This window comes from Nitrospirillum karajorum, assembly GCF_036348415.1.
Classification (GTDB): Bacteria; Pseudomonadota; Alphaproteobacteria; order Azospirillales; family Azospirillaceae; genus Nitrospirillum; species Nitrospirillum amazonense_B.
Map to the genome: position 1 here is coordinate 55,391 of NZ_JAZBQB010000004.1, position 114,409 is coordinate 169,799.

The following is a 114,409-nucleotide window of genomic DNA, read 5'->3' on the forward strand; positions in this document are numbered from 1 at the left end:
AACGGCACCTTCTATGGCCTGCAAAAGCCGGACGTCTTCGCCCGATGGGCGGCGGAAACGCCGTCGGGCTTCGTCTTCGCCGTCAAGGCGCCCCGTTACATCACGCACATCCGCCGCTTGAAGGAACCCTTGGCGCCGTTGGCCAATTTCCTCGCCTCCGGGCTGCTGCGGCTGGAGGACAAGCTGGGCCCCATCCTTTGGCAGTTCCCGCCCAGCTTCCGGTTCGATGCCGCCTTGCTGGGCGACTTCCTGGCGCTGCTGCCCCGCGACACCGAACACGCGGCAGATTTGGCCCACCGCCACGATGCCAACCTGAAGGCCCGCGCCTGGATGCAGCCCGGCCCCCATCGCCGGCTGCGGCATGCGGTCGAAATCCGCCATGACAGTTTCCGCGATCCGGCGTTCACGGATCTGTTGCGTCGCCATGGCGTGGCATTGGTGTGTGCCGACACGGTCGAATGGCCGCGGCTGATGGACCTGACCGCCGACTTCGTCTATTGCCGCCTGCATGGGTCCAGCGAGCTTTATCGCAGCGGTTACGGGGTGGATGAGCTGGATCGGTGGGCGCGGCGGGTCAAGGCCTGGACGGCGGGCCGGCCGCTGGCGCCGGGCGACTATGGACCGCGGGACTATGTCGAGCCGCCGGCGGATTCACATCCGTCGCCCCGCGACGTCTTCCTCTATTTCGACAACACCGACAAGTTGCGGGCCCCCGACGATGCCCGGGCCCTTGTTGATCGCCTGAAGCCAGGCGCCGGGAGCAGTGAGGGGAGGGACGCATGAGCCATGACGACCCCATCAAGGACACCGTACCGGCTGAGGCGCGCTCCCCGGTAACGTTGACGCATGCCGACCGTGTGCTGGACCCGGTGTCCCACCTCACAAAGCAGGGCTTGGCCACTTACATGAGGGCGGTGTCGGCCCGCATGTTGCCCTTGGTTGCCGGCCGCCTTCTCAGCCTGCTGCGCTGCCCCGAAGGAACAGCGCAGGCCTGCTTCTTCCAGCGCCACGCCACCGTCGGCACGCCGATGCAATGGCGCCGCAAGTTGGTGAAGGAGAAGGATGGGCGGGCCATCGACTATGTCTATCTGACCGATGTCGACGGACTGGTTGCGGCGGCCCAGATCGGCGTGCTGGAACTGCACCTGTGGGGCAGCCAGGCGCGTAAGCTGGAGTCCCCGGACCGCCTGGTGTTCGACCTGGATCCCGATCCCGACCTGCCCTTCAGCGAGGTCAAGGCCGCGGCGGTGGCCGTGCGGGACGTCTTGGCCGCCCTGGACCTCGCCAGCTTCCCCCTGCTGACGGGGGGCAAGGGCGTCCACGTCGTCGCCCCGCTGGGGCCGGGCGCCGGGGGCGGGCGGCGGCAGTGGCCGGTGGTGTCCGCCTTCGCCAAGGCGGTGGCCGAACAGCTGGTTGAGGCGCGGCCCGACGCCTATGTCGCCACCATGAGCAAGGCGCGACGCCAGGGCCGCATTTTCATTGACCATTTCCGCAATGCGCGCGGTGCCTCCGCCGTAGCACCCTATTCCCCCCGGGCCAAGCCGGCGCGGGCGGGTGGCGGGACACCCATCGCCTGTCCCGTGACGTGGGAGGAATTGGCGGCCACGGAGCGGGCCGACGTGTACACGACAGCCGACGCCCCGGCCCTGATGCGCCGGCCCGATCCCTGGGCCCAGTATTTCGAGGTGCGGCAGGATCTGGGCAGCGGCGCCTGCCGTGTGCTGGGCGTGAAGGTGGGAGCGGGGGCCTACAGCTCATGAGCCATGAAGCGGTCACCCTGGCCGTGCTGATGTACGGCATCGTCCCGTTGTGGTTCCTGGCGGGCCTGGCCGACTGGCTGTGCCATCGCGCCACCGATATTCAGCACACCACCGGCGCCAAGGAATTGCTGTTGCATCTGCTGATGTTCAGCGAGGTGGCGGTGCCTTTGCTGGCGTGCCTGTTCCTGGAAATCAACGCCCTGGTCATCGCCCTCATGGTCGTGGGCTTCCTGGCGCATGAGGCGACGGCGCTATGGGACGTCAGCTACGCCGTCACCCGGCGGCACGTTTCACCCATCGAGCAGCATGTGCACAGTTTCCTGGAACTGGTGCCGCTGATGGCCTTGATCTTGGTGGGCACCCTGCACTGGCAGCAGGTGCTGGCCCTGGTCGGGATGGGCCCAGAACCGGCGCGGTTCACGCTGAGGTGGACGCTGGGCGACCTGCCCGTGGGCTATGTCGCCACCATCCTCGGCGCCGCCTTGGTGGTGGAGTTTCTCCCCTTCGTGGAAGAACTGGTGCGCGGATGGCGCGCCGCCGGCGGCCGCCTTGTTCCCGCGCGCCGGGCGGCGGAAGGCAAAAGGCATGCCTGAGGCGGTGGACATGATCGGTTGGGCGGCGGCCTTGGTGCTGTTCCTGACCCTGGCCGGCCAGATCAGAACCCAGTGGCGGGAGCGCTCCACCAAGGGGGTGTCGCCGTGGCTGTTCGCCGGTCAGATCGCCACCTCCATCGGCTTCGTCGTCTACTCATGGGCGCTGGGCAACTGGGTGTTCGTCACCACCAACGCCGTGATCCTGGCCACCGCCATCGTGGGACAGGGGCTTTACCTTCTCCAACGCCGCGGGATCGGCCGATCCGGGAAACGGCCCGAGGCTGCTGAATGAGCGACGGGGTGGGCCTGGTCTATGTCGGCGATAGCGAGCCGGGTATCCGCCGCCTCAAATGCGGGTCGGGCTTTCGCTATCGTCTGCCGGATGGCGGCCCGGTGCGGGAACCGGCGTTGCGGGCCCGCATCAAGGCGTTGGTGATCCCGCCCGCCTGGACTGACGTGTGGATCTGCCCAGATCCTAACGGCCACCTGCAGGTCACCGGCCGTGATGCCAAGGGGCGCAAGCAGTACATCTACCATCCCGCCTTCCGCCAAGCCCGGGATGGCGCCAAATTCCACCATCTCATCGATTTCGCGCGGCAGTTGCCGCGCATCCGTGAACGCGTCGCGGCGGATTTGACGCTGCCCGGCCTGCCTCGTGACAAGGTTCTGGCCACCATCGTCCACCTGTTGGGCACCACCTTGATCCGCGTGGGCAACGCCGACTATGCCCGCACCAATCAGAGCTATGGCCTGACCACCCTGCAGGCCGCCCATGTCAGTGTCGAGAAATCGGCCCTGCGGTTCGACTTCAAGGGCAAAAGCGGCAAGATGTGGCGCCTGAAGGTGACGGACCGGCGCGTGGCGCGCATCGTCAAGGCCTGCCAGGAATTGCCGGGGCAGGCCCTGTTCCAATACCTCGATGACGACGGTCACCGGCGGGAGGTCAGTTCCGCCGACGTGAACACCTATCTGCGTGCGGCGACATCGGGGGACCGGCGGGATGGGGGCATCACGGCCAAGGACTTCCGCACCTGGGCGGGCACCGTGATGATGGCGCTGGCGCTGAGCGACAGCCCGCCGCCCACCAGTCCCACCCATGGACGCCGCATGGTGACCGCGGCCTTGAAGGGGGTGGCCGCGCGGTTGGGTAATACCGTGACCGTCTGCCGCCAATGCTACGTCCACCCCGTGATCATGGACGATTACTTGGCGGGCCGCTTCCATCTGCGCCTGCGGCGGGACGGGCCGCCCGGACTGTCGCCGGCCGAGGGCGCGGTGCTGACGGTGCTGCGCCGGGCGGAAAAGACGCGGGAGATGGGAACCTGAGCGTTGCCAGGGGGTTGGGGGCCAGCGTCGTCCCGCCCGTCGATCCGGTCCGCGCCATTTTCCCGTCCCGCTTCCCGCTTCGCCCTGGAGAAGACACCCCATGTCCGACACCCGCTTCGATGACATGCCCGTGCGCCCTTTGCCGCCCACGCCCAGCCCCACGCCGGACGCCCCCTTTCAGCCGGCGGCCGGCAAACCTGCGATGCCCGGCGTGCCCTTCGTTGGCGGCGACACCGCCAAACAGCGGGACTTGGCGGCGGATACCCATGAGGCGGGCGTCGCCCTGACCACCAACCAGGGCCTCAAGGTCAGCGACGATCAGAACTCCCTGCGCGCCGGGCCGCGCGGACCGACGCTGATGGAAGACTTTCACCTGCGGGAAAAGATCACCCATTTCGACCATGAGCGCATTCCCGAGAGGGTGGTGCACGCCCGTGGCGCTGGCGCCCATGGGGTGTTCCAGGTCTACGAGCCCCTGACCGACCTCACGACCGCGGCGCCGTTCCAGGACCCGGCCAAGGAAACGCCGGTGTTCGTGCGCTTTTCCACCGTGGCCGGTTCGCGCGGGTCGGCCGACACGGTGCGGGACGTCCGGGGCTTCGCCGTGAAGTTCTATACCGAGGAAGGGGTGTGGGACCTGGTGGGCAACAACATGCCGGTCTTCTTCATCCAGGACGCCGTCAAGTTCCCCGACCTTATCCACGCGGTGAAGCCGGAACCGCATAACGAGATACCGCAGGCCCAGTCCGCCCACGACACCTTCTGGGACTTCGTGTCCCTCACACCGGAATCGGCCCACATGCTGATGTGGCTGATGAGCGACCGCGCCATTCCCCGCAGCTATGCCACCATGGAGGGCTTCGGCGTCCACACCTTCCGCCTGGTCAATGCCGAGGGGAGGGCGCGCTTCGTCAAGTTTCACTGGAAGCCGCTGAAGGGCGTCTTCAGCCAGGTGTGGGACGAGGCGCAGAAGACGGCCGGCAAGGACCCCGACTTCCACCGCCGCGACCTGTTCGACGCCATTGAGCGCGGTGACTTTCCCCAATGGGAGCTTGGCCTGCAGGTGATCGAGGAGGAGGATGAGCCCAAGTATGGCGTCGACATCCTGGACCCCACCAAGATCATCCCGGAAGAGGTGGTGCCGGTTCGGCGCGTCGGCCTGATGACCTTGACGGCCAACCCGGGCAACTTCTTCGCCGAGACGGAACAGGTCGCCTTCCATGTCGGCCATGTCGTTCCGGGCATCGACTTCACCAACGATCCGCTGCTGCAGGGGCGCCTGTTCTCCTACCTCGACACCCAATTGCGGCGGGTGGGCCCCAACTTCGCGGAACTGCCGGTCAACCGGCCCTTGCAGCCGGTGGACAACAACCAGCGTGACGGCATGGGCCGCCGTCAGATCGACAAGGGCCGGGTTGCCTACTTCCCCAACAGCCTGGCCCATGGCTGCCCCATGCAGTCGCCCGAGGCCGCCGACGCCTTCCGCAGCTATGCGGAGAAGGTGGATGGCGCCAAGGTCCGCGTCCGCAGCGCCAGTTTCGGCGACCATTTCAGCCAGGCCGCCCTGTTCTGGAACAGCATGTCGACCTGGGAGCAGGATCACATCGCCGCCGCCTTTTCCTTTGAATTGAACCAGTGCACCGATTCCCTGGTGCGCCAGCGGGTGATGGACGACATCCTGGGCAATATCGCCCCGGATCTCGCTCAGGCGGTTTCCGCCCGTACAGGCTTATCCCTGGCCGGCGCCAAGCCGCATCCGCCATCCGTACCCGACGTTGGACGCTCCCCCGCGCTCAGCCAGGATCGTCCGGCCGAGGACATCCGCGGTCGCAAGGTGGCCGTGCTGGTTGACGCTGGCGTGGAGGCGGAACAACTCAGCATCATCCAGGAAACCCTGATGGATGAGGAGGCGATTGTGGAGGTTGTGGCCCCAGTCGCCGGCACCATCACCGGCGGCGATGGCAACCCCGTGCCGGTCACCCGGGCGGCACCCAACGCCGCTTCCGTCCTTTATGACGGCGTCATCGTCCTGGGTGGGGGGCTGGCCAGCACCATGGGGGAGATGGGCCACACCCGCCATTTCATCAATGAAGCCTTCCTGCACGGCAAGCCCATCGCCGCCATCGACGCGGGCGAGGGCGTGCTCGCCGCCGCCCACTTGCCGACGCTGGTGAAGGAACAAGGTGTCATCACCGGGGAAGCGCTTGAGGAAATGCTGACGCTGTTCGTGGAGGCGTTACGCCGTCATCGCTTTCCCCAGCGTGATGTCAGGCTGGTGCCAGCTTGAGGGCCGCTTTGCGGGACCGCCCCGCCCGGCTTCAGTGTTTGCGCTTCTTGTGCGTGTCCAGCCGGTCGACCAGGTCCAGAAGATGTTGCGGGACGGGCTCGCCCGCCTCGTCCTCGAACATCTCACGCAACGACCGCTCCAACGCGTCGTGCGGCCCAGGTGGCATTGGCCGGGTACCGGCGGTCAGCAGCGGACGTTTGCCTTGCGGCGCGCCATGGGGGGGCTTGGGCGGCTTGGTCATGAGGGACCCCTTCAGTCGTGGCCCCCTGCTTGGCGGCCTTGTTGGCTGGTGCGCCCTCCGCCCCATGGCAGCCAAGCGATGCCAGCGGGGGCCGGCGGCGGTGTCCATGCCTGGAGTCGTCCATGCCTGGAGTCGCCGCCCGGCGCCCATGCGCTACTTTAATCCACGTTGGGCCTCAATGCACGTTGGCGGCCATTCCGCCGCCCCCGGCCAGCGGGGAGGCCGCGACGACGGCATCGGGAAGCCTCATGGTCATGTCATCCTCCAGCCTCAGTGCACCCGACCGCAGGCTACCGCGGAAGGCCTCGCGGGCCAGGTCGATTTCGCGGTCCACCGCTTCCTGCGACAGCCCCAGGATCCAGGCCGCCTCTGCCGGCAGGAAGCCCTCCACCGCCGTCAGCAGCAGGGCCTCGCGCCGTTCACACGGCAAGGCGCGCAGCAACCCGCCGGGCGCCAAGGTCTGCGCCTCGGGGGCCTCGTCGCCCAGTTCCAGATGGCCCCCGGCGTAGATGCGGTGGAACAGACGGAACAGGGCCACGCGGTCCACATCCGGCCCCAGGATCGCCACGCCATCCTGCACCAGCGTCTCCAGCACCATGCGGACATAGGCGTCGCCGCTGGCGCCGCTGCCGGTTAGGGCGCGAGCGTAGCGGCGCAGGTAGGGAAGTTGGGACGAGATCATTTCCGCCGCGGTCTCGGTCGGAACGGCAGCAGTGGGTTTCGGAGCGGTGGGCATGGAAGCGGTGGGGGGGATGCGATGCGGGGGCATGACCGGCGTCTCTCCTGTTTATGTTGGTCTTCGACGGCGTGTTGATCGCGATGGCCAGCTGTCGACGTCCCAACCCGGCGATGGCGGGGAAAGTTTCCTCGGGCCGGAACTTTCCCCGGCGCGCCTGATACGGCGCACGCCATAGTGAATTCGTTTGGTATAGGCGCTTTCGCCTAAGACAAATACGCAAAGGTGGAAAAATAGAGGCGTCCGGTCCCCTCCCGGAAAAGCCAGAGACGCCCCAGTCCTAAAGGTCTATTGTTGCCCTGCACGTCACAGAACGTGGGGCGATACACCTAATCGTCCTGACGACCTCATCTATCCGATTCCTAAGGAATTTGGTTTTCTTGGGAGAATCCCGATAGGGGGCATAATATGCCATCTGATTTATTGTCGGCAGGCCCGGCAGCGGGCCCGCACGCTCCGGAATTCCGCGACGAAGTTTTGCGCCTGTTGCCGGCCCTGCGGGCCTTCGCCCGCTCACTGACCAGCAACGCCGCCGATACCGACGACCTGGTGCAGGATTGCGTTGTCCGGGCTTGGTCGCATGCGGACCAGTTCACCCCCGGCACCAACCTACGCGCCTGGTTGTTCACCATCCTGCGCAATCGCCACTATTCCATCGCCAAGCGCCGCCAGCGCGAGGTGGCCGACCCCGATGGTTTCCATACCGCGCGGCTTATGATGGAGCCCGCGCAGGAATGGGGCATCGCCGGCCGGGAGCTCAAGGCCGCCCTGGCGTCCTTGCCGGAAGACCAACGTGAAGCCCTGATCCTGGTGGGCGGCGCTGGCGTCAGCTATGAAGAGGCGGCGGAGATCTGCGGCTGCGCCCTGGGCACCATCAAGAGCCGGGTGAACCGGGCGCGCACCAAGCTGGCCGGCCTCATGGGCCTACCCAACCGGGTTGTGCCGTTGAGCGGCACCAGCCTGCCCGCCGGCGCCGACGCGACCTCCACCACGCAGTGGACCCGGCATTGATGCCGGTCAGGCGAGTGATCGCGCGTTAATGTCTTGGGCGATTATGGGGGGCGATTGCGGGGCGGTGGCGCCAATACGGCGCCAGAGTGGAACCATGGCCGCTTCCGGTGGTTGTTCAAGCGGTTAGTACCCGCCTTCCAACAACCTGGCGGAGCCTCTCGAGCCGCCCGACGGGCGCCTCGGGCAAGGCCCGCACAATCGGAGGAGTTACCATGAACCGCGCGAACCTGTATCTGGCCGCCGCGCTCGGCATGTCCGCCCTGGGTGGCGCTTTCGTCCTGCCCGTCGCGCCGTCGTTGGCGCAGGGCACCACGCAACGCATCGCGACCACCAAGGTTGACGTGGCCAACGTGGCCACGGGCCATCGGTCGTCCAAGATCGTCGGCGCCAAGGTCGTGAACGACCAGAACGACACCGTCGGCACCGTCGATGATCTGATCATCTCGCAGAAGGACAGCGTGCCGTATGCTATCCTGTCGGTAGGGGGTTTCCTGGGCGTCGGTGACCGTCTGGTGGCGGTGCCCTACAGCGCGCTGCAGGTCACGGACGATAAGGTGGAATTGCCCGGCGGCAACAAGGATGTGCTGATGAAGCAGCCGGCCTTCCATTACGCCAAGAGCTGAGCATAGCTATCTTGGCAAAGGCGAAGGCCCGCGGGGAACGCCCCCGCGGGCCTTGTCGTATGCATTCAGCTCCGCCGGCCGAAAATGAAGCCGAGGACAACGCCGAAGGCGGTATAGGCCACCGGGGCGCTGGTCAGGATATCGGTCAGTTTGGTCCCCAGGCCGCGCTCCGCCTCTCGGCGTGGCGGGGGGGCCTCGCCCGTGCCGTGATAGGCGCCTTCCGCCAACTGTTCCAGCTTGGTTCGGGGGCGGGGGCGCGGCGGAGACAGGGGCGGTTCGCTGGGCGGCGCGTAAGAGGCCATGGCCTTCCTCCATTCGATGTGTCTTGCGGCGGGCGGATCCCGCGATGGGACCTATCCTGCCGTGATGGTGAAAACCGCCGGGGCGCCGGCGCTGTTCCCCCATCCCGGCAATTAGAGCGGAACCAAGCCCGGCTTGGGGCATTGCTCCCCCAAGTTTGAACGGCCGGAGGTCGCCACTGGCGAGCGGCCCCTGAGGCGGGAGGAGCGCATGACGGACGAACCCAGCCAATCAGAACCCACCCTGTCCAAACTCAGCCGGAGGGGGTTGTTGAGCGTGGGCCTTGCTGTCGGCGCTGCCGGCGCGGTACCCGTGGCGGTGCCAGCCGCGCCTTCGCAGTCGGCCAGGGGCGGTGGCGCCGGACCGGATATCCGGGGTGATATGCCCTGGCAGGAAGGGGCCGCCGACGCCCCGCTGCCGGCCGACCAGCGCGCCGGCTATATCTACTTCACGGCGGCCGAAGCGGCCTTCATCGAGGCGGCGGTGGCTCGCCTCATTCCCGCCGACGAGCTGGGGGGCGGGGCCGTCGAGGCCGGCGTGCCCCTGTTCATCGACCGCCAACTGGATGGCGAATATGGCCATGCCGTTCGCTGGTACATGCAGGGGCCCTGGGCGCCACCCCTGAAGACCCAAGGCTACCAAAGCCGCATGACGCCGGCCGAGGTGTACCGGTCGGCCATCCGCGCCGTTGATGATAGGGTCGCCAAGCAGCATGGCGGCGTCTCCTTCGCCAAGCTGCCACCCGATCAGCAAGACGCGGTGCTGAAGGCCCTGGAATCGAACGAACTACCCATCGATGGCGTGGACACCAAGGTGTTCTTCACCCTGCTGCTGCAGAACACCATCGAGGGATTCTTCAGCGACCCCGTCCACGGCGGCAACAAGGACATGATCGGCTGGCGTCTGATCGGCTTTCCCGGCGCCCGTTATGACAATGGTCCCTTCGTGGACCGCCATAACGAGCCCTATCCCCTGCCGCCCGTTGGTATCACCGGGCGCCCCGGCTGGACACCGCGCGGCGAGGATGGCCAGCCGAAGGAGATGGGGATGAAAACCCATGTCTGAGAAATTGCCCTCCGTCGATGTTCTGGTGATCGGCTTCGGTTGGACTGGGGCCATCGCCGCCCAGGAAATGACCGATGCCGGCCTTACCGTTCTGGCGCTGGAACGGGGCAAGTGGCGGGACACGCCCACCGATTTCGCCCCCACCTTCGCCCAGGACGAGTTGCGCTACATGTGGCGCCACGCCTTGTTCGAGAACCTGGCCCACAACACCCTGACCATCCGCAACAACATCCGCGAGACGGCGCTGCCCATGCGGGTCATGGGTTCTTTCCTACCGGGGACCGGCGTAGGGGGATCGGGCGTCCATTGGAACGGCCAGACCTGGCGCTTTCTGCCCACCGACCTTGAGGTGCGCAGCCATGTCACCCGGCGCTATGGCGCCAAGGCCATCCCCGCCGACATGACCATCCAGGATTTTGGCGTCACCTACGACGACCTGGAACCCCATTACGACCGTTTCGAATATCTCTGCGGCACTTCCGGCACGGCGGGCAACCTCAACGGCCAGGTCCAGCCGGGGGGCAACCCGTTCGAGGGTGCCCGTAAGCGGGCCTATCCCACCCCCGCGATGCGCCAGGCCTACGCGCCCACCCTGTTCGCGGAGGCGGCGGCCAAGCTGGGCTATCATCCCTTCCCGCAGCCATCCTCCAACCTGTCGCGGGCCTACACCAACCCGCTGGGGGTGCAATTGGGCCCCTGCACCTATTGCGGCTTCTGCGAGAAGTTCGGCTGTGGCAACTATTCCAAGGCTTCCGCGCAGACCACCATCCTGCCCGTGTTGATGCGCAAGCCCAACTTCGCCCTGCGCACCGAGGCGGAGGTGCTGAAGATCAACCGCGACAGCACCGGCACGCGGGCTGTCAGCGTCACCTATGTCGACGCCCAGGGGCGGGAGTTCGAACAGCCGGCCGACCTGATCTTCCTGGGGGCGTATGCCCTCAACAATGTCCGCCTGTTGCTGCTGTCGGGCATCGGCACGCCCTACGATCCCCAGACGGGGCAGGGCGTGGTGGGGCGCAACTACGCCTATCAGCGCACCTCCTTCGTGAACGCCTTTTTCGATGACAAGCTCCTGAACCCCTTCATCGGGGCGGGCGCGCACGGCATGCACATCGACGACTTCAACGGCGACAATTTCGACCACAGCGGCCTGGGTTTCCTGGGCGGCGGTTATCTGGGCGTGCTGCAAACCGGCGCCCGCCCCATTGAGACCCATCCGGTGCCGGATGGCACGCCCACCTGGGGCGGGGCGTGGAAAAAGGCTGTGGCGGCCAATTACCTCAAGACCACCACCATCTCCACCCACGGCGGGGTGATGAGCCACCGGGGCAACTACCTGGATCTGGACCCGACCTACCGCGACGTTTATGGCCGGCCGCTGCTGCGTATGACCTTCGACTACACCGACAACGAACAGAGGATGGCGCACCATCTCACCGACCGCGCGGCGGATGTCGCCCGCGCCATGGGCCCGCGCGAGATCAAGGTGGTGTACCGCGACGGGTCCTGGGACGTGGTGCCCTACCAGACCACGCACAACACCGGTGGCGCCATCATGGGCGCCGATCCCAAGACCAGCGTGGTCAACCGCTATCTGCAAAGCTGGGACGTCAGCAACCTGTTCGTCATGGGGGCCAGCGCTTTCCCGCAGAACCCGGGCTACAACCCCACCGGCACGGTGGCGGCCCTGGCCTACTGGTCGTTGAAGGCGGTGCGGGAACAGTACCTGAAATCCCCCGGTCCCCTGGTGCATACGTGAGGCCGCCCATGCAGCGCGCTCTTGTCACCGGGCTGTTGAGCCTGGGTATCCTGGCGGCCACCGTGTCGCTGGTCGCCATCGGCCTCAGCGGTATCGCCAACGGCCAGCCACCGTCCGCCACCTCCGGCCCCTATCCGCTGGTGAAAAGCCCGGACGTGGAAAAGGGGTTCTATGTGGCGGTGCAGGGCGATTGCGTCGGCTGCCACACCGTGCCGGGCGGCCAGCCCTTCGCTGGCGGGCGGCCCTTGGTCACACCTTTCGGCACCCTCTATTCCGCCAACATCACGCCGGACAAGGACGCCGGCATCGGCCGCTGGTCGGCGGATGACTTCTATCGCGCCCTGCACGAGGGTAAGGCGCCGGATGGGCACCTCTATCCCGCCTTCCCCTACAACTATTACACCCGTATCAGCCGGGCGGATTCCGACGCGCTATTCGCCTATCTGCGCAGCCTGCCGCCCTCGCCCGTGCGGTCGCCGCGCAGCGAGTTGCCTTTCCCCTTCAACATCCGCGCCCTGATGGTGGGCTGGAACCTGCTGTTCCTGGACAAGGGGGAGTACAAGCCCAACCCGGCCAAGTCCGCCGCCTGGAACCGGGGCGCCTATCTGGTGGAAGGGCCGGGCCATTGCGCCGCCTGCCATACGCCGAGGAATTTCCTCGGGGCCCCGCGCACCAGCCACGACTATCAGGGCGGCGACATCGGCAACGGCTGGTACGCGCCGGACATCACTCCCAATCGGCGCACCGGCGTCGGTGGGTGGAGCGACGAGGAGCTGTTCCAGTACCTGAAGACCGGCCGCAACGCCCACGCCAACGCGTCGGCCGACATGGGCGAGGTGGTGGCCTACTCCACCTCGCGCATGACCGATGACGACGTGCGCGCCATCATCGCCTATCTGCGCGACCGCCCGGCCCGGCCGGACGACGCCCCAGCCAAGCCGGACCCCGCGGTCATGAAGGCGGGGGAGGCGATTTATGTCGACACCTGCGCCGCCTGCCACCGCATGGACGGCGCCGGGTCCATGGCCCTGTTCCCCCGCCTGCCCGGAAGCCCCAACCTGCAACAGCCCAACCCCAGCACGCTCATCCGTGTGCTGCTGGTAGGCAGCCGCAGCCTGCCGACGGATGCGCGGCCGACGCCCTCCACCATGCCCGCGTTCAATTGGAAACTGCGGGATGACCAGATCGCCGCGGTGGCGACCTATGTCCGCAACAGCTGGGGCAACGCGGCGGCGGCGGTGAGCGCCGATGACGTGGCCAAGATGCGCAAGGCCCTAGGCGCCGACCACCGCACCCTGCCGGACGGTTATCCTACTGACATGCGCCATCCCACCCCCGAAACGGTCTCCAGCCCCCACACCGACAGCCGGCAGAACGGCACGGATCAGGCGGGGATGGCGGCGGAAGGACGGTCGTGACATGCGTCGTCCCGGCTACAGCAAGGGCATCCCCAAGCGGTGCCATTCTAAAGCGCGGCCGCGCGATAGGCCATGCCCTCCACCCCGTGCAGGAAGCCGTTGCTGAAGCGCCGGCCGGGGCACAGATCGCGCAGGCGGTCGCGGGCCGGGGCTACTGGCACGCTGCCGTCCAGAACGGCGCGGAAGGTTTCCGTCACCGCCACCATGTCGCAATCCTGGGGCGACAGGCGGAAGCGGCCCACCCCCAGCGAACGCAGGCGGTCCAGGTCGCCCAGCAGGTCCAGGTAGCTGCCCGACAGGGTCTGCACCCCATTCACCGCCAGGAAGGGGGCGCCGTCCAACGTGTCCAGGTCCATGCCGTCGGGATGCTTCTCACAGACATAGCGACAGCCGTCCTTATGTAGGCCATGCGCGCGGGCGTGGTAGCAGCGGGCGGAGATGGCCAGCGGCAGCCGGCCGAAGGCCTGCACCTCAAGCTGCGTGCCCGTGGCCATGGCGGCCCCCGCCAACGCTGCAATGGCGTCGGCTGTCAACTCGCCCGGCAGGCACACCCGCGTGGCGCCCTGGCGCGCCATCAGTTCCAGGGTGCTGGGGTTGTAGACGGCGACCAGGGGGCCGATGGCGTGCGGGCGGCCGGCGCAGGCGGCCACGGCGGTCAGGTCGTTGGCCTCCACCACGAAGTCGCAGCCGGCGGACCAACTGGCCGCCAGGTCCATCACACCCTGGCGTTCGCGCGCCTGCATGACCAGGGCCAGGCTGCCCAGCACTACCTCCTTACCGGCGCGGCGCAGCCGGTCCGCCACCTCGGGGATGTCGCCGTCGAAGAAGGGTGCCCGCTTGGAACACACCACCTCTCCCAGCACGACGGTGTCGACCGGCGCCTCATCCGCGATGCGGGCGTAGAAGTCGCGGCGCCGGGCCGCCGGCCAGTGGAAGTGCAGCGGGCCCAGGGTCAGCTTGGGACGGTCGAGGCTCATGATCATCCTCCCTTTCAGCGCCAGCGCCGGTCATAGGCGCCGGCGGTGGCGCGGCCGCCTTCCATCTCGCTGGCCAGCCCCCGGGCCAGGTCGGGCACGGTGAAGCCGCCCGACAGGGCGGCGTCGATGGCGCGGCGGAATTCCCCCACCACGCGGGTGACATAGGCGCGGCCCCGCTGGCGGCCCTCGATCTTCAGGGCGCGCACTCCGGCCTTGATCAGGCCAGGGATGTGGTCGGCGGCGTTCAGGGATGTTGGCTCCTCGAACAGGTATCCGGTGGTGCCGTTGGCCTGGAACCGCCCCTTGCACAGGGTGGGATAGCCGGCCGGCGCGCCCGCAGGGTGGCGGTCGATGGTGACATCGCCCAGCCGGGAGGTGACATCGCCGCCGGCCTCGCGCCGGAACTGGACGGCCCCGGCGGGGGAGCAGACGCCGTGCGTGTTGGGCGACTGGCCCGTGACATAGCTGGACAGCTGACAGCGCCCCTCCGCCATCACGCACATGCCGCCAAAGGCGAAGACTTCCGTTTCCACCGGAGCCACCGCCGCCGTCAGGTCCGTCACCTCCGCCAGGGTCAGCACGCGGGGCAGGACCACCCGCTGCACGCCGAAGGTCTGGGCCAGATAGCGGATGGCCTCGGGTGTGGAGGCGGCGGCCTGGACCGACAGATGCAGGCGCAAGCCCGGGTGATGGGCCTGGGCATAGGCCAGCAGGCCCAGGTCGGCCAGGATTACGGCGTCCGCGCCGGCCTCGGCCGCGTTGTCCACCGCGCGGTGCCAGGTGGCCTCGTCCCCCGCCTTGGGGAAGGTGTTGATGGCGATGTAGAGCGACCGGCCCGCCTTGTGGGTGCGGGTCGCGGCGGCGCGCATCTCCGCCTGGCTGAAATTCAGGCCGGGGAAGTTGCGGGCGTTGGTCGCGTCGGCGAAACCGCAATAAACAGCATCGGCGCCGGCCTCCAGCGCCGCGTCCAGGGCGGCCGGCGTTCCGGCGGGGCAGACCAGGGACAGGGATGGCGCGCTCATGGCCGGATCTCCGTTCCTGGCAGGCCGGCGGGCTGTACCGCCGCGCGCGCCGCCAGATGCAGCAGGCCGTCGATTTCGCCATACCAGCGCCGCCCCAGGGAGAGCAGGCGCGGGGGGAGCCGGTGGGCCAGGTCGCGCTCCAGCGTGACGTCCGCGCCATCCACGGCGTTGCGCAGGATCAGCACCGCCTCCATATCGCCCTCGATCATCAATTGCCGGCTGAAGAACAGGGAGTCCCCGTCCACCCGCCCTTCCAGCAGGGCCAGCAGCGCGCCCAGCGGCGCCCGCAGGGTGGCAGCCGCGGGCGGGGCGGCGGCGTCCTCGGCGATGGGCCAGAGGCCCGGTCGAGTCCCCGCCGGCCGCAGCAGGAAGCGCACCGGCAGGTCGCTGGGATCGACCAGGAAAGCCCGTTCCCCCAACACCGCCAGCCGGTCGAACACCCCCTGGTGCCGACGGCGCAGGCGATCGAACGCCGCCTGTGCCAGGCGTGCGGCGACGGGCCCCGTCAGGGGCCGGCCCAGCAGCGGCAGGGGCGGCATCAGGCGCGCCGCCAGCCCGGCCAGCAGCACGGGCGACAGGGGGGAGGGTCGGTTGGGTCTAGGCTCACGGGATCATCCCCAAGGCTGCCCCAAGGCTGCGCGAAACAGGCTGTGCGGCGGCGGGTGGAAAACCAGCCGACTGTGGGCGGCCGCTGCCGGGAATGTCGTTGACATGGCACAATAATGCGGCGGCGTTGCTCTTGAAACGCCCCCCGCCCATCCCGATAAAAGGGAACGGTTTCAGCCACGCATGGTGCGGCCCCCGAATGCCTGCTAATCCGTATTACAATGGTCCGGTGACGGATCATTTTGATGGCGTCCGCTTTTTCAACCCAGGGCAGGCCCCCACAGACCGAAGCCTGGCGGAAATATTGCGCTGGCGCTGGGGCGGAACCCGGCCGGTGTGGCCTGAGACGGCCCCCGGGCGCCAGGTTCGTCCCCGGGAGCGGGTGGACGGCCTGGCCATCACCATGATCGGTCACGCCAGCGTGCTGATCCAGGTGGCCGGCCTGAACCTGCTGGTGGACCCGGTGTGGTCGGAACGGGCCAGTCCCTTCCAGTGGATCGGGCCGCGCCGTGTCAACCGGCCGGGCGTCGCCTTCGATGACCTGCCGCCCATCGACGTGGTGCTGCTGACCCATAACCATTACGATCATCTGGATGTGGGCACGCTGCGGCGGCTCTGGGCCGCCCACCGTCCCCGCATCCTGGCGCCCCTGGGCAATGACCGCGTTGTGGCGCGCGAGGTGGGGCCCCTGCCGGTGGAAACGGGAGATTGGGGCCAGACGATCGCGCTCGGCCCCGCCGTCACCGCCTGTTTCCACCCGGCCTATCACTGGTCGGCGCGACGCCTGGGTGACCGGCGCATGGCGCTGTGGTGCGGCTTCGTGCTGCGCACCCCGCAGGGGCCGGTCTACATAGCGGGCGACACCGGCTATGGCGACGGCGCCATCTTTCGCGATGTCCGGCGGCACCATGGTGCGCCCACCGTCGCCATCCTGCCCATCGGCGCCTATGCCCCCCGCTGGTTCATGAAGCAGCAGCACTGCGACCCGGCGGAGGCCGTGCGCATCCTGGCCGACTGCGGCGCCCGCCAGGGCCTGGCCGTGCATTGGGGCACCTTTCCCCTGTCGGACGAGGAACGCCTGGCCCCCCCGAAAGAGCTGGCCCAGGCCCTGGCGCGCGAGGGTCTGGGCCCCGACCGGTTCAAGGCCCTGGAACCGGGGGACGTCTGGACGGCGCCCTGACGTCCCCCGGGCCAAGGGCCCGTCTTCCGTCAAAAGTCCAGCGTCAGTGTCAGCAGTTTGACGTCGATGGCCAGCCACACCAGGAAGATCAGGGACAGCGCCACGAGCACGGCCCAGGCAATGCTCCAGGGGCGCCGGCCGGCCCGGGTGGCGATGTCGTAGGCGTTCCAGATGGCGGCCACGGTGCCGGCAATGGTGGCCAGCAACACCAGCTGCATCAGGCGCATCCAGATGTCCAGCCGGCCATCCAGGGCATCCACACCGTTGTTGATGACCGACAGCATAATTCCCCAGCCCAGGACGAAGACCAGGACGCCCCAGGCCGCGGCCCGTGTGGCGCGATGCAGGACCAGTGCCCGCCCGGTGATGCCGGGGGTATAGCGGTAGCGGCGGCGCACCAGGGCGACGACGGGCCAGGACAGGGCGGTCAGGGCCAGCACGCCCAGGGCCACCGCCATCACCGGGATGATCCAGCCGGCGTTCAGCGAGCCCGGCGCCGGCACGAACTCGATGATGGGGGCGTAGGCGCCGATGGAGAACATGACCACCTTGCCGTCCTTCACCACGGCCGCCAGGCGCTCCTTGCCTTCCGCGTCCTGCCACAGCCAGGGGCCGACCTCGCGCCAGCGCTTCGGCACCTGGGCGGCGTTCCGCAGGGCGGAGACGGTGATGGTGTCGTCATCGTTCGCCACGATCTGGGCCTCGCCCAGCAGGCTGAACAGGCGCATGAAGTTGGTCTCGGAGCCGCGGCTGCTGATGTAGTGCCCGGCCATGAGCTGGCCGTGTTCCTTGGCGGTGGGGGCCGTGGGCAGCTCGGGCTTGGGTTGGGGGAAATAGCGGTCCGTGAAGTCGACGAAGATATGCTCCCGCAGCACATGGGCGGCAGCTTCGCGCCCGGCGCTGTTGAAGGACATATAGAGGCCGACGCCGTCGTCGATGAACAGGTGCAGGTCGGAATGGAAGACGTCGGTGTCGCCGCCATGGCCCACGATGCGGTGGCCGTTGCGGTCCTCATGGTAGAAGCCCAGCCCCATGGCGGGCAGGCCCGGGTACGGGGTGTTGGCGTTGGCGTACATCTGTTCCGCCGTGGCCTTGTCCAGCAGCGGCCCGCCATGCGCCAAGTGGGCGATCATGAACTGCGCCATGTCGGCGCCGGTGGCGGACAGGGCGCCCGCCGGCGACATATCGATGATCTCGAACGGCTGCGGGTCCTTGGACGCCTGCTGATAACCCTTGGACATGCCCCCGACCAGGTTGGCCGGCAGCGGCTGGACGAAGGTGGAATGCTGCATGCCGAGGGGCGTGAAGATATGGTTCTGGATGTATTGGGCGAAGGGTTCGCCCGACACCCGCTCCACGATGTAACCGGCCATCGAGGCGCCGTAGTTGGAATAGGCCGGGATCTGGCCCGGGGCATAGATACGTGTGGGCACCCAGCGCTTCATCGCCTCACCCAGCGGCTTGGCCAGCGTGGGGTCGGTCAGCAGCAGGTACTTGGCCGTCTCCTCGAACCCCGGCGTGTGCGTCATGATATGGCGCAGGGTGATGGGTTTGCCGAAGGCCGGGGGAATCTTGTAGTCCAGATAGTCGTTGACGTCCCGGTCCAGGTCCAGCTTGCCGGCCTGCACCTGCTGCATCACCGCCGTCCAGGTGAACAGCTTGGAGATGGAGCCGGGGCGGAACAGGGTGCCGGCGGGGTCCACCGGCTTCTTTTCCTTGACGTCGGCATAGCCGAAGCCGCGCTCGGTCAGCACCTGGCCGTCCTTCACCACCACCACCACCGCGCCGGCGATGTCGCCGGTCTGCAGGGCGTAGGGCATGTAGCCGTCCAACCAGGTGTCCACGTCCGCCTTGGTCAGCGTGGACGCGGGCGCCGGTGGACTTTCGGGGGCGGACGTTGGCACCGGGGGCGTGGGCTTAAGGTCGGCGGGGGACTGGGCCGCGGCGACCGAGGCCAGCGCGGTCATGAGAAGCGCTAAGAGGCGAACCTTCCACATCTTGTCCTGTCCTTGCCTTTAGTAGCGGAAGCCAAGCGTGGCCCCGAAGGAGCGGGGGCGCACGATGGCCGCGGTGACGTTGCCATCGAGGGCCGACCCGGCGGTACCGACATCCAGGATGCCGCGGCTGTCGGTCAGGTTGCGCGCGAACGCCTCGATCCGATAGGGGCCCATGGTGATCCCGGCATGGGCGTCCACCTGGCTGTAGGCGCTGAGGTGGTGTTGGCCGTAGCTGGTGTCGAAGGCCGAGAGGCGATCCCCGGTGTAGCGCCAGCTGACGCCGGCGAACCCGTCGACCGTTCCACTCAGCGGCCGCTGATATTCCACCGCCAGGGTGGAGGAATAGCGGGCGGTATAAGGCAGCCGATCACCCTTTAGACCGCCGACCAGCGGGGGCGCGTCGCTGGTCAGTGCGGCATCGACCAGGGCTCCGTTCAGCGACACGGTCAGGCCGCTCACCGGCTTGATCGTGACCGACGCCTCGATGCCCCGGCTGCGGGCGGAGCCGCCGTTGATGTTGACGCCGTAGTCGTCCACCGAACTGAACAGCTGGATGTTGTTCCAGTCGATGTAGAACCCCGTCAGTTCCAGTGACAGCCGGCGCCCCCACGCCTCGGACTTTACGCCGATTTCATAGTTGGTGGTGGTGTCGGCGCCGAACTGCCGGGGCACGGCGCCGGGTGCCGTGGGCGGCAGCACGTTGGGGCCGCCGGGGCGGTAGCCGCGCGCGACGCGGATGTACAGGGTGGTGTCCTCGTTCGGTTTGAACGATGGCGCCACCGAATAGGTGAACACCCCGTCCGAGGAGTTGGCGGTATAGTTCGCGTCGCCGGCCAGGGGGCCGCTGCCCAACTGCACCGCGTCCTGTTCGTTGTGGCTGTAGCGCCCGCCGGCCGTCAGGTCGATCTGGTCGGTGATGTGCAGGGTACCGCTGGCGAAGCCGGCATATTCCTCATAGCGGGAGTTGAGCCGCGCATCGGCCAGGTTGGCGAAGTCGGCGATGGGCGCCCCGCTGAGGTTATCCACGCCGTTGATCACCTGCATGATGGCGTTCCGCTCCCGGGTGTAGAAGCCGCCCACCGTCCAGTCCAGCCGGCCGCCGGTGGAGGCCAGGCGCATTTCCTCGGTGAAGCGGCGCTGCTGCACCCGCTGCACCTGCGACGCGCCCAGGGGCACGCCGAACGCCCCCGTCAGCAAATCGCCGTAAAGGCCGCTCACATCCACCAGCGCGTCCTGGAACAGGGTGCTGTAGCTGGTGGAGGACAGCAGCTGCACCGGGCCGAAATCGTAGGTGCCGGTCAGGTTGTAGACCCGATACCGCATGTCGTTGGGCTGGGCGACCACGCGCGCCTGCCGGTAATCGCCCAGAGCCGGGCGCAGGGTGATGGGGTCGACGTCGACCTGGTTTGTGCCGTTGCTGTCCAGGTTCTGCACGACCACAGAACCGCGCAGCGTCAGGGCGTCCGTCGGACGGAACAGGGCGGAGACGCGGCCGCCATAGGTGCGGCCGTCGTTGATGTCCTTGCCGCGCTGGTCGTCGATGAAACCGGGGTCCCGGCGGTAGAAGCCGCTAGCCCGCACGGCCAGGCTGTCGGCCAGCGGGACGTTGACCGACGCGCGGCCGGACCAGCCGGTATCGCCGTGGGCCACGGTCTCGGTGCTGATCTCGGCCGCCGTGTGGACGCCGTCCGTGCTGGGCGCCACGGTCACATACTTGATGAGGCCGCCCAAGGAGTTGGCGCCGTAGAGCGTGCCCTGGGGGCCGCGCAGCACCTCCACCCGTTCCAGGTCCGACGGGTCCAGGTCGGGGGTCAGGATGGCCCCGTTGGCCAGCGACGTGGCCGATCCATAGGGTGTTTCGTCCACATAGGTGGCGACCGTCGCCCCCACACCGCCGGTATTGACCCCGCGCAGGATCAGGCGCGCCTGGCCCGCCTGCGTCTCCACCAGCGCGGCGCTGGGCACGCGGGTGAAATAATCGTCCAGCCGTTCGGCATGGGCCTGCTGCAAGGCTTCCGCCGAGACGGCGGAAACGGATTGGGGAACGTCGATCAGCCGCTCGGTCCGCTTCTGCGCCGTGACGACGATTTCGTCCAGCACGTCGGATGCGGCGGACGCGGCTGCCGGCCCCGCGTCCGGCGCCTGTTGCGCCCAGGCGCCGGTGTTAACGGCCAACGCCGCCACGCCGGCGCAGAGGAATGCCCTGGTTCCCCGCATTTGCCCGATCTCCCTGATCGTTATGTGGCGCGTATGATGGCAGGTGTTTCAGATTTGGCAACAGTGTTTCTGCAACGCGAATGGCTGGGCGTCGTGGTGCTGGTTTTCCGTCAGGCCCTGATGCAACTTGGGGGCCTTGGAAAGCTTGAGCATGAAGGAGACGCACGCATGGCCAAACCTGCCCCGGACCGGGCCCATCCGGCGCTGGCCTTGCGGGCGGCGCGGGTCAAGCAGGGGCTGACGTTAAGGGCGCTGGCGGCCCGTATCGGCATGCCATTCTCCACCCTGTCCAAGCTGGAGAACGGCAAGATGGAAATGACCTACGACAAACTGCTGCGCCTGGCGCAGGGGTTGGGCGTGGACATCGGCACCCTGGTCAGCGGGGCCGGTCCCGAGACACCGGCCCCGCCGGCGGGCGGCCGCCGCAGCGTATCCCGCGCCGGCCGTTCCCCCGGCGCCACCTCCGACCTGCACGCCCATCAGTACCCGGCGGCGGACTTGCTGGGCAAATTGATGGTCCCGATCATCATTGAGGTAAGGGCCCGCAGCGTGGAGGAAATGGGGGGCATGGTGCGCCATTCGGGGGAGGAGTACCTTTACGTCCTGTCCGGCGCCATGGAACTGCATACCGACCTATACGCCCCCTTGCGCCTTGAGGCCGGCGATTCCGTCTATTTCGACAGCGGCATGAGCCATGTCTACGTGCGTGTGAGCGATGAGACGTGCCGCGTGCTGTCCGTTTGCGCCGGACCTGGAATCCAGCGCCTGGCCCAGTCCGCCGCCAAGGCGTGGAAGCTGTCACCAGCCACGGATGAGGAAACGGTTTGAACCGCTGTTTCTGATATTGAAACAGCGGGCGGGCTGTGTGATGCTGGTCCCATCATGCAGATCGCACCCCTCGACAGTGGCATAACCACCAGGGACACCCAGGCATGGCCGCGGCCCGTGGTGGCCTGGTCGGTCGTGACCCTCTTCTGTGTCGCGGCCATCCTTTCCTACACGGACCGGCAGATCCTGAGCCTGCTGGTGGATCCGATACGGGACGACCTTGGCATCAGCGACACCCAGATCGGGGTGCTGCAGGGTGTCGCCTTCGCGCTCATCTATTCCATCGCCGGGCTGCCGTTGGGTCGCCTGGCCGACATCCTGCCGCGCCGGGCCGTCATCTGGGCCGGTGTGGGATTGTGGAGCATCGGCACGCTGCTGTGCGGCTACGCCCCCTCGTTCTGGGTGCTGTTCGCCGGCCGCCTGATCGTGGGGGTGGGGGAGGCGGCCCTGGCCCCAGCCGCCATGTCCATGATCGCCGACATGTTCCCGGCCGAACGCCGGGGCCTGGCCACCGGCGTCTTTGTCATGGGCATGACCATCGGCGGCGGCGTCGCCATCGCCATTGGCGGTGCCGTCCTGGGACTGGCGGCGTCCGGCGGCTTCCGGGGCATTCCCCTCCTGGACGGGCTGGCGGCCTGGCGCGCGGTGCTCGTGCTGTTGGGCCTCGCCGGCCTGCCGCTGTTGCTGGCCCTGCTGCCCATCCGCGAACCTACGCGACATAGTGAAGTATCGGCGGGCGCGGCATTGGCTGGCGGGCAGGAAGCGACAGCGCTGCGCGAGATTGTCGCCCAGTTGGCGGCCGTGCGTGCGGTGCTGATCCCGGTCATCGTCTGCTGCGCCTTCATGTCCGTCGGCGACTTCGCCCTCATCGCCTGGGCTCCGGCTCTGCTCAGCCGGCGCTACGCTATGACGCCGGATGCGGTGGGCCTGGCGCTCGGTTCCCTGGTCGTCGTCGCCGGCGTGGTGGCGACGGTCGCGGGTGGTGTCATCAGCGACGTCGTGGTCAGGCGGTACGGTCCCCCCGGACGCATCTGGGTCGCCACTGTCTGTGCCGCCCTGGCCTTTCCTTTCGCCTTAGTGTCGCTCACCTCCTCCTCGTCGCAAGTGCTGGCCGCGGTGACCCTGTGGACCCTGTTTTCCAGCGCAGCGGGCACCATCGGCATCACGGCGGTGCAGGAGATCGTGCCCAACCGGGCCCGGGGCCTGACCGTGTCCTTTATTTCCTTCGGCAACATCCTACTGGGCCTGGGCGGCGGCGCCACGCTCACCGGCTATGTCACCGACCACGTCTTCGCCGATCCCCTGGCCATCGGCCAATCGCTGACGCTGGTCATCGCCCCGCTGGCTGGGGCAGCCGCCCTGCTTTTCCTCCATGCCTCCCGAACCGCTCGGAGTGTCAGTCGGTGAGCCTGTCCATCACCTATCGCCGGGACGCCATGCGCATGCGTGAACCGTTCCGCATCTCTGGTTATCTGTTGAACGCCATGCCCGCCGTCATCGTCACCCTGGGTGACGGGACCCACTTCGGCCATGGCGAGGCCGCCGGCGTCTACTACCTGAACGACGACCCGCCTCATATGGAGCGGGAGATCGAGCGGGTGCGCGGCGCGCTTGAGGCCGGCGTGGACCGCCTGGGCCTGCAGTCCCTGCTGCCGCCCGGCGGTGCCCGCAACGCCCTCGATTGCGCGCTGTGGGAGTTGGAGTCCTTCCGGACCGGCACACCCGTATGGCGATTGGCGGGCGTGCCGGAGCCCAAGCCGCAGGTGACCACCTTCACCCTGCCGGCCGACGACCCGGCGGAGATCCTGCGCCGGCTGGAGGGCTTCACCGGCGCCACCGCCATCAAGCTGAAGCTGGAGGGCGATTTGGCGGCGGACACGGAACGGGTGCGGGCCGTGCGCGCCCGGCGGCCTGACGCCTGGCTTTCCGTCGATGCCAACCAGGGCTTCGGCGCGACGGACCTGGAGCCCCTGGCCGCCATGTTGGTGGACCAGGGCGTGGCACTTCTGGAGCAGCCGATACGGCGGGGCAGTGAGCATCTGCTGGATGGCTGGGACGCGCCGCTGCCGGTCGCGGCGGATGAAAGCATCCTGGACTTGGCGGAACTGCGGCAGCACCAGAGGCGCTTCGACATCGTCAACATCAAGCTGGACAAGTGCGGCGGCCTGACCGAGGGGCTGGCCATGGTGGCAGAGGCCCGGCGCCTGGGCTTGGGTGTCATGGTCGGCAATATGGCGGGTTCGGTCCTTTCCACGGCGCCGGGATTCGTGCTGGCCCAGCTGTGCGATGTGATTGATCTGGACGGGCCTTATTTCCTGGCGGAACCCGGCGCCGACCGGGGCATCTATCAGGCGGGAAAGGTCATGGTCCCGGCCCACTTCTGGGGGGTGGGCTGATCCGGCGGCGGCGTCTCCTTCGCTTCTAGGGGTATCTCTCCCTAGTGCCCGTTGGGGCGGCTTGCCAGCTCGACGGAACCGGGCGGCGGACTAGTTTCTTGTCCGCTGTCGTTCCGCACGAAGGTGCCGCCGCCATGCCGCGTTTCCTCCACCTATTCGCCCCCGCCGCTCTCGCCCTGTCGCTGCTGATGGCGCCGATGGAGGTGATGTCCGCCGCCGAGACGGCAGGCTTGTCCTACGGCGTGGCGGAGGGACGCAACATCAACCAGTTCGTGCGCGCCGGCGATGTGGCCGCCCATCTCGTGCTGCGCGCCGGTGCCGATCCCCGCGTCATCGTGGCCTTTCCCGCAGGCAACAGCGGCGTGGGCCTGTGGCTGGACGTGCCGCAGGGCCAGGGATCGGGTGACTGGACCCTGACGGCGCCGCCCACGCCCGTGACGGAAACTGATGCGCAAGGTCGCCCCTTGCGGGGAATCACCTTTGAGGCGCGCCTGGCGGCGGGCAGCGTTGGCATCCGCCAGGCGGTGCTGTCCAGCACCCGCGTCCTGCGCGACTATGACGCCTTGCACACCGTGCCCGACAGCATCAGCCCCGACCTTATGCGCGACGGTGGCCGCTTTTCCTGGGCCCGCGACCGTCTGGACGGGAAGCCCGGTTACCGCCTGTCCGTCGAGGTGGTGCACGGCCAGGCGACGGACACGGCGCTGCTGGCCGCCCCCGACGGCAGCATCGGCCTGCGCATCACCGCCCTGACCGGGGAAACGCCGCTGACCCCCCTGCCGGCCGAGGCCCTGCTGAACGACCGTGCCGCGCCCGACACGGCCGCCCGCGATACCCTGGCCTTCCTCAGCTATCAGGAGAAATTCCTGGCCGGGTCCTGGCGCTTCGACACCTACTTCGGCCGCGACACCATGATGTCGGTCATGCTGCTGATGCCAGCGCTGCGGGCGGAGGCGGTGGAGGCCGGCTTGCGCTCCGTTTTCGCCCGCCTGTCGTTGATTGGCGAGGTGGCGCATGAGGAGGATGTGGGCGAATTCGCCATCCTGGACCATTTGAAGCGCGAGGCCACCGCCTCTGATGAGCCGGTCTACGATTACAAGATGATCGACAGCGACTTCATGCTGTCGGCGGTGACGCGGGCGTGGCTGCTGGACGATCCGCGCGGCCGGGCGCGCGCCGGCGCGTTCCTTGCCAGCGGTGACCGCCGGGACGCTCAGGTGGGCCCCGTGGGCCGCGATCTGGTGCAGAACCTGCGGTATGTGGTGCTGCATGCCGCCGCCTTCGCCCGTGAGCCGCGCTATTCCAACATGATCCGCCTGAAGCACGGCCTGCCGGTGGGGCAATGGCGTGACAGCGCCGCCGGGCTGGGCGGCGGCCTCTATGCCTATGACGTCAACGCCATCCTGGTTCCAGCGGCCTTGGACGCCTGTACCGCCCTGCTGAAAAGCGGACTGCTCGACCCCTACCTCGACCCAGGCGACCGGCCGCTGCTGTCGCGGGCCGCCGGCATGGCGGCGGTGTGGCGGGCCAAGGCGCCACCGCTGTTCACCGTCACGGTACAGGAACGGCGGGCCAAGGCGGCGGTCGGGGCCTATGCCCGCGACCTTGGTGTCCCGGACACGGCTGCCTCCCTGGGCCGTGGCGCGGTCCGCTTCCATGCGCTGTCGCTGACCCGCACGGGCGACCCGGTGCCGGTCATGCATTCCGATGAGGGTTACGGCCTGCTGTTCGGCCGGCCCGATGCCCGCACCCTGGATCAGGTGGCGGCGAGCCTGCTGCGTCCCTTTCCTGCGGGCCTGATGACGGATGCCGGCATGGTCGTGGCCAACCCGGCCTTCGCGCCGGCCGACGTGCAGGCCCGGTTCACCCGCAACGCCTACCATGGCAGCGTGGTCTGGTCCTGGCAGCAGGCCATGATGGCGGCTGGCCTGGGCCGTCAGGCGCGGCGGTCGGATTTGCCTGCCGGTACGCGGCGGCGATTGCGCCAGGCCCAGGCGGCACTTTGGCAAGCCATCGACGCCACGCGGTTGTTGCGCAATTCGGAGCTTTGGTCCTGGTCCTATCGGGACGGGCGCTACCAGCCCGTCGCCTTTGGCGCCAGCGGCGGCGATGCCGATGAGGCCAACGCCGCCCAATTGTGGAGTACCGTCTATCTCGCTGTTCGGTCGCCCCTGGGGCCGCCCTCCGGCCGGTGAGGGGCGCGGGGGCGGAAATGGCCCTTTACCAAATTTGTGCAACCGCGATAGAACGGGAATCCGTTTCCTTGTTTCACCGCTCCCATGGGCGGTTTTTCTCGAAACCCGAGGACGAAAAATGCCGCAAAAGCTCGCCTGGGGCCGCGCTTGGCACGGGCGCAGTTATGATTTGGGTCGCATGACCTTGGCGGACCTGTGGGGCGCATACCTCACCCATCCCGCGATCCAGGTTTACGCTGTCCTGGCCGTCCTCGCGGCCGGCTTCGCCGCGGTGACGGCGGATGGTGCCGTTCCGCCGACCCTGGCGGTCGTGGCCGTCTTCCTGGTGTACCCGATGGCCTGGTACCTCATCCACCGCTACATCCTGCACGGCCGCTGGCTGTACAAGATGAAGTGGAGCGCCACGCTGTGGAAACGCATCCATTTCGACCATCATCAGGATCCCCACCTGCTGGAGGTCCTGTTCGGTTCGCCGCTGAACACGCTGCCCACCATCGCCTGCGTGACGGTGCCTGTTGGCTATGCCATCGGTGGCTGGCCGGCCGCCGCCGCCGCGCTGTCCATGGGCCTGGTCCTGACATGCGTGTATGAGTTCATCCACTGCATCCAGCATCTGAATTACAAGCCTACGAACCCGTTCATCCTGAAGCTGAAGCGGGATCATCTGATCCACCATTTCCATAATGAGGATACCAACCTGGGTATCGTCAGCTTCACGCCGGACCGGCTGTTCGGAACTTATTTCGCTTCCGCGCGGGATTGCCCAAAAAGCGCCACCGTCTTCAATCTAGGTTATGACGTGGCCGAGGCGCAGCGCTATCCCTGGGTCATGCGGGCGACCGGCGCGCCGCCGCGGGATCGTCCGCCGTCCGCCTTCGCCGCTTCTGAGACAGGGGGTGCCGCCTCGTGAGTTCGGTTGAGATCATTCCGGTCGCGGGCGCCGCCCTGCTCGACCGATTCATCCGGCTGCCCGAGGGGCTGCACAAGGACGATCCCCACTACATCGCGCCGCTGCATCTGGAACGCAAAGAGGCATTGACCAGCAAGAACCCCTTCTTCGGCCATGCCGATGTCCAGTTCTGGCTGGCGCGGCGGGACGGCCGCGACGTGGGCCGGATCAGCGCCCAGATCGACCATCATGCCCAGGCCCGCGACCCCGGCGCCGCCGGGCAGTTCGGCATGATCGCCGCGGTGGATGACGCCGCGGTGGTGAAGGCGCTGCTGGATACGGCGGCGGCCTGGCTGCGGTCACGCGGCATGACCCGCATGCAGGGGCCCTTCAACCTCAACATCAATGAGGAGATCGGCCTGCTGGTGGATGGGTTCGATACGCCGCCCATGCTGCTGATGGGCCATGACAAGCCCTATCTGGGGCCGCGGCTGGAAGAGCAGGGGTTGGTCAAGGACAAGGATGTCTACGCCTATATCTACGACATCACCCAGCCACTGCCCGCCGGCGCCCGCCGGCTGATCGACCGGCCCTTGCCCAAGGGCCTGGTCGTTCGCCGCATGGACTTCAAGCGCTACGACGACGAGATCCGGGCCGTCACCTCCATCTTCAACGATGCGTGGCAGGACAATTGGGGATTCGTGCCCCTGACGGAAATCGAAACCGATCACCTGGCGAAGTCGTTGCGGCCCTTGCTGGACCCCCGTCTGGTCCGGTTTGTGGAGATGGACGGACAGGCGGTGGGCTTCATCGTCTGCCTGCCCAACCTGAACGAGGCGATCCGCGACCTGAACGGCCGCCTGCTGCCTTTCGGTTGGGCCAAGCTGTTGTGGCGCATGAAGGTCGCGGGCCTGAAAACCGCCCGCGTGCCGCTGATGGGCATCCGCAAGTCGGCTTCGCAAGGCGTGATCGGCAGCTTGTTGCCCTTCCTGCTCATCGACGCGGTGCGCAAGGATGCCGCCGCCATGGGGTTCCAGCACATCGAACTGTCCTGGATTCTGGAAGACAACATGCCCATGCGGCGCATCAACGAAAGCCTGGGCGGCGTCGCGTACAAGACCTACCGCATCTACGGCAAGGACCTGTGACACCAAGCCGCCGCTGAGCTTATTTCAGCCAGCCGGCGGCCCTGTACCAGGCGACGGTGTCGCGGAAACCTTCGGCCAAGCCGATCCGGGGGGCGTGCAGGGCGGCGGGCAGCAGTTCCTGCGGCGTCACCGTCCAGTCCAGGTGCAGGATTTCCCGCGCCTTGCCCTCGGTGAAGATGGGGGCCGTGCCCCGTAACGCCCCCCACCGGGACGAGAGCCGCCCGGCCGCCAGCAGCAGCGGCCCCGGTATGCCCACCAGGTGGGGTGGGGCGGAGCGCCCCATCGCCTGGGCGGCCTGGCGCATCACCGCGGCCATGGGATAGCCGCCCGGGGTATCATCGGCCAGGGCCCAGGTGCCGCCGGCCGCCAGATCCGCGTTTGGACCCACGGCCGCGGCCGCGATGGCGGCGGCGGCGTCCGTCACATGGATGGCCGCGATGCGACCAGTCCCGACCAGCACGGCCCAGGGCCAGCGCGCCGCCTGGAAGATGGCCAGGGTCTCACGATCCCCGGGGCCATAGATCATGGGCGGGCGCAGGATGGTGAGGTGACGCGGCGTGTCGGCATAGGCCTGGCGCAGCGCGTCCTCGCCCGCCCGCTTGCTGGCCGCGTAGGGGGACAGGTGCGGCTCTCGCGCTGCGAGGGAGGAAACGGCGACGAGTCGCGCGCCGGGCGCCGTTTGCCGCAGGACGTGGGCGGCCCGGGCGGCGCCATCGCGGTTGACGCGCAGGAAGGTTTCCCGGTCCCGCGCTTTGATCAGCCCGGCGACATGGATCAGGACGTGGGCGTCCTTGGTCAGGCGCCGCAGGGCGCCGTCGTCGGCCAGATCACCCGGCACGACCTCCACATCGTCGCCCACCCCTGCGGCCGGAGGCCGGCGGGCCAGGATACGCACGCGCGCGCCCGCGTCGGCCAGGGCCTGGACAAGGTGCCGGCCTAGAAACCCCGTCGCCCCGGTGACCGCGACCAGGGGCGCGCCCGTCATGCGCTCTTGGCCACCGGCGGCGCGTTGGCGGCGGTGAAGGCGCCGTCCAGATACATCGCCCGCGCCCGGCTGCGGCTCAGCTTGCCCGACGTCGTCTGGGGCAGGCTGTGCGGCGGTACCAGGACAATGCGCGACAGTACGCCGTGCCGGCTGCGGAAGACGTTGGCGATGGCATCGGTCAGCGAGTCCCGGGCCGCCGGATCCGGGCTGCGGCACTGGACCAGCGTCACCACTTCTTCTTCCAGGCCGTTATCGACGGAGAACACCGCGACGTCGCCGCTGCGCAGGGAGGCGACCTCCGCCTCGGCTGTCCATTCCAGATCCTGGGGCCACAGGTTGCGGCCGTTGACGATGATCAGGTCCTTGGCCCGGCCGGTGATGACGATCTGGTCGTCCAGCAGATAGCCCAGGTCACCGGTGTCCAGCCATCCCTCGGCATCCAGGACTCGGGCGGTTTCCTCGGGCGCGCCGTAATAGCCGGTCATCAGGCTGGGCCCGCGGACGAAAATGCGGCCGACGCGGCGCGGCGGCTGCGGTGAGCCGGCCGCGTCGCGCACCTCGATCTCATGCTCGGGCAGGATGCGCCCGCATAGGACGAAGGTGCGGCTGCGGTCCCCGTCGTTCGCCGGCGCCACGGCCCGGTGCTCGTTCTCCAGGACGATGCTGTCGACCACATCGACCTGCGCGCCCTGGCCCCTGGGTGTGAAATTCAGGGCCAGGGTGGCCTCAGCCATGCCGTAGCTGGGCACGAAAGCGCTGGCGCTGAAGCCGTTGGCGGCGAAGCGGCTGGCGAAGTTGGCCAGCACCTTGGGCCGGATCATGTCGCCGCCGATGCCGGCGCTGCGCCAGCTCGACAGGTCGATGCCGTCGGTCGGCAGAGTCTCGGCACGCCGGGCGCATAACTCATAGCCGAAGGAGGGGCTGTAGGAGATGGTGCCCCGGTTGCGGCTGATCAGGTCCAGCCAGATCAGCGGCCGGCGCGCGAACTCCCGCGTCGGCAGCGTGTCCACCGACACCTGGCAGGCCATGGGGATCAGCAGGAAACCGACCAGGCCCATGTCATGGTAAAACGGCAGCCAGGACACGCACCGGTCGCCGTCGCCGATCATCAGCCCGCTGCGGCCCACATGGGCGGCGTTGCTGAGAAAGGCGCGGTGGGTAACGGCGATCCCCATGGGGAAGCGGGTGCTGCCGGATGAGAACTGCAGATAGCTGATGCCATCCGGGTCCTGCGGCGGCAGGTCCCCCTGATGCGGCGCCACCGTGGCCAGCTGGTCCAGGGTGCCGGACATCCTGAGGCCAAGCCCCGCCACCGCCGGGGCCAGCCAGTCGCCCAGCATGGCGGGGCCGAAGGCCGCTGTCGCCCCGCAGCTTTCCAGCATGCGCCGGATGTGCGCGATGTACGTATCCTTGCCACCGAAGGCGGCGGGCAGGGGCAGGGGGGCTGGCACCAGGCCGGCATACTGGCAGGCGAAGAAGGCGCGGACGAAGTCGCCGTCGCTTTCGGCGATCAGGCCGACGCGCTCACCCGGCTGCAAGCCAGCGCCCAGCAACCGCCGGGCGAGCGTGATCGCCTCGTCCCGCAACCTGGCGTAAGTAAGCGCTTCGCTGAGTACACCTTTGCCCGAGTAAAAGTTGAAGCCGGTAGGACCTTGTGCCGCGTAATCCAGCGCTTCGGCGATGGAGCCGAAATCCGCGTAACGCACGGGAAGCCCAGGACGATGGGAGGGTGTGGCTGACGTCATAGTCGGAGTTCTAACCTAGCTCTACCGTGGCTAGCTGAAAGGCTGCTGACAGCTATGCAAATTAGTAGCTAAAACGCAATATGCGCGCGGGTGGAGGCTCCCTCCCGAAAAGGTGCTGGCATCGCCTCTCGCAGCGACCGGGTGTTCAGGATATGACTTAGCAGAAATATGTCAGTGCTGTTTCTAAGCTGTTTCACGCATTATCGTCATGCAAGTGCGCGGGGTATCGCCGCTGCAACGATAGGCTGTCCGCAACAAAATGCGGCAGACGTGGTTCCGATAACCTAGCAACTCACAGGTTACGTCATGCAAAAGGGCAAAATCCGTATCGCCATTGCGGGGATCGGAAACTGCGCGAGCGCGCTCATCCAAGGCATCCACTACTACACGCCGGAACGGTGCCGGGAGGGTGTGGTCGGTCTCATGCACCGCGAGATCGGCGGTTACCTGCCGTGCGACATCGAGGTGGTGGCCGCTTTCGACGTCGATGCCCGCAAGGTCGGCACGGATGTGCACCGCGCCATCTTCGCCAAGCCGAATTGCACCAAGATTTTCCAGGCCGACATTCCCGACAGCGGCGTCATCGTGAAGATGGGCCAGGTGCTGGACGGCATTTCCGAGCACATGGCCGACTATTCCGAGGATCGGACCTTCGTCCGCTCCGACGCGGTCGAGCTGACCAAGGCTGAGATCGTCGCGGAACTGAAGCGCACCGGCGCCGAGGTCCTGTTGAACTACATGCCGGTGGGTTCGGAGCAGGCGGCCCGCTTCTACGCCGAATGCGCGCTGGAGGCGGGCCTGGCCTTCGTCAACAACATGCCGGTGTTCATCGCCAGCGATAAGGCGTTCGCCGACCGGTTCAAGGCGCGCAACCTGCCCATCGTCGGCGACGACATCAAGTCCCAGGTGGGCGCCACCATCACCCACCGCGTGCTGACCGACCTGTTCGCCAAGCGCGGCGTGAAGCTACTGCGCACCTACCAGCTCAACACCGGCGGCAACACCGACTTCCTGAACATGAAGAACCAGGCCCGCCTGGTGTCCAAGAAGACCTCGAAGACGGAGGCGGTGCAGGCCGTCGCCCACAAGCGCATCGAGGATGAGAACATCCACGTCGGCCCCAGCGACTATGTTCCCTGGCAGAACGACAACAAGCTGTGCTTCATCCGCATGGAAGGCCATCTGTTCGGCGATGTCCCCATGGACATCGAACTGCGCCTGTCGGTCGAGGATTCCCCCAACTCCGCCGGCGTGGTCATCGATATGATCCGTTGCTGCAAGCTGGCCCTGGACAACGGCATCGGCGGCGTTCTCGAAGGCCCCAGCGCCTACTTCTGCAAGCATCCGCCGGTGCAGTACACCGATGACGATGCCTACCAGATGACCGAGACCTTCATCCGCGGCAACACGCTGAAGCTCGCCGTCGCCAAATGAAGTGCTTGATCGTCGCCGCCGGGCAGGGAACCCGGCTGCGGGATAAGGGGCTGTCCAAGCCCCTTATCCCGATCAAGGGCAGCCCGCTGATCGAGCGGGTGATCCGGGGCGCCCACAGCGCCGGCGTCGACGAATTCGTGGTCGTCAGCGGCTACCGTGGGCAGGAACTGCGCGCGGCTCTGGATGCGTTCGCTCCCACCCTGGGCGTGACCGTCACCCACGTCGTCAACGACGAATGGGACCGTGCCAACGGCATCTCGGTGCACAAGGCGCGGGCGCAGTTGACGGAACCGTTCCTGCTGACCATGTGCGATCATCTGGTGGACCCGGGCATTTTCCGGGCCCTGATGGCGGCCCCGGTGGGGACGGACACCGTGACCTTGGCGGTCGATTTCAACATCGACCGTCCGCTGAACGATCCCGAGGATGTCACCCGCGTGAAGTGCGTGGACGGCCGCATCGAGAACATCGGCAAGGTCATCCGTGACTTCAACGCCTTCGACACCGGCGTCTTCCTCTGCACCCCCGGCATGTTCACGGCCCTGGAGGCCAGCCAAGCCAAGGGTGACGACAGCATTTCGGGGGCCATGAACGTGCTCGCGGGCTGGAAAAAGGCGCTGGTCCTGGACATTGGTGAGCGCATCTGGATCGACGTGGACGACCCCGCCGCCTTCGCCAAGGCGGAAACGCTGTTGGACGCCGGCCAGCTTTGACATCCCGGTTCTGACATCATGGAAACCAGCGAACCCGTCCGGCGGACTTCCGAGATCGAGGAAGTCACCAACCTTTATTTTATCCACCCCATCTCCGCCTGGCTGACGCCGCGTTTCGCCGCCTTGGGCATCACCCCGAACGCGGTGTCCCTGGCGGGGATGGCGTTCGGCTTGGCGGCCGGCTGGGCTTATTCCCATTACCAGGGACTGGGCTGGTCGGCGGCCGGTTTGCTGCTGATGATCGCCTGGCACGTCATGGACGGCGCCGATGGCCAACTGGCCCGTCTGACCAATGCCCAGTCCGAGATGGGCAAGATCCTGGACGGCATCTGCGATTACGTGACGTTCATCGCCGTCTATGTCGGCCTGGCGACCAGCTTGGCGCAGGAGCAGGGCGCCTGGGTCTGGCTGGTGGTCGTGGCCGCCGGCGTCGCCCATGCCGCGCAGTCAGCCGCCTATGAGATGCAGCGGCAGTGCTACAACTTCTGGGGCTGGGGACGGAAGTCCGCCGAGCTGGCGAAACTGGACGCCCCGCCCAAGCGGGACCAGGGCGGTTTCGGCGCGCTTTACCGCCTCTATGTCCGGCTGCAATACCTCACCACCGGCGTGACCCTGGGCTTTCATGAGGATCTGGGGCGGGCTTTGGCCGCCGATCCGGCGCGGGCACCGGATATCCGCGCCGCCTATCGTGCCGCCTTCGCCCCATCGGTGCGTCACTGGTCCATCCTGTCGGCGAATTACCGCACGTTGGGCATCTTCATCGCCGCCGCCATCGGCCATCCGCTGCTGTACTTCTGGTTCGAGCTGGTGGGATTCAGCCTGATCATGGCCGTGTTGCTGTCGCGTCAGGCGGCGCGCAACGCCCGGTTCCTCAAGGGGCTGGAACGGGCGGCGGCATAGCCGGCACCGGGCGGATGCGGTGCGACCGGTAGAATAGGTACGCCGCCAGCCCGATCAGGATGCAGGACGGTCCCAGCGCCGTTACCGCCGGGTTGAGGTTCAGCAGCAGGTCCAGCCGGTTGGAGATTTGCTGGGTCAATGAGAAGACGATGCCGATGCCGGCACCGATGGTGATCTGCTGGCCGGTGTTCTGCGAGCGTGGCGGACCGAACACGAATGGGGCGGCGATCAGGGCCATGGCCAGCATGGCCAGGGGCATGCCGATCTTGTTCCACAGTTCCTGTTCATAACGCACGGCGTGCTGGCCCTGGCGGGTCATGGCCCGCACGTAGCGGTACAGGGTGGTGGGCGACATGTTCTCCGGCGCCGGCATCAGGTCCTGGACCCGCTTGCCCGGCAGGAAGGACTGCCACGACAGCGTTTCCAGGTGTTCGGTCTGGAAGCGCCGGGCGACGATGCTCTTGCGTGTCACCTCGCGTAACAGCCAGGGGCCCTCCGCCCCGATCTCCGCCCGGTCGGCATGGATGAACGTCTCCAGCCGCCCGTCGTCGGAGAAGTCGTAGATGTTGATGCCGCGCAGGACGTTCTTGCTCTCGATCCGCTGAACGTTCAGGTACTGCTGCGCCCCGCCCGCCCACAGGGTGTCGCCGCTGTCCGCCAACGGCGAATCCGCCAGGGCTGCCGACCGCTGGGTTATCGCCAGATGTTGGGCCGGCGGTACGATGAACTCCGCGATGACGAACAGCACGGCGATCACCGGCGGCAACACTTTCAGCACCGACGCGATGATGCGGATTTCGGAAACGCAGAGCGCGCGCAGGGCGGTCAGCTCTGAATCCTTGGCCAGGCTGCCCAGCGCCAGCAGCGTGCCGATCAGCATGGCCACCGGCGCCACCTGCAGCAGACGCGACGGGCTGGTCAGCAGCACGTAGACCAGGGCGTTGATGACCCGGTACTGTCCCTCGCCGACCGATTTCAGCTGTTCCACGAACTCCAGCAGGCTGAACAGCGCCGCCAGGCCCGCCGCCACCAGCAGGAAGGCCTTGAGCGCGGCGCCGCCGACATAGCGGTCAAGCTGGGTCATGGCGCGCCGTCTGTTCCGGTGGGACCCGCAGATCGCCTGCCAACCGCCGGAGCAGGGTCCGGACGTGGAACGCGACGTTCCACTGCGGCCAGTACAGCGCCGCGATCAGGAAAAGCCCCAGCAACGCCGGCGCCCACCAGATTCCTGGAATGGCGCTGACGGTGCCATGCTGCACCCAGGTCCGGGCCGAGGTACAGAGCATGTAGTAGCCCGAATAAACCAGGATGGCCGTGCCGAACTTGGCGTAGCGGCCGCCCTGCCGGGGCTGCACGCGGCTGAGCGGCATGCCCAGCATGCCCAGCAGCAAGGTGGACAGCGGAGTCGACAGCCGCCACTGGAACTCCGCGATGTCGGCGGGGTTGCTGGACCTGGCCAAGCGCGCGGTTGGTACACCCGTCGCGCTGTACTCCTCCGGGGCGATATTGTGATTGGCGGGGTCCAGCGTGATGCTGCCCACATCCATCATCCGATCCTGGGTGGTATCGCTCTTGCCGAGGAAATAGACGTGCGCGTTGTCCAGGCGGACGTTCGAGCCGCCGTCCTGCCTCGGCGGCAGGGCGCGGGCGCTCTGGGCCAGGATGATGTCGGTGGTGTCGGGATGCTGGATTTGTATGAAAACGTCCTTGGCGGGCCCCCTGATTCCCTCGCGACGGGGGAAGAAGATGACCCGGCCGCCATGCTTGTTCAGGTAGAAGGTGCCCGACTCCATCGCGTCCACGTTCATCGACAGCTGGGCGCGGCGGGTGATCTCATGGGATTTCTCGTAAGCCCAGGGACGGGCGTGCAGCGACAGCAGCAACACCACCCCCGCCAGCCCCGCCGACAGCATGAACACCGCGCGCAGCACCATGCCGGGGGAAACGTTCAGGGCGTACATGGCCGTGAATTCGGAGTCGCCATACAACTTGCCGAACGCCATGACCACCGAGACGTACAGCGAGATGGGGATCAGCACCTCCAGCGCGATCAGCAGCTTAAGGCCCACCAATTCCGCGATGGCCCCCGTGGGCAGCAGGCCGTTCACCGCGTCGGACAGCAAGCCCGCGGTGCTGTAGCCGGCGAAAAGGGTGGTGAGAATGCCGAGTACAGCCGCCAAGGGCGTCGCCACTTCCCGGATCAGATAGCGTTCGATGATCAAAATCGTCCGTCGCCCCGTACGTTCCGTGAATCCAGGGCGTTACGCTACCCGGGCATAGCCCGGTCACCACCCTTAGGCATGGGGAAGGCCACCGTCACTCGCGATATATGACATCTTGCACTAATGTCTATGACAATCCGATGGCGGCCTTCTATAAAGGTTACGATGGATATATGAACCCTTCCCTAAAAATGCGACCACGGCTACGTCGGCGCCGTCGCGATATCAGGGCCAATTAAAAAGCATGGCTACCTCAATTGATCAGATCCGCACGCTTGTATTCGATGCCCTTCAGGCGTCGTTGCCAAGTCCAATAGAGCTGTCGGAAGATACGAACATCACCGAAGGACTGGGGCTGGACTCGGTTGCGGTCATGGATTTCGTTATGGAAATCGAGGATGCCCTCGATATTTCCATCCCGTTGGACCGGATTGCCGAGGTCAAGACCATCGGTGATCTTATCGCCACGGCACATGACCTGAAGGGTGTCGCCTGAGCCATGGCCCTATTCGACAAGTACGCGGCGCTCATAGGCCAGTTCGCTAGTCTAGAGGCCACCGGCTACAATCCGTTCAACGTCAGTTTCGACACCGTCCTCTCCCCAACGGAGGCGATGATCGGCGCGCGGCGGATCCTGCTGTTCGGTACGAACAATTACCTGGGGCTGACCTACGACCGCGCTGTGATCGAGGCCGCGGCTGAGGCGACGCAGCGCCTGGGTGCTGGCACCACCGGGTCCCGGGTGGCCAACGGCAGCTACGGCACCCATCGGCAGCTGGAAAGGCACCTGGCCGACTTCTACGGTCGCAAGCATGGCATGGTGTTCTCCACCGGCTACCAGGCCAACCTGGGCATCCTGTCGGCGCTCGCCGGCAAGGATGACCACCTGATCCTGGACGCCGACAGCCACGCCAGCATCTATGACGGCTCGCGGCTGGGCCACGCCCAGGTCACCCGCTTCCGCCACAACGACCCCGCCGATCTCGACAATCGGCTGCGCCGCCTGGCCGACACGCCGGGCGACAAGATCATCGTGGTCGAGGGCATCTATTCGATGCTGGGCGACACCGCGCCCTTGCGCGAATTCGTCGAGGTGAAGCGCAAGTGGGGCGCCTACCTGGTGATCGATGAGGCGCATTCCCTGGGCGTCCTGGGCCGTACGGGCCGGGGCCTGGCCGAGGCCGCCGGCGTGGAGGCCGACGTCGATTTCGTCGTCGGCACCTTCTCCAAAAGTCTGGGCGGCATCGGTGGCTTCTGCGTCAGCGACATGGACGGCTTCGACATCCTGCGTGTCGCCAGCCGCCCCTACATGTTCACGGCCTCGCTGCCGCCGTCCGTGGTCGCCGCGGTGACGGAGGCGCTGAACCAGTTGCGCCACCGGCCCGCCCTGCGCCAGCAGTTGCTGGACAACGCGCGCCGCTTCCACGCCGGGCTGGCCGACCTGGGCTTCAATATCGGACCGGAGGCCAGCCCCGTGGTGTCGGCCATCATGCCCGATCCCGCCACCGCCTTCACCTTCTGGTCCAAGTTGCTGGAGGCGGGCCTGTACACCAACGTCAGCCTGCCGCCTGCCACGCCCAAGGGCCTGGCCCTGCTGCGGTCCAGCGTCAGCGCCGCGCATTCCCGGTCGCAGATCGACCACGCGGTGCAGGTGTTCGCGGAGACGGGCCGGGCCATGGGCCTGATTGGTGACCAGGCCGCGGCCCCGCCCGAGATGCGTGTGGCCGCTCAGTAATACTTCATCAGCACCGACACGGGGTTGTCCCCGGCCTGGGCAGGGATTCGTACCTTGCTCAGGTCCGGGGGCCCCAGGTACAGCGTCGGATTGTTGGAGAAACCGTACCCCTCCGCCGGGATGCCCAGCATCGTCGTGTCGAAATGGCCATTGTCGTTTTCATCATGGAACAGCGCCACCGCGTAATGGCCAGCCTGGGGCACGACAATGCAGGCCTCGGTCACCGGCAGCGTGACCGGCAGGATCTGGCGCGCCACTTTGTAGGCGCCATCCAGGAAATGCGCCGCATCGTCCGGGTAGATGGTGATGGTGACGTTGCCCTGGGCCGAGCGCATGCCGGTGACGCTGATGCGCAGCCGAACCTGGCCGCTGTCGCCCGCGTCGCAGGCCGGGCCCGGCATGGGGGTCGCCTTTTCCGCCCGCGCGGCGGCCGGCAAGGCCAGCGCCGCCAAGATGCCCGCCATCATCACGCCCCGCTTCACCATGGTGCCCTTCCGTCCTTCTTCGCGTCGGTCATCATCTATGGTCGGGACCGGACGGACCGCAAGGGCGGTGTGGGGGGCTACCATGGCTGAGGTGGTCATCTTCCGGCACAACCTGTTCCGGGTTTCGGAAACCTTCATCACCGAGCAGGCGCGTTTCCTGCGGCGGCATACGCCGCTGTACCTGGGCCGCCTGCGGTACGGCCCTGGACCGCAGGGGGCCGAGTCCCTGGCCCTGCGGGATCTGTGGCCCCATTTCCCCCTGCCGCGCATCGGCTGGCAGATGCTCACCCGCGATCCCGGACCTTATCAGCGGCTGCTCGCCGGCCGCCGGCCCGCCCTTATCCACGCCCACTTCGGCGTGGAAGGAGTCTACGCCCTGCCGTTGGCGCGGCGCCTGGGCATCCCCCTGGTCACCACCTTCCATGGGTTTGACGCCACCCTGTCGACGGCGGCGCTGATGCTGTCGCCGGCATGGATCAATTATCCGCTGTTCCGCGGGCGACTGGCCCGCCAGGGTGATCTGTTCATCTGCGCCTCGGCCTTCATCCGGGAGCGGGTCCTGGCCATGGGCTTCCCCCCGGAACGGACGCAGGTGCATTACATCGGCGTGGACACCCAGGCGATCCGGCCCCGCGACCTGGCGGAGGAGACGCCGACCATCGTGCATGTCGCCCGGCTGGTAGAGGTGAAGGGGGCGGAATATCTGATCCGCGCCTTCGCGCGCCTTGCGGCCAAGCATCCGGGGACCCACCTGGACATCATCGGTGACGGGCCCTTGCGCCCATCGTTGCAGCAGCTTGCGGGGACGTTGGGCGTGGGCGAGAGGGTGCGGTTCCTGGGGGCGTTGCCCCATGCCGAGGTGTTGGCGCGCATGCGCCGCGCCGCCATGCTGGTCCTGCCCAGCGTGCGCACCGGCAGTGGCCGGGTGGAGGGCCTGGGCATGGTGGTGCTGGAGGCCGCCGCCGCCGGCGTTCCCGTGGTCGGCAGCCGTATCGGCGGCATTCCAGAGGCCGTCATCGACGGTCAAACCGGCCTGTTGGCGCCGGAACGCGATGCCGAGGCCCTGGCGCGGCACATGGACGCCTTGCTGTCCGACCGTGACCTGCGCCAGCGCATGGGGGCGGACGCCCGCAGCCATGTCGAACGGCATTTTGACATCCGCCAGCAGACCGCCGCGTTGGAACGGCTGTACGACGGGGTTACCGGCCATGCGGCATGAAGGGCGGCATGAGGAGGGCCGGCGGCCCTCCGCCGTGGTGGTCGCCCACCCGGATGATGAGACCCTGTGGCTCAGTTCCGTGCTGGCCGACGCCGACCGCGTCGTCTTCTGTTTCGGCGACCCCTTCGGCCGTCCGGCCAAGGCGGCGGCGCGGCGCCGTGCGGTCGCCGCCTTGCCGCTGCCCAAGCTGGTGGATTTACGCATCCCGGAAAGCGGGGCCGGCTTCGCCGTTGACCGGGCCGACCCGGCGGCCACGCCCTTTGGCCTGGCGATCCGCGACGCGGACGCGCGGGGCCGGTATGAGGCCAACTTTCCTCGCCTGGTGGCGGCTCTGCGCCCCGTGCTGGAGGGCTGCGCCGAGGTCTACACCCATAATCCCTGGGGCGAATACGGACATGCCGAGCATGTCCAGGTCCATCGTGCCGTCGCGGCCTTGCAGGCGGAGCTTGGCTTCCGCCTCTGGTTCAGCAATTACGTCGATGCCGCCAGTTGGCCCTTCGCCTGTCGTCTGGCCGGTGACCCGTGCTGGAACGAGCGTCGGGCCGCGCGGCCTGATGTCGCTACGGCGCGACGCCTCCGGTCGGTGTACCGGCGCCAGGGCGCCTGGACCTGGACGCCCTTCCACCGCTGGCCGGCGGAGGAGACGCTTTACGGCCACGCGCCGGCCGGGGAGGGGCGGTCCCTGGCGGGCGAGGTGCTGCTGGACGTGGCGGGCCTGCGCTGGTGGCCGCCACCCTGGCGGGCCGCGCGACGGCGATTGCCGGATCGTCCGGTCTGACCCCATGCCCACCCTTTCCGCTTTCGCACGCTTCTTTGTTTCCCGGCCGGTTTCCCGGCCCTTTTCCGGAATGTCCTCATGACGTCGACGACTGACAACGCCCGTCCAGGCCGCTTGGAAAACCTGGCCTCCGGCCTGCGGTTCGCGGCCCGTGCCATCGGGCAGCGCTATACCCCGCTGCTGGCCCAGGTGGTGGTGACCCGCCGCTGCAACCTGGCGTGCGGCTACTGCAACGAATATGACGACTTCTCACCACCCGTTCCGCTGAAGGACCTGCTGGCACGCGTCGATCATCTGGCGATGCTGAAGACCGCCTCCATCACCTTCACCGGGGGGAGCCGCTGCTGAATCCCGACCTGGACAAGGCGGTGCGCCATGCTCGCCAGCAGGGCATGATCGTCACCACCATCACCAACGGCTTCCGCCTGACCCAGGAGTGGATCGAGCGTCTGAACGCCGCCGGCCTCCAGGGCATGCAGATCAGCATCGACAACCTGGAACCCGACGACATCTCGATGAAGAGCCTGAAGTCGGTGGAGGGCAAGCTGGAGCTGCTGTCGAAGCACGCCCAGTTCAAGGTCAATGTCAATTCCGTCCTGGGCGTGACCGGGGAAAGGACGCAGGACGTGGTGACGGTGGCGGAGACCGCTGCCAAATACGGCCTGCAGCACTCCGTGGGCGTCCTGCACGACGGCAGCGGCACGTTGAAGCCGCTGAGCCCGGCGCAGATGCAGGCCTATGAGAAGGTCACCCAAATTTCGCCGTCGCTGGTGCACAGCCTGAATTACTGGCTGTTCCAGAAGAACCTGATGAATGGCCAGGGCAACGATTGGCACTGCCGTGCCGGCGCCCGCTATCTCTATGTCACCGAGGACGGCCGGGTGCATTGGTGCTCGCAGCAGCGCGGATACCCCAACATCCCGCTGCTGGACTACACGCTGGAGGACATCAAGCGGGAGTACCATACGGAAAAGGGCTGCGCGCCGACCTGCACCCTCAGCTGCGTGCATCAAATGAGCATGTTCGACCGCCGTCGGCAAACCATCGCCGACCCGACCACCAAGGCTTCCGTACCCCAGGTGCCTGCGGCTGAGCCGGTCAGCTGATCGGCTTTTCCCGGTCGTAGCGGAACAGCCCGCCGTACACCGCCGCCATGGCCGCCACGACGATGGCGACCCCGGCGGCGGGCCGCTCGCTGCCCGGCAGCAGGCGCAAGAGCCAGACCATGGCCGTCATGACGGCCATGCCCGCCACCGGCAGCGCGAAGGCCCGCGCCACGGTGCCGGCGGCGATGCCCCAGGTACCGCGCAGGTAATGGGCACCCCACAGCAGCACCGGCGGGTACAGCGCCAGCCATACCGCTGAAACGGCGACGATGCCCACCGCCGCCGGCAGCAGCAGCCCCACCCCGACGATGCCGGCGCTGAGCAGCGCCAGGCTGGTGGCCGACAGCCGCGCCGCCAGCCCCGGCCGGCCCGACGCCATCATTAAGGGGGTCAGCAACTGCGCGGTCACGCGCAGCAGTGCGGCGCCGGCCAGCAGCTTCAGGGGCAGGGCGGCGGCGGCATAGCTGGCGCCGTTGTCGTCGTGGATCAGGGCGGTCAGGGAGTTGGCCGCCAGGATCAATCCCACCATCAACGGCGCCGTCAGCAGGGCCAGCCGGCGCAGCGACCAGGTCAGCGACTGGGTCAGGCCGCCCAGGTTTCCGGCCATACGGGCGAAGACGGGCAGGGCTGTGCGGTTGATCAGCGTGCCCACCGCCATCACCGGTTCCATGGCGATGTCGAAGGCCACGCGATACAGCGCCAGCGGCGCCGCGCCGTAGAACCAGCCGACCAGCAGGAAATCGATGTTCTTGAAGATCTGCTCGAACAGGTTCACGGCGGCGGCCCGGAGCCCGAAGCGGACCAGGCCCCCGATGTCGTCCCGTTGGAAATGCAGGCCAGGCCGGAAGGGGCGCGCCAGAGTGGCGCCGATCAGGGTGTAAAGGCCGCTGGCGACATAGCCCGCCACCAGGGCCCAGGCGCCGGCCCCGGCCATGGCGAGGCCCAGGCGGGTGAGGGCGGCGCCCAGGGTGGCGGCGACGTTGACCATGGCGATGCGCTCATAGCGCAGGTCCCGGTTCAGCAGCGCCAGGGGGATGACGGCGGCGGCCACCAGCGGCTGCTTGGCGCCCAGGGCGATGAAATAGGCGGCCATGCCCGGCACGCCGTACAGCAACTCGAACCCCGGTGCCGCCAGCAGGGTCAGCGCGCCCATGACCAGGGCGGCGGCCATGATGAACCAGAACAGGCTGTCCAACTGGCGCTTGCTGACCGACGGGGCCTGCAGCAGGGCATCGCCCGTGCCCAGGCCGTCGAAGGCCTCGATCACCATGCCGGCGGAGATGACCAGGGAGGCGACGCCGACCTGCTGTTTGCTGAGGAAGCCTAGCACCGCCAGGATGGTGGTGAAGTCGATCACCTTGGCCAGGACGGTGGCGCCGCCCAGCCAGTTGAACCCCCGGCGCAGGTGTCGCTGATGATCGGCGTCGCTCACGGGCGGTCAACGACGGCGGAGGGGGATGTCCCAGGTTCCGGCCGGGGCGGCAGGACCCAGGCCCGCGTGCGCAGCAGGTGCCGCAGCCAATCCCGTGACTGGCCGAACCACGCCCGGAACTCCGCCTTGCCCCAGGGGCGCCGCGCCGGTGCCGGTGTCGTCAGGCGTTCCTGGATCAGCGCGTGGATGCGCGCCGCCCGGGCCGCCCAGGTGTAGCCCTGGCTGTCGGTCAAGGCAGCCTCCGCCAGGCGGGCGGCGCGGGCGGGATCGGTCAGCAGCGCGTCGATGCCGGCCACCAACTCTGCCGGGGAATCCGGTGGGCAAAGATAGGCGTTCTCGTCATGCCGCAGTACCTCCGCCACGTCCGGCGTCTGCCCCGCCAGGATGGGGCGCCCTGAGGCCAAGTAGAAGAACACCTTCAGCGGCAGCACGGTCGACCCGAACTCCGCCAGCGGCAGCCGGGACGGGGGGATCAGCAGGATGTCGGCGGCGTAGATGTAATCGGCCAGCGCATCCGCCGGCTGGTAGGGCACGATGCGGACGTTGGGCAGGTCGCGTGCCATCACCTCGATGGGGCCCTCGCCGTACGACCCCACCAGGATGAACAGCACGTCGGGCCGCAGCCTTGCCGCCTCGATGGCCAGGGCCAGACCCTTCTTGTGGTTCACGCGGCCGGTATAGACCACCGTTTTGCGGTCGGGCTCGACACCGATGCGCCGCTTCGCCTCCGCCACCGGGATGCGCGCCTGGAAGCGCGCGGGCTCGAAGCCGTTGCGGATGCAGCGCACCTTGTCCTCCGGTAGGCCCAGCGCCAGGTACTTCCGCCGCGTGTACTCGGAATGGCAGATTTTGACGATGAAGCGCCGGTGGCCGACCAGGCGGTACAGCCAGTATTGCAGGGGCGGGATCTGGTCCGGCCAGGGACGGTAATGGTCGAAGGCAACCCGCTGCCCGAACAGCAGCGCCATCCAGGCGACCCAGAGGTTGCGGGTGTAGACCAGATCGGCCTGTTTGAACTCCGCCCGGAAGGGCAGCGTCAGCCCGCACAGGAAATGCCGCAGCGCCGCCGGGCCGGCTGGCGCGTGCGCGGGGACCACCGTCAGGCCGCTGACCCGCTCCGCCACGATGGCCGCGTCACCGTCCGCCACCGGCACATGCATCCACGACCGCTCGGTCAGCGCGGCGAGATAACGGGCCGTCGTCGTGAAGACTTCGGCATCGGCCTCTGTGCTGGCGAGGGAATTTTCAAAGGTGAACAATATTCGCATTGAAAACCATACCAGGCAGGGACCCGGGCGCGGGCTCGCGGGGAGTGTTCGCACATATGGCCTGGTGACTCAATCGCCAGCCGCGCCATGCCGACGCGCTATCCGGCCTGCTGGTTGCGCATGAAATCGGCCAGGGGCGCCAGCGCGCCCAGGATGGCCTGGCGGCCCCGGGCATCGGGAATGGTCTCGTCCAGCGCCCGCTTCATGCACAGCAACCAGGCGTCACGCTCCGCCTCGCCGATCTGAAAGCCCAGATGGCGGGCTCGCAGGCGGGGGTGGCCACGCTCGGCGGAATAATCGCCCGGTCCGCCCATCCATTGCGCCAGATACAGAGTCAGCACACGCTTGGTTTCCGCCAGATCCGAGGGATGCATGGCGCGCAAGTCGCGCGCCTCCGGCACGGTGTCCATCTGATGATAGAAGGCATCCACCAGCCGGCCGATGGGTTCCATCCCGCCGATCCACTGGTAAAGGGTGGTCTTCTGTCCGCTGTCGCCGGTCATGGTCTGGGCTCTGCCTGTCCTGCGGCCCCCAAGGCAACGGGGCGCCGCGCCTTGTACCGCAAAGCCGCCTCGCCCGGAAGCGCCGCGCGCCTCCCGTGGCGCCAGGCCATTAGTCAGGGGATATGCGATATCCCGGAATTATCACCTTCGCCCGCCCGCCGCGTGCTGGTATGAAGGGGGCGGCGCCCATCCGGGTATGCCCAGGGAGAATACGCGCCAGCAGCGCCGCCACCGGCGCCGCCGCCTTAACGACCAAACGAAAATCGGGAACGTCCATGTCGGTTAAACATCACCTGCTGCTCTCCACTGCGTTGCTTATGACAACGCTTACCTATGCCGGTCCCCGGGCCGCCTTGGCCGCCGACGCGCCGACCGTCCCGGTCACGGGCGCCTGGCAGGATACCGCCCAGTCACCCGATGCGCGCACTAGCGCCCTGTTGAAGGTGATGACGCGGGAAGAGAAGCTGCAGTTGGTGTTCGGCTATTTCTCCACCGACTTCAAACCCAAGGCCTACACCCGCATCGAGGGCGGCATGGCCAATTCCGCCGGCTATGTTCCCGGCATCGCCCGCCTGGGCATTCCCGCCCAGTCGCAGACCGATGCCGGCGTCGGCGTGGCCACACAGGCCAGCCCCACCCCGCGCCTGCGCACCGCGCTGCCGTCCGGCCTGGCGACGGCCGCCACCTGGAACCCGGAGATGGCTTTCGCCGGCGGCGCCATGATCGGTGACGAGGCGCGCCGCTCCGGTTTCAACGTCCAACTGGCTGGCGGCGTCAACCTGATGCGCGAGCCGCGCAACGGCCGCAACTTCGAATATGGCGGGGAGGATCCCCTGTTGGCCGGCACCATCGTCGGCCATGCCATCAAGGGCATCCAGTCCAACAACATCATCTCGACGCTGAAGCACTATGCCTTCAACGATCAGGAGACCAGCCGCAACTTCATCGACGTGAAGGTCGATGAGGCGGAGGGGCGGCAGTCCGACCTGCTGGCCTTCGAGATCGCGCTGGAGACGGGCAACCCGGGGTCCGTCATGTGCTCCTACAACCGCGTCAACGGCGCCTATGCCTGCGAGAACGACTGGCTGTTGAACCAGGTTCTGAAGAAGGATTGGGGCTTCAAGGGCTTTGTCATGTCCGACTGGGGTGCCACCCACTCTACCGCCCCGGCGGCCAATGCCGGGCTGGACCAGCAGTCGGGCTATCCCTTCGACAAGTCGCCCTATTTCAAGGACGCGCTGGATGAGGCGGTGAACAACGGCCATGTTAGCGCCGCCCGCCTGGACGACATGGCCGCCCGCATCCTGCGCGCTATGTTCGCCAACGGCCTGTTCGAGCATCCGCTGAACGGCGACCAGGCGGCCACCATCGACTATGCCGCCCACGCCAAGGTCACCCAGACCGACGCGGAGGAGGCCATCGTCCTGCTGAAAAACCAGGGAGACGTGCTGCCCCTGGCCAAGACGGTGAAGACCATCGCCATCATCGGCGGCCATGCCGACGTGGGCGTGTTGTCCGGCGGCGGCTCGGCCCAGGTTTACCCCTATGGCGCGCCCACCAACGGCCTGATCATCCCCAACGAGGGGCCCGCCTTCTTCCCCGGCCCCATGGTTTATGATCCTTCCTCGCCCCTCAAGGCGCTGCAGGGTCTGACCCAGGCCAAGATCACCTATATCGACGGCAAGGATGCCAAAGCCGCCGCCAAGCTGGCGGCCGGCAGCGACGTCGCCATCGTCTTCGCCACGCAATGGACCGGCGAGGGCCAGGACGCCATCGACCTGAACCTGCCGGGCGACCAGGACGCCCTGATCAAGGCCGTGGCCGGCGCCAACAAGAAGACGGTGGTGGTGCTGGAGAACGGCGGCCCGGTGGTGATGCCCTGGCTGGACAAGGTGGCGGCCGTGGTCGACGCCTGGTACCCCGGCACCAGTGGTGGCGAGGCCATCGCCCGCGTGCTGGCTGGTGAGGTCAACCCCTCCGGCCACCTGCCGGTCAGCTTCCCGGCCTCGGTCGATCAGCTGCCGCGCAAGGTGGTGGACGGCGACCGCAAGGACAAGGCGGAACATCCGCATGTCGACTACACCATCGAGGGCGCGGCCGTCGGGTACAAATGGTATGAGAAGAAGGGCCTGAAGCCGCTGTTCCCCTTCGGCCACGGCCTCAGTTACACCACCTTCGCCGCGTCCGACCTGGCGGCCACGCCGGACGGCAAGGGCGTGAAGGTCAGCCTGACGCTGCGCAACACCGGGGCCCGCGACGGCAAGGCCGTGGCCCAGGTCTACGTGGCGCCGGCGGCTGGTGGCTGGGAAGCGCCGAAGCGCCTGGGCGCCTTCCACAAGGTGGCGCTGAAGGCCGGTGAGAGCCAGAGCGTGAGCCTGACCGTGGACCCGCGCCTGCTGGCGACCTACGACACCGCGGCGCACGCCTGGAAGATCAAGGGCGGCGACTACACGGTGATGACCGGCACGTCCTACCAGGACATCACCGCCAAGGTGACGGTGCACCTGCCGGACGCCACCCTGCCCGTGGGCGCGCCATAAGCGTATCATCTGGTGAGTAATGGGGGGCGTCCTTGGGGCGCCCCCCTTTCATTTTGGGTTTCAGCCGGTCAGGCCCGCCTCGCCCCGGCAGGCGGCGGCGATGGGCTTGGCCTTGTCCATCAGCAGGGCGGGGGCGCCGGTCAGGCCCTTGCGCTCCTGCTCCGCCAGGACCGTCACCTCCTTGTCCGTCAGCGCCGCGTTCACGCGGCTTGCGGTGCAGTCGCAGAAGCGGTGTAGCTTGGCATCCGCCACCCCGGCCGGCGACGATGCCCGCGCGGCCTGGAAACAATGCTCGGCGAAGTTGGCCGTCATGGCGGCCCGGAAACCAGCCACCTCTGCCGACTGGGCCACCGACAGGGACGACGGCGACCGCATGAAGGCGACCCCGAGACCGGCCACGCCGCAAACGACGACAAGGGCGACGGCCATCTTGGTCTTGTTCATGGGCATCCGGCTCTCCGTTCTGTGTATCCCGTGTGAACGGGAGTATGGACGGACGCGACGGTTTTGTCAGGGGCGCTTGACCAGAATATTTTGAACTACGCGCGGGGTTCCAACCTATCATTGGGTCTGGTAGATCCGCATTTCTTCCGGTCGGCGGATGTATGCGCGCCCACTGCTGCTATCGACTGTGATGTTACCGCAGCGGCACTCGGCGAAATGGGCGGGCATGGATGGCACCGTGTCGCTGCAGCTCAGGCATTCGTAACTTATCTTTTTTCCGGCGGGATAGCCTTGCCCAGGGGAAAACGGGAGGGGGCGTCGCATTGTTCAGTAGCCTTATCCGAAATAATGGATGAGATCGGCGATCCTGTCGCGATCTTCCGGGGCGATGGGGTCGCTAAGATTGATATAGATGTCATTCAGCAGGCCGCGTACGGGGGGTGAGGGCAAATCCAAGGCCAGAATGGCCAGTAATTCCTGCCGCTTGTGCGTGTCGTTCACGTACAGGCGGACCAGATCCTCCAGAATGATGGTCGCTTCTTCTCCCGTCATCGCTTGGTCCTTATCACGCGGGCCGGATTGAGAACGTCTTGGGTCCCGTCCACGCGATCACCCAATACGGTCGATCGACACGTCCGCTGTCTCGATAGTGGGCAACAACCTCCGCCGGGCACCAATCCCGGCCAGAGGAAAACAGGGCGCCGATGTCGATCAGGGCATGGATCAGGGTGATTCTGTCCTCGGTGGACGTGATGGCGCGTCTATGCTCACCGTTCCACAGCTGAAACCCTAAAGAGGCAAGGGCCCCCTGGTCGGTGGGGGTCATGGCCATCGCCACCGCCCGCTCTCCCGCCAGTTCGGTAACGATGATGCCCTGTTTAGGCAGGACCGCTGTCGGCGTCGTGGGACCTCCCTGGGGGTGAAACTGGGCACCTTGGGGCCATGGATCGCTCATCAATATGCGGGCCCCTGCCGGACCAAGGCGCCCGCCAGCGGATCATAGGCGAAGTGCCAATCTTGCCAAGGCTCCGTCAATTTCATCGCTCCACAAACGACGGAGACGCCTGTCTCCAGATTGCTGGACACGTATTCGAAGAGATAGCCCGCCGGCGGCGGCAGCTCCGCCACCATCGCGCCATCGGGGCCGAATATCTTCAGCCTGAGGTGAACGATGCCGGAGGTAGGCGGGGGGGCGGCAAGGACGAACAATCGGTCGCCGTATGCATAAGCTGACTCGGCACCGGGAATGTCCAGGGCGAGCGGACCACCCTCCCGCGCCCAGAAAACACTCTTGCCCGCGTGCACCGTGATTGGTCCATCCATGATGGCTTTTTCCGGTCCTACGATGCGGTTCCCCGGTCTGCGCCCGGCGGCGTTGTCAGCCGGCTGTCTGCCTGACGCTGGCGGCATCGCTCCACCAGGGGCAAGGCCGCCGAAAGGTCCTGACGGTAACGCTCGAACTCCGCCCGGCTGATCTCATAGTACTCTTCATAGTCGGCTAGGCGGTTGCTGACGGGGATGGACAGATAGAACCGGCCATCGCCCTGATCCACCCCGATGGCGAAGCGGTGCTCCCGACTGATGGTGATATCCTTGACCGTCATATCCCGACTACACTTGATGGCATGCTTTCCTTGGGGGACTGGGTAGGAAACTAGGGCGCCATACGGGAAAATGTAGGGAGTGGCCGCTTTTTCCTGGCCGGTTGTTGCGCTCATAGGGCCTGTTCGTTAACGGCGTGCCGTTTCAGGAACGCTTATTTGTGCCAGTAGCTGTACGCCCAGCTGATTGCCTTTAACGCGGCATCATCTAGGGTCGTGTATTTCTCCGATGTCTTCTGCGCAATCCAGTGACACCCGGAAAATAGGTCGTGAATTTGCCAGTCAGGTTGAAGTTGATCCGCATATGCTAAGATTTCTTCTATCTTCTTGCCGACGGCTCTGGACATGCCTTCGTCAAGGCCGGCAGTGGCTCTGTCCATGCTCTCTGTTGGGTGTGGGAACTTACCAAAGCCCAAATATTTTATAAGTTAATCATTAATATTTCCCGGCAGGCGTGAATCATCAACACTCCTTGCGTCACGGTTCTCATTCAGCTTTGTCGGTGCTGATTCCACAGGTTCGTGCTCCCTCGCTCCGGCCGCCGTCGTCCCAATGCCTGCATCTAATCGATATCCGAAATATTTTGGCTGCCTGGGAAAATTGTATTGTGGCGACTTATCTGCCTGCTGCCCTGCCCATTGCTCCGGCGACGGCCGGCCCTCCTGACGCACCAGCCAGCCTTGTCGCACCGCATCACAGGCGAAGCGGGCCAGCGCCTTGCCGTCCAGGCCCACCGCCGCTGGCAGAACAGGCCAACGGGAAGGGGTGCCCGATCAGCGTCAGCCCGGGATCTGCGCCTCTTTGCGACAGGCGTTGGAGATGAGGTCGAGCTTGGGGGCGAGTTCCGGCGGCACGCCCGTCTGGCCCTGATGCTCCAGGTCCACCAGATGCTTGACCTCGTCATCGCTCAGGGCGGCGTTCAGCTTGGTGGTGTTGCAGCCGCAATAGGCCTGGACCTGGCTCTCGCTGATCCCGGGTGCGGCGCGCGCCGCCTTGACGCATTGCTCCATCATCCTGCCGGCCATGTTCTTGCGCAAGATGGCGACATCGGGATGACTGCTTTTGAGCAAGGTGTAGCCAAAACCGATCACACCACCGACGATGATGGCGACACCGGTCAACACTGCCTTGGATGTCATGGTAAGCCTTTCTGAGATCTCAGAATTGGAAGTCCGAAATAAATAAATGTAAGCGATAATTCATTCGGTTAGTCGCTTCCATATCTCATCTTTTATTTTATCCAGCTTATTATTCTCCAAAACTCTTTCATTAAAATTATCGCGCCATATGTAGAAATCAGAAAAACTGCCGTTCCCGCCCATCATATATTTATACGTTTCTCTGACATAGTTAATTGATCCATTAAAATCGCCATGAAATTTTACACAAGAAGATAGGGAGTGGCATATCGAATTAATTCCCCTCACCCAATTATTTTCATTCTCTTCTAAAAGTATTTTTCTAAGTCCCTCAAAAAGCACCAATAGTTCTTGACATTTTTTTTGCTCGTTCATATTCAATACCCTCTACAACGTTTCACCAATAATCGTTGCTCTCGGTACAGGGTGTGATTTATCAGCGTAAACTTTAATTAAGAGGCATCTAATAATGCTCGGAGAAGGCGAGGCTGGGCGGAAGTGCCGTGTACATAGATATAGATAGTGGCCAGCGCGTCGGCGAGAGTTGATGCCGCATCTGCCGCTTGACCTCCTCTGGTGCGCTTTCGGCCAACAGGGGGTCGCCATCCCAGGGGAAGGTGGTGCGATGTGCAGCTTCGTTGGTCGGTGTGGGTGCTGCGCGGACGCTTTCCTTCCACATTCGACTACTAAATCCGATCTGGAATTTAGCAGGATGCGGAAAAACCCTTCCGTCTGAGTTCCTGTCGTGATTCGCTTCCTCATGACGCTGAGGAGGATGGGATGCGTGGCGGAGACATTCGGACGGAAGGCTTGTTTTCGTACGTGAGTTGCGAAGCGCGTGTTCCGCCAAGGCATCCGCTTCGGGCGATCCGGGCGATCTGTGACGAGGCGCTGGAGGTTTTGTCGCCGGACTTTGAGGCGATGTACGCGAAGGTGGGTCGTCCTTCGATCCCGCCGGAGAAACTGCTGCGGGCGCTGCTGCTCCAGGCCTTCTATTCGGTCCGGTCGGAGCGACAACTGATGGAGCAGATGGACTACAATCTGCTGTTCCGCTGGTTTGTCGGGTTGGCGATGGACGCCCCGGTGTGGGACGTGACGGTGTTCACCAAGAACCGTGAGCGGCTTCTTGGAGGCGACGTCGCGGCGAAGTTCCTGGGGGCGGTGGTGGCCCAGGCGCGAGGCCGGAACTTGCTGTCGGACGACCACTTCTCGGTGGATGGCACGCTGATCGAGGCCTGGGCGTCGATCAAGAGCTTCCGGCCCAAGGATGGCGGTGGCGACCCGCCGGGCCCCGGTCGCAACGGGGAGCGCGACTTCCACGGGGAGAAGCGCTCCAACCAGACCCACGCGTCCACCACCGACCCTGAAGCCAAACTGTACCGCAAGAGCAATGGCCAGCCATCGCGCCTAGCCTACATGGGGCATGTGCTGATGGAGAACCGCAACGGCCTGGTGGTTGGTGCGACGCTGACCCAAGCGACCGGCACCGCCGAACGCGAGGCGGCGTTGGCATTGGTCGACGGGCTGAAGCCGACGCGGCGGATCACCTTGGGCGCCGACAAGGCCTTTGATGCGCGTGAGTTCGTCCGGGAACTCCGTGCCCGCAAGGTGACGCCGCATATCGCCCGGAATGATCACCTGACCAAGACCGGGGCGCGGCGCACGTCCGCCATTGATGGACGCACCACCCGCCACCCCGGCTATGGCGTGTCCTTGCGTATCCGCAAGCGTATTGAGGAGGTCTTCGGCTGGATCAAGACCACCGGCACCTTGCGCAAGACGCGCCACAAGGGAACCGATCGCGTCGGCTGGGCCTTCATGTTGACCGCCGCCGCCTACAACCTCGTCAGACTGCCCAAGCTGATGGTGGCGGCCTGACCATGCCCGGATTCCGCCTGCAAACGGCGGAAGCCGGGGAAGATGGCCGCAAAAGCGGCCCGTAGCCCCTCGATCAAGCCTTCAATCGGCTTGGCTCATGGGGAAAGGGGCCTTAACGCTCCATTCTTCCGCACCCTGTTAGCACAAATCTGTATGTTTTTTAAGACGTCGCTTTCCTAAGCGGCCTGTTCTCATTCTGAGTTTTAACGATAACGGAATATGCATCCTTTTCACTTTTCAATATTATATCAGCCTCATCCTGGTTAATCTCTACATCTACAAATTGAGGGACGATTTCTCCTCGATCATATCGAGCATATAGCGTGTCGTTTTCTTTGATGATTTTCACGCCATGGGCACTTGCGACGATCATTGGGCTGCCTCTTAGAATATTGGGTTGGCGGTATAGGTGCCGGGAACCGCGGGATCAATGGTGGCCTCTGGAATGCCACCGGCAGTATATCCTCCAGGGACCCATTGTGAATTCGCCCCAAGTTCATTCCCATCCGGCATGCGGAGGCCCTTGGGATTTGGGATATCGACCCGTATGGGGTTGTCCCCAAGTGTGCCTGGATCAAGGCTCAAGCTTTGCTCCAGCTTTGAGACGCTGCCACCCGCGTTGCTGATCATTTCGTCGGCGACAGACTACGGAAGGTGCCGGGTTCGCAGACATAGACAGTGGCCAGGGGATCGGCAGGTGCGGGGGCCGCGTCCGCCGGCTTGACCTCCAGCGGTTTGACCACCACCGGCTCGCTTTCGGCCAGCAGGGCGTCGCCGTCCCAGAGGAAGGTGGTGCGCCGGGTGGCGATGGACGCGGCGGGGCCGGGTCGTTGGCCGGGACGGGGCCCGCATGGACGCTTTCCTTCCGCACGCGGCGGCCAAAGGCGTCGTAGCCGAAGCGGGTGAGGGTGGTGCCCCGGCGGCCGCTCTCTTCCACCGCCAGCAGGCGGTCGCAGGCGTCATAGCGATAGCGCGTCACCCCGCGCCGCGCGTCCTCGATGGCGGTCAGGGTGTCGGCGCCGTCATGGCCATAGGCGCGGGCGTAGACGGTCTCGCTTCCCGCCGCCCCGCCATTGGACCGGCGGCCTTCCTGGCGCACCAGCCGGCCCTGGGGGTCGAAGGCCTGGATCTGATGGATGCCGCCAGCCAGGCGTTCCACCTCCCGCCCTGCCGCGTCGCGGGCGAAGCGGGCCAGCGCCTTGCCGTCCAGCCCCACCGCCGCCGGCAGGTTATGCTGACGGGAAGGGCTGTCCGGTCAGCTTCAGCCTGGGATCTGCGCCTCTTTGCGACAGGCGTTGGAAATCAGGTCGAGCTTGGGGGCGAGTTCCGGCGGCACGCCCGTTTGGCCCTGATGCTCCAGGTCCACCAGATGCTTAACCTCGTCATCGCTCAGGGCGGCGTTCAGCTTGGTGGTGTTGCAGCCGCAATAGGTCTGGACCTGGCTCTCGCTGATCCCCGGTGCGGCGCGCGCCGCCTTGACGCATTGCTCCATCATCCCGCCGGCCATGTTCTTGCGCAAGGTGGCGACGTCGGGATGGCTGCTTTTGATGAAGGTGTAGCCGAAACCAATCGCGCCGCTGGCCAGGATGGCGACGCCGATCAACATTGCCCTGGATGTCATGGCAGGCTCTCTCGATTTGGCTGTAATATTCTGATGTTTGAACCTCGGCTTATGTGTTGTGTATTTTAATATTTATCCCTGTGAAACGCCTCCAATTTTTTTGCCATTTCGATCACATCCTCATCATCGCACCATTCTCCAAGATACCTAGTGACTCCAATGTTTGTAACAACAGGAGGAATTCCAGAAGAAGGTCGTGGAAATTTTCTTGAAATAACGGAATTTTTCATTGTTTTCAGATTGTTAATAAGTCTTTGATAGTATTCAATCTTCCATGTATCTAGTTTTTCGCAATTAATTTCAGATATTTTTCGTTCTGATAGATCAATATTTTCCTGTATAAGCTTAATAAAGCCATTTTCTTCTTCATCAAGAGTGTTCATTTTGGTATTCCTCTGGATTCTACGATCCAAGATGGATCGAAATCTTTGAACCTGTATTGAAGCGCGCCGCCTTGGAAAATTGTGCCGTCAGCGCCTTTCTGTTGAGCGGCTTCACCAACATAAGCCGTTATATCAGTTCCTTTTGGGATTTTAATAACAGTTGCCACTTCACGATTTCCCCATTCGGGAGGCAATGCAAGTCCTTGATGGACATCGTCTATTGTCGAGAATTTATTGCCCTGCTCAAGACTCGTCCACCATTTCGCACTTCGTCCCTGACCTAACGGAGTGTCAGCGTGGTATGAAACGAGAGTTAGGTCATTCTCCAATGGACCAGACATAAGCTTATAGCCGGGTTTGAAGTTGGCCAGATCTTCCTCAAACCCTCTTGAGTAATCAATCCTGTTGCTGGCCAACGCGTCTAAGCCACACTCCAACCCCATCGGATCGACCCACTGCACCGGGTTGGGCGCGTAGGCGGCGATGTTGCTGCCGCCCCTGAGCCGGATGGGGTCCTGGGTGATGAAGCAGCCTTCGGCCGGGGCGTAGTAGCGGTGGCGGTTGTAGTGCAGGCCGGTTTCGGGGTCGTGGTATTGCCCCTGGAAGCGCAATGGGTTGGGGATGGTGGCGACGGTTTGGCGGGCCAGGGCGCCCCAGGCCTTGTAGTCGGCGGCCCACACCACCTCGCCATTGTCGTTGGTCAGCTCCTGCGGCGTGCCCAGATGGTCCAGGTGGTAGTGGTAGGCCTGGGCGCGCTGTCCCGGTTCCGCCCGTCGCAACTGCGCCAGGGGGCGGAAGGTGCCGGGCTCGTAGACATAGACGGTGGCCAGCGCGTCGGCGGGGGCCGGGTCCGCCGGCTTGACCTCCAACGGTTTGACCTCCACCGGGGCGCTTTCGGCCAGCAGGGTGTCGCCGTCCCAGAGGAAGGTGGTGCGCCGGGTGGCGATGGACGCGGCGGGGCCGGCGTCGTTGGCCGGGAGGGGGCCGGCATGGGCGCTTTCCTTCCACACGCGGCGGCCGAAGGCGTCGTAGCCGAAGCGGGTGAGGGTGGTGCCCCGGCGGCTGGTTTCCTCCACCGCCGTCAGGCGGTTGCCGGCGTCATAGCGATAGTCCACGGTCACGGCGCCGGCGGCGGCGCGCCATTCCTTCACCCGGTTGCCCCAGGCGTCGTACTCGAACTTGGCGTCGCCATGGACCAGCAAACGGTCGCCCCGGGCCTCGCCGCCCCAGAAGGCGGCATCGGGGCCGGAGGCCAGGATGTTGCCGGCGGGGTCGGTGACGAAGCTCTCGGGGTTGGCGCCCTCCACCGCCAGCAGGCGGTCGCAGGCGTCATAGCGATAGCGCGTCACCCCGCGCCGCGCGTCCTCGATGGCGGTCAGGGTGTCGGCGCCGTCATAGCCATAGGCGCGGGCGTAAACGGTCTCGCCTCCCGCCGCCCCGCCATTGGACCGGCGGCGGCCTTCCTGGCGCACCAGCCGGCCCTGGGGGTCGAAGGCCTGGATCTGATGGATGCCGCCCGCCAGGCGCTCCACCTCCCGCCCGGCCGCGTCGCGGGCGAAGCGGGCCAGCGCCTTGCCGTCCAGCCCCACCGCCGCCGGCAGGTTGTCCGGCCCCCAGGCGGTGTCCAGCCGGCGACCGTCCGGCAGCAGGGTGGCGACGCGCCGGCCCCGGGCGTCGCGCAGGAAGCGGATCTCCTGGTCGCCCTGCCGTTCCAGCACCGGCCGGCCGGCGGCGTCATAGGCGATGGCGACGTGGGTGTCGGGCGTGTCGGCGGACAGCAGCCGACCGGCGACGTCGTAGCCGAAGCGATGGCTCTGGCCATCGGCGTACAGCGTTTCCAGCAGCCGGCCGGCCGGGTCGCGGGTGTAGCGGGTGACCCGGCCCTGGTCCACCGCCGCGGCGACGAAGCCGGCGGCGTCGCGGTGGTAGTCCAGGCGCCGGCCGTCGAAGCCCGTCTCCCCCACCAGTCGGCCGGCGGGGTCGTAGTCCAGGCGGTACTGTTCCCCCTTCTGGTTGAACAGGGCCACCAGGTTCAGTTCGCTGTCGTACTGATAGCGGAAGACGGAACCATCGGCGGCGATGCGCTCCACCGGGTAGGGCAGCCCGTCATAGCGCCAGCGGGTGACGCGGCCCAGCGGGTCACGATGCAAGGTGGCGTGGTCTTCGGCGTCGTATTCCAGCGTCACCACGCCGCCATCGGGGCGGTGCAGGGTGGTGACGTTGCCGTTGGCGTCGCGCTCCAGCCGCAGGGGCGCGTCCTCACCCCGCCGCATCTCCACCACCCGGCCCAGGGCGTCGTGGGCATAGCGGCGGCGGTCGGTCTTGGCCGTGCCCTCGGCCAGCAGGTCGCCCTGGGGGGACCAGCTGTAGCGCGCAAGCAGGCCCAACTGGTCCTGGATGGCCAGCGGCAGGCCGCGCGTGTCGCGGGTATAGCGGGTGACCTCCCCCAACGGGTCGGTATAGGTGGTGAGGTTGCCGCGCCGATCATAGCCGAAGCGCTCCACCGCGCCATCGGGTCGCGTCACCTGGACGGGGCGTCCCAGGCTGGGGCGGGTGAGATCCGGCCCGGTGGCGTCGTCGCCGTAGGTCAGCCGCGTGACGGCGCCGTCCGCTGCCACCCGCTCCACCAGGCGGCCCAGATCGTCATAGGTCAGCTGCAGGGTGCCGCCGTCGGGCCCGATCAGGGCCAGCAGGTTGCCGGCGGGGTCGTAGCGATGGCGGGTGGCGCCGCCCAGCGGGTTCACCTCCTCCTCCACCAGGCCCAGCTTGTTCCAGCGATAACGGGTGACGGCGCCGCGCCCGGTGGTGACCACGGTGGTGTGGGCCTGGACGTCATAGACCATGCGGGCGCGGTACAGCCCGGCCTCGCCGGACAGGTGCACGCCCCAGGTGTCGACGCAGCGGGCATCACGGCCGCGCGCCACATCGTCCCAGACGAACTGGAAGCGCAGGCCGCCGCGCCGCGTCTCCTCCACCAGCAGATGGTTATCATAGCGGTAGCGCCAGGCGTTGCCGCGCGCGTCGCGCGCCTCCACCAGGTCGCCGGCCGCGTCATAGGCGTAGCTGACCAGGCGCAGCGGCTGGTCGCCGCCGGCGGGGTCGGGCCCATCGACGGCGGTGATGCGGCCGGCGTCATCCGTGGTGACGGCGAAGGCGCGGCCGGCGCTGTCGTGGATGCCGGTCAGGCGCCCGCCGGGCCCACGGTGCAGGACGATGGCGTTGTCGTTGGGGTCGACGACGTGCGCCAGGTGGCGCAGGCCGCTCTGATCATCCCGGTCGCCGAAGACGTAGGCGACCCCAGTGTAGGTCGCCAGCCAGTAGCGCCGGCCATCAGTGTGCAGGATCAGCCGCTCCACCACGTTCAGACTGGGGCGGCCGGGGGCCGGGTCGGTGAAGAAGGCCAGGCGCCCGTCGGCCAGGCGCGCGGCCCAGCCGCCACCGTTGATCCAGCGGTACAGCGCCATGTCGAGCGGGTGGTGCCAGCCCGACCCCAGTTCGCCCTTGTGGGTGGAACTGGACATCCACACGCGCGACCACACCAGCGGCAGGGGGCCCGTCCCCTCGAAATCCATCGCCTCGGTGAACAGTTCGCCCGTGGCCACGTCCACGGGATGGCCGGCGGTGTAGCGGGTGGCCAGCTTGCCGCCGGCGAAGCCGCCGGCGGCCCCGCCCAGCGCCTCGCCGATGATGCGGCCGCGCTCTCCGCCAACCGCTTGGCCGATGGCGCCGCCCACCTTGGAGCCGGCATAGCCGCCCGCCATGCTGATGACCGTGGTCTCGCCGAAGGTCGCCAGGCCGCACAGCCCTTCCGCCATGAAGGCGCCCGCGGCACCGGCGCCCAGCCCCAGCACCGTGCCGCCGATCATCAGCACTTCGGCCAAGGTATTGGCCCAGTCCGGCACCTCGCCATGGATCTCCATATAGGTGCCGGGATCGCGGCCGATGAAGACGTCATGCGACCCATCCATGATGGACCCGTCGCATTCCAGCTTGTCACCGATGCGGGCGGCCGGCTTGCCGTTGATGAAGACCGTCTTGCTGCCCTGGGCGATGTGCTGGTTGGGCGGCCCGTCGCGGGAACAGGCGGCCGCGTCCTGGATGGCGCGGGCGGCCGGCTTGTCGTTGATCAGCACATTACTGGAGCAATCGGGCGCGATCTCCCCGGTCTTGTCGGTGAAGGTGCTGCCAAGCGCCTCGCCCAGCAGGGCGCCGCCACCGGTGGCGGCCATGGCCCCGCCCACCGCCGCGATAACGCCCAGCGCCGCCCCGCCTGTTCCCACCACGGCGATAACCGCCAGCGCCGCACCCAGGCCAATGGCTGCCCCGGTGATGAAGCCGGAGAGCGCGCTGGTATGCTGGATGGGGTCTTCCAGCCGGGCCGCCCCGTATTGCGGCGCGCCGCCGTCCATCGTCAGGCCCCGGCGGCGCCGGCACCGGCGAGCGCCGGCCAGGCGAAGCTGTTCAGGATCTGCATGAACTGCGCGTCCGCATCCGGGAACTCGGTCAAGCGGGCGGTATTGACGATGGTGATGCAGCGGCCGTCGGGCAGCAGGCTGTAGACCTGCCGCTGCTTGATCGGACCGGCGCCGGCATCCCATTGGAACACCAGCTCCGCCGCCGGCCGGCCGGCCAGCATGACATCCTGGCGTGTGATCAGCTGGAAGCTGCGGGCCCGGGCGATCAGGTCTTTCAGCTGCCGGTTGACATAGGCGCCCAGGCCTTCCTCCGCCTGCGGCCGGTCATAGGCGACCATGATGTTCGGCACCACCGGACCGCCGCTGGGCGGAGCCGACCAGGCGATCATGGAGCGGTCGATCCAATTGTCCGGCAACTGGATGCTGAAGTCGGGGGTGCGGCAGGTTTGCGGCATGGCGGATGTCCTTTAGATCTGACCCAGGATGCGGGCGACCGCGATGGCGCTGTCGGCATCGGCATTGCCCGTGCTGGGCAGGGGCGCCTGGCTGGGCAGGGTATTGGCTTGCCCCCAGGCGCCCGCCTGCGGTGCAGCGGAATAAGAAGAGGGCATCAAGGGCGGTGTGGCGGAGGATGTTGCCACCACAGGCGAGGCCAAGGACGATTGCGCCAAGGTCGGTGACGACAAGGAGGGTGTTGCGACGGTCGGGGCCTGGGGCAGGGTCGGCAAACCCGTGTTCATGCCGCCGCTGGCGGCGAGGTTGGACAGGCTGGGGGCGGTTGACGCGTCCGGAACGCCCGGCACGCCCACGGTGGGCACGCTCATACCGGATGATCCCGGGATGGCTGGGCTGGTCACCGACGGGGCGGACAAGCCGCCGCCTGACATGCCTTGACCCAGGGCGGTCTGTGCCAAGCCGGCGGGGGACGTCCCCCCTGCCGCGCCCAAGGATGGGGTTCCGCCCCCACCGAGCAACTGGGCCGCCTGCGCCGCCGAGCCCAGGGGGCTGCCGACGGAGGAGGGCAGGGCCGGCGCCGCGGCGTTGGCCAGCGCGCCCAGGTCGCTGGCCGAACCGAAACCGGCCGGCGCCGCCGACAGGGATATCGGCGTGTAGGGCTGGATGCCGAGGCTGGCGCCAATGGCGCCGGGCTGGATCAGGGCGGGTAGGTCGACCATCCGGAAATCTCCCGGGAAATGAAGATAATGGGAACTAGGGTTGGGGCCGGTGGCGTCAACTGCTGCAATTCAGCCAGATTTTCTGGCCGTCCTGGCTGATGCCGTCCTTGTCCAGCACCACGGTGCTGCCGTTGCTGATGAGAACGATGTGGTCGGTGGTCATCTGCAGGGCGCTCTTGCCCACCTGCAGCACCACCATCTCCCCGGCGACGTTCACCATCGCCTTGCCGACGGTTTCGAACATATTGTTCTGGACGACCATGGAGAGGTCTTTTTGGGAGTGGAAGGCGATCTCTTCTGAGCCAGCCTTGTCCTCCAGGGTGAAGAGGTTGAAGCCGCCGCCGCCGGGGCTGCTGGCGGTGCGGAAGGTGGTCTGGGTCTGTTGGGCGGGCAGGCCCAGGGGGGCGGTGGTTTCGGAATTGGGGACGGAGCCGAGGATGACGGGTCGGTCTGGGTTGCCCTCCATGAAGGCGACGACGACCTCCATGCCGATGCGGGGGATGGTCTGGGCGCCGAAGCCGCGGCCGGCCCACCCCTGGGCGACACGGACCCAGCAGGAACTGGCCTCGTTGGACTGGCCGCGGCGGTCCCAGAAGAACTGGACTTTCACGCGGCCGTACTTGTCGGTGTAGATCTCCTGGCCCTTGGGCCCGACGACGACGGCGGTCTGCATGCCGGGGATGGTGGGGCGCAGGGTGGTGTGCTGGGGGACGAAGGGGGTGGCGGCCGGCATGCAGGTGAAGTGGTTGGCGTAGCCGGAATGGCTGGCGCCGCCGCCTTCGTAGCTGAGGTCGCTGGCGCTGTGGCTGACGCTGAGGACGACATAGGCGCCGTTCTCCGCCATGACGGGATGGTCGGTGAGCTGGAAGCGGCCGCAGGGGGCGAGGGAGCGGCAGTCGCTAGCGCCACGGATGGTCTCACGCTCGACCTCCTCGGCCTGCATGGCCAGCTTGGCGCGGCGCTCGCCATCGCCGGCGGTGCCGTGCAGGCCGGGATAGTCGAAATGCTCGTGCTGGGGGTCCTGGGCGTAGGTGGAGACGGTGGGGATGGTCTGCTTCAGGTCCAGCTTGCTGGTCTGGAAGTTGTAGTCGGACATGGCCCAGGCACTGGCCTGGTAGGCATGGTCGCGGTTCCAGGTGTTGATGTGGTTGGAGCGGGAGGAGGTGGCGCTGAAGGGGATGAGCGCCTCCTCGCCCGTCTGGTAGGCGGAGGTCTGGGAACCCAGGACCAGGGTGTGCTTTCCCGCCTCATGGCGGAAGAAGTAGTAGAGCCCGTCCTCCTCCAGAAGGCGGGAGACGAAGGCCAGGTCGGTTTCGCGGTACTGCACGCAATACTCGCGCGGCGGCGGGGCGCTGACGCCGGAGAAGTCGTAGTGGGTGACGCCCAGCTCGCCGAAGATGGTCTCCAGGATGTCGAGCGTGGTCTTGTTCTGGAAGATGCGGCAGTCGCTGGTGCGGGTCAGGAACCACAGGCGGGGAACGACCCGCAGGGTGTAGTGGCGCTGCCCGCGCGAGGCGGCGTTGCCCCCGGTGAGGGAGGCGACGACGCCGTTGAAGACGCGATAGACGCCGTCGTCCACGCGCAGCTTCAGGTCCACGCTCTGCGCCAGCAGGGCGGCCGGGTCGATGTTGTCGTCCAGGGCGCGCACGGTCGCCCGGAACTCGAAGGGCACCGATATGCCCTCCCGCCCTTCCAGCGCCTCCAGCAAAAGCTGGTCCGGACCCAAGGGGCTCTCGATCCCCAATAGCCGTTCCGCTTGCGTGTAACCGTCCATGGAAGCCTCACAAAACCTGGGCGCCGGCCGGGGGAACGCCGAGGAGGGCGGCGATGACCAGGCCGGACGCGATGATCATGATCATGGAAAAGGCCATTAATTCGGGCAGGCGATCGGTCGCCGCCATGTAGTCCACATCGGCCTTGCGGTAAGGCGCCAGGAACAGGCGCCACAGGCCGGGGAACTCGCCGGTTCCCCCGGTTCTGGCCATCCAGGCCTTGATGGTCGAGCGCCACTGCAGCAGGCCGACCATGAAGAACAGCGACAGCGCCGCGACACCTGCGGCGGCCAGCAGGGGGGCCGCCAGCACCATGGACATGGACTTGCCACCCAGGGCCAACAGGGCCAGGCAGACGCCCAGCAACCCGAACAGCCCCAGGAACGCCTTGGGCGTCCGCTCCCGGTCCGGCAGGCGCGCGGCCAAGGAGGCCAGCAGGCCCAGGGTTGGCGGGGGGGTGGGCAAAGTGTGGAATGGGGGAATGGGCATGGCGCGTCAGTTTCCCTGGATGATCGAGATGATCACGCCCAGGGCCATTAACGCCCAGGCCAAGACGGTTAAGCCGTCAGTGAATTCGATGCGGCTAATGCCGTCGAGGAAAGCCGGCGGTCGCCGACCCGTCGCACCCTCCATACCGTTGGCGGCATAACGTTGCAGGATGGCGCGGCCGTTGAGATGGAACACGGTGCGGACGATCAAGCCGATGCCGCCAAACAGAAGAAGCACGACGGCGATCGCCATCAGCGCCAGGAAGAAATAGCGGGCGGCACCCAGGGTATCGAGCGCACGGGCGTCATTGCCGAAAGAGGCGCCGAAAGAGGCGGCAGTCAGGCAGTAGGCGACCAGGAGCAGCGCCGCCGTCGCGATGGCTTTTACGAAAGTGCGGCTGCTCGGCAGCGGAACAGTTGTTCCCAGGTTTGAGATGCTGGCGATAAGGCTATTCATGGATCAGCCCGCCGGTGCCAAGGTGTTCAACAGGCTGGTGATGGCGATGTCGAAGGCGCGTTTGTTGATGGCCGTCACCAGATAAGGGTCGGAGGGGCCAGCAGGCGTGACCAGGGTGAAGACCGCCCAGCCCTTGGTCGTGGCGATCACCGTTTGCCGCACCAGGGCGGAGCGCTGGCCAAGGGTCGCTGAGGCATCCGCCGTCCAGAAGGAAACCCCGGCGGAGCCCGTCGGCACCTCTCGCAGCGCGCCGTCGGCGAAACTGGCGCCCAGGTGCCGCATCCCGTCCGCCACCAGGTGCGCGATCTGGTCGGGTGCCCGGAAGCGGTCGCGTGGGGCGGTATAGACGTTGATCATGCCGACCCGATCCGCGCCCGTGCCATTGGAAAGGCCCCAGGACTGGCAATCGGCATCAACGCTGTCATCAGCCCGCACCGTCCAGGATGCTGGCACCTTGAAGCCTAGCTGGAAGACCTTGTTCAAGGCGACGTCCTGAAGGATTTCCATATAGGGCTGGGGCTTGGCCTCCGTCAGCTTGAAGGTCGCGGCCGCCACCAGGAAGGCGTCCTCCGCCGTGGCGTAGCGGCGTTCCGGGGCGAAGCTGTGCAGGAGGTAGATGAACTTGCCATTCTTGAAAGTGCGCAGCCGGTACAGATAGGGCTGGCCTTGCACGCTGCGCGAGGCCAGCACATCGGCGTTGCGCCCCGCTTCCGATGGAACGCTGCGGCGGGCCACCACCGTGTAGTGGTTCGCCACCATCCATGGATCCAGCCAGTCCTCCGGCGCCACTTCGCGTTCGATCTGCTGGGCGTAGACCTCGATGATGGCCTCCTGATTTTTTTCGCCATAATGGGCCAGCAATTGCAGGCCGCCGTTTGCCTTGGCTGGCCGCCCGTCCTTCTCGAACCACTGGCAGTCCTTGGGAATCATCAGTTCGAAGGCGAAGGCCGGAACCGGGCTGGGGAAAGCCTGGTGCAGATAGTCGTGCTCCACCTCTGCGCGGGTGGCTTGTACGGTGGTTCGCAGGTCGGCCATGGGTCGTTCCTTCGCGGTGATGGTCTCCGCGGCATGGGTACGCGGTGTAAGGACGGCAAGCAGCCCGGCCGCCAGGATGAAGAATAGAACGCCACGCTCCTGTCGGGCACGGGAAGTCATGGGGCTCCCCCCTTGGGGGCGGGGCCTATGCTGGCATCCAGGCCGGTCTTGATGCCGAGGCCGGCTTCGATATCGCCGAAGATACCGGCATGCGTCCGCTGGTCCACCCGGTCGTAGTAGCCGTAGCCGCCGGCGCCGATGCCGGCGCTGCCGGCGGAAACGCCCTGTTCGCCCTTCACGGCGATGGTCCAGTCATCGGGCACACCAGGCAGCCAGCCAATGGGGATGGTCACGTTCTCTTCCGCGCTGGCCTGGGCCACGCGCGCGCCGACCTTGCCGCCCAGCGCGGCGCCGACATAGCGGCCGTCATCCCCCAACAGGGCCTGGCCCTTGGCATCGGCGGAGAACAGCTCGCCCGTGCCTTTCACCCCAAGGCCGCCCTTGTTCAGGTCACCTGCGATGCCTTCGCCCGTGACGCGCTGCATGGCCGCCTTGGCCTCGCCCTGGGCGCCCAGGCCGCCGGTCGTGATACCGGCGTGGCTCGTACCCTCGGCGGCGAAGACGTCCAGGCCGCCGGAAACCTCGCCCCAGCTGTTTTTGCCCTTGGCGGAAATGCGGGACATGGCGATTTCGCCCTTGGCGTCCACCGTGGCCTTGGTCGGGTCGGCGTGGGCCGTGACCGACCCTTCGGCGCCCAGGACCTTGGCGGTTACGGGGCCGGTGGTCTTGTTGGCCGCCCAGGCGGAGCCCTCGGCCTTGAAGTCCTGGCCCGGCGGCTTCGCCTTCGCCTGCTCCTTCATGTTCAGCCAGATCTTGCCGCCGTGATAGCGGATGCCGTCCTTGTCCAGCACGGCGGTGCTGCCGTTGCTGGACAGGATGATGCTGTCCGGTGTGAACTGGATGGAGCTGTTGCCGACCTTGAAGGCCAGCAATTCCTTCGCCTGGCGCACCGACGCCTTGGTCACCGTCTCGAAGGCGTTGTTCTGGACGACCATGGAGAGGTCTTTTTGGGAGTGGAAGGCGATCTCTTCTGAGCCAGCCTTGTCCTCCAGGGTGAAGAGGTTGAAGCCGCCGCCGCCGGGGCTGCTGGCGGTGCGGAAGGTGGTCTGGGTCTGTTGGGCGGGCAGGCCCAAGGGGGCGGTGGTTTCGGAATTGGGGACGGAGCCCAGGATGACGGGTCGGTCTGGGTTACCCTCCATGAAGGCGACGACGACCTCCATGCCGATGCGGGGGATGGTCTGGGCGCCGAAGCCGCGGCCGGCCCACCCCTGGGCGACACGGACCCAGCAGGAACTGGCCTCGTTGGATTGGCCGCGGCGGTCCCAGAAGAACTGGACTTTCACGCGGCCGTACTTGTCGGTGTAGATCTCCTGGCCCTTGGGCCCGACGACGACGGCGGTCTGCATGCCGGGGATGGTGGGGCGCAGGGTGGTGTGCTGGGGGACGAAGGGGGTGGCGGCCGGCATGCAGGTGAAGTGGTTGGCGTAGCCGGAATGGCTGGCGCCGCCGCCTTCGTAGCTGAGGTCGCTGGCGCTGTGGCTGACGCTGAGGACGACATAGGCGCCGTTCTCCGCCATGACGGGATGGTCGGTGAGCTGGAAGCGGCCGCAGGGGGCGAGGGAGCGGCAGTCGCTAGCGCCACGGATGGTCTCACGCTCGACCTCCTCGGCCTGCATGGCCAGCTTGGCGCGGCGCTCGCCATCGCCGGCGGTGCCGTGCAGGCCGGGATAGTCGAAATGCTCGTGCTGGGGGTCCTGGGCGTAGGTGGAGACGGTGGGGATGGTCTGCTTCAGGTCCAGCTTGCTGGTCTGGAAGTTATAGTCGGACATGGCCCAGGCACTGGCCTGGTAGGCATGGTCGCGGTTCCAGGTGTTGATGTGGTTGGAGCGGGAGGAGGTGGCGCTGAAGGGGATGAGCGCCTCCTCGCCCGTCTGGTAGGCGGAGGTCTGGGATCCCAGGACCAGGGTGTGCTTCCCCGCCTCGTGGCGGAAGAAGTAGTAGAGCCCATCCTCCTCCAGGAGGCGGGAGACGAAGGCCAGGTCGGTTTCGCGGTACTGCACGCAATACTCGCGCGGCGGCGGGGCGCTGACGCCGGAGAAGTCGTAGTGGGTGACGCCCAGCTCGCCGAAGATGGTCTCCAGGATGTCGAGCGTGGTCTTGTTCTGGAAGATGCGGCAGTCGCTGGTGCGGGTCAGGAACCACAGGCGGGGAACGACGCGCAGGGTGTAGTGGCGCTGCCCGCGCGAGGCGGCGTTGCCCCCGGTGAGGGCGGCGACGACGCCGTTGAAGACGCGATAGACGCCATCGTCCACGCGCAGCTTCAGGTCCACGCTCTGCGCCAGCAGGGCGGCCGGGTCGATGTTGTCGTCCAGGGCGCGCACGGTCGCCCGGAACTCGAAGGGCACCGATATGCCCTCCCGCCCTTCCAGCGCCTCCAGCAAAAGCTGGTCCGGACCCAAGGGGCTCTCGATCCCCAATAGCCGTTCCGCTTGCGTGTAACCGTCCATCCGTTCCTCATGTGCCCGGCGAACGGGGCCGCCGAACGCTTCAATCCCGGTATGGCCCCGCGAGGCAGGGCGCCGTTTTCTACCCTTGCTGCCAGTTAAGCGGCGGTTCACACGCCGCGCTTTTAAAACCCATCGGCAATTTCCGACGTCATGCCGCGACAGAAAGCTATGGGCCGGCGGCGGGACGTCAAGGGTCTGCCAAACCAGCCTTCGACCTATACCGTCATGAATCCGGCAAGAAAGTGACGCATTTAATACTTTAATCTGGGATGAACGGGGCGGCGGGGCCGTGTGATCCAGCTTGGAAAACCGACCGTTACTGGAGAATTTGGCGTTTCATCTTCGGTAGCAGCTCAATATCAAGGTAGTCATCCCCTACGAATGACTATGTCCTTCCGACTTATCGGGAACAGGCCCGCTTATCCTGATGGCGGAAGGCGCCATGGTGAACGGAGCGTTATCGCCCCGAAAAATCCAATAAAAACTGAGGATTTCCGCGCCTTTGCCGGCAAATGGTACCTTCGTATTAACGCGTTATTGGACTGGACCAAAGGATGGGAAGCTGGTTCCAAAGGCCGCCGTTGTGGGCTGCGGTGGGGGTCATATGCCGTTGCCATCCCGGTATATATGCCGTTCCGCCCAGTCGTCATAGAACGCCGCCTTCTTCGCTGGGAATCTATAATTTATTCAAGTGATTCCAGGGGTTGCATTGAACAATATCGATTAAAATACCGTTCAAAATATACTTTGAAGCTATGCCCTATGATTGGGGTTTCATACGGGCGAAGCCTATATCTACCTCTATATGCATAAGCCGCCGAGAGCCGTTTCTGGGGGCTCGACGGAACTATCTTCCGAATTATATCAGCGTGCATTGCTTGGTAAATTTATCGTTAAAAGATTGGACGCATTGTCGGCCTCTCGGGGATGCCGATAACGTCGTCCTTGCTCAGCGAGGAACAGATGGCCCTTGTCTTACGGGTTATTATGGCTGGGGACTGCTCCGTTTCCGAAGGTGAGACGCGCGTCTGCGATGGCGGCAGTTTCACGATAGGGCGCGGGGCGGAAAACGACTGGGTGGTCAGCGACCCGCAGCGGCACCTGTCCAAACAGCACTGCCGCATAGAACTGCGGGGGCAGACCTATTTCGTCATCGATACCAGCACCAACGGCGTATACGTCGGCGGCGCCTCGTCGCCCCTGGGCCGGGGTAACGCCCAGCCGGTGAATGACGGCGACGTCATCAATCTGGGGCCCTGCAGCCTGCGGCTGGAGATCGGTGAGCAGCCCGCGTCCTCCGCGCTGGGCCATCCCCTGGGCGCGGCCGCCCATCCGGGCCTGGCCCAGGGAGGGTTATCCGCACCCGATCCGGACATGGAATACGGCTTGGAAGGCCTGAACGGCGCCCGCACCGGCTACGTCCCCTCCCTGACCCAGGTTTTGGCCGGCGACCGCGTCGGCGAGATGCAGTTGACCGATATCTTGGGGGAAGGGGAAGCGGAGGTGGAGCCGCCGTTCGGGGGGCGCTGGCCCCGTCGCTGGCCGCCCATTCGGGAACCGGCGCCTATTTCGAGGCGCCGGAGGTCAAGCATCCGGTCATCCCCATGGACTGGCAGGCTGAAGGCGCCGATGGTGCCGGCATTCCGGGTGAGCTGGAGGCCGTCGGCGCGCCCGTCATCGCGGAGGCGTTCGCCGGGACGCGCGGTGGCCAGGCCACGGCGCGCATGCCGCTGTCCTCGCCGGTTGGCCCGGCGCCGGGCAATGCCATGCCGGTCGCCCCGGCCACCGGCGCCGGCGCCACCATCCTTCCGATCAACCCGTCCGCCCCGGCGCGGCCCCATGCGGTCGCGTCCGCGCCGATCCCCGCGGCGGCCCCTCCGGTGTCGATGGGCGGTTCCGCGGCGGGTGCGGCGGCACCCCTGGGCACCATGACGCCGGCCGCTTTGGCCACCCCCGCCACGCCCGCGACGGCTCAAGCCCATGTGGCTCAGACCCATCTGGCTCAAACCCCAACGCCATCCGGCTCCGCGCCGCAGGCGCCGGCGCCACAGATTCCCAACGACTTGTTCGAGGCCTTCCTCGCCGGTGTGGGCCTGCCCCTCGACGCCGTGGACGCGGCCGACGCCCCCGCGCTGATGCACAAGATGGGCCTGGCCTTGCGTGAGGCGGTTGCCGGTTTGCGGGAGCTGCTGGAGCTGCGCGCCTTCCTGAAGTCCGAGTTCCGCATCGAGCACACGCTGCTGCGCGCCAAGGAGAACAATCCGCTGAAGTTCTCCGCCAACCTGGAAGGCACGCTCGCCGTGCTGATCGGCCGGCGGGTCATGGGCTTCATGGATGCGCCCGAGGCCATCCGCGAAAGCCTGCGCGACATCAAGGCCCATGAGGTCGCGCTGATCGCCGGGATGAAGACGGTGGTGGGCGACGTGCTGGAACAGCTGTCGCCCGACGCCATCAAGAACGACGTCAGCGCCTCCATGCTGCCGCAGGTGCACAAGGCCCGCTGCTGGGAACGGTATGAGCAGGCCCACCAGCGGATGATGGGGAACAGTCCTCCGGCCCGCCGCTCGGCAGCAAGTTTTCCTCCGCCTACACCCAGCAGTTCAGAAGCCTCTGAACCGTGGCGCCTTTTTTCATCCTCCCAAGAACAGCCCAGACCAACAGGGTTCCCTCGACGATGCCTCTCGCCAAGACCACCGCCCCTCGCATCGCCCTTGTCACCATGCTCGCCGGCGCCGTCCTGCAACTGGCGGCGTGCTCGCACGAGCCGCCTCCGCCCCCGCCGGCGCGGACCACGGTGCCCGTGTCGATCAATGTCGGCCCCGACGCCAACCCCGATACGCTGGGCCGGCCCTCGCCGATCGTGACCCGGGTCTATCAGCTGGCGTCCAAGGACAAGTTCACGATCGCCGCCCCCATCCAGCTGATCCAGCACGATGCCCAGGCGTTGGGGACGGACCAGCTGGGCCGGGATGAGTTCGTGCTGCAGCCGGGCGAGAAGAAGCAGATGACCCTGCCGCAGAACGACAAGGTGCATTACGTGGGCATCGTCGCCGCCTACCGCGCCATCGACCAGGCCAATTGGCGCGAGGTCGTGGCCCTGCCGGACACCGGCCCCGTGACCTTGAGCGTCACCGTGGGGGCCACCGGGCTGGCGGTGAAGCGCGACACGGCCGACGCCGTCCCGCCCCCCGGTGCCGCCCCCCAGCGCACCTCCGCCAAGTGAGGCCCCGGCCATGATGTCCGCCAACCGCGTGGTCTGGACCGAGGGGATGTTCCTACGGGTCCAGCATTTCCAGCAGGCCGACCGCCATGTGGAACGCCTGCTGCACGCGCGCACCGAACCGCTGACGCCTTTCGCCTGGGGCTTGAGCGAGCTGACCATCAACCGCGAGCTGCTGGGCATCGGCAAGTTCGCCATCGTGTCCGCCAAGGGCATCCTGCCGGATGGCACGCCCTTTTCCATTCCCGACGACGCCGACCATCCGCCGCCGCTGGAATTGTTCGACACCACCAAGAACTGCCTGATCTACCTGACGCTGCCGGTGCGCCAGCCCGGCGGAGCCGAAGTCGGCCTGGCCAATTCCGAGGACGCCATCACCCGCTTCGTCCCCGCCCGGTATGAGGCGGAGGACGCCAACCTGGGCAGCGACCAGGCGGCCCCCATGGACGTGGCCCGCCTGCGCCTGCGTCTGGCGCCGGAAACCCAGCCCCTGGCCGGCTATGAGAAGGTGGCCATCGCCCGGGTGGTCGAAGTGCGGTCCGACCGCGCCATCATCCTGGATGAGCAGTTCATCGCCCCGGTCACCTCGGTCGCGGCGCAGGCGCCCCTGGCCGCCTTCCTGACCGAGTTGCAGGCCCTGATCCAGCACCGGGCGGAGGCGCTGGCCGGGCGCCTGTCCGGCCCCTCGGCCAAGGGCGCGGCGGAGATCGCGGATTTCCTGCTGCTGCAGACGGTGAACCGGTACGAGCCGCTGCTGCGCCACTACGCCGCCACGGCCCCCATGCTGCATCCGGAGCGGTTCTATCGCCTGTGCGTGGAGATCGCCGGGGAGCTGGCCACCTTCACCACCGAGGCCAAGCGCGCCGCCGTTTTCCCGGAATACCGGCACGAGGATCTGCAGAACACCTTCCGCCCGGTGTTCTCCGACCTGCGCGCCTCGCTCAGCGCGGTGCTGGAGCAGACCGCCGTCGCCATCCCACTGCAGGCGCGCCGCCATGGCATCAAGGTCGGCGTCATCGTCGACAGGTCGCTGCTGTTCAACGCCACCTTCGTGCTGGCCGTGAACGCCGACATGCCGGTGGAGCATCTGCGCCGCGTCTTCCCCAACCAGGTGAAGATCGGCCCGGTCGAACAGATCGCCCAGCTGGTGAACGTGGCCCTGCCCGGCATCAACGTGCGCCCCCTGCCGGTGGCGCCGCGCCAGCTGCCCTATCGCAGCGGCCAAGTCTTTTTCGAGCTGGACCGCAGCAGCCAGCATTTCAAGCAGCTTCAGAAGTCTGGCGGCATCGCCCTGCACCTGGCGGGTGACTTCGCCCAGGTTGAAATGGAGCTGTGGGCCATCAAGGGGGGTGCGTGATGTCCTATCCCAGTTACGGCCAGACGGCGCACGAACCCACCATCATCAAGCCGACGCCCGGTGGCCGGCGTCCGGCGCCGGTGCAGGTGGCGGCCCCGCCCAGCGACTATGCGCCCGAAGACACGGTCGACCTGACGCTCGGCGGCTTGAACCCGCTGGTGGCGGCCGCTGGCCCCATCCTGACCCTGGCGCGCCGCCTGCGCACCTCCGCCGCCCAGTCCAACATCGAGGAACTGCGCGAGCGCGTTTCCGATGAGATCAAGACCTTCGAGAAGCGCGCGCAGGGCACCGGCGTGACCAACGAGGCCGCGCGCGCCGCCCACTACGCGCTGTGCGCCACCCTCGATGACATCGTGCTGAACACCCCCTGGGGCGCCAGCAGCAGCTGGGCCCGAGCGGGCATGGTCATCACCTTCCACATCGACGTTACGGGCGGTGAGCGGTTCTACGACCTGCTGAACCACCTGCTGAAGGATCCGGCCGCCAACTTCCAGGTGCTGGAGCTGATGTACCTCTGCCTGTCGCTGGGGTTCGAGGGCCGTCTGCGCATCCTGCCGCAAGGCTCCCTGGAGCACGCCCGCATCCGCGACAACCTCTACCGCGTGCTGACTCAGCGGCGCGGCGAGGCGGAACGCGAATTGTCGGTGCATTGGCGCGGGGTGGAGGCGCCCTTCCGCCCGCTGCTGCCCAGCATCGAGTTCTGGACCGTCATGGCGGCCACGCTGATCATCATCACCGTGATGGCCACGGGCTTCAGCTTCGCCCTGAACGGCAGTTCCGATGCCACGCTGGAAAAGATGGCCACCCTGCCGCCGGTGGGCCAGCCCAGCGTCGCCCTGGCCCAGCCGACCGCTCCCGTCCAACCGAAGTCAAGGGACCTTGACCAGTTCCGCGCCTTCCTGGCGCCGGAGATCGCGCAGGGCTTGGTCACCGTGGTGCCCCAAGGCACCGACACGGTCGTCCGTATCCGTAACGCCGGGATGTTCGCGTCGGGCAGCAGCGAGGTCAATGACAGCTACATCGCCCTGCTGCATCGCATTGGCGAGGCCCTGAACACCCGGCCCGGCAATGTGCTGATCACGGGCCATACCGACAACATTCCCATCCGCACCATCCGGTTCCCCTCGAACTGGCATCTGTCGCAGGCCCGTGCCGACGCGGTCGCCGCCGTCATCGCCACCCACCTGACCGACAAGTCCCGCCTGAAGGCGCAGGGCATGGCCGACACCCAGCCCGTCGCCAGCAACGACCAGGAAGCCGGCCGGGAAGCCAACCGCCGCATCGACGTGATCCTGAGCTCCCCCCGGCCGCCGTTCCGGCGCCGTCGGCCGCCTCAGCGACCCCCGCCGCGACGCCCGCCCCGACCCCCAACCAGGGAACGGCCCAATGAACGTCCCCAGCAGCGTCTACTTCGCGCAACCCCTGATTTCCGCCCTGGCGCAGCCCTTCCGCGCCCGCTGGGCCTGGTCCCTGGTGTGGGCCATCGGTTTCGCCCTGGTCATCTGGTTCTTCGGCGCCCTGGTGGCGGTGGGCAGCCACCGGCCGCTGGAGGGCGACCTGGTGCGGATGATCGCCTGCGGCGCCGTCTTCGCCATCTGGGCCGCCTTCAACCTTCAGGTCAACCTCAAGGCCCGCCAGACCGACCGGCGCATGGTCCACGACCTGACCGACCCCAGCGAGGAGGAGAAGCGCCGCGGCGCCGATGCCGCCTCCGCCGAGGAACTGCGCCTGCTGCGCGACCGCCTGCAAGAGGCGTTGAGCCAACTGCGCAAGAAGGCCGGCCGCAAGGGCATGGGCCGGGGCTACCTCTACCAGCTGCCCTGGTACATCATGATCGGGCCGCCGGGCTCGGGCAAAACCTCCGCCCTGTTGACCTCGGGCCTGAACTTCCCGCTGTCCACCACCATCGGCCGCGACCCCCTGAAGGGCATCGGCGGCACCCGCAACTGCGACTGGTGGTTCACGGACGAGGCCATCCTGCTGGACACGGCCGGCCGCTACACCACCCAGGACAGCGATCCGCATCAGGACCAAGCCGCCTGGCTGGGCTTCCTGGATCTGCTGAAGAGCTATCGGCCGCGCCAGCCGGTGAACGGCGCCATCGTGGTCATGAGCCTGGCCGACCTGATGGCCCCCGACCCGACGGAGCGCCTGAACCATGCCCGCGCCATCCGCCTGCGCCTGAACGAGCTGTATGACCGGTTCGGCCTGCGTTTCCCCGTGTATGTCCTGTTCACCAAGGTCGACCTGGTGCCAGGCTTCGTCGAGTTCTTCGACAACCTGGGCAAGTCGGAGCGCGAGCAGGTCTGGGGCACGACCTTCCCCCTGGATGACGGCGCCGCCGACAGCCCGGGCGTGGTCGACCAGTTCCCCCAGGAGCTGGAGGGCCTGGTCGTCCGCCTGAACGAACGCCTGCTGGAACGGGTGCAGCAGGAGGCGGACATCGAGCGCCGCGGCCTGGTGTTCAACTTCCCCAACCAGGTGGCCAGCCTCGGCGACGCGCTGCTGGAAATCCTGACGGAGATTTTCCGCGCCAGCCCGTACGAGACGCGGCCCCTGCTGCGCGGCAGCTACTTCACCAGCAGCGTGCAGGTGGGCATGCCCATCGACCGCACCATGGCCACCATCGCGGCCACCTTCGGCCTGGACCCGGTGCGCATGCCGGCCAACAACCGGCAGGGCCGCAGCTACTTCCTGACCCGGCTGTTCAACGAGGTGATCTTCGCCGAAGCGGCCGTCGTCAGCCTGAACCCCAAGGTGGAGCAGCGCCGGCGCCGCCTGCGCATCGCCACCTACGCCACCGCCGCCGTCATCCTGGGCGTCCTGGCCTATGCGTGGAGCACCGGTTACCAGGAGAACAAGCGCCAGGTGGCCCTGATCGATGACGGCCTGCAAGCCTATGACAAGGCGGCGACCGGCATCCCCAGCCAAGGCGTGACGGACGAGGATCTGGTCCGCGTCGTGAAGCCGCTGAACATCCTGCGCAACCTGCCCACGGGCCTGGAGAACAATGAGGGCGTGGCCAGCAAGTGGCTGACCTTCGGCCTCTACCAGGGTGACAAGCTGAAGACGGTGCATGCCGCCGTCTACCACCGGGCGCTGAACGGCCTGATGCTGCCCCGCCTGCTGGTCCGGCTGCAGAAGCAGATCCAGGCGCATGAGGACGATGACGACTTCGTGGCCGGCGCGCTGAAGATCTATCTGATGCTGGGTAGCCGCGGCCCCCTGGACGCGAACGCCGTGCGCCAGTGGATGATCGCCGACTGGGCGACCACCTGGCCGGGTGAGGCCAACAAGGGCCTGCGTGAGGATTTGGCGCGCCACCTGGACAGCCTGCTGACCCGGGGCAGCCTGACCCCCATCCCCCTGGACGCCAACCTGATCAGCCAGTCGCGCCGCAGCCTGGAAAAGCTGTCGCCGGCGGAGCGGGTCTACGCCCTGGTACGTCAGCATGAAGGCGTCAGCCAGCTACCCCAGTGGCGGCCCATCGACCATGCCGGCGCCACCGCGGACCACGTCTTCACCCGCATCTCCGGCAAGCCGCTGACCGAAGGCATCCCGGGCCTCTACACCCCCGAAGGCTACAAGGCCTTCCTGCCGACGCTGAACGCGGTCATCACCGAGGTGCAGGGGCAGAGCTGGGTCCTGGGCGACAAGCCCGCCGGGGCGAACGCCCCGTCGCAGGCGGCCCAGGCGGAGGACCTGCGTGAGCGTGTGACGCAGCTGTACTACGCCGACTACATCCAGCAGTGGGACACCATGCTGGGCGACCTGCGCGTCGTGCCGTTGGCCGACATGCAGCAGACCATCGCGGTGCTGAACCTGGTGTCCAGCCCTGACATGCCGATGCTGAAGCTGCTGAAGGACATCGCGGCGGAGACGCAGATCGTCCCCCTGCCGGGCGGGCCCAAGCCCGTGGCCGCCGGCGGTGGCGCCGCCGCTCCGGCGGCCCTGCCGACGCCGGACGCCGCCTCGGGCGCCGTGGCCGTGGCCCAGCACTTCCAGCCCATCGCCGACTTCGTCACGCCCAACAACGGGGCGCCGGCGCGGGCGGAGGATCTGGTGCGGCTGCTGGGTGAGGCCTATCAGGAGCTGAGCAACGTCGCCAGCGGGCCGGGCAATGGCCGCATGGCCCTCTATGCCCGCACCTCCCACGGCGGCGCCGGCGGCCCCATCCAGATGCTGAACAGCCAGGCGCCGCAGATGCCGCGTCCGGTCAACGGCTGGATCGCCACCATCACCGGCAGCGCGTCGGAACAGTCGGTGGGCGGTGCCCGCGCCCAGTTGAGCAATCTGTGGGGCGCCGAGGTCGGCGGCTTCTGCACCCGCGCGGTGAACGGGCGCTATCCCTTCGCCAAGGACAGCGCCAAGGAAATCTCGGTGGGTGACTTCACCCGGCTGTTCGCCCCCAACGGCATGCTGGACAACTTCTTCAACAACCACCTGAAGACCCTGGTCGACACATCGGGCGCCAAGTGGCGGTGGAGCAAGGTGGGTGACACGGGCCTAGGCATTCCCGACAGCGTCCTGGCCTCCTTCCAGTACGCCGCCCAGATCCGCGACGCCTTCTTCCCCGACGGCGGGCAGCAGCCCCGCGTGGCCCTGCAGGTGACCCCGGTCACCCTGGACCCGAAGACCACCGGCGTGCTGTTCGCCAGTGGTGGCCAGCAGATCGAATACCAGCATGGTCCGCAGTGGCCAGCCTCCCTGCAGTGGCCGGACAGCGACCCCAACGGCGTCAGCCGGGTGGTGTTCGAGGTGACCGACGGCCTGCCGCAGAGCGTGATGAAGACCGGCCCATGGTCGCTGTTCCACCTGGTCGACCAGGGAACGGTGACCACCCTGGGCAGCGACAACTTCCGCGTCAACTTCACCTCGGGCAGCCACAACGCCGGCTTCGAGGTGAAGTCCAGCACCTCGCTCAATCCCTTCATCCTCAAAGAACTGAGGGCGTTCCGTTGTCCAGTCTCTTTCTGAATGGCGCCGTCTCGGCTCACGAGCCGGGTTTCTTCGGCAAGATCCCGGCCCGGGGTGACTTCGTCTCCCGGCGGCTGGATCCCACGGTCGTCCGCCCGCTGGACGAATGGCTGCAGGCATCCCTGTCGACCAGCCAGCGGCAGATGGGCGAGGCGTGGCTGCCCAGCTACCTGGACACGCCGGTCTGGCGCTTCGTCCTGGGGCCGGGGGTCTGCGGCGACGTGGCCATGGCCGGGGTGCTGATGCCCAGCGTGGACCGGGTGGGACGCTATTTCCCCCTGGTGCTGGCCACCCCGCTGCCCGGCTGCGTCGCCCCCATCCGGCTGATCGAGAGCGGCCGGGCCTGGTTCGACAAGCTGGAGGATCTGGCGCTCAGTTCCCTGGATGACGATTTCGACTTCGACCGTTTCGACCGGGCGGCCCGCGTCCTGGGCGCCCCCCCTATGACACCACGCGCGGCCCGGCCGAAAGCAGCGCCTTCCGCGTCGGTCTCGCCAACAATGGGGGCGGCAATGGGCGGGGCGCCCTGGGAACCGCCTATGCCGAACTGCTGGACCAGGTGCTGATCGGCTTCAACAATCGCTTCAGCCTGTGGTGGACCACCGGATCGGACAAGGTGGCGTCCTCCCTGCTCATTTCCCCCGGTTTGCCGGCACCGCAGAACTACGCCGCCTTCCTGGACGGCCGTTGGGAACGCTGGGGCTGGGAACGTCCCGCGGACTCCGCGCTGCACTTGGCGGATGAGGAACTGCCCATCCTGCTGTTGCGTCCGGTGGTGGCTTTGCCCAGCCATGGGCGCACCCATGCCGGCACCCGCCGCACCATCAACCAGGACGCCCTTCTGGTGCGTCCCGACCTGGGGCTGTGGTGCGTGGCGGACGGCCTGGGCGGTCATTCGGCCGGCGAGGTCGCCAGTGCGCTGACCGTGAAGGCGCTGGACGCGGTGATGCCGCCGCTGTCCTACGGCGGCTTCGTGGATGAGGTGCGCGAGGCCCTGGTGGAGGCCAACGAGAAGCTGCGGTCCCAGGCGGCCATGCTGGGCGACCAGGCCCTGATCGCCTCCACCGCTGTGGTGCTGCTGATTTATGCCAACCGCTTCAACTGCCTGTGGGTGGGGGACAGCCGCGTCTATCTGCTGCGCGCGGGCCGGCTGCGCCAGCTGACCACCGACCATGTCGCCGCCGGCATCAACCAGCAGCAGCGCGCCACCATGCTGGTCACCCGCGCCGTGGGCGCCGCCGACACCCTGGAAATCGACATGGTCCAGGATGTCGTCCAGCCCGGTGACCGGTTCCTGCTGTGCAGTGACGGCGTGACCAAGGTGCTGAACGAGACGGAGATCGCCAGCATCCTGCGCGGCCTGCCGCCCCGGGAAACTGTCGACGCGCTGATCGAGAACATCCTGGTCAGCGGCGCGCCGGACAACCTGACGGCCGTCGTGGTCGATGTGCCGGAAAGCGACCATCCGGTGGCGGAGGCCGCGCTTCATGCCAGTGGTGGCCCGGTGCCGGCGCAGCCGTCGCCGACCCTGGATGCGGCGTCGCAAGGGGGTGCTGAATGACCCAGGCCGCCGCCAAGACCAGCCTGCCCGGCGCCGACGCGGTAGCGGACGCGCCCCAGCAGCCGGACGAGATGACCTCGCTTCTGGTGAGCCCGGAGGCACCGGACGAGCTGACCCGCTTCGCCCCGGCCGAACTGACCGAGGTCATGGTCACCCCCGATGCGGCACCGGTGGTGCCGACGCGGGAGGTGATGGAAAGCCGGGTCGCCGGCTTCATTGCCAGCGTCCGGGCGGAGGCGCACCGCGCCGGCTTGGATGAGGTGGCGTCGCTGGACCTGTTGAGCGGCGCCCGGGCCGCGCTGGACCGTCATATCCAGGCCGTGCAGCGCCCGTGGGAGGATGACCCGGCGCCGGCGGCGGGACAGGCGGTCAAGACCGATCCCACCGGCTGGTCGGTGGCGCCCGGCAGCACGATGCTGAACACCTTCGTCGTCCGCACCCTGCTGGCCCGTGGCGGCATGGGTGAGATTTACCGGGTGCGCCACCGCGACCTGAAGACCGACCAGGCCATCAAGGTCATCATCCCGGAATATCGGGACGACGCCAAGATCGTCGGGCTGTTCCATGAGGAAGGCCGCCTGCTGCAGCGCATCCGCCATGACGCGGTGGTCAGTTGCGCCGGCCTGTACCGGGATGGCGATGGCCGGTCCATGCTGGTGCTGGAATATATCGACGGCCAGTCGCTGTCTTATTTCCTGCGGCGGGGTCCCTTGGGTCTGACCGGGCTGGAAGCCCTGCTGCGCCGCCTGGCGGCGGGCCTGACGGCGGTGCACGCCGCCGGCATCGTCCACCGCGACGTGTCCCCCGACAACATCCTGCTGCCGGGGGACAATCCGGCCGGGGCCAAGCTGATCGACTTCGGCGTGGCGCGGGAAATGCGCAACGGCGCCACCCCGCGCGATGGCCTGGATTTCGCCGGCAAGTTCTCCTTCGCTTCGCCCGAGCAGCTGGGCATGCATGGCGGCGCCATCGGCGTCGCGTCCGACATCTACAGCCTGGGCCTGGTCATCGTCGCCGCCGCGCGGGGCGAGAAGCTGCCCATGGGCCAGACGGTGGAGGAGGCGACGGCCGCCCGGCGCCAGGTTCCGGACATCAGCGCCGTGCCGGACCGCCTGCGCGGCGTGGTCGCCACCATGTTGCAGCCCGATCCCAAGCGCCGGCCCACGGACCTGGCCGCCCTGCTGCGTGCGCTGGATGCCAGCGCCGCTGCCGGGGGCAGGGGTGGGGGCTTCTGGGGCCGGCTGTGGCCATCCCGGAAAGGTGCATGATGGACAATGGCGCTATCGTGTCATCCAGCGTGCTGGACCTGTCGGCCCTGCTGGCCCCGATCCCCGGGGACCAGCCCTGCGGCCCGGATCTGCGCGTGTACAACGGCGGCGACGCCGCCTATTTCCAGCTCAAGGATTTGCGGGCCACCGCCCGCGCCATCGAGCGCCGGGCGGATTCCGAGGATGAGGCCCAGTCGTCGCTGGGCGAATGGCAGCGTATCCAGGATTTGGCCCGCGCCGTCTTGGCCGAGCGCAGCAAGGACATCGAGATCGCCGTCTGGCTGACGGAGGCCGCCGTGCGGCTGGACGGCTTCGCCGGCTTGGCCGATGGCTTCCGCCTGCTGGCCGGCCTGGTGGACCGCTATTGGGATGGCGTCCATCCCGAGCCGGACGAGGACGGTATCGCCGTGCGCCTGGCACCCATCGGCGGACTGAACGGCCATGGCGCCGAAGGCACGCTGATCCAGCCCATTCGCAAGGTGCCGCTGCTGCGCGAGGACCAGCCCATCGCCTATTGGCACTACGCGCTGGCCCAGCGCGCCAGCCAGACGCCGGACACCCGCAATCGCCCGGGCCGGACCCCGCCACCCACGCTGGACGCCCTGTCGCAGCGCATGGGCCAGGTGCCGGCGGTGCGTAACCGGGCGCTGCTGGCCGACATCCGGGCCTGCCGCCAGGCCTTCCGCGACCTGGATCGGTTGCTGACCGAACGGGCGGGCGCCGATGCCCCGCCCACCTCCACCATCACCCACATCCTGGAGGAGGTGGAGGACGCGGTGGTGTTCCTGACCGGCCTGTCGGCCAAGGAAGAGGTGGAGGAGGCCGCCATGCCCGACGTCATCCTGCAATCCGCCAGCGGCGCCCCGGTGGTCGAGGCGGCATCGGCGCCGCAGCGGCCGGCCCAGGGCATCACCAGCCGGGAGGAGGCGCTGAGCCTGCTGTCGGAGATCGGCCAGTATTTCCGCCGGACCGAGCCGCATTCCCCCTGTCCTACACCATTGAGGATCTGGTCCGGCGCGGGCGCATGAGCCTGCCCGAGTTGCTGGCCGAGCTGCTGGCGGATGCCGGGGCGCGCAACACCCTCTTGACCACGGCCGGCATAAGACCGGTTTCGAACAATGGGCAATAACCCGCTGATTAAGAAAGATTTTTGTCCCGGAAGAATCCCGGACGGCATGAAGAAACCCCTGGGTAGGAGAAGGTAGATGGCCAGCGTTCATGACAAGCTAGAGCGGGTTCGCAAGCCGCGCGTGCATATTAAGTACGAAGTCGAAACGGATGGCGCGATGGTCGAGAAGGAGCTGCCCTTCGTGGTCGGCGTGCTCGGCGACTTTTCCGGCGACCCGACGGACGATCTGAAGCCGCTGAAGGACCGCAAGTTCATCCAGATCGACCGGGACAATTTCAACGAAATCCTGGCGCGCATGAAGCCGTCGCTGTCGTTGCGGGTACGCAACGAGTTGCAGGACGACGGCAGCGAGATGGCCGTGGACCTGAAGTTCTCCTCGCTGGAGGACATGGAGCCCGGCCAGATCGTCCGCCAGGTGCCGGCCCTGCGCAAGCTGCTGGAGACGCGCAACCAACTGCGCGACCTGCTGACCAAGGCCGACCGTTCGACCCAGCTGGAAGACCTGCTGGAATCCATTCTTCAGGATGACGCGCAACTGCGGAAGCTGTCGCAGCAGCTGGGCGTCGCCGCCGAGGAGGTGAAGTGATGTCCGATACCCTGACCGTATCCCGCGAGGACGCCGCGGCCGGCACCGTCGAGGGCCCCTCCCTGCTGGACCAGGCCATCGGCGCCACCAAGCAGACGGAGCCGGCCCGTGTGCAGGAACTGCTCCGCACCCTGACCGAAGAGGCGCTGGGCGGCACCGTCACCTACAGCCGCAACCTGACCCAGACGCTGAACGCCGCGGTGAAGGCCATCGACGCCAAGCTGTCCAAGCAGCTGGCGGCCATCATGCACCATCCGGAATTCCTGCGGCTGGAAGGCAGCTGGCGCGGCCTGCACCACTTGGTCATGAACACCGAGACCAGCGCCAACCTGAAGATCCGCGTGCTGAACGTGCGCAAGCGCGAGCTGATGAAGGATCTGTCGAAGGCGGTGGAGTTCGACCAGAGCGAGCTGTTCAAGAAGCTCTATGAGAACGAGTTCGGCACGCCGGGCGGTGAGCCCTACGGCATGCTGATCGGTGACTATGAGTTCACCAACCATCCCGAAGACGTGCAGATGCTGGCCGGCATCTCCGGCATCGCGGCCGCCGCCTTCGCCCCCTTCGTCTCCGCCGCCAGCCCCAAGCTGTTCGGCTTCCAGGATTATCAGGAGCTGGCCAAGCCCCGGGACCTGGAGAAGATCTTCGAGACGGCGGAATACGCGCAGTGGCGCAGCTTCCGCGACAGCGAGGACAGCCGCTTCACCACCCTGACCCTGCCGCGCGTGCTGGCCCGCCTGCCGTACGGCGCCGGCACGCTCAGCGTTGACGATTTCAATTTCGAGGAGGCGCCGCTGGACCCCTCGGGCAAGTCGCTGGCGCTGGAGCACAACGAGTATTGCTGGATGAACGCGGCCTACGTGCTGGGCTCGCGCGCCACCGAGGCGTTCGCCAAGTACGGCTGGTGCACGGCCATCCGCGGCGCCGAAGGTGGCGGCAAGGTGGAAACCCTGCCCACCCATGTCTTCGTCAGCGATGACGGCGATCCCGACCAGAAGTGCCCGACGGAAATCGGCATCACCGACCGCCGCGACGCCGAACTGGGCAAGCTGGGCTTCCTGCCGCTCTGCCATTACAAGAACACCGACTACGCCGTGTTCTTCGGCGCCCAGACGGTGCAGAAGCCCAAGAAGTACGACCGCCCGGACGCCACGGCCAACGCCGCCATCTCCGCCCGCCTGCCCTACATGATGGCCACGTCCCGCTTCGCCCATTACCTGAAGGTGATGGCGCGGGACAAGATCGGCTCCTTCCTGGAGGTCGAGGACTGCGAGGCCTGGCTGAACCGCTGGATCAACAACTACGTCAACGCCAACGAGGGCGCCGGCCAGGAGATGAAGGCCGCCTATCCCTTGCGTGAGGCCAAGATCACGGTGAAGGAAATCCCGGGTAAGCCGGGCTCCTATAACGCCATCGCCTGGTTGCGGCCCTGGTTGCAGATGGAGGAGCTGACGACCTCCCTGCGCATGGTGGCACGGATACCGAGCAAACTCTGATGCAACAGACCCTTGAGGCGGCAGCCCCGGGGGTGGCCCTGGCGACGGGGGGGCGCATCGACGCGATGGAAGGCCGGCAACCCCGGCCGGACGCCCCCTCGGCTTGGCGGCTGGATCTCAGCCGCCATCCCGACAAGCGCCTGGTCATCGACCAGCTGATCGCGGCGATCGACGCTCTGCTCACGGCCCAGGTCAACGCCATCCTGCACAATCCCCGCTTCCAGCAATTGGAGGCGTCGTGGCGCGGGCTGCTGCAGCTCGTGGAGGCGTCGGCCTCCACCCGCGCCATCAAGATCCGGGTGCTGGACGTGTCCTGGCGCGAGCTGTGCCGGGATTTCGAGCGCGCCATCGAGTTTGACCAGAGTCAGCTGTTCACCAAGGTGTACAGCGACGAGTTCGGCACCCCCGGCGGCGAACCGTTCGGCCTGCTGATCGGCGACTACGCCGTGCAGCACCAGCGTGACGCCGACCATCCCACCGACGACGTGGGCACGCTGAAGGCCATCGCCGCCGTGGCGGCCGCGGCCTTCTGCCCCTTCGTCACCAGCTGTTCGCCGGCGCTGTTCGGGCTGGACAGCTTCGGCGACATGGCCAGCGACGTGGACCTCGCCCGTTCCTTCGAGGGGCATGAGTTCATCCGCTGGCGGGCCCTGCGCGAGGCGGACGATTCCCGCTTCATCGGCATCGCCCTGCCGCGGGTGATGATGCGGCCGCCGTACCGTCACGACCCCAACCGCATCGACGGCTTCCGCTTCGCGGAACGGACGGGGCGGCCGGGGGCGGGCGATTACCTGTGGGGCAATGCCGCCTTCGCCTTCGCCACTGTGGTCATGCGCGCCTTCCACCAATATGGCTGGTTCGCGGACATCCGGGGCACGCCCGACGATTTGAACGGCGGCGGCCTGGTGGACCAGTTCCCCGGCCACGCCTTCCCGGCACTGGGGGGCGCCGCGGCGCCTGCGGCCCCCTTGGACGTCTATCTGTCCGACCGGCAGGAAAAGCAGCTCAGCGACCTGGGCATCGTGCCCTTGTCACGGGTCAATTATCTCGACGCTTGTGTCTTTTACAGCTGCCAATCCCTGCACGTGCCCAAGATCTACGATCGGGCGACGGCCACGTCCAACGCCCGGCTGTCGGCCATGCTGCAGTACGTGCTCTGCGCGTCGCGCTTCGCGCACTACATCAAGATGATCGGCCGGGACAAGATCGGCTCCTTCGCCACCGCGCAGGATTTCGAGGATCATCTGCGCGAGTGGCTGCGGGGCTACTGCCTGGCCAATGACGACGCCAGCACCTCTTTCAAGGCCCGTTACCCCCTGCGCGAGGCCGAGGTGCAGGTCCGCGACATCGCCGGCCGGCCGGGCGCCTTCGGCTGCGTCATCCACCTGAAACCGCATTTCCAGCTTGACGACGTCCAGACCAGTTTCCGGCTGGTCACCGAACTTGTCGGCCCGCAGGCCTGACTGGAGGAACCCATGAGCCAGACCGCGATCAACCACGCCATCGAGGCCGGCGACCTGTCGGGGGCCGTGTCCGCCGCCACGGCGCACGTGCAGAAGGCCCCTACCGACAGCGGCGCCCGCTATCTGCTGGCGGAGCTGCTGTGCGTGGCGGGCCAATTGGAACGGGCCGACACCCAACTGTCCGTGGTGCTGAACCAGGACCCGGGCAGCATGGTTCCCGTCTCGCTGCTGCGCCAGTTGATCCGAGCGGAGACGGCCCGCCAGGACTGGCACCGTGACGGCCGGCCGCCGGAATTCCTGACGGAGGTTTCTGCCGCAGCCCGCCTGCATCTGGAGGCCGGGGTGAAGGCCCGCGCGGGCGACGGGCCGGGGGCCGCCGCCACGCTGGCGGAGGCGGAGGCGCTGCGCGTCCCTCATGCCGGCCGGCACAAGGACGCGCGCTTCGACGACTTCCGCGATCTGGACGACGCCTGTGGCGGCCTGCTGGAAATGCTCAGCGCCGACGGCACGTATTTCTGGGTTGGACTGGACGATGTGCTGGGCCTGGATTTCGCCCCGGCCAAGCGTCTGTCCGACCTGATCTGGCGGCCCGTGCGCCTGAGCTTACGCGACGGCACCGCCGGCAGCCTGTACATGCCCATGATTTATGCTGGCGCCGGCACCGATGGTCTGACCGACCAGCACCGCCTGGGCCGCCTGACCGATTGGGTGGAGCGGGACGGCAGCATCCTGGGCCGGGGCCAGCGCTGCTTCCTGGTGGGGGAGGAGGCCGTGAGCGCCGCCGATCTCACCACCCTGCGCTTCGACGAAGCCCAGGCCGGCGTGGAGGCGGCGTAAGCCATGCCCGCCCCCCAGCCCGCCACCATCGTCCCCTCCGTTCTCGACCGGCTGATCCAGCCGGTGGAAGGGCCGATGGTGCGGAGTCCCGGCTGGAACGCCGCCCTGTCGCAGCTGAAGAACGCCATCCGCCGGGATCTGGAGGCCATGCTGAACACCCGGCGGCGGCCGGGAAAGCTGGGCCCGGATATCGCCGAGGTGCAGCGCTCCCCCCTGCAGTACGGCATTCCCGACTTCACGGCCATGAGCATGGCGGCACCCGAGCGCCAAGCCGCGTTCGGCCGCGCGCTGGAGATCGCCATCCGCGAGTTTGAGCCGCGCCTGTCGGCCGTGGCGGTCACCCTGTTGAACGGCGGCCGCAATCTGGACCGCACGCTGCGTTTCCGGGTGGAGGCGGTCATCCGCCTGGACCCGTCGCCGGAGCCCATCGTCTTTGAATCCGTGCTGGACCCCGTCAGCCAGACCTTCCTGATCAAGGGGGATCCCCATGCCTGACACTTTCCTGTCCCTTTACAACCAGGAACTGGCGGCCATTCGGCGGGCGGCGACCCGCTTCGCGGCGGAACACCCCAAGGTGGCGGGCAACCTGCGCATCAGTCCCACCACGGTGGACGATCCCCATGTCGCCCGCCTGATCGAATCCTTCGCCTACCTGACCGCCCGCGTGCGGCAGAAGCTGGACGACGATTTTCCCGAGCTGACCGACGCCCTGCTGGGCGTGCTCTACCCCCATTACGTGACGCCGCTGCCGTCCATGGCCATCGTGCAGATGAAGGCGGCGCCGGAGCTGACGGGCAGCTTCACCGTGCCCCGGGGCGCCCAGGTGGAGACCGAGGCCGTGCGCGGCGAGCCCTGCCGCTTTCAGACCACCATGCCGGCCGAGATCTGGCCGGTGGAGGTGACGGCGGCCAGCCTGGCGGCCTTGCCGGCCGCGGCCCCCCTGGTGGCGGCCACCCGCCAGGCCAAGTCGGTGCTGCGCCTGAAGATCAGTTCCACCGCCCAGGGCCTGGGCCTGACGGACCTGGGGGTGGACCGCCTGCGCCTGTTCCTCTCCGGCCCGCCGGAGGTGGCGTACACCCTGCATGAGCTGTTGCTGAACAACGTGGTCGGCATGGCGGTGGTGGAGGATGTCAACGACCCTGCGCCGGTGGAACTGGGGCCGCAGTATCTGACACCCGTCGGGTTCGAGCCCAAGGACGGCATGGTGCCCTACGGTGCCCAGTCCTTCCTGGGCTATCGCCTGCTGAGTGAGTTGTTCGCCTTTCCGGAGAAGTTCCTGTTCGTGGACCTGGCGGGCCTCAGCGCCCGCGCCTTGCGTGGCGTCGGCCAGCATATGGAGGTCTACCTCTACCTCGACCGCGTGTGGACGGAGGGGGAGCGGCTGGTGCGGCCGCAGGTGTTCGCCCTGGGTTGCGCGCCCATGGTCAACCTGTTCCGCCAGTCGGCGGAGCCCATCATCCTGGGCCATGACGCCACCGAGTATCTGGTGCAGCCCGACGCCCGCCGGCCGGAGGCCCGCGAGATCTATGCCATCGAGCAGGTGCGCGCCTCCTCCCCTCGCGGCGAGAAGGCGGAGTTCCTGCCGCTTTACGGCAATCACCACGGCACCGATCCGGGGCGGCAACAGCACTTCTGGCATGCCATGCGCCGGCCCCGGGGCGGGCGCGACGCCAGCAGCGAGATGTACCTGTCGCTGGTGGATTTGGGGCTGAACCCCAACGCCCCACCCGACTGGACGGTGAGCGTGGAGACGCTGTGCTTCAACCGCGACCTGCCGGCGCAATTGCCGTTCGGCGGGGGCCATCCCCGCCTGCATCTGACCGAAGGCGGCCCCATCGCGGGCGTCACCTGCCTGACCCCGCCCACGGCGGTGGTGCGCCCGCAAACCGGCAACGGCGCCCGCTGGCGCCTGATCTCCCACCTGAACCTCAATCATCTGTCGCTGATGGATGGCCAAAGGGGGGGCGGCCAGGGCGGGGCGGCGGCGCTGCGGGAGCTGCTGAAGCTCTACGATCTGAAGGACACGCCGGAGACGCGGGCCATCATCGAGAGCGTCACGGCCATCAGTTATCGCCGGGCCACGGCGCGGGCCCCCCACGCCGATTTCGCAGCCCTGTGCCGGGGCGTCGACATCGACCTGGTGATGGACCCGGAGCGGGCGGGGGCCATGGGGGTTTACCTGCCATCAGCGGTGCTGGAGCGCTTCTTCGCGCTCTACACGTCCATCAACTCCTTCACCCGCCTGACCGTGCGGGCCAAGGGGCGGAAGGAGGCGCTGGTGCGCTGGGGGGCCCGCATCGGGGCAAAGGTGACGGCATGAACGCCATGGCGCCCGTGCCCCCCCTGTCCGGATCGCCCGCCTTGCTGGACATGCTGCGGCATGAGCCGTTCCGGTTCGACCTGTTCCGGGCCATCCAGCTGTTGGAACGGCAATTCGGCGCGTCGGCGGAGGAGGATGAACTGCCCATCCGCTTCGCCGCCCATCAGTCGCTGTGCTTCCCCGCGCATGAGATCCAGCGGCTGCACCTACCGGGTCCGACCGAGGGCCGGGAAGAGGGTGAGGCGACGGAGCCCGCCCGGCTGGACCTGAACGTCATGACCCTGACGGGGCCGGTTTCCGCCCTGCCACAGGCCTATACCGAGACGGCCATCCGCAGCCTGCGCGACCGCACGCCGGGCTTCGCCGCCTTCCTCGATCTGTTCAACGACCGCACCGCCACACTGCTGTTTCGTGCCTGGCGTCGTTACCGCCTGCCGGCCCTGTTCGAACATCGCGGGCTGGAGGGCGGGGACGCCGCCACGGCCACCCTGTTCAGCGTCGCCGGCTTCGGCACCGCCCACCTGCGCGGCCGCCTGTCCGTCCCGGAGGGTGTGCCGGTCTATTACGCCGGCCTGTTCAGCCAGCAGCCGCGCGCTGCCGTTTCGCTGGAGCGCATGCTGGCCGACGCCTGCGGCCTGCCGGTCAAGGTGCGCCAGTTCGCCGGCCGCTGGATCGCCATCCCGGCGGAGGAGCAGACCTGCCTCAGGCTGGGGGGCAAGGCCCCAGCCTACAACCGCCTGGGCGTGGATGCCGTGGCGGGGGCCCGCATGTGGGACGTGCAGGGCCAATTCCGCATCGTCCTGGGCCCCCTGACGCGGCGGCAGTTCATGGATCACCTGCCGGGCCGCCCGGGCCTGACCCGCCTGGTGGAGTTGGCGCGGCTCTATGCCGGGCCGGAGCTGGGCTTCGACGTGCAGTTGGTCCTGCATCGCGAAGAGGTGCCGCCCTGTCAGTTGGATGGCCGGAACGGCGAAGGGCCGCGTCTGGGCTATGACAGCTGGCTGGCCGCATTGCCTATGCTGCAAGATCCAGACGATGCAATCATAAGCATAGACGACATAGACTAATTTAACTTTGAGTATATACCGCAAGTATGCCCGGTATATTAATGTAATGTTACGTAAACGGCACGCTAACAGCCAAAAAAATAGACTCTATAACTATTGGATAAGTTCCAAACTTCTTTCGAGTTTTATTTTGCACTGTGCTGTCGGCCGGCCTGGGTCGGACGATGGGTTAGGGGAATACGTCAACCAAAAGCGCGGGTCTTGACATGGATTCGATGGATCTAAGGACACTGGTCGATGGGCTGGACCCCACGGCCCGCCGGGCGCTTGAAGCCGCCGCCGGTGGCGCCATGGCCAAGACCCACTATGAAATCGAAATCGAGCATTGGCTGCATGCCTTGCTCGACCGGCCGGACACGGGCCTGCGCGGGACGCTGCCCAAGGTCGGGCTGTCGCCGGAAGCGCTGGAGCGTGCGCTGGACCGGGGCTTGGCCCGCTGTCGCACCGGCAGCAGCCGCGCCCCGGCCTTTTCGCCGCGCGTCGTGTCGCTGATGCGCGAGGCCTGGTTCCTGGCTACCCTGCGCTTCAAGGCGGGGGCGGTGTCGCCCCTGCATCTGCTGGCGGCCCTGGTGGCCGACGACAAGGGCGCCTTGGCTTTCGGTGATCTGGCGGCGGCCTTGGAGGCCATCGATCCGCCGGCGCTGGACGCCCTGATCGAGGCGGAGACGCCGGCGGCCGGCGCTCCCGGCGCCGCCCCGGCCTCGTCCGCCAAGCCCGGCGGGCGCACCCCCAACCTGGACGCCTACACCATCGACCTGACGGCGGAGGCGGCCCAGGGCCGCATCGACCCCATCACCGGCCGTGACGCCGAGGTGCGGCAGGTCATCGACATTCTGACCCGCCGCCGGCAGAACAACCCCATTCTGGTGGGCGAGGCCGGCGTGGGCAAGACCGCCGTGGTTGAAAGCCTGGCCCTGCGCATCGCCGCGGGCGAGGTGCCGGCGGCCCTGCGCGAGGTCAGCATCCGCACGCTGGACCTGGGTCTGTTGCAGGCCGGCGCCGGTGTGAAGGGGGAGTTCGAGAACCGCCTGAAAGGCGTGATCGACGAGGTCAAGGGCTCGGTCAAGCCCATCATCCTGTTCGTGGACGAGGCGCACACCCTGATCGGCGCCGGTGGCCAGGCGGGGCAGGGCGACGCCGCCAACCTGCTGAAGCCGGATCTGGCCCGTGGCGCCCTGCGCATGGTGGCGGCCACCACCTGGGCGGAATACAAGCGCTATATCGAGCGCGACGCTGCCCTGGTGCGCCGCTTCCAGCCGGTCAAGGTGGATGAGCCGGATGAGAACACCGCCATCGCCATGATGCGCGGCCTGGTACCCACGCTGGAGAAGCACCACGGCGTGCGCATCCTGGACGCGGCCGTGCGGGCGGCGGTGCATCTGTCGCACCGTTACATCACCGGCCGGCAGTTGCCCGACAAGTGCGTCAGCGTCCTGGACACGGCGGCCGCCATGGTGGCCATGAGCCAGGCCGGCCGGCCCGAGGCCCTGGACGCGGTGGCGCGCGAGACCGAGGGGCTGGAGGCGGAAAAGGTTTCCCTGCTGCGGGAGGTGGCGCTGGGCGCCGACCACGGCGACGCCATCGCCACCCTGGATGAGCGGCTGGCCGATGCCCAGCGGCGCCAAGCCGCCCTGCATCAGCGCTGGACGGAGGAACGCCGCCTGGTCGATGAGATCATCGGCGTGCGCGGTGCCCTGGAAACCAAGATCGCCCAGTCGGCCCAAGACGACGCCCCGGCGAGCGACACCGACGTGGCCGCCCTGCGCGGCCGCCATGCCCGCTTGCACCAGGATCTGACGGATCATCAGGGGGAGCAGCCGCTGATGCACCCCGACGTCACGGCCCAGGCCGTGGCCGAGGTGGTGGCGCGCTGGACCGGCATTCCCGTCGGCCGCATGCTGTCCAGCGAGATCGAGACGGTGCTGGGCCTGGAGGGGCGCCTGGGCCAGCGGGTGGTGGGCCAGGACGACGCCCTGCACCTGATCGCCGACGTGCTGCACACCGCGCGCGCCGGCATCGCCGACCCGCGCAAGCCGCCGGCCATCTTCCTGCTGGCCGGGCCCAGCGGCGTGGGCAAGACCGAGACCGCCCTGGCGCTCGCCGACATGATGTATGGCGGGGAGCAGAGCCTGACCGTCATCAACATGTCGGAGTTCAAGGAGGAGCATAAGGTCTCGCTCCTCATGGGATCTCCTCCCGGCTATGTCGGCTATGGCGAGGGCGGCATCCTGACCGAGGCGGTGCGCCGCCGGCCCTATGGCGTGCTGCTGCTGGATGAGATGGAGAAGGCGCACCCCGGCGTCCAGGACATCTTCTACCAGGTGTTCGACAAGGGCGTGCTGCGCGATGGCGAAGGCCGCGACATCGACTTCCGCAACACCACCATCCTGATGGCGTCCAACGCCGGCTCGGATCTGCTGACCGCCCTGGCGGCGGATCGTGAGACGCTGCCCGACCTGGCGGGCCTGTCGGCGGCGCTGCACCCTGAACTGTTGAAGCACTACAAGGCCGCCTTCCTGGGCCGCGTCACGGTGGTGCCCTACCTGCCGCTGACGGTCGAACGCCTGCGCGACATCGTCGGCCTGCAACTGGGCCGCCTGCGCCAGCGGGTGGAGCAGACCTACGGCGCCACCCTGACGGTGTCGCCCGCGGTGGTGGAGAGGCTGGTGGCGCGCTGCGGCGAAAGCGATGTCGGCGCCCGCGCCATCGACCATGTGCTGTCGCGCAGCCTGATGCCGGCGCTGTCCAAGCGCCTTCTGGAAACCCTGGCCGCCCGGCGCACCGTCGCCGCCGCGACCGTGGATTGGGATGACGAGGCCGGGGATTTCCGGATCGACATCCAGACGGTGCCACTGGCCGAAAGGCCGATGGTGGAGTCCGCGGCGGAATAAGGGCCGTCAAGGCCCCGCCCGGACCCAAGCCGCTTGGGGTCACCCGGCGCACCGTACCTACCGCACCGGCCGCTGGCCGCCCGCCAGTCCGGTGCATCGACGCAAACCCGCGTTCAACCAAAGTCCACGAAGTGAGGAGAACTACGAATGCCCATTTACCTGCAGATCGACGGCATCTCCGGCGACGCCACCCAGCAGAACCACCAGCAGTGGACCGACATCAAGACCCTGCAGTGGGGCGTGACCCGGTCCATGAACACCCTGGCCGGCGCCACCGCCAACCGCGAAGGGTCCGAGCCGTCGGTGCGTGAAGTCGTCCTGACCAAGACCAGCGACAGCTCCTCCGTGAAGCTGTTCTCCCAGGCCTGCAGCGGCCGTACGGGCGTGACCGCCAAGATCCACATCGTCACCGCCGGCAACCCGGGTGACACCTATATCGAGTTCACCCTGACCAACACCCTGATCTCGTCCTACAACATCTCGGCGTCCAGCGACCGTCCGGAAGAGCAGATCGTGCTGAACTTCACCAAGGTGGAGATGAAGTACACCCCGTACGACAGCCAGCACAACCCGCAGTCCCCGATCATCGCCTCCTACGACCTGGCCACCACCAAGTCGGCTTGATCGATCAAAGGTATCCGGGGGGACGGCATCAGCTGTCCTCCCGGCTTCTTGTCCAAGGGATTGCCACCAGTCAAGGTAGATGATGGGAGAAGCGCTATGACCATTGCCCTGGATAGCGATTGGGGCCCCTATAAGAACGCAAACGAAGCGTCTGCCTATCTTATCCCTTACATCAATCGTGTGTGCGGGCCGGATGTGGGGATTACCTGGGCTACGGGTAGCGCTGTCTACCCATTACGTGCGCCGACCTGGGACAGTGGCGGCTTCGGTGACAATGTTGTGTTTCAATGGAGCCATATTCCTGCTGCGTTTCCTAAACATCCGCCCCCCACGGATTTTTGGCATAAGGTGAAAGCTTTCATTGATCGCTGTATGGAAGCGGAGGGTCAGGCCGCCATTGCGCAAGGCCAGGCAAATATGGCAATGGCTCAAGCAATGACCAGCATGTTCAACAAAATCCCTCATAAAGATGATGCGTTGGGCGTTACATTGGATATTATCTGTTTTGCGGCTTCCATTGCTTTAATTCCGACTGGATTAGGGGCGTTGGGATTTATTGCTTTCCTGGGCGGCACATTCCTGCTGGGGGCGGACGGGGCCATTTATGGCCTTGAGTTAGCTGGCCAAGATGATAAAGCAAAGAGTCTCAGGGAACGCACAGAGACATTACGCATCATTGCCACTGTCATGACCCTCCCTGATTTGGCGGTAGGCGGCTATCGGGCGCTTCAAGAGCTAAAAGAGACACGAGAACTGCTGAGGGCTGATGTCGTCACGGCAAACGCTGCAGAAAAACTTGGTGGCCAGACCGCGAATGTGGTTCGAGCTGATCGATATGTGCAGGTGGCGGAGCGTGCGCACTTGCGTTCGCAACTTCGTGCTCAGCAGATCCGGGCTGCAATTACACTTGACATTATCCCTCGTTTTGCAGGCTTAGGGTCTGATGGCCTTATGGCCCGGGAGCAGTTTTTCCCAGATAGTGAACCGTCAAATGGAATAAGAATTGGCCTTTCTCATCAAGTCGCAGAACGCCTGAAGCTACACAGCATTGCGGTTCAGAGAAGATGAATGAAGTTTATCACCAGGCCAACTTCAGACGGCCTTCGCCTGGCTACTTATACAGCTTGGCCTTGGCTGGTGCTGGTTTGGCATTCTTATCCGTGAGCTTGGGTGGATCGTTAGCCATTCTTAAGCATGGCGATGTGTTGGACATCTATGGGACGGTCACGCCTTATGTCTTCGCGTTCGCGTTGTGTATTGGCTTCCTGTACCGTCTGATATTTTCTCCTCGGATTTCACCGCCATTGCAGGCGCTTGTACGGAAATTCATAACATCGATTTTGGTGCTTGAGGTCATTGGTACAGGTGTCGCGCTAATTCTATTTTACAATCAGCGATCAATTTCACCGCCGCCTGATGACGGTGATCGCGTCATCGTAACGATCTTTATGGTCTTTACTGGAATTTGCCAAATTCCGACTATCCTCTGGCTGCTGCGCTATCGCAAGGAATAGCGCGGCACCAACGTCGCACACCCGGCCACGCCCTCACGTCAGGAAGAATTGGCGCTGGAAGGCGAACATGTCCTTCAGGGTGCAGTATTCCGGTGCTCCCAGCAGGATCAGGGGGCTGGCGTCCCGCAGCCGGGTCTTCCACAGCCGCAGGGCCGCGCGGTAGTCCTGCTCCTCCGCCGCCGTCAGCCAATCGATCTGATAGGCGATGGTGATGTGGAAGCGATAGCGGTCATGGCCGGGCGCGCGGATGCCCAGGCAGGCAGACAGGCGATCCCGCAGGATGCGCAGCTTGCGATCCTCGGCCGCGTCGGCCGGCAGCAGGCGCAGGGTCAGCGGGCCCTCGCCGGGGGCGGGCTCCGCCGGGTCCACCCTCATGCGCAGCGGCAGGTCGCAGTCCAGCGCGAAGGCGCGCAGCCGATCCCCCAGCAAGTGGTCGCAGTCCGCCATGGGGGCGTCCAGCGGGATGGTGCTGGGCCACAGCCCGGACTTTCGTTCCACATCGTTGGCGCCGCCGAAGACGGTCATGTGATAGCTGGAGGGCGGCAGCAAGGTGATCTTGCGGCTGAAGGCGTGGGCCGGCGCCTCGCGGTAAATGTCCAGCAGGGCGTTGAAGGCGGCGGCGTTTTCCCCCTGCTGCGGCAGATGGCAGAGGATGGTGTTGCCCAGGAAGGGCTTCACCCGGCCATCGGGCCAGAACTTGCGGCCCACATCGGGTGGCCGGGCTGGGCGGGACGACCCGTCGCCGGCCGGTTGCGCCCGCGTCGGCGCAGCCAGCAGGCTGGTGCCCAGGATGCCCAGCAGGGCGCGGCGGATGGTATCGGGCTTGGACATCGATGGCCTGGTTCTCTGAATTGATGAGGGGCGTCAGAAGCGCAGGGCCGCGCCCAGCATGACGGTGGGGGCGAAGCCGATATATTGCCGCCCCAGTTCCAGGTCGCGGCCGTCGTTTTCCCGCACGTCCTCGCCGGTCAGGTTCTGTACGGTGACGCTGATCGACAGCATTCGGCTAACATCGTAGGACAACTGCAGGTCCAAGCGATCCGCCGGCATGTAGTCGCGATTCTGGTAGTAGACTGCCGCCCCGGTGAGGTTGGAGTAGCGGTCGTCCCACATCCTGCCGGTATGGTTCCAGGCGATGCGGCCATGCAGCTTTTCGCCTTCATAGTAGAGCGAGACGTTGAAGACCCGGTTGGCCTGCTGCGGCAGTTCATGCCGGTCCACCACCGTGCCGTCGCCCAGGATGATGGGGAAGCTGGTCCACGACATCATGCCATTGGCGGCAATGCCGAAGCCGGAAAGGGGCTCCGGCAGGAAATCGAAGTCGTGGATGAAATTGAACTCCAGCCCCTTGACGATGGCATCATGCGGGGAGTTGCGCGCCTCGGAGACGTTTACCGGGGCGTTCACGCCGTTCACCGGCAGCGTTTCCGTCTTGGTGAAGGTGAAGATCTCATTATGGATGGTCTTGTAGTATCCGCCCAGCGAGACCAGCCCCCGGCCGTGGTCCAGATACCATTCCTCCGCGACATCGATATTGTCGGACAGGCGGGGCTTCAGGTTCGGATTGCCTTGCGACAGGGTGTAAATGGCGCCGGTGGTGGAGAGCGAGCCGCCGTGGGTGGCTTGGTCGGAATAGCGGGGGCGTCCCAGGGTCCGGCTGTAGGCCAGGCGCAGCTGGCTGTCATCGCCGGTGTGGACCATCCCCGTGACCGAGGGCAGGGGGGTGGTGTAGCTCTTGTTCGACGTCGCCGGGCCAATGACGCCGTTGGTTTTCACATAGCCGTCGGAGGTGAAGCGCGTGCCCTCCACCCGGGCGCCGGCCTGCAGCCGTCCCCAGTCGGCGGTATAGGCCAGCAGCCCATAGCCGGCGTAGATATCCTCGCTCACCCGGTAATCGCCGCCCAGGGCCGAGGCGGTGTCGCTGGTCTGCGCGGCGGAGCCGGCATAGGCGGCGGCCACTTTGGCGTAGCTGCGCCAGAAGGCCTGGTCCACCAGGGTCTGGCTGATCAGCGGGATGCCGCCATCGTTGCAGGTATAGCCGCAGGTGTATCGGCCGGCGAAGGCGTCGGCCAGGGTATAACCACCGGCGTTGTAGGTGGTCTGCGTCAGGCTGTTGGTCTGCCGTGTGCCCACCCATTTGGCGCCGACCTTGAAGCCCAGGCCCCGGTCTTCCGGCCCGACATGGCGGGATAGGCTGGCCTGGACGTCGAAGACGTTCTCACCCAGCTGATAGTCCTGGAATTGGCGGTAGTTCTGATTATAGAGCGCCCAATTGTGGGCCTTGCCGCTGTCCACGGCCGTAAACAGCGGCGCGTCGCCGCTGGTGTCGTAGGTGAAGGCCAAATTGCTCTGCGTGAAGCGGTCGAAGATCTGTGGGTTGTCCAGCAAGGCGCGGGACCAGCTGCCGCCCAGATCGGCGACCAGGTCGCCGGCGAAGGTGTAACTGGCGCCGCTGTTCACGCCCCAAAGCTTGCGCGTGAAGTTGAGGTTGGCCCTCTGGGCGTACTGGTTGACCGATGACAAGGTGCCGCTGGTTTCCGTCTGGCCGGCGTCCGTGGCGCCGGCGTTGACGGCGGCGTTCAGGTCGTTCCGCACCGCCGTCTCATGCTGATAGTAATAGAAGGACGACAGGTGGGCGCTCAGCTGGGGGCTGGGCTTCCAGTCCAGGCGGGCGCTGGTGCCCAGGCGCCGGCGGTCATCCTGGTAGTTGTACCAGAGGCGGCCGGCCGGCACGGCGATGCCATTGCCGCCATAGGCGGTCGCCGCCGGCTTGCCGTTGGCCTGATACCAGTTGGTGGCTGCGGCCGTCTCCTCCTGCGGGACGAAGATATCCCGTTCCCAATAGCTGGCCGACACCAGCAGGCCGAACTGGTCATCCCGGCCGAATTGCCAGGAGGAGCGCACCTGCCCCTCGCCCGCCGGGGTGCGCCCGCCGGCATCGTCGCGCTGCAGGTTGTAGCCGCCCTTGGCCGAAACCACCGTGGTACCGTCGGGAAAGTCGAAGGCGCTGGGCGTGACCAGGTTGACCACACCGCCCACGGCATGCCCGTCCAGGTCGGGGGAACCGGACTTGTACACCTCCATCCGCTGCGCCAGGTTGGACGGCAGGGTTTCCATGTAGACCTGCCGGCCGCCGCTGTCCGGGGTGGCGAAGGTGAAGCCGTCGATGGTCACGGTGTCATAGTTGGCGTCGAATCCCCGGATGGTCACGAAGCGCGGCTCGCCCTGATAAATCAGGACGTTGACGCCGGCCACGCGCTTCAGGGCGTCGGCCACGTTGAAATCGGGCAGGGTTCCCGTCTCATCCGCCGAGACCGCGTCCAGCACCTGCACCGCGTCGCGTTTGACCGCCGTGGCGCGCAGGTTGGATGTGCGCTGCCCGGTGATGGTGATCTCCTGCAAGTCATCATCCCCGCCGGCCGTCTGGGCCAGCGCAGGCGCTGGGCGCAGCGCCACCAGGGCGCAGCCGGTCAGCAAGGCAAGACGGCAGGCGGTCGAAAAGCGGTGCGTGGTCATGATGGTGGCTCCCCCGATGGCTCGAAGGAATAAATAACTCACCGTGAGTTACTATTTATCTGTCAATTTATGATATTTCCATGACACGGCTTCCGGCGCGGCCGGCTTCAAAAGAAGTGATGCAGGAAGGGCAGGGTGGCGGCCCCCAGCGCCGCGCCGTCACCCCCGGTGCGGGAGGCCACCAGGGTGGGAAAGCGCCGGTCCTGGTCCCGCACCGGCACGGAATAGAAGTGCGCCCGCTCGATCAGGCGCAGGGTCAAGGCGGGCGGGATGCGACCGCCGATGACGATGGCGTCGGGATCCAGGACGGCGGCGGCGGCGGAGAGGATGGCGGATACGCCCTCCCCGGTGCGGGCGAGCCACGTCTCCACGGCCGGCCATTCCGGGTTGAAGGCCCGGACCAGGGCGCCGACGGAGGGGAAGGGGCGGCCCATTCCCGGCTGGGCATTCACCAGATCCAGCAACAGGCGCAGGGTGGGGCGGTCCGGCCGGGTCGACGGCGGCAAGGTTCCGGTGAATTCACCGGCGTTGCCGTTGCGCCCTCGCCAGGGCTTGCCGTCCAGCACGATGCCGCCACCCAGGCCGGAGGCGATGTGGATGTAGGCGAAGCTGCGGTGGTGCTGGCCGGCGCCATAGACGCTTTCGCCTGCCGCCGCGGCGCTGCCGTCATTTTCAATCCACACCGGCAGTTCCAGAGCCGCGCCCAGATGGGCCTCAAGGTCGGTCAGCGCCCAGTCGTTCATGACCAGGGGCGCGTTCACCGCTCCCCGGCTATCAACGAAAAAGCCGGGGATGGCCACGCCCACGCCCACCAGCCGGGAGCGGTCGAAGCCGCCGGCGCCAGACAGATCTTTCAATATGCTGCCCAGATGGCGGGTGACGCGGCCACGGTCGGTGGTGTCGAACAATTCCTCATGCGTGGCCCTGACGCGGCCCGACAGGTCGATCACCACGGCGGACAAGGCGTCGTCCATAATCGAAACGCCGACGGAAAAGGCGGCGTCGCGGGCGATCTCGATGGGCAGGCTGGGCTGTCCCGGGCCCGACGGCACCTTGGGACCGCCCACCACCAGGTCGCGCTCCATCAGGGCCGCGACCAGCCGCACGATGGATTGCAAGGTCAGACCGGTTTCCCGGGCCAAGTCGGCGCGGGAGATGGGCCCCTTTTCGCGGATAAGCCGCAGCAGGCGCCGCTCGTTGGCGGAACAGAAGCCCTCCGGGACGCTGGTTGCGGGGGCGCCCCGTCCGGCGGCGGCCGGCGTCGACACGATATCCATGAGAGTGCTCATTCACGCGGGGGTAACCTCGCGCTCTTATCTCAGGATGACGCGCGGGACGCATCCCTCTTTCAGCTATAGGCCCCCCATGCCGGATCGGACCGGCTGGTGCCACCGGTTTCGATATGGCCGGCCAGGCGCCAGCGCAGTTCCCCCCGCCCCCGTGAGGGCCAGCGTCGCGTCGTACCAGCCATCGCTGGCGGCCGTGTGCCAGGCGAACGGGCGCCGTTCCTTGGCCGCCACCGTCGCCGTCACGCTGGCCGCGCCATAGGCGCCGTCGTCCAGGCGCAGATGCAGGACGTCGCCACCCTGGTTTTCCACGGCCAGGACCAGCGTCTGATCCGCGCCCTGGGCCGCCGCCGACAGGGCCAGCCGGCCGATCAGGTCGGGGCTGGCCGTCAGGTGCCGCAGGAAGCCGTTCGGACCCAGCACCAGGATGTCGCAGCCCCGGGCGTCGTGCAGGGGCAGGGGGGCTGAGAGGCTGGTACCGGGGGCCAGGGTGTGGCGCGCCGGATTGACGCCGGGCGCCAACCGGTCGAACACATGGAAGACGGCCCCCGCCCGGCCCCGGTTGCTGAAGGCCAGGGCCGGCCGTCCATCCGCCCCCGTCTCCAAATCCACGGCCAAGTCATAGGGCGTGGGACGCGCCGGGCGCTGCCCCGGTTCCTGGGGCAGGGGCGCATTGTGGTGCACGGGGGTGGGGTCCGGCTTGTGGGCCTGCGCCTCCACCTGGGCACGATAGCCCCGTGTGTCGGGCAGCGCCGTTACCGGGGGCTGAGCCGGCCGGGCGAAGTCGAAGGCGCCGGTCAGGTCGCCACAGACCGCCCGGCGCCAGGGGCTGATGTTGGGTTCCGCCACCCCGAACCGCGCCTCCAGGAAGCGCAGGACGGAGGTGTGGTCGAACACCTCGGAACAGACGGCACCGCCGGTGGTCCAGGGGGAGACGACGATCATGGGTACGCGGGCGCCCAGGCCGAAGGGTTGTCCGTCGCCGGCGTTGACCGCGCCGGTCAAGTCCACGTTGGACAGGCCGCCGGCCGGCGCCGTCGGCGGGGCAGGCGGCAGCACATGGTCGAAAAAGCCGTCGTTCTCGTCATACAGCACGAACAGGGCGGTATGGCGCCAGGTCTCCGGATTGGCGGTCAGCGCCTCCAGCACCGTGGCGATGTAGGCCGCGCCGTCCAGCGGGGCGTAGCGCGGATGTTCCGAATGGTTGTGCGGCGGCATCAGCCAGGAGACGGCGGGCAGGCGGCCCGCCTTGGCGTCGGCGGCGAAGACGCTGGGCGGGCGGCGGGTCATCGCCTTGGCGTGCAGCGGTGACCCCACCGGGGCATGGGCGAACTGCGTGAAGAAGCGCAGGGCGTTGAAGCAGCTGACACCGTCGTCCTCGTCCACCGCTGGACGGTGCCGCGGCCGGATCATGTCCTGGACATCGATGGTGAAGGGACCGTCCGCGTCCACCCCCTGGTACACACACCAGGAGATGCCGGCCTTCTCCAAGCGCTCGGGATAGGTGGTCCAGGAAAAGGCCGGGCCGTTCAGCGGCTGGAAATCGGGCCCCTCCGCCGGCTGTTTCAGCACCGGGCCGCCCGCCAAGCCCAAGGGGTCGGTGGTGCCGGTCATGAGATGGATGCGGTTGGGATTGGTGGCGCTGGGGGTGGAGCAGAAGAAGGCGTCGCAGATGGTGAAGGCGTCGGCCAGCGCGCAGTGGAAGGGGATGTCGGCGCGGGTGTAATGCGCCATGGTCAGCGCGCCCTTGGCCGGTACCCAATTGTCGTTGCGCCCGCCATTCCAGGCGGCGTGCCCGTCCACCCAGGAATGGGGCAGGGAGGCGATGTTCTGCGCGGCGGTCGCGGCCCCATCCAAGGGGAAGGGACGCACATGGCCGCCCTTGCCGTCCGCCTGGCGCCAGATGTCGCCATTGCTGCCGGGTGCCGTCGCCCGGTCGTGAAAGCCCCGTACGCCGCGCAGCGTGCCGAAGTAATGGTCGAAAGACCGGTTTTCCTGCATCAGGATGACGACATGGCGGATGTCCGCCAGGCTGCCGCTGCCAGCCGGCGGGGACAGGGCCAGGGCGCGGTGGATGGGCGCCAGCAGGGCGGCGGCGCCCGCAGCGGAAAGGAGATGGCGTCGGGTGGGCCGCACGGGCGTATCTCGCGTCGATGAGGGAAAGAATCCCCGGGGGACGGTGCCCCCGGGGATGACGGACGATCACAGGTCGGGCGTGAACCGCACACCCACCCAGAACACCGTGGGGACAGAGTAGCTGTCCTTCAGCAGGTTCTGGTTGGGGCCTACCAGGCTGGTCAGGCGGCTATGGGTCAGGTTGCTGGCCTCGGCGAACACGGTGACGCTGTCACGCACCTTGTAGCTGGCCTGCAAGTCCAGCTGCTCACGCGGGGCCCAGTAGAGGTCCTGCCAGGCGATGTCGGGAACGATGGAGCGCAGGGCCTTGCCCTGGCGGTTGTAGGCCAGGCGGACCTCGAAATCGCTGTCGCTGTAGAACACCTGGACGTTGCGCGTCTGGTTGGGTTGGCCCACCAGGCGGCTCAAGGTGCGGGTGGCGCCGCTGGACTGCACCACCGACAGCTCCCCTTGCATGAACGACCAGTTGCCGCTGACGCCGAAGTCGCGCAGCCACGGATGGATCCATTCCAGCGAGTTGACGATGGCGTTCAACTCCACGCCCCGGATGGAGGCGTTGCTGGCGTTCTGCGGGGTGGAGACCACGGCGTTGCTGTAGGTCACACCCTGGTAGGTGTAGCCGATGGAGCTGGCCGTGAAGATCTCGTCCTTGATGTCCTTGTTGAACAGAGCCAGGGACAGCAGGCCGCCGCCCTCGTTGGGCAGCTTGTAGTCGAAGGCCAGGTCGACGTTGGTGGACAGGCGCGGCTTGATGTTGGGATTGCCGATGGTGACGGACACGCCGGTGGCGTTGGGGTTGCCCAGGTCGGAGGCGTTGGTGAAGCTGATGGAGGTGCGGGCGGCGTAGCTGTCATAGCTGGGCCGGCCGATGGTCTGGCTGGCGCCCACGCGGACGTCCATGTCACGGGTGATGTCGTAGCTGGCCAGGGCCGAGGGCAGCAGGTAGTCGTAGCTGGAACTGGTTTTCAAATCCGTCCACGCGCCGGAAATCTTGGCCCGGCTGATGGTGTCCTGGTCCGTACTGTCGTTATGCAGGCCCACCTGGGCGTGGAAGTCGTCCAGGGCATAGGCGACAGTGGCGTAGGCGCCTACCGTCTGTTCCGTGTGCTTGAAGTTGTCCTGGTTGTTGAAGGACGACTGGTCCGTCAGGTTGAACCAGGACGGGTTGGCGTTGAACGCGGCCCAGGCCTTGGCCGGGTCGATGGTCAGCAGGTTCAGGCCCTGGGAATATTTCATCGGCGCCCCGGCCGGGCCGGCGGCGTTGATCAGCAACAGGCTGCCGGCGGTGTTGTTCGGCTCCCAATCATTACGCCAGACGTTGTAATCGGGGCGGTCGTCGGTGAAGCTGGCACCCACGGCGAAGCCCAGGCCCTGGTCCTTGGCCCCCATGTTGTAACGATAGTCGGCGCGGGTGTTCTTGATGTCGTCATCGGCCGAGCGCTTGGCGTTGCGCCAGTACAGCCCGCTGTAGTTCGACAGGTTGTAATAGGCGCTGGGCGCCATGGCGAACTGCTGGTTCAACTGGGTGGTGTCGTAGGTGAAGCCATAGGCGGGCTTGGCCGCGTTGGCGCTGATGGCGCCGGCGGAACCGGGGGCGGGATAGCTCAACCCGGTCATATACTTCACCATGTCGAACGGCTCGCGGTAGGTGGACCGCGAAATGTCGCCGCGCACCGACAGCACCTGGTTGTTGGCCGGCCGCCAGTCCAGCCCCGCTTGCGCCAGGTTGGTGGTGGTGATGATGTTGGAATGCTCGAACCCGACCTCAACGTCGCCGCCGGGATAGCTGCCGGAGGTGGGGGTCTGGTTGTAGACGGTACCGGTGTTGCGCGGATCGAGGATGACCTCGTTCCGCTCCATCGTGTCGACAAAGCGGTAATGGCCCAGCGTCAGGAAGCCATAAAGCGTGTCCGTGGGCTGGGCTTCCAGCTTGGTGGTCGCGCCCACGCGCTGGCGGCTGTCTTCCACGTACCAGTACTTGTCCTGCTGCGGCACGGCGATGCCATTGCCCAGGTTGTTGTTTTTCTGCAGGACGCCGGCGCTGTTGTAGAAGTTGTAGTGGACAGTGTCCGTCGTCATGTGGGTGTCGGTGAAGCTGTCCAGCTTCTGGTAATTGGCCGACACCACCACGCCGAACATGTGGTCGGGCCCGAAGGTCATGCTGCCCGTGCCGCTGATGCGCCGGCCCAGCGGGTCCTGGCTGCGCGGCTGGCCATGATCGTTGGCCATGCCCAGTGCGCCCTCCGCCGTGAAGAAGGGACGGCCACCATTGTCGAAGGCGCTGCGCGTCTTCAGGTTGATGGCGCCACCGACGGCGTTGGGGTCCAGGTCCGCGGTGAAGGTCTTGGTCACCTGCAGTTCGCTGATCATGGAGGTGGGCAGGATGTCCAGCCGCACACCGCGCCCCATGGAGCCCAGGTTGCCGTTGGGCGTGCCGGGGCTGGCGATGGGCACGCCGTCGATGGTCACGTTGTTGTAAGCGGGGCCCAGGCCGCGGATGACGGGCGTCGCCGCCTCGTCGCGCGGGTGTTCGTTGTCGGTGGCCGGCAGGACGGACAGGCCGGGCACGCGCCGCAGCGCCTCGACGATGGTGCGGTCCGGCAGGGCCTGGGCGTCGTCGGCGCTGATGACGTCGGTGACGCCAGGGGTGTTCAGCTTGGTATCGATCGCCTTGGCGTTCGATCGCCGAACGCCGGTGACGATGATCTCCTCCACATTATCAGTGGCATCGGCCGGCGCCGCGGTCGCCGGTGTCGCCCCCGTTGGCGTGTCCGCCGGCTGCGCCCAGGCCGTCACCGCCTGCAGCAGCCCCCAGGACAACGCGGTTCCCATCAAGGCGCGCTTGCGCCGACCATCACAGAGCATGATCCCCAACCTCATTTCTTTCCCCTGGCCTGTTCCGGCCCTTGAACCATGGGGCTGGCCCCCATGGCCGCGCTCGGCGCTGCAATGTATGCGGCATGCATAGTATACAGAATGTATGACGCCTTGATGACGGCGCGCGCTTATGTCTCTATGAGGCGATCCTCTCCTTCCGCGGTTGCCTGTTTCCATGCAGACGTTGTCCGATCTCGACCCCGCTTTGCCCGTCGTCTCCGTCGCCCGCCCGGTCAGTGATGGTGGGCGGCGCCTGCTTGACCTGGTGTTCAAAAGCGGGGGGCTCAGCCAGGCGGAACTGACCCGCTCGCTGGATCTGTCGCAGCCCACGGTGACGCGGTTGCTGCAGGGCTTTCACCAGGATGGCCTGGTGCGCTTGTCCGCCCGGCAGGCGGACCGGCCGGGTCATCCCAGCGTCCATGTCAGCTTGAATCCGGATTTCGCCTACGCCCTGGGCGTGTCCATGCTGGGCGACGCCCTGTCCATGACCCTCATGGATTTCGCCGGCACGGTGCGCGGACAGCGGCGGGCCGCCATGCCCACCATGGCGCGGCCGGTGGTGCTGGAAAAGCTGCGCGCTTTCATGCGCGAGCTGACGGACGAGGCTGGCATCGATCCCCGGCGCCTGGTCGGCATGGGGGTGGGCATCTCCGGCTTCTATGTCGGGCAGGGCAAGCTGTTCAATCCGCCGGTCTATCTGGACGATTGGGCGCTGGTGGAGATCGAGCCCATCCTGGAGGAGGCGCTGCGCCTGCCGGTGCGGGTGGACAATGACGGCACGGTGGCCGCCATAGGCGAGAACCTGTTCGGGGTTGGGCGCCGCTGCCGGAATTTCGCCTATCTGCACCTGACCAACGGCTTTGGCGGCGGCATCATCGCCGATGGCAAGCCCTTTCGCGGTCAGCATGGCAACGCGGGGGAGTTCGGCGGCGTCTGGACCCTGGCGGGCGTCACCTACACCAACCTCGATCTGCTGCAGACCTGCCTGAAGGAGCATGGCCATACCTTCGCCACGGTGGAGGACATGGTGCAGACCATCGACATCAGTTGGCCCGGCGTCTCGCAATGGCTGGACCATGCCAAGCATTCCTTTGGCGTGCTGTGCGGCTTGCTGGCCTACAGCATCGATCCCGGCATGGTTGTCATCGGTGGCCGCCTGCCGCCGTCCATCGCCCAGGCCCTGGTCGACCAGATCGTCGTGCCGCAGCAGAACCATCGCCGGGACCGGCCGCCGCCATCGCCCAAGGTGGTCGTGGCGGAGGCACCGGGGGATCCCGTGGCCCTGGGGGCCGCCGTCACGCCGTTGCGCAACGCCTTTTTTGTGTGAGCTGTCCCCGGGCCGTGGGAAACGCCCGACACACCGCTGTAACCTGGCGGGGATAGTGTGCCGGCGGAACGATGCTGGGGGCAGGGCCGATGGCCGGCGGGGCGATAGCCTGGAGCGGGGGATGGGCGGCGCTATGGCGGACGCCCCTGTGGCGGGCCTATGGCGTCGGCCATTACGGCAAAAGCCTGGTCTGGTACAGCAGCGAACTGCTGTTCGCCTACTTCCTGACCGAGGCATGCGGCCTGCCGCCGCGCGCCATGGGCGTGGTCCTTGCGTTGTCGCTGGTGATCAACGGCGCCACCGACATGGTGATGGGACACCTGCTGCGCCGGCTGGCGGGAACCATATCCGCCGCCGCCCGCCTGCACTTCGCGGGCAGCATCCTGGCGGGGGCGGCCCTGCTGCTGTTCCTGGCCACGGGCCTGGTGCCGGAGGCATGGCGCCTGGTCTACGCCCTGGTGACCGGGCTGGTGTTCCGTCTGGCCTACGCGCTGTACGACGTGCCGCAGAACGCCGTCCTGGGCATGATCGCCAGCGACAGGGTACGCACCAACGTGTCCGCCTTGCGCTTCGTCGGCGCCGGCTTGGCCACCCTGTCCATCGCGGTGACCGCGCCGGTGCTGCTGGCCGGCGGCGCCGCGGACAAGGCGCGGGCCTTCACCGTCTTCGCCTTGGTATTGTGGAGCCTCGGCATGGTGAGTGCCGGCTGGTTCTGGCGCGCGGCGCGGGGTGGGACAGCAGGCGCGGAAACGCCGCGGCCGCCAGGGGGGACGATGCGGCTTCCGTCATTGCCGGTACGTCTGCCCATGGGCTTGATCAGCGTTTTGGCCGCCGAATGCGGGCTGGCGGCCTGCGCGTCGGTGTTCACCCGGCTGGAGCCCTACTTCGCCGCCACGGTCCTGACCTCCTCCCTGGCGCGGGGAACGGTCATGGCCTGCGTTGCCCTGGGCGGCCTGGCGGGCCAGCCGCTTTGGACCACGGTGGTGGAGCGCACCACGCCGTCGTCGGCCTTCCGCGCCTCCGGTGCCATGCTCATCACCGGGGCCCTGACCTTCCTGCTGTTCGGCGCGCACAGCCTGGTCCTGACGGCCGCCGCCGCCCTTCTGCTGGGGGCGGGCCTCGGGGGGTTGAGCATGCTGCTCTGGGCCGCCGCCGGGGCCTGTGCTGCATCGCCTGCCCTGTCCGGTCGGCACTTGGCGCCTACGCAGGTGTTCGGGCTGTTGACCTTGTGCATCAAGGTCGGATGCGCCATCGCCATCCTGGTGGTCAGTGAGATCCTGGTGTGGCGGGCGGGGGACCGTCAGGCCGTCGTTTCCGCCCTGGGCCTGATCGTGCCGATGGCGGTCATGCCGTCCCTCGGCGCGCTCCTCTGCCTCATGCTGACGCCCCGCCTGCGGCTGTCCTGATTCCGCCGGTCGGCGGAATGGAAATTCCAATATAATGAAATATAGAATTAGCGTTGCGGGCTCGGCTATCCGCCATTAGCATTCCGTCATGGCGGCGCTGAATGCCGTTTGCGGAACGGTGGGGGAGGGGGCCTTGGCGGGGCGGGATGTCAGTCGGCGTCAGATGCTGAAGGCGGGCGCCGCCGCGGTCGCGACCATGGTGGCCTCTGGTCCCATCCCGGGGGCGTCGGCCGGTGGCCTATCGGCGTTGCCGCATCTCGAAGGGGCCACGCCCCCGGCCTCCGCGCGCCAGGTGCTGCTGCTGGATCGGGGCTGGCGCTTTTTCGAGGGCGACATCCCCTTCCCCGAAATCTTGGGCCAGGACGAGTCCTACGACAACGCCAAGGCGGGCAAGGCCTGGGGGGCGGCGGCCCCCGAGTTCGATGATTCCGACTGGGCCGCTGTCCAGGTGCCTCATGATTTCGTCAGCTTCCAGCCCATCCAGCCGGATGCCAACCGGGCCCAGGGCTACCGCCGGCGGGGCATCGCCTGGTACCGCACCGCCCTGCGCTTCGATCCGGCCGACCAGGGCCGTCATATCGAACTGCAGATCGACGGCATCGCCACCCACGCCACGATCTGGTTCAACGGCACGGTGGTTGAACGGAACTGGAGCGGCTACAACGGCATCACCATCGACCTGACGCCCTTCGCCACCTTTGGCGACGACCTGAACACCCTGGCTATCCGGGTGGACGCCCACGCCATGGAAGGGTGGTGGTATGAGGGCGGCGGCCTCTATCGCCCCGTCCGCATCGTGAAGCGCGACCCGGTCCACATCGTGACCGACGGCGTCTACGCCCACCCCCTGCCGGCGGGCGATGGGTGGATACTGCCGGTGGAGGTCACCGCCTACAACGCCGGCAAGTCCGCCGCCGGCATGACCGTGGTCGGCACGCTGGAGGATGCGGAGGGCCGGGTGGTGGCCAGCGGCCAGGCGCCGGTGTCCGTCCCCGCCCTGGAGCAGGGGGTGGTCCGGCTGGACCTGGCCGTTGCCAATCCCCAGCTATGGAGTGTGGAGGCACCCAGCCTTTATCGCGTCCAGACACGGTTGATGGCGGGGGACCGGTGCGTGGACGCGGTCACCACCACCTGCGGCTTTCGCACCACCCGGTTTGACAAGGACAAGGGCTTCTTCCTCAACGGCCGGCCGCTGAAGATCAAGGGCGTGTGCGTGCACCAGGACCATGCGGGCGTGGGCACCGCCATACCGGATGGGGTGTGGGACTATCGCATCCGCCGGCTGAAGGAACTGGGCTGCAACGCCATCCGCTGCACCCACAACGCGCCGTCCGCCGTGGTGCTGGATCTGTGCGACCGGTACGGCCTGCTGGTGATGGATGAGAACCGGCAGTTCAACCCGTCGCCCGACACGCTGACCCAATTGCAATGGATGGTGCGGCGTGACCGCAACCACCCGTCCGTCATCCTGTGGTCCGTGTTCAATGAGGAACCCATGCAGGGCTCCGCCGCCGGCTATGAGATGGTGCGGCGCATGGCCCACGCGGTGAAGGCGCTGGATAGCACCCGCCCGGTGACGGCGGCCATGAACGGCGGCCTGTTCACCCCCGTCAACGTGTCCCAGGCGGTGGACGTGGTCGGCTTCAATTACCAGCAGGACAAGTACGACGCCTTCCACGCCGCCCATCCCGACAGGACGCTGATTTCCTCGGAAGACACCAGCGCCTTCAGCACCCGGGGTGCCTATGAGACGGACAAGGACAGCCGCACCATCGCCGCCTATGACGACCCGGCGAAGGGCTGGAACACCCACCGTGCCGCTTGGAAGGAAATCGCCACGCGCGATTTCATCGCCGGCGGCTTCGTCTGGACGGGCTTCGACTATCATGGCGAGCCGTCGCCCTGGGGCTGGCCATCCAACTCCTCCTTTTACGGCATCATGGATCTGTGCGGTTTCGCCAAGGCCGCCTTCTCCATCCACCAGGCCCAATGGGTGACGGACCGGCCCGTCCTGGCACTGGTGCCGCACTGGACCTGGCCGGGGCGCGAAGGCCAGCCCATCAAGGTCATGGCCTGCGCCAACATGGCGGAGGTGGAGTTGTTCCTGAACGGCCGGTCCCTGGGCCGCCAGACGGTCGATCCCTATGAAATGAACCACTGGATGGTCCCTTACGCCCCAGGCCGGCTGGAGGCGGTGGGTTATACCGGGGGCGCGGTGGCGGCCCGCACCCAGGTGGAGACCACGGGCCCCGCCGTGGCCCTGAGGCTGACGCCGGACCGTGACCGGATGTGGGGCGACGGCCTGGACGCCATGCCCATCACGGTGGAGGCAGTGGACGCCCAGGGGCGGCCGGTGCCCGTGGCCCAGGATCCGGTCACCGTCGCGGTCGAGGGCGGCGACATCATCGGCCTGGGCAATGGTGATCCAAACGATACTGGGCCGGAGAAGGGGAACCGCCGTGCCCTGTTCAATGGCCTGGCGCAGGTCATCGTGCAGGCGCGGGCCGGGGCGCCCGCCCTGACGCTCACCGCCACGGCGGCTGGCCTGAAGCCTGCTCACGCCCGTGTTCCCGTCGAGGCCGCCCCGCCGCCGGCCCGGCAAGCGGCAACGGGGTCCGACCTGATCCTGGACACCTGGTATGCCGCACCGCTGGCCGCGACCCAGGAGGCGGCGCTGGCGTACCGGCAGGTGGATCCCACGGCCTGGGACGACTTCGGCACGCGGTGGGCCCACGATCCCCAGGCGACGGACGGCTATACCCTATGCTCTGTCCGCTTCACCCCTCATGCCAAGGTCGGGCGCCAGGGTGGGCGCGTGGTGTTTCTTAGCTTGGTCGGCGTCTGCGACATTTACGAGGGCGACCGCCTGCTGGGCCGCAAGACCACCCCCGCGCCGGGGAAGGTGGAGGTCGCGCTGGCCCCCGGCGCGGGGCAGCGGCGCCTGGATGTCCTGTTCCAGACCCCGGCCGGCGCCGGGTTCGGCTTCGACCGCAACGTCGTCGTGCGCCAGGCCTGAATGACGTCGAGTTGGGATTTTGTTGGCCGATAAAGCACATTCACAAAGAACGGCTGGGGATGGGACACGCAGGAACCAATTGCCTTCCAACGCCCTTCTGCAATAGGATTTTGAAAGATTGTTCCTCAAGCGGATCTATGCTGCGCGGCGGCCTTTCAAAAACGTTCGTTGTGTCATTAAGGAGGGGGCCATGAACCTCGCGGTGGATGCGGACACGGAGCGTTTTGCCGTCCGGCTGGCCAAGCTGCGCGGGGTATCGGTGGAGCAGGCGGTGGGCGCCGCTGTGCGGGCCGAGTTGGCCCGGGCCGAACGGATGGCCGGTGACGCGCTGACGCCGGCGCAACGGGCCAAGGTCGAACAGACGATGGCGATGGTCGCCGGTCTGCCGCGTCTGTCGGGCGCCGGCGAGGACCCGGCGGCAATCCTGTATGACGAAAACGGCCTGCCCCGCTGAGTCATGGTCATCGACACCTCGGCGATTATCGCCATCCTGAATGCCGAGACCGAAGCGCGGACCTTCGTCGCCAAGATGGCCGCCGCGAGCGTCTGTCGGCTCTCCGCCGCCACCTTCATCGAAACCGGCCTGATCACGCGTCGCGACCCCACCGGCGCCTGTCGGCGGGCGCTGAACCAGTTGATCCTGGACTACGCGATCCGGATCGAGCCTGTCAGTGAAAGGCAGGCCCGGATCGCCCTGGAAGCCCTGGACCGGTTTGGCAAGGGAACTGGCCACCCAGCAGGCCTGAACTATGGCGATGCGTTCTCCTACGCCTTGGCGATGGATACCGGCGAGCCCTTGCTGTTCAAGGGCGAGGATTTTCCCGCGACGGATGTGGTGCCGGCATGCTGATCGGCTACGTCCGGGTTTCCAAGAACGACGACCAGAGCAACGCCCTCCAACTGCGGGCGCTCGAGGAAGCAGGCTGCCGCCGGATCTTCACCGAGACGATGTCCAGCGGCCGTTGGGACCGGCCCGAGCTTCACCGACTCATCGACCAGCTGCGTGCTGGCGATGTAGTGGTGGTGTGGAAACTCGACCGCCTGTCCCGATCACTGAAGGACCTTTTGCACCTGATCGACCGGATCACCCGGGCCGAAGCGGGCTTCCGCAGCTTGACCGAGGCAATCGAGACGACCAGCCCCGCTGGCCGGATGCTGATGCACATGATCGGCTCCTTCGCGGAGTTCGAGCGCGCCATGATCCAGGAGCGCACCAGCGCCGGCCTGGCCACGGCCCGGGCGGAAGGACGCATCGGCGGCCGGCGTAGGAAACTGGATGCCACCAAGCGCCGTGAGATCGCTGAGAGCGTGCTATCCGGCAGGAAAACTGGGGCCGAGATGGCCAGGCTCTATGACGTCAGCCCCCCGACGGTGTCGCGCATCGTCGCGGAATACCAGACCGCGTTGACAGCGGGCGGGGCATAGCGGACCACTCCGGGGTGTGACGGCCCGGGCCACCGCCCGGCCCCCGGTTCCGATGGGAAACGCGGGGGCCGGGGACGGACGCGGATCAGCAATGGATGCAGCGGTCCAGCAACTCATGCAGCAGCGGGTCCGACGGCTCCCACTCGCCGATGGCCGGGTGGATCAGGAAGGCCATGCGCGCGGTCAGCCGGTCGGTGTTCATGGCCGACCGGATGGCCGCGCGCTCATAGGACTTCACCGACTGCACCAAGCCGTGGACCTCGTCCGGCAGGGGCTCCAGCGGTTCGGGGATGATGGCGTCGCGGCTGATCTGGCACGGCGTCTCCACGATGTCCCCGTCCGGCAGGTTGGGGACGGCGCCGTCGTTGCGGGTGTTGACGATGATGCGCGCCGGCTTGTCGCCGCACAGCGCCGTCATGACGTCCAGCGCGATGCGGTGATAACCGCTGGCCACGCGGAAGGGGTCCTCATCGAACGGCGCGTCCTTGTCGAAGGCGGATCCGGCCGACGCCTCCAGCTTCATGTAGGAACCGGAGCGGCGGTTGAGATAGGCGGCGTAGGCGGCGACCGCGCCGTCGCCGTCATCGGCGCCCAGCCGGTCCTTCAGGGTGGCGAACAGCTCGTGGTTCAGCTGCTCCACCTCCGTGCCCCGGCTGCTGCCCTGGCGCTTCTGGTTCTCCAGCGCGCGGCGGCGGCTGTAGTAGAAGAACAGGTATTCCGTCGGGATCAGCCGCAGGGTGCGGATCATGGCGAAGTCGAACAGCGGGGCGGTGTAGAGCTGTGACAGGATGCTGTCGTCATCCAGCACCCTGTCGGTCACGTCCTCGCCGCGCAGACGGATGCGGCGGACCCAGCCCAGATGGTTCAGGCCGACATAGTCGCACACGACCTCGTCATGCCGGGCGCCCAGCGCCAGGGTGATGCGGTGCAGCAGTTCGGTGGGCGTATCGCAGATGCCCACCACCCGCGCGCTGGTATGGGTGCTGATGGCCTGGGTGATCAGGCCGGCCGGGTTGGTGAAGTTGACGATCCAGCCGTTGGGCGCCAGCCGTTCCACCACCCGCGCCTGCTCCAGCGCCACGGGCACGGTGCGCAGCGCCATGGCGGCCCCGGCCGGTCCCGTCGTTTCCTGGCCGGGATAGCCGTGCTTGATGGCCGCCAGTTCATCCGCCGCGCGGGAGGCGATGCCGCCGACGCGCACGCTGTTCAGGATGAAGTCCGCGCCCTCCACCGCGTCCTCGATCGAGGCGGTTTCGCGGATCTTCAGGCTGCCGCCCTCCTTGGCGACGACGGCGCGGCCCAGGGCGGCGATGACCTTCAGGCGCTCCTGGTCCGGATCGTACAGCACCATCTCGCGGGCGCCCAGCGCCTCCGCCGCCTCGTTGATGCCGAAGATGACCAGCGGCGTGCGCACGCCGCCGCCGCCGATCATCGCGATCTTACGATCGGTAGGTCTGCTCATAGGTGCTCCATAGTTCCGTTCGGTCGGGGATGCCCCCAGGGCGCCCGCCACACGCGTGGACAGGGCGCCGCAAATACAGGCGCGGCGCAGGCGTTCCAGCAGCGGCGCGCCGTCCAGCAGCGCGTCGATGTAGCCCGCGTCAAAGGCGTCGCCAGCACCGGTGGTGTCAACCACGTCCACCGGCGGCGGCGGTGCGGCGCAGAGATCGTCCCCGCCCAGCCCCACGGCGCCCCGCTGTCCCAGCTTGAGGACGGGGTGGGGCAGGGCCAGGCGCTGCGCTAGGGTCAGGTAGTCCACCGCTCCGTCGCTGCCAGAGAACAACGCCCCCTCCTTTTCATTCGGCAGGAAATGGTCGACGGCCTGACAGGTGGCATGGTTGGCGGGATCCGGCAGCCAAACCGGCTGGAACCCCACGTCCAAAGAGGTGGTGCAACCCGCCGCCCGCAGGGCCGGCAGCAGGGCCTCCGCCACCGCGCGCTCCAGCGGCAGAGCGAAGTGGACATGGCGGGCGCGGGCCAGATCGGCCACCGTCGCCGGATCCGCCAGCAGGGCCGGCAAGGCCTTGTTGACGCCGATGTGGGTGAAGAAGGAGCGGTCCTCGCGGGTGGAGACGCTGATGCTGATCCCGGTGTGGCCGGCGCCGATGCGCAGGCCGTCGGTGCCCAGGCCGTAGGGCGCCAGGCGTTGCCTGAACCAGGGGGCGTCCGCCTCGCCGATGATGCCGACCAGTTGCACCTGGCGGCCCAGCCGGGCCAAGCCGCATGCGGTGTTGGCCGCACCCCCGCCCACCTCGCGGGTGTAGGCGTCGGTCACCACCTCCTCCCCCGGCTGAGGCCAGGTGGTGAAGCCGCTCAGCACATGGTCGATATACAGTTCGCCGACCACGGCCACGTCATGGGTCTTGGGCGTGGTCATGGCGCCCGCCAGGCCGGCAGGCGGAAAGGCCAGGCCCCTTCCCGCCAGGATTGGGCCAAATAGACGGCGACACCCAGCGCCAGCATGGCCACGCCGATGGCGATGTGTCGGGGCTGGCTGGTGGCGACGATGTACATCCACCCGGCGATGGTGACGATGACGGGCAAGGGGTAGAGCGGCATGCGGAACTGTCCCGGCTGTGCCGGCCCCTGGCGGCGCAGCATCACCACCGCCACGCATTGGGCGGTGAATTGGAACAGCGTCTGGATGACGATCAGCACCGCGATCAGGTCGGCCAGGGAGAAGAAACAGGCCACGGCCGAGGCGCCGCCCATGAACAGCAGTGACACGGTGGGGAACCGGCCCTTGGGATGCAGGGTGGCGAAGGGCTTGAAGAACCGCCCATCCACGGCCGCCGTGTAGGGCACGCGGGAAAAGCCCAGCAGCACGACCAGGGCCGAGCCCCAACTGGCGATCAGGATCAGGATGGACACCAGGACGCCGCCCCAGCGGCCGTAGATCACCTGCATGAACTCCGCCACCACCGCGTCGGACTTTTGCGCCGTCTGCCAGGGCAGGGTGCCCAGGATGGACAGGTTGAGGCCCAGGTACAGCAACGCGACGATGGCGATGGAAAGCAGCACGGCGCGGGGAATGGTGCGGCTGGGGTTCTTGATTTCCTCGCCGATCATGCAGACGTTGTTGTATCCGCCGTAATCGTAGACGGCGATCAGGGTGGCCGACCCCATGCCCATCCAGAAGGCGCCCGTAGGCTTGAACGCGCCCTCGGGAAAGTCGAAGGCCAGCTTGGCGTCGAAGTGCCAGGCGCCGCTGAGGACGATCCAGACGCAGGCGGCCACCACCACCACGGTGATGCCGATGGACAGGCGCTGGATGGACCGGATGTCGCGGTACAACAGGGCGGTGTTCAGCAGGCAGACGGCCGCCGCCACCACCATCATGTGCCACGGCTTCATGTCCGGGGCCAGGAAGCTGGCGTACTGCGCCAGGCCCACCGTGCCGGAGGCGATGGACAGCGGGCCGATCAGCAGTGATTGCCACAAGTAGAGGAAGCTGAACAGCCGGCCCAGGCGAGCGGGGCCGAAGGCGTGCAGCAGATAGTGATACGGGCCGCCCGACCGCGGGAAGGCCGACCCCAGTTCCGCCCACACCAGGCCGTCATAGGCGCACAACACGGCCCCCACCAGCCAGCCCAGCATGGCCTGCGGGCCGCCCATGGCGGAAATGGCCAGGGGGATGGTGATAAAGGGGCCGATGCCCACCATGTTCAGGATGTTGGCGGCCAGGCCGCCGCCCAGGCCGATGCCGCGAACCGGCTTCAACGCGGTGGGAGTGGGAGGCTCGGTGGCCGGGGTCATAGACGGACCGCCTGGCCGGTGGCGGCCGACCGGGCCGCGGCCTCGGCCAAGGCCAGGGCGGCCACGCCATCGGCATAGCCCACGCCGGGCTTGGCCGTCCCGGCCAGGATGTCGGCGAAGTGGGCGACCTCGCGCCGGTAGGCTTCCGCGTACCGGTCCAGGAAAAAGTTCTGGAAGGCGTCGCTGGCCATACCGGGGTTGCCGCCAGCCCCACCCCAGGTGGTGACGCTGCTTTCCAGGATATTGTCGGCGCGCAGCAGGCCGCGCGATCCAAACGCCTCAATGCGCTGGTCATAGCCATAGCCGGAACGGCGGCTGTTGCTGATGACGCACAGCTTGCCCGAGGCGGTGCGCAGGATGATCTTGGCGGTGTCGACGTCGCCCGCCGCGCCGATGGCAGGATCGACCAGGCAGCTGGCGGCGGCATAGACCTCCACCACCGGCTCGGCCAGCAGCCAGCGCGCCATGTCGAAATCATGGATGGCCATGTCCTTGAACAGGCCGCCCGACACCTTGATGTAGCTGACCGGCGGCGGCGCCGGATCGTGGCTGGTGATCTGCAGGGTTTCCAAGGGGCCAACGGCACCGGCGTCGAGTCGCGCCTTCAGAGTGGCGAAATGGGGGTCGAAGCGGCGGTTGAACCCCAGCAGTAGGGGGGCGTCGCCGCCCAGGGTGGGGGCGGCGGCCTGGGCGCGGGCCAAGTCCATGTCCAGCGGCTTCTCGCACAGCACCACGGCGCCGGC

97 protein-coding genes and 2 pseudogenes (2 of these 99 cut by a window edge) are annotated in these 114,409 nt (G+C 67.1%); 56 read left to right on the forward strand and 43 right to left on the reverse strand.

From position 1 onward, the window contains the following. The 6 genes from UCD39_RS26125 to UCD39_RS26150 form a co-directional block, all read left to right on the forward strand. Positions 1 to 783, forward strand: the 3' portion of a protein-coding gene (locus tag UCD39_RS26125; RefSeq protein ID WP_330498557.1) for a DUF72 domain-containing protein. Its footprint begins 138 nt before the window's first position; only the last 783 of its 921 coding nucleotides appear in the window; its start codon lies beyond the left edge, outside the window; its stop codon occupies positions 781 to 783. Then, a complete protein-coding gene (gene ligD / locus UCD39_RS26130; protein WP_330498558.1) occupies positions 780 to 1,760 on the forward strand; it encodes a non-homologous end-joining DNA ligase in 981 nt (326 codons plus the stop codon). The genes UCD39_RS26125 and ligD overlap by 4 nt, the downstream gene beginning before the upstream one ends. Continuing rightward, positions 1,757 to 2,353: a hypothetical protein gene (locus UCD39_RS26135; RefSeq protein WP_330498559.1), complete on the forward strand. Its 597-nt coding sequence runs from the start codon at positions 1,757 to 1,759 to the stop codon at positions 2,351 to 2,353. The genes ligD and UCD39_RS26135 overlap by 4 nt, the downstream gene beginning before the upstream one ends. Continuing rightward, a complete protein-coding gene (locus tag UCD39_RS26140; RefSeq protein ID WP_330498560.1) occupies positions 2,346 to 2,645 on the forward strand; it encodes a PQ-loop domain-containing transporter in 300 nt (99 codons plus the stop codon). The genes UCD39_RS26135 and UCD39_RS26140 overlap by 8 nt, the downstream gene beginning before the upstream one ends. Beyond that, on the forward strand, positions 2,642 to 3,679 hold the full coding sequence (locus UCD39_RS26145) for a DNA topoisomerase IB (protein WP_330498561.1): 1,038 nt from the start codon (positions 2,642 to 2,644) through the stop codon (positions 3,677 to 3,679). Before UCD39_RS26140 ends, UCD39_RS26145 begins: the two co-directional genes overlap by 4 nt. Before the next feature lie 100 nt (positions 3,680 to 3,779). Beyond that, entirely contained in the window at positions 3,780 to 5,966 is a 2,187-nt protein-coding gene (locus tag UCD39_RS26150) for a catalase (protein ID WP_330498562.1), read from the forward strand. 31 nt (positions 5,967 to 5,997) lie between these two features. Here UCD39_RS26150 and UCD39_RS26155 read toward each other — a convergent pair whose 3' ends face one another. Together UCD39_RS26155 and UCD39_RS26160 are read right to left on the reverse strand one after the other, a co-directional pair. After that, positions 5,998 to 6,207: a NepR family anti-sigma factor gene (locus tag UCD39_RS26155; RefSeq protein WP_145733567.1), complete on the reverse strand. Its 210-nt coding sequence runs from the start codon at positions 6,205 to 6,207 to the stop codon at positions 5,998 to 6,000. Positions 6,208 to 6,382: 175 nt separating this feature from the next. Continuing rightward, on the reverse strand, positions 6,383 to 6,889 hold the full coding sequence (locus tag UCD39_RS26160) for a hypothetical protein (RefSeq protein WP_330498563.1): 507 nt from the start codon (positions 6,887 to 6,889) through the stop codon (positions 6,383 to 6,385). A gap of 462 nt (positions 6,890 to 7,351) precedes the next feature. Between UCD39_RS26160 and UCD39_RS26165 the strand changes: the two genes are divergently transcribed. Next, entirely contained in the window at positions 7,352 to 7,954 is a 603-nt protein-coding gene (locus UCD39_RS26165; protein WP_330498564.1) for a sigma-70 family RNA polymerase sigma factor, read from the forward strand. Between the two features lie 212 nt (positions 7,955 to 8,166). Beyond that, positions 8,167 to 8,577 (forward strand): PRC-barrel domain-containing protein, encoded by a 411-nt coding sequence (locus UCD39_RS26170; protein ID WP_330498565.1) that lies wholly within the window; start codon positions 8,167 to 8,169, stop codon positions 8,575 to 8,577. 65 nt (positions 8,578 to 8,642) lie between these two features. Here UCD39_RS26170 and UCD39_RS26175 read toward each other — a convergent pair whose 3' ends face one another. After that, entirely contained in the window at positions 8,643 to 8,879 is a 237-nt protein-coding gene (locus UCD39_RS26175; RefSeq protein ID WP_330498566.1) for a hypothetical protein, read from the reverse strand. Between the two features lie 208 nt (positions 8,880 to 9,087). On the opposite strand from UCD39_RS26175, the gene UCD39_RS26180 reads away from it, so the two are divergent. The 3 genes from UCD39_RS26180 to UCD39_RS26190 are packed head-to-tail and all read left to right on the forward strand — an operon-like array spanning position 9,088 to position 13,119. Then, entirely contained in the window at positions 9,088 to 9,942 is an 855-nt protein-coding gene (locus UCD39_RS26180) for a gluconate 2-dehydrogenase subunit 3 family protein (RefSeq protein ID WP_330498567.1), read from the forward strand. Continuing rightward, complete coding sequence (locus tag UCD39_RS26185) at positions 9,935 to 11,701, forward strand: GMC family oxidoreductase (RefSeq protein ID WP_330498568.1); 1,767 nt, start codon at positions 9,935 to 9,937, stop codon at positions 11,699 to 11,701. Before UCD39_RS26180 ends, UCD39_RS26185 begins: the two co-directional genes overlap by 8 nt. Before the next feature lie 8 nt (positions 11,702 to 11,709). Continuing rightward, positions 11,710 to 13,119: a c-type cytochrome gene (locus UCD39_RS26190; protein ID WP_330498569.1), complete on the forward strand. Its 1,410-nt coding sequence runs from the start codon at positions 11,710 to 11,712 to the stop codon at positions 13,117 to 13,119. Between the two features lie 47 nt (positions 13,120 to 13,166). Here UCD39_RS26190 and ubiV read toward each other — a convergent pair whose 3' ends face one another. The 3 genes from ubiV to ubiT are packed head-to-tail and all read right to left on the reverse strand — an operon-like array spanning position 13,167 to position 15,687. Further along, on the reverse strand, positions 13,167 to 14,096 hold the full coding sequence (ubiV, locus tag UCD39_RS26195) for a ubiquinone anaerobic biosynthesis protein UbiV (RefSeq protein WP_330498570.1): 930 nt from the start codon (positions 14,094 to 14,096) through the stop codon (positions 13,167 to 13,169). A gap of 14 nt (positions 14,097 to 14,110) precedes the next feature. Then, on the reverse strand, positions 14,111 to 15,118 hold the full coding sequence (ubiU, locus tag UCD39_RS26200) for a ubiquinone anaerobic biosynthesis protein UbiU (protein ID WP_145733556.1): 1,008 nt from the start codon (positions 15,116 to 15,118) through the stop codon (positions 14,111 to 14,113). Then, the gene (gene ubiT / locus UCD39_RS26205) at positions 15,115 to 15,687 is read right to left on the reverse strand and encodes a ubiquinone anaerobic biosynthesis accessory factor UbiT (RefSeq protein ID WP_330498571.1); all 573 of its coding nucleotides are present in this window, start codon (positions 15,685 to 15,687) and stop codon (positions 15,115 to 15,117) included. The genes ubiU and ubiT overlap by 4 nt, the downstream gene beginning before the upstream one ends. Before the next feature lie 371 nt (positions 15,688 to 16,058). Between ubiT and UCD39_RS26210 the strand changes: the two genes are divergently transcribed. Then, positions 16,059 to 16,904 carry an MBL fold metallo-hydrolase gene (locus UCD39_RS26210; protein ID WP_330498572.1) on the forward strand — a complete coding sequence of 282 codons (846 nt, stop codon included), beginning with the start codon at positions 16,059 to 16,061 and terminating at the stop codon, positions 16,902 to 16,904. Between the two features lie 29 nt (positions 16,905 to 16,933). On the opposite strand, the gene UCD39_RS26215 is transcribed toward UCD39_RS26210, so the two are convergent. After that, entirely contained in the window at positions 16,934 to 18,901 is a 1,968-nt protein-coding gene (locus UCD39_RS26215) for a serine hydrolase (protein WP_330498573.1), read from the reverse strand. An 18-nt stretch (positions 18,902 to 18,919) separates the two neighbouring features. Then, entirely contained in the window at positions 18,920 to 21,118 is a 2,199-nt protein-coding gene (locus tag UCD39_RS26220) for a TonB-dependent receptor (RefSeq protein ID WP_330498574.1), read from the reverse strand. A 168-nt stretch (positions 21,119 to 21,286) separates the two neighbouring features. On the opposite strand from UCD39_RS26220, the gene UCD39_RS26225 reads away from it, so the two are divergent. The 6 genes from UCD39_RS26225 (at position 21,287) to UCD39_RS26250 (ending at position 28,574) form a co-directional block, all read left to right on the forward strand. Then, complete coding sequence (locus UCD39_RS26225; RefSeq protein ID WP_330498575.1) at positions 21,287 to 21,946, forward strand: helix-turn-helix domain-containing protein; 660 nt, start codon at positions 21,287 to 21,289, stop codon at positions 21,944 to 21,946. 54 nt (positions 21,947 to 22,000) lie between these two features. Beyond that, positions 22,001 to 23,353 (forward strand): MFS transporter, encoded by a 1,353-nt coding sequence (locus tag UCD39_RS26230; RefSeq protein WP_330498576.1) that lies wholly within the window; start codon positions 22,001 to 22,003, stop codon positions 23,351 to 23,353. Continuing rightward, positions 23,350 to 24,342, forward strand: coding sequence for a dipeptide epimerase (locus tag UCD39_RS26235; protein ID WP_330498577.1), 993 nt, complete (start codon positions 23,350 to 23,352; stop codon positions 24,340 to 24,342). Before UCD39_RS26230 ends, UCD39_RS26235 begins: the two co-directional genes overlap by 4 nt. Before the next feature lie 134 nt (positions 24,343 to 24,476). Then, the gene (locus UCD39_RS26240) at positions 24,477 to 26,537 is read left to right on the forward strand and encodes a hypothetical protein (RefSeq protein ID WP_330498578.1); all 2,061 of its coding nucleotides are present in this window, start codon (positions 24,477 to 24,479) and stop codon (positions 26,535 to 26,537) included. Between the two features lie 178 nt (positions 26,538 to 26,715). Continuing rightward, positions 26,716 to 27,447, forward strand: coding sequence for a sterol desaturase family protein (locus UCD39_RS26245; RefSeq protein WP_330498579.1), 732 nt, complete (start codon positions 26,716 to 26,718; stop codon positions 27,445 to 27,447). Then, a complete protein-coding gene (locus tag UCD39_RS26250) occupies positions 27,444 to 28,574 on the forward strand; it encodes a dATP pyrophosphohydrolase (RefSeq protein WP_330498580.1) in 1,131 nt (376 codons plus the stop codon). The genes UCD39_RS26245 and UCD39_RS26250 overlap by 4 nt, the downstream gene beginning before the upstream one ends. A 19-nt stretch (positions 28,575 to 28,593) precedes the next feature. On the opposite strand, the gene UCD39_RS26255 is transcribed toward UCD39_RS26250, so the two are convergent. Together UCD39_RS26255 and UCD39_RS26260 are read right to left on the reverse strand one after the other, a co-directional pair. Beyond that, positions 28,594 to 29,559: an NAD-dependent epimerase/dehydratase family protein gene (locus tag UCD39_RS26255; RefSeq protein ID WP_330498581.1), complete on the reverse strand. Its 966-nt coding sequence runs from the start codon at positions 29,557 to 29,559 to the stop codon at positions 28,594 to 28,596. Then, positions 29,556 to 31,265: a fatty acyl-AMP ligase gene (locus UCD39_RS26260; RefSeq protein WP_442943714.1), complete on the reverse strand. Its 1,710-nt coding sequence runs from the start codon at positions 31,263 to 31,265 to the stop codon at positions 29,556 to 29,558. The genes UCD39_RS26255 and UCD39_RS26260 overlap by 4 nt, the downstream gene beginning before the upstream one ends. Positions 31,266 to 31,610: 345 nt before the next feature. On the opposite strand from UCD39_RS26260, the gene UCD39_RS26265 reads away from it, so the two are divergent. The 3 genes from UCD39_RS26265 to UCD39_RS26275 are packed head-to-tail and all read left to right on the forward strand — an operon-like array spanning position 31,611 to position 34,351. Continuing rightward, entirely contained in the window at positions 31,611 to 32,738 is a 1,128-nt protein-coding gene (locus UCD39_RS26265) for an inositol-3-phosphate synthase (RefSeq protein ID WP_145733536.1), read from the forward strand. Between the two features lie 5 nt (positions 32,739 to 32,743). Further along, positions 32,744 to 33,451, forward strand: coding sequence for a phosphocholine cytidylyltransferase family protein (locus UCD39_RS26270; RefSeq protein ID WP_442943715.1), 708 nt, complete (start codon positions 32,744 to 32,746; stop codon positions 33,449 to 33,451). 18 nt (positions 33,452 to 33,469) lie between these two features. Then, positions 33,470 to 34,351: a CDP-alcohol phosphatidyltransferase family protein gene (locus UCD39_RS26275; RefSeq protein ID WP_330498584.1), complete on the forward strand. Its 882-nt coding sequence runs from the start codon at positions 33,470 to 33,472 to the stop codon at positions 34,349 to 34,351. Here the strand turns inward: UCD39_RS26275 and lptG are convergent. Together lptG and lptF are read right to left on the reverse strand one after the other, a co-directional pair. Then, entirely contained in the window at positions 34,323 to 35,435 is a 1,113-nt protein-coding gene (lptG, locus tag UCD39_RS26280) for an LPS export ABC transporter permease LptG (protein ID WP_330498585.1), read from the reverse strand. The two genes, UCD39_RS26275 and lptG, sit on opposite strands and share 29 nt — an antisense overlap. Then, the gene (gene lptF / locus UCD39_RS26285; protein ID WP_330498586.1) at positions 35,422 to 36,573 is read right to left on the reverse strand and encodes an LPS export ABC transporter permease LptF; all 1,152 of its coding nucleotides are present in this window, start codon (positions 36,571 to 36,573) and stop codon (positions 35,422 to 35,424) included. Before lptF ends, lptG begins: the two co-directional genes overlap by 14 nt. A 244-nt stretch (positions 36,574 to 36,817) precedes the next feature. Here lptF and UCD39_RS26290 point away from each other — a divergent pair, with 244 nt between their 5' ends. Together UCD39_RS26290 and spt are read left to right on the forward strand one after the other, a co-directional pair. Further along, on the forward strand, positions 36,818 to 37,069 hold the full coding sequence (locus UCD39_RS26290; protein WP_145733526.1) for an acyl carrier protein: 252 nt from the start codon (positions 36,818 to 36,820) through the stop codon (positions 37,067 to 37,069). Between the two features lie 3 nt (positions 37,070 to 37,072). Next, positions 37,073 to 38,308 carry a serine palmitoyltransferase gene (gene spt, locus UCD39_RS26295; protein WP_330498587.1) on the forward strand — a complete coding sequence of 412 codons (1,236 nt, stop codon included), beginning with the start codon at positions 37,073 to 37,075 and terminating at the stop codon, positions 38,306 to 38,308. On the opposite strand, the gene UCD39_RS26300 is transcribed toward spt, so the two are convergent. Beyond that, complete coding sequence (locus UCD39_RS26300) at positions 38,302 to 38,793, reverse strand: DUF2141 domain-containing protein (protein ID WP_330498588.1); 492 nt, start codon at positions 38,791 to 38,793, stop codon at positions 38,302 to 38,304. The genes spt and UCD39_RS26300 overlap by 7 nt on opposite strands. 82 nt (positions 38,794 to 38,875) lie before the next feature. On the opposite strand from UCD39_RS26300, the gene UCD39_RS26305 reads away from it, so the two are divergent. The 4 genes from UCD39_RS26305 to UCD39_RS26320 all read left to right on the forward strand — a co-directional run bounded on the left by UCD39_RS26305 (position 38,876) and on the right by UCD39_RS26320 (position 41,896). Then, positions 38,876 to 40,012: a glycosyltransferase gene (locus UCD39_RS26305; protein WP_330498589.1), complete on the forward strand. Its 1,137-nt coding sequence runs from the start codon at positions 38,876 to 38,878 to the stop codon at positions 40,010 to 40,012. Then, positions 40,002 to 40,790, forward strand: coding sequence for a PIG-L family deacetylase (locus UCD39_RS26310; RefSeq protein ID WP_330498590.1), 789 nt, complete (start codon positions 40,002 to 40,004; stop codon positions 40,788 to 40,790). Before UCD39_RS26305 ends, UCD39_RS26310 begins: the two co-directional genes overlap by 11 nt. 78 nt (positions 40,791 to 40,868) lie before the next feature. Next, complete coding sequence (locus UCD39_RS26315; protein ID WP_322481405.1) at positions 40,869 to 41,138, forward strand: radical SAM protein; 270 nt, start codon at positions 40,869 to 40,871, stop codon at positions 41,136 to 41,138. A 20-nt stretch (positions 41,139 to 41,158) separates the two neighbouring features. After that, a complete protein-coding gene (locus UCD39_RS26320; RefSeq protein WP_330498591.1) occupies positions 41,159 to 41,896 on the forward strand; it encodes a hypothetical protein in 738 nt (245 codons plus the stop codon). On the opposite strand, the gene UCD39_RS26325 is transcribed toward UCD39_RS26320, so the two are convergent. From UCD39_RS26325 to UCD39_RS26335, 3 genes are all read right to left on the reverse strand, one after another. After that, the gene (locus UCD39_RS26325; RefSeq protein ID WP_330498592.1) at positions 41,889 to 43,328 is read right to left on the reverse strand and encodes an oligosaccharide flippase family protein; all 1,440 of its coding nucleotides are present in this window, start codon (positions 43,326 to 43,328) and stop codon (positions 41,889 to 41,891) included. The genes UCD39_RS26320 and UCD39_RS26325 overlap by 8 nt on opposite strands. Further along, positions 43,325 to 44,596 carry a glycosyltransferase family 4 protein gene (locus tag UCD39_RS26330; protein WP_145733513.1) on the reverse strand — a complete coding sequence of 424 codons (1,272 nt, stop codon included), beginning with the start codon at positions 44,594 to 44,596 and terminating at the stop codon, positions 43,325 to 43,327. The genes UCD39_RS26325 and UCD39_RS26330 overlap by 4 nt, the downstream gene beginning before the upstream one ends. 98 nt (positions 44,597 to 44,694) lie before the next feature. Then, positions 44,695 to 45,099, reverse strand: a complete 405-nt coding sequence (locus tag UCD39_RS26335; RefSeq protein WP_145733511.1) for a group II truncated hemoglobin — start codon at positions 45,097 to 45,099, stop codon at positions 44,695 to 44,697. 275 nt (positions 45,100 to 45,374) lie between these two features. Here UCD39_RS26335 and UCD39_RS26340 point away from each other — a divergent pair, with 275 nt between their 5' ends. Next, positions 45,375 to 47,639: a glycoside hydrolase family 3 C-terminal domain-containing protein gene (locus UCD39_RS26340; RefSeq protein WP_330498593.1), complete on the forward strand. Its 2,265-nt coding sequence runs from the start codon at positions 45,375 to 45,377 to the stop codon at positions 47,637 to 47,639. 60 nt (positions 47,640 to 47,699) lie between these two features. Here UCD39_RS26340 and UCD39_RS26345 read toward each other — a convergent pair whose 3' ends face one another. The 8 genes from UCD39_RS26345 to UCD39_RS26375 all read right to left on the reverse strand — a co-directional run bounded on the left by UCD39_RS26345 (position 47,700) and on the right by UCD39_RS26375 (position 51,198). Further along, positions 47,700 to 48,083 (reverse strand): hypothetical protein, encoded by a 384-nt coding sequence (locus tag UCD39_RS26345; RefSeq protein WP_145733508.1) that lies wholly within the window; start codon positions 48,081 to 48,083, stop codon positions 47,700 to 47,702. A 117-nt stretch (positions 48,084 to 48,200) separates the two neighbouring features. After that, a complete protein-coding gene (locus UCD39_RS28735; RefSeq protein WP_503629723.1) occupies positions 48,201 to 48,407 on the reverse strand; it encodes a DUF7695 domain-containing protein in 207 nt (68 codons plus the stop codon). Between the two features lie 12 nt (positions 48,408 to 48,419). Beyond that, the gene (locus UCD39_RS26350; protein ID WP_145733506.1) at positions 48,420 to 48,635 is read right to left on the reverse strand and encodes a hypothetical protein; all 216 of its coding nucleotides are present in this window, start codon (positions 48,633 to 48,635) and stop codon (positions 48,420 to 48,422) included. Positions 48,636 to 48,648: 13 nt separating this feature from the next. After that, entirely contained in the window at positions 48,649 to 49,038 is a 390-nt protein-coding gene (locus tag UCD39_RS26355; RefSeq protein ID WP_145733493.1) for a hypothetical protein, read from the reverse strand. Further along, complete coding sequence (locus UCD39_RS26360; RefSeq protein ID WP_330498594.1) at positions 49,038 to 49,406, reverse strand: hypothetical protein; 369 nt, start codon at positions 49,404 to 49,406, stop codon at positions 49,038 to 49,040. Before UCD39_RS26360 ends, UCD39_RS26355 begins: the two co-directional genes overlap by 1 nt. Before the next feature lie 17 nt (positions 49,407 to 49,423). Then, positions 49,424 to 49,687: a hypothetical protein gene (locus tag UCD39_RS26365; RefSeq protein ID WP_145733489.1), complete on the reverse strand. Its 264-nt coding sequence runs from the start codon at positions 49,685 to 49,687 to the stop codon at positions 49,424 to 49,426. A gap of 776 nt (positions 49,688 to 50,463) precedes the next feature. Beyond that, a complete protein-coding gene (locus UCD39_RS26370; RefSeq protein WP_145733487.1) occupies positions 50,464 to 50,823 on the reverse strand; it encodes a hypothetical protein in 360 nt (119 codons plus the stop codon). 60 nt (positions 50,824 to 50,883) lie between these two features. Then, a complete protein-coding gene (locus UCD39_RS26375) occupies positions 50,884 to 51,198 on the reverse strand; it encodes a hypothetical protein (protein WP_330498595.1) in 315 nt (104 codons plus the stop codon). A gap of 405 nt (positions 51,199 to 51,603) precedes the next feature. Between UCD39_RS26375 and UCD39_RS26380 the strand changes: the two genes are divergently transcribed. Next, positions 51,604 to 52,701, forward strand: a complete 1,098-nt coding sequence (locus tag UCD39_RS26380) for an IS5 family transposase (RefSeq protein WP_330495033.1) — start codon at positions 51,604 to 51,606, stop codon at positions 52,699 to 52,701. A gap of 574 nt (positions 52,702 to 53,275) precedes the next feature. Here UCD39_RS26380 and UCD39_RS26385 read toward each other — a convergent pair. The 11 genes from UCD39_RS26385 to UCD39_RS26435 form a co-directional block, all read right to left on the reverse strand. Then, positions 53,276 to 53,917 carry an RHS repeat domain-containing protein gene (locus UCD39_RS26385; RefSeq protein ID WP_330498596.1) on the reverse strand — a complete coding sequence of 214 codons (642 nt, stop codon included), beginning with the start codon at positions 53,915 to 53,917 and terminating at the stop codon, positions 53,276 to 53,278. A gap of 45 nt (positions 53,918 to 53,962) precedes the next feature. Continuing rightward, positions 53,963 to 54,322 (reverse strand): hypothetical protein, encoded by a 360-nt coding sequence (locus UCD39_RS26390; protein WP_145733481.1) that lies wholly within the window; start codon positions 54,320 to 54,322, stop codon positions 53,963 to 53,965. Between the two features lie 65 nt (positions 54,323 to 54,387). Next, positions 54,388 to 54,705 (reverse strand): hypothetical protein, encoded by a 318-nt coding sequence (locus tag UCD39_RS26395; protein ID WP_330498597.1) that lies wholly within the window; start codon positions 54,703 to 54,705, stop codon positions 54,388 to 54,390. Next, on the reverse strand, positions 54,702 to 59,114 hold the full coding sequence (locus tag UCD39_RS26400) for an RHS repeat-associated core domain-containing protein (RefSeq protein WP_330498598.1): 4,413 nt from the start codon (positions 59,112 to 59,114) through the stop codon (positions 54,702 to 54,704). Before UCD39_RS26400 ends, UCD39_RS26395 begins: the two co-directional genes overlap by 4 nt. A gap of 2 nt (positions 59,115 to 59,116) precedes the next feature. After that, a complete protein-coding gene (locus tag UCD39_RS26405) occupies positions 59,117 to 59,575 on the reverse strand; it encodes a DcrB-related protein (RefSeq protein WP_330498599.1) in 459 nt (152 codons plus the stop codon). A gap of 12 nt (positions 59,576 to 59,587) precedes the next feature. Next, on the reverse strand, positions 59,588 to 60,295 hold the full coding sequence (locus tag UCD39_RS26410; protein ID WP_330498600.1) for a hypothetical protein: 708 nt from the start codon (positions 60,293 to 60,295) through the stop codon (positions 59,588 to 59,590). 55 nt (positions 60,296 to 60,350) lie between these two features. Further along, positions 60,351 to 62,069 (reverse strand): type VI secretion system Vgr family protein, encoded by a 1,719-nt coding sequence (locus tag UCD39_RS26415; protein ID WP_330498601.1) that lies wholly within the window; start codon positions 62,067 to 62,069, stop codon positions 60,351 to 60,353. A 7-nt stretch (positions 62,070 to 62,076) separates the two neighbouring features. Further along, positions 62,077 to 62,556 carry a hypothetical protein gene (locus UCD39_RS26420; RefSeq protein ID WP_330498602.1) on the reverse strand — a complete coding sequence of 160 codons (480 nt, stop codon included), beginning with the start codon at positions 62,554 to 62,556 and terminating at the stop codon, positions 62,077 to 62,079. 6 nt (positions 62,557 to 62,562) lie between these two features. Continuing rightward, entirely contained in the window at positions 62,563 to 63,012 is a 450-nt protein-coding gene (locus tag UCD39_RS26425; RefSeq protein ID WP_330498603.1) for a hypothetical protein, read from the reverse strand. 3 nt (positions 63,013 to 63,015) lie between these two features. Further along, positions 63,016 to 64,167, reverse strand: a complete 1,152-nt coding sequence (locus UCD39_RS26430; protein WP_330498604.1) for a DcrB/PsbP domain-containing protein — start codon at positions 64,165 to 64,167, stop codon at positions 63,016 to 63,018. Next, positions 64,164 to 66,614, reverse strand: a complete 2,451-nt coding sequence (locus UCD39_RS26435) for a type VI secretion system Vgr family protein (RefSeq protein ID WP_330498605.1) — start codon at positions 66,612 to 66,614, stop codon at positions 64,164 to 64,166. The genes UCD39_RS26430 and UCD39_RS26435 overlap by 4 nt, the downstream gene beginning before the upstream one ends. A gap of 987 nt (positions 66,615 to 67,601) precedes the next feature. Here UCD39_RS26435 and UCD39_RS28635 point away from each other — a divergent pair. The 21 genes and pseudogenes from UCD39_RS28635 to UCD39_RS26535 all read left to right on the forward strand — a co-directional run bounded on the left by UCD39_RS28635 (position 67,602) and on the right by UCD39_RS26535 (position 92,921). Further along, entirely contained in the window at positions 67,602 to 68,546 is a 945-nt protein-coding gene (locus UCD39_RS28635; protein ID WP_442943716.1) for an FHA domain-containing protein, read from the forward strand. After that, positions 68,474 to 69,148, forward strand: a pseudogene (gene tagH / locus UCD39_RS26440) (type VI secretion system-associated FHA domain protein TagH); the annotation flags it as partial. The gene UCD39_RS28635 and the pseudogene tagH, both read left to right, overlap by 73 nt. A gap of 185 nt (positions 69,149 to 69,333) precedes the next feature. Then, the gene (gene tssJ / locus UCD39_RS26445; protein ID WP_330498606.1) at positions 69,334 to 69,837 is read left to right on the forward strand and encodes a type VI secretion system lipoprotein TssJ; all 504 of its coding nucleotides are present in this window, start codon (positions 69,334 to 69,336) and stop codon (positions 69,835 to 69,837) included. Between the two features lie 10 nt (positions 69,838 to 69,847). Then, positions 69,848 to 71,191: a type VI secretion system baseplate subunit TssK gene (gene tssK / locus UCD39_RS26450; protein WP_322481426.1), complete on the forward strand. Its 1,344-nt coding sequence runs from the start codon at positions 69,848 to 69,850 to the stop codon at positions 71,189 to 71,191. Further along, positions 71,191 to 72,456 (forward strand): annotated as a pseudogene (gene icmH, locus UCD39_RS28640) (type IVB secretion system protein IcmH/DotU); the annotation flags it as partial. The gene tssK and the pseudogene icmH, both read left to right, overlap by 1 nt. 121 nt (positions 72,457 to 72,577) lie before the next feature. Next, entirely contained in the window at positions 72,578 to 76,168 is a 3,591-nt protein-coding gene (gene tssM / locus UCD39_RS26460; RefSeq protein WP_330498608.1) for a type VI secretion system membrane subunit TssM, read from the forward strand. Further along, positions 76,150 to 76,734: a type VI secretion system-associated protein TagF gene (gene tagF / locus UCD39_RS26465; protein WP_330498609.1), complete on the forward strand. Its 585-nt coding sequence runs from the start codon at positions 76,150 to 76,152 to the stop codon at positions 76,732 to 76,734. The genes tssM and tagF overlap by 19 nt, the downstream gene beginning before the upstream one ends. Further along, positions 76,728 to 77,729, forward strand: coding sequence for a PP2C family protein-serine/threonine phosphatase (locus UCD39_RS26470; protein WP_330498610.1), 1,002 nt, complete (start codon positions 76,728 to 76,730; stop codon positions 77,727 to 77,729). Before tagF ends, UCD39_RS26470 begins: the two co-directional genes overlap by 7 nt. Then, the gene (locus UCD39_RS26475; RefSeq protein WP_330498611.1) at positions 77,726 to 78,997 is read left to right on the forward strand and encodes a serine/threonine-protein kinase; all 1,272 of its coding nucleotides are present in this window, start codon (positions 77,726 to 77,728) and stop codon (positions 78,995 to 78,997) included. Before UCD39_RS26470 ends, UCD39_RS26475 begins: the two co-directional genes overlap by 4 nt. Further along, on the forward strand, positions 78,994 to 80,025 hold the full coding sequence (gene tssA, locus UCD39_RS26480) for a type VI secretion system protein TssA (protein WP_330498612.1): 1,032 nt from the start codon (positions 78,994 to 78,996) through the stop codon (positions 80,023 to 80,025). The genes UCD39_RS26475 and tssA overlap by 4 nt, the downstream gene beginning before the upstream one ends. A 177-nt stretch (positions 80,026 to 80,202) precedes the next feature. Continuing rightward, a complete protein-coding gene (tssB, locus tag UCD39_RS26485) occupies positions 80,203 to 80,712 on the forward strand; it encodes a type VI secretion system contractile sheath small subunit (RefSeq protein WP_145733445.1) in 510 nt (169 codons plus the stop codon). Beyond that, positions 80,712 to 82,205: a type VI secretion system contractile sheath large subunit gene (tssC, locus tag UCD39_RS26490; RefSeq protein ID WP_322481433.1), complete on the forward strand. Its 1,494-nt coding sequence runs from the start codon at positions 80,712 to 80,714 to the stop codon at positions 82,203 to 82,205. The genes tssB and tssC (UCD39_RS26490) overlap by 1 nt, the downstream gene beginning before the upstream one ends. After that, positions 82,205 to 83,668: a type VI secretion system contractile sheath large subunit gene (gene tssC / locus UCD39_RS26495; RefSeq protein WP_330498613.1), complete on the forward strand. Its 1,464-nt coding sequence runs from the start codon at positions 82,205 to 82,207 to the stop codon at positions 83,666 to 83,668. The genes tssC (UCD39_RS26490) and tssC (UCD39_RS26495) overlap by 1 nt, the downstream gene beginning before the upstream one ends. Positions 83,669 to 83,680: 12 nt before the next feature. Next, the gene (locus UCD39_RS26500; protein WP_330498614.1) at positions 83,681 to 84,505 is read left to right on the forward strand and encodes a type VI secretion system accessory protein TagJ; all 825 of its coding nucleotides are present in this window, start codon (positions 83,681 to 83,683) and stop codon (positions 84,503 to 84,505) included. A gap of 3 nt (positions 84,506 to 84,508) precedes the next feature. After that, a complete protein-coding gene (gene tssE, locus UCD39_RS26505) occupies positions 84,509 to 85,000 on the forward strand; it encodes a type VI secretion system baseplate subunit TssE (protein ID WP_330498615.1) in 492 nt (163 codons plus the stop codon). Beyond that, positions 84,993 to 86,825, forward strand: a complete 1,833-nt coding sequence (gene tssF, locus UCD39_RS26510; RefSeq protein WP_330498616.1) for a type VI secretion system baseplate subunit TssF — start codon at positions 84,993 to 84,995, stop codon at positions 86,823 to 86,825. The genes tssE and tssF overlap by 8 nt, the downstream gene beginning before the upstream one ends. After that, positions 86,822 to 87,892 (forward strand): type VI secretion system baseplate subunit TssG, encoded by a 1,071-nt coding sequence (gene tssG / locus UCD39_RS26515; RefSeq protein ID WP_330498617.1) that lies wholly within the window; start codon positions 86,822 to 86,824, stop codon positions 87,890 to 87,892. The genes tssF and tssG overlap by 4 nt, the downstream gene beginning before the upstream one ends. Positions 87,893 to 88,107: 215 nt before the next feature. Further along, positions 88,108 to 90,783, forward strand: coding sequence for a type VI secretion system ATPase TssH (gene tssH, locus UCD39_RS26520; RefSeq protein ID WP_330498618.1), 2,676 nt, complete (start codon positions 88,108 to 88,110; stop codon positions 90,781 to 90,783). Positions 90,784 to 90,930: 147 nt separating this feature from the next. Beyond that, positions 90,931 to 91,407, forward strand: a complete 477-nt coding sequence (locus tag UCD39_RS26525; RefSeq protein ID WP_145733436.1) for an Hcp family type VI secretion system effector — start codon at positions 90,931 to 90,933, stop codon at positions 91,405 to 91,407. Between the two features lie 96 nt (positions 91,408 to 91,503). Continuing rightward, on the forward strand, positions 91,504 to 92,475 hold the full coding sequence (locus UCD39_RS26530; RefSeq protein ID WP_330498619.1) for a hypothetical protein: 972 nt from the start codon (positions 91,504 to 91,506) through the stop codon (positions 92,473 to 92,475). Further along, a complete protein-coding gene (locus UCD39_RS26535; protein WP_330498620.1) occupies positions 92,472 to 92,921 on the forward strand; it encodes a hypothetical protein in 450 nt (149 codons plus the stop codon). Before UCD39_RS26530 ends, UCD39_RS26535 begins: the two co-directional genes overlap by 4 nt. 33 nt (positions 92,922 to 92,954) lie before the next feature. On the opposite strand, the gene UCD39_RS26540 is transcribed toward UCD39_RS26535, so the two are convergent. The 5 genes from UCD39_RS26540 to UCD39_RS26560 form a co-directional block, all read right to left on the reverse strand. Continuing rightward, complete coding sequence (locus tag UCD39_RS26540; RefSeq protein WP_330498621.1) at positions 92,955 to 93,752, reverse strand: DUF1868 domain-containing protein; 798 nt, start codon at positions 93,750 to 93,752, stop codon at positions 92,955 to 92,957. 33 nt (positions 93,753 to 93,785) lie between these two features. After that, the gene (locus UCD39_RS26545; RefSeq protein WP_330498622.1) at positions 93,786 to 96,437 is read right to left on the reverse strand and encodes a TonB-dependent receptor; all 2,652 of its coding nucleotides are present in this window, start codon (positions 96,435 to 96,437) and stop codon (positions 93,786 to 93,788) included. A gap of 107 nt (positions 96,438 to 96,544) precedes the next feature. After that, a complete protein-coding gene (locus UCD39_RS26550) occupies positions 96,545 to 97,714 on the reverse strand; it encodes an ROK family transcriptional regulator (protein ID WP_330498623.1) in 1,170 nt (389 codons plus the stop codon). A 75-nt stretch (positions 97,715 to 97,789) separates the two neighbouring features. After that, the gene (locus UCD39_RS26555; protein ID WP_330498624.1) at positions 97,790 to 99,859 is read right to left on the reverse strand and encodes a phosphocholine-specific phospholipase C; all 2,070 of its coding nucleotides are present in this window, start codon (positions 99,857 to 99,859) and stop codon (positions 97,790 to 97,792) included. A gap of 66 nt (positions 99,860 to 99,925) precedes the next feature. Next, complete coding sequence (locus UCD39_RS26560; RefSeq protein WP_330498625.1) at positions 99,926 to 102,739, reverse strand: TonB-dependent receptor; 2,814 nt, start codon at positions 102,737 to 102,739, stop codon at positions 99,926 to 99,928. Positions 102,740 to 102,911: 172 nt separating this feature from the next. Between UCD39_RS26560 and UCD39_RS26565 the strand changes: the two genes are divergently transcribed. The 6 genes from UCD39_RS26565 (at position 102,912) to UCD39_RS26590 (ending at position 109,910) form a co-directional block, all read left to right on the forward strand. Then, positions 102,912 to 104,063, forward strand: coding sequence for an ROK family transcriptional regulator (locus UCD39_RS26565; protein ID WP_330498626.1), 1,152 nt, complete (start codon positions 102,912 to 102,914; stop codon positions 104,061 to 104,063). A gap of 89 nt (positions 104,064 to 104,152) precedes the next feature. Next, the gene (locus UCD39_RS26570; protein WP_330498627.1) at positions 104,153 to 105,469 is read left to right on the forward strand and encodes an MFS transporter; all 1,317 of its coding nucleotides are present in this window, start codon (positions 104,153 to 104,155) and stop codon (positions 105,467 to 105,469) included. A gap of 88 nt (positions 105,470 to 105,557) precedes the next feature. Beyond that, positions 105,558 to 108,485, forward strand: coding sequence for a beta-galactosidase GalA (gene galA / locus UCD39_RS26575; protein ID WP_330498628.1), 2,928 nt, complete (start codon positions 105,558 to 105,560; stop codon positions 108,483 to 108,485). A gap of 190 nt (positions 108,486 to 108,675) precedes the next feature. Further along, complete coding sequence (locus tag UCD39_RS26580; RefSeq protein WP_330498629.1) at positions 108,676 to 108,939, forward strand: type II toxin-antitoxin system VapB family antitoxin; 264 nt, start codon at positions 108,676 to 108,678, stop codon at positions 108,937 to 108,939. Between the two features lie 3 nt (positions 108,940 to 108,942). After that, on the forward strand, positions 108,943 to 109,335 hold the full coding sequence (locus UCD39_RS26585; RefSeq protein WP_330498630.1) for a type II toxin-antitoxin system VapC family toxin: 393 nt from the start codon (positions 108,943 to 108,945) through the stop codon (positions 109,333 to 109,335). Then, on the forward strand, positions 109,329 to 109,910 hold the full coding sequence (locus tag UCD39_RS26590; protein WP_330498631.1) for a recombinase family protein: 582 nt from the start codon (positions 109,329 to 109,331) through the stop codon (positions 109,908 to 109,910). Before UCD39_RS26585 ends, UCD39_RS26590 begins: the two co-directional genes overlap by 7 nt. An 85-nt stretch (positions 109,911 to 109,995) precedes the next feature. Here the strand turns inward: UCD39_RS26590 and UCD39_RS26595 are convergent, their stop codons facing one another. The 3 genes in view from UCD39_RS26595 to iolG are tightly spaced (each overlapping or abutting the next) and all read right to left on the reverse strand, a layout consistent with a single transcriptional unit that may run on beyond the window. Continuing rightward, positions 109,996 to 112,287: a PfkB family carbohydrate kinase gene (locus tag UCD39_RS26595; protein WP_330498632.1), complete on the reverse strand. Its 2,292-nt coding sequence runs from the start codon at positions 112,285 to 112,287 to the stop codon at positions 109,996 to 109,998. After that, positions 112,284 to 113,666, reverse strand: a complete 1,383-nt coding sequence (locus UCD39_RS26600; RefSeq protein ID WP_330498633.1) for an APC family permease — start codon at positions 113,664 to 113,666, stop codon at positions 112,284 to 112,286. Before UCD39_RS26600 ends, UCD39_RS26595 begins: the two co-directional genes overlap by 4 nt. Continuing rightward, positions 113,663 to 114,409, reverse strand: the 3' portion of a protein-coding gene (gene iolG / locus UCD39_RS26605) for an inositol 2-dehydrogenase (protein WP_330498634.1). It continues 249 nt past the right edge of the window; 747 of the gene's 996 nt are visible here — the last part of the coding sequence; its start codon lies off the right edge, out of view; its stop codon occupies positions 113,663 to 113,665. The genes UCD39_RS26600 and iolG overlap by 4 nt, the downstream gene beginning before the upstream one ends.

Excerpts from the sequence above, each read along its gene's own strand:
- UCD39_RS26290 (WP_145733526.1), top strand. The coding sequence starts at position 36,818 with ATGGCTACCTCAATTGATCAGATCCGCACGCTTGTATTCGATGCCCTT.
- lptG (WP_330498585.1), bottom strand. The coding sequence starts at position 35,435 with ATGACCCAGCTTGACCGCTATGTCGGCGGCGCCGCGCTCAAGGCCTTC.
- UCD39_RS26170 (WP_330498565.1), top strand. The coding sequence starts at position 8,167 with ATGAACCGCGCGAACCTGTATCTGGCCGCCGCGCTCGGCATGTCCGCC.
- UCD39_RS26430 (WP_330498604.1), bottom strand. The coding sequence starts at position 64,167 with ATGACTTCCCGTGCCCGACAGGAGCGTGGCGTTCTATTCTTCATCCTG.
- UCD39_RS26150 (WP_330498562.1), top strand. The coding sequence starts at position 3,780 with ATGTCCGACACCCGCTTCGATGACATGCCCGTGCGCCCTTTGCCGCCC.
- UCD39_RS26565 (WP_330498626.1), top strand. The coding sequence starts at position 102,912 with ATGCAGACGTTGTCCGATCTCGACCCCGCTTTGCCCGTCGTCTCCGTC.
- UCD39_RS26435 (WP_330498605.1), bottom strand. The coding sequence starts at position 66,614 with ATGGACGGTTACACGCAAGCGGAACGGCTATTGGGGATCGAGAGCCCC.
- UCD39_RS26595 (WP_330498632.1), bottom strand. The coding sequence starts at position 112,287 with ATGACCACGCCCAAGACCCATGACGTGGCCGTGGTCGGCGAACTGTAT.
- spt (WP_330498587.1), top strand. The coding sequence starts at position 37,073 with ATGGCCCTATTCGACAAGTACGCGGCGCTCATAGGCCAGTTCGCTAGT.
- tssC (WP_330498613.1), top strand. The coding sequence starts at position 82,205 with ATGCAACAGACCCTTGAGGCGGCAGCCCCGGGGGTGGCCCTGGCGACG.
- ubiV (WP_330498570.1), bottom strand. The coding sequence starts at position 14,096 with ATGAGCCTCGACCGTCCCAAGCTGACCCTGGGCCCGCTGCACTTCCAC.
- UCD39_RS26590 (WP_330498631.1), top strand. The coding sequence starts at position 109,329 with ATGCTGATCGGCTACGTCCGGGTTTCCAAGAACGACGACCAGAGCAAC.
- UCD39_RS26410 (WP_330498600.1), bottom strand. The coding sequence starts at position 60,295 with ATGGTCGACCTACCCGCCCTGATCCAGCCCGGCGCCATTGGCGCCAGC.
- UCD39_RS26350 (WP_145733506.1), bottom strand. The coding sequence starts at position 48,635 with ATGACGGGAGAAGAAGCGACCATCATTCTGGAGGATCTGGTCCGCCTG.
- UCD39_RS26155 (WP_145733567.1), bottom strand. The coding sequence starts at position 6,207 with ATGACCAAGCCGCCCAAGCCCCCCCATGGCGCGCCGCAAGGCAAACGT.
- tssB (WP_145733445.1), top strand. The coding sequence starts at position 80,203 with ATGGCCAGCGTTCATGACAAGCTAGAGCGGGTTCGCAAGCCGCGCGTG.
- UCD39_RS26230 (WP_330498576.1), top strand. The coding sequence starts at position 22,001 with ATGCAGATCGCACCCCTCGACAGTGGCATAACCACCAGGGACACCCAG.
- UCD39_RS26180 (WP_330498567.1), top strand. The coding sequence starts at position 9,088 with ATGACGGACGAACCCAGCCAATCAGAACCCACCCTGTCCAAACTCAGC.
- UCD39_RS26530 (WP_330498619.1), top strand. The coding sequence starts at position 91,504 with ATGACCATTGCCCTGGATAGCGATTGGGGCCCCTATAAGAACGCAAAC.
- tssA (WP_330498612.1), top strand. The coding sequence starts at position 78,994 with ATGATGGACAATGGCGCTATCGTGTCATCCAGCGTGCTGGACCTGTCG.
- UCD39_RS26135 (WP_330498559.1), top strand. The coding sequence starts at position 1,757 with ATGAGCCATGAAGCGGTCACCCTGGCCGTGCTGATGTACGGCATCGTC.
- UCD39_RS26415 (WP_330498601.1), bottom strand. The coding sequence starts at position 62,069 with ATGGACGGTTACACGCAAGCGGAACGGCTATTGGGGATCGAGAGCCCC.
- UCD39_RS26380 (WP_330495033.1), top strand. The coding sequence starts at position 51,604 with ATGCGTGGCGGAGACATTCGGACGGAAGGCTTGTTTTCGTACGTGAGT.
- UCD39_RS26335 (WP_145733511.1), bottom strand. The coding sequence starts at position 45,099 with ATGACCGGCGACAGCGGACAGAAGACCACCCTTTACCAGTGGATCGGC.
- UCD39_RS26185 (WP_330498568.1), top strand. The coding sequence starts at position 9,935 with ATGTCTGAGAAATTGCCCTCCGTCGATGTTCTGGTGATCGGCTTCGGT.
- UCD39_RS26395 (WP_330498597.1), bottom strand. The coding sequence starts at position 54,705 with ATGAACACTCTTGATGAAGAAGAAAATGGCTTTATTAAGCTTATACAG.
- UCD39_RS26220 (WP_330498574.1), bottom strand. The coding sequence starts at position 21,118 with ATGCGGGGAACCAGGGCATTCCTCTGCGCCGGCGTGGCGGCGTTGGCC.
- UCD39_RS26190 (WP_330498569.1), top strand. The coding sequence starts at position 11,710 with ATGCAGCGCGCTCTTGTCACCGGGCTGTTGAGCCTGGGTATCCTGGCG.
- UCD39_RS26420 (WP_330498602.1), bottom strand. The coding sequence starts at position 62,556 with ATGCCCATTCCCCCATTCCACACTTTGCCCACCCCCCCGCCAACCCTG.
- UCD39_RS26345 (WP_145733508.1), bottom strand. The coding sequence starts at position 48,083 with ATGAACAAGACCAAGATGGCCGTCGCCCTTGTCGTCGTTTGCGGCGTG.
- UCD39_RS26330 (WP_145733513.1), bottom strand. The coding sequence starts at position 44,596 with ATGCGAATATTGTTCACCTTTGAAAATTCCCTCGCCAGCACAGAGGCC.
- UCD39_RS28635 (WP_442943716.1), top strand. The coding sequence starts at position 67,602 with ATGGCTGGGGACTGCTCCGTTTCCGAAGGTGAGACGCGCGTCTGCGAT.
- UCD39_RS26310 (WP_330498590.1), top strand. The coding sequence starts at position 40,002 with ATGCGGCATGAAGGGCGGCATGAGGAGGGCCGGCGGCCCTCCGCCGTG.
- galA (WP_330498628.1), top strand. The coding sequence starts at position 105,558 with ATGGCGGCGCTGAATGCCGTTTGCGGAACGGTGGGGGAGGGGGCCTTG.
- UCD39_RS26400 (WP_330498598.1), bottom strand. The coding sequence starts at position 59,114 with ATGGACGGCGGCGCGCCGCAATACGGGGCGGCCCGGCTGGAAGACCCC.
- UCD39_RS26300 (WP_330498588.1), bottom strand. The coding sequence starts at position 38,793 with ATGGTGAAGCGGGGCGTGATGATGGCGGGCATCTTGGCGGCGCTGGCC.
- UCD39_RS26315 (WP_322481405.1), top strand. The coding sequence starts at position 40,869 with ATGACGTCGACGACTGACAACGCCCGTCCAGGCCGCTTGGAAAACCTG.
- UCD39_RS26245 (WP_330498579.1), top strand. The coding sequence starts at position 26,716 with ATGACCTTGGCGGACCTGTGGGGCGCATACCTCACCCATCCCGCGATC.
- UCD39_RS26140 (WP_330498560.1), top strand. The coding sequence starts at position 2,346 with ATGCCTGAGGCGGTGGACATGATCGGTTGGGCGGCGGCCTTGGTGCTG.
- UCD39_RS26525 (WP_145733436.1), top strand. The coding sequence starts at position 90,931 with ATGCCCATTTACCTGCAGATCGACGGCATCTCCGGCGACGCCACCCAG.
- UCD39_RS26305 (WP_330498589.1), top strand. The coding sequence starts at position 38,876 with ATGGCTGAGGTGGTCATCTTCCGGCACAACCTGTTCCGGGTTTCGGAA.
- UCD39_RS26475 (WP_330498611.1), top strand. The coding sequence starts at position 77,726 with ATGACCCAGGCCGCCGCCAAGACCAGCCTGCCCGGCGCCGACGCGGTA.
- UCD39_RS26560 (WP_330498625.1), bottom strand. The coding sequence starts at position 102,739 with ATGAGGTTGGGGATCATGCTCTGTGATGGTCGGCGCAAGCGCGCCTTG.
- tssF (WP_330498616.1), top strand. The coding sequence starts at position 84,993 with ATGCCTGACACTTTCCTGTCCCTTTACAACCAGGAACTGGCGGCCATT.
- tssG (WP_330498617.1), top strand. The coding sequence starts at position 86,822 with ATGAACGCCATGGCGCCCGTGCCCCCCCTGTCCGGATCGCCCGCCTTG.
- UCD39_RS26425 (WP_330498603.1), bottom strand. The coding sequence starts at position 63,012 with ATGAATAGCCTTATCGCCAGCATCTCAAACCTGGGAACAACTGTTCCG.
- UCD39_RS28735 (WP_503629723.1), bottom strand. The coding sequence starts at position 48,407 with ATGCGACGCCCCCTCCCGTTTTCCCCTGGGCAAGGCTATCCCGCCGGA.
- UCD39_RS26550 (WP_330498623.1), bottom strand. The coding sequence starts at position 97,714 with ATGGATATCGTGTCGACGCCGGCCGCCGCCGGACGGGGCGCCCCCGCA.
- UCD39_RS26370 (WP_145733487.1), bottom strand. The coding sequence starts at position 50,823 with ATGACATCCAAGGCAGTGTTGACCGGTGTCGCCATCATCGTCGGTGGT.
- UCD39_RS26225 (WP_330498575.1), top strand. The coding sequence starts at position 21,287 with ATGGCCAAACCTGCCCCGGACCGGGCCCATCCGGCGCTGGCCTTGCGG.
- tssJ (WP_330498606.1), top strand. The coding sequence starts at position 69,334 with ATGCTCGCCGGCGCCGTCCTGCAACTGGCGGCGTGCTCGCACGAGCCG.
- ubiU (WP_145733556.1), bottom strand. The coding sequence starts at position 15,118 with ATGAGCGCGCCATCCCTGTCCCTGGTCTGCCCCGCCGGAACGCCGGCC.
- UCD39_RS26585 (WP_330498630.1), top strand. The coding sequence starts at position 108,943 with ATGGTCATCGACACCTCGGCGATTATCGCCATCCTGAATGCCGAGACC.
- UCD39_RS26340 (WP_330498593.1), top strand. The coding sequence starts at position 45,375 with ATGTCGGTTAAACATCACCTGCTGCTCTCCACTGCGTTGCTTATGACA.
- UCD39_RS26275 (WP_330498584.1), top strand. The coding sequence starts at position 33,470 with ATGGAAACCAGCGAACCCGTCCGGCGGACTTCCGAGATCGAGGAAGTC.
- tssE (WP_330498615.1), top strand. The coding sequence starts at position 84,509 with ATGCCCGCCCCCCAGCCCGCCACCATCGTCCCCTCCGTTCTCGACCGG.
- UCD39_RS26580 (WP_330498629.1), top strand. The coding sequence starts at position 108,676 with ATGAACCTCGCGGTGGATGCGGACACGGAGCGTTTTGCCGTCCGGCTG.
- UCD39_RS26145 (WP_330498561.1), top strand. The coding sequence starts at position 2,642 with ATGAGCGACGGGGTGGGCCTGGTCTATGTCGGCGATAGCGAGCCGGGT.
- UCD39_RS26265 (WP_145733536.1), top strand. The coding sequence starts at position 31,611 with ATGCAAAAGGGCAAAATCCGTATCGCCATTGCGGGGATCGGAAACTGC.
- UCD39_RS26600 (WP_330498633.1), bottom strand. The coding sequence starts at position 113,666 with ATGACCCCGGCCACCGAGCCTCCCACTCCCACCGCGTTGAAGCCGGTT.
- UCD39_RS26570 (WP_330498627.1), top strand. The coding sequence starts at position 104,153 with ATGGCCGGCGGGGCGATAGCCTGGAGCGGGGGATGGGCGGCGCTATGG.
- UCD39_RS26500 (WP_330498614.1), top strand. The coding sequence starts at position 83,681 with ATGAGCCAGACCGCGATCAACCACGCCATCGAGGCCGGCGACCTGTCG.
- UCD39_RS26535 (WP_330498620.1), top strand. The coding sequence starts at position 92,472 with ATGAATGAAGTTTATCACCAGGCCAACTTCAGACGGCCTTCGCCTGGC.
- UCD39_RS26545 (WP_330498622.1), bottom strand. The coding sequence starts at position 96,437 with ATGACCACGCACCGCTTTTCGACCGCCTGCCGTCTTGCCTTGCTGACC.
- ligD (WP_330498558.1), top strand. The coding sequence starts at position 780 with ATGAGCCATGACGACCCCATCAAGGACACCGTACCGGCTGAGGCGCGC.
- UCD39_RS26365 (WP_145733489.1), bottom strand. The coding sequence starts at position 49,687 with ATGACGGTCAAGGATATCACCATCAGTCGGGAGCACCGCTTCGCCATC.
- UCD39_RS26215 (WP_330498573.1), bottom strand. The coding sequence starts at position 18,901 with ATGTGGAAGGTTCGCCTCTTAGCGCTTCTCATGACCGCGCTGGCCTCG.
- UCD39_RS26175 (WP_330498566.1), bottom strand. The coding sequence starts at position 8,879 with ATGGCCTCTTACGCGCCGCCCAGCGAACCGCCCCTGTCTCCGCCGCGC.
- UCD39_RS26405 (WP_330498599.1), bottom strand. The coding sequence starts at position 59,575 with ATGCCGCAAACCTGCCGCACCCCCGACTTCAGCATCCAGTTGCCGGAC.
- UCD39_RS26165 (WP_330498564.1), top strand. The coding sequence starts at position 7,352 with ATGCCATCTGATTTATTGTCGGCAGGCCCGGCAGCGGGCCCGCACGCT.
- tssM (WP_330498608.1), top strand. The coding sequence starts at position 72,578 with ATGAACGTCCCCAGCAGCGTCTACTTCGCGCAACCCCTGATTTCCGCC.
- UCD39_RS26355 (WP_145733493.1), bottom strand. The coding sequence starts at position 49,038 with ATGAGCGATCCATGGCCCCAAGGTGCCCAGTTTCACCCCCAGGGAGGT.
- tssC (WP_322481433.1), top strand. The coding sequence starts at position 80,712 with ATGTCCGATACCCTGACCGTATCCCGCGAGGACGCCGCGGCCGGCACC.
- UCD39_RS26360 (WP_330498594.1), bottom strand. The coding sequence starts at position 49,406 with ATGGATGGACCAATCACGGTGCACGCGGGCAAGAGTGTTTTCTGGGCG.
- UCD39_RS26375 (WP_330498595.1), bottom strand. The coding sequence starts at position 51,198 with ATGAACGAGCAAAAAAAATGTCAAGAACTATTGGTGCTTTTTGAGGGA.
- UCD39_RS26540 (WP_330498621.1), bottom strand. The coding sequence starts at position 93,752 with ATGTCCAAGCCCGATACCATCCGCCGCGCCCTGCTGGGCATCCTGGGC.
- tssH (WP_330498618.1), top strand. The coding sequence starts at position 88,108 with ATGGATCTAAGGACACTGGTCGATGGGCTGGACCCCACGGCCCGCCGG.
- UCD39_RS26240 (WP_330498578.1), top strand. The coding sequence starts at position 24,477 with ATGCCGCGTTTCCTCCACCTATTCGCCCCCGCCGCTCTCGCCCTGTCG.
- tssK (WP_322481426.1), top strand. The coding sequence starts at position 69,848 with ATGATGTCCGCCAACCGCGTGGTCTGGACCGAGGGGATGTTCCTACGG.
- UCD39_RS26390 (WP_145733481.1), bottom strand. The coding sequence starts at position 54,322 with ATGACATCCAGGGCAATGTTGATCGGCGTCGCCATCCTGGCCAGCGGC.
- UCD39_RS26160 (WP_330498563.1), bottom strand. The coding sequence starts at position 6,889 with ATGATCTCGTCCCAACTTCCCTACCTGCGCCGCTACGCTCGCGCCCTA.
- UCD39_RS26255 (WP_330498581.1), bottom strand. The coding sequence starts at position 29,559 with ATGACGGGCGCGCCCCTGGTCGCGGTCACCGGGGCGACGGGGTTTCTA.